This window comes from Streptomyces sp. NPDC056738 (assembly GCF_042790435.1).
Taxonomy (GTDB): domain Bacteria; phylum Actinomycetota; class Actinomycetes; order Streptomycetales; family Streptomycetaceae; genus Streptomyces.
In genome coordinates this window covers 115,343-227,299 of sequence record NZ_JBHTZF010000011.1, presented here as the reverse complement: position 1 = coordinate 227,299, position 111,957 = coordinate 115,343, and the positions used below count along the sequence as shown (strand labels likewise).

108 protein-coding genes, 5 tRNA genes and 2 pseudogenes (2 of these 115 only partly in view) are annotated in these 111,957 nt (G+C 70.6%); 76 read left to right on the top strand and 39 right to left on the bottom strand.

The window, feature by feature from the left end:
- Positions 1-537: the 3' portion of a glycoside hydrolase family 3 N-terminal domain-containing protein gene (locus ACFRIC_RS27860; protein WP_382790946.1), read on the top strand. Its footprint begins 2,505 nt before the window's first position; 537 of the gene's 3,042 nt are visible here — the last part of the coding sequence; the start codon falls outside the window, past its left edge; the stop codon is at positions 535-537.
- A 145-nt stretch (positions 538-682) separates the two neighbouring features.
- A complete protein-coding gene (locus ACFRIC_RS27855) occupies positions 683-2,038 on the top strand; it encodes a hypothetical protein (protein ID WP_382790943.1) in 1,356 nt (451 codons plus the stop codon).
- A 234-nt stretch (positions 2,039-2,272) separates the two neighbouring features.
- Here ACFRIC_RS27855 and ACFRIC_RS27850 read toward each other — a convergent pair whose 3' ends face one another.
- Positions 2,273-2,905, bottom strand: coding sequence for a YceI family protein (locus ACFRIC_RS27850; RefSeq protein ID WP_382791282.1), 633 nt, complete (start codon positions 2,903-2,905; stop codon positions 2,273-2,275).
- 373 nt (positions 2,906-3,278) lie between these two features.
- Between ACFRIC_RS27850 and ACFRIC_RS27845 the strand changes: the two genes are divergently transcribed.
- The 3 genes from ACFRIC_RS27845 to ACFRIC_RS27835 all read left to right on the top strand — a co-directional run bounded on the left by ACFRIC_RS27845 (position 3,279) and on the right by ACFRIC_RS27835 (position 5,887).
- Positions 3,279-3,776 carry a hypothetical protein gene (locus ACFRIC_RS27845; protein ID WP_382790940.1) on the top strand — a complete coding sequence of 166 codons (498 nt, stop codon included), beginning with the start codon at positions 3,279-3,281 and terminating at the stop codon, positions 3,774-3,776.
- 251 nt (positions 3,777-4,027) lie between these two features.
- Positions 4,028-5,635, top strand: a complete 1,608-nt coding sequence (locus ACFRIC_RS27840; RefSeq protein WP_382790936.1) for an acyl-CoA carboxylase subunit beta — start codon at positions 4,028-4,030, stop codon at positions 5,633-5,635.
- A 57-nt stretch (positions 5,636-5,692) separates the two neighbouring features.
- Positions 5,693-5,887 carry an acyl-CoA carboxylase subunit epsilon gene (locus ACFRIC_RS27835; RefSeq protein ID WP_351868759.1) on the top strand — a complete coding sequence of 65 codons (195 nt, stop codon included), beginning with the start codon at positions 5,693-5,695 and terminating at the stop codon, positions 5,885-5,887.
- A gap of 232 nt (positions 5,888-6,119) precedes the next feature.
- Here ACFRIC_RS27835 and ACFRIC_RS27830 read toward each other — a convergent pair whose 3' ends face one another.
- From ACFRIC_RS27830 to ACFRIC_RS27795, 8 genes are all read right to left on the bottom strand, one after another.
- Positions 6,120-6,701 carry an ATP/GTP-binding protein gene (locus tag ACFRIC_RS27830; protein WP_103554950.1) on the bottom strand — a complete coding sequence of 194 codons (582 nt, stop codon included), beginning with the start codon at positions 6,699-6,701 and terminating at the stop codon, positions 6,120-6,122.
- Positions 6,682-7,275 carry a DUF742 domain-containing protein gene (locus ACFRIC_RS27825; RefSeq protein ID WP_382790932.1) on the bottom strand — a complete coding sequence of 198 codons (594 nt, stop codon included), beginning with the start codon at positions 7,273-7,275 and terminating at the stop codon, positions 6,682-6,684. Before ACFRIC_RS27825 ends, ACFRIC_RS27830 begins: the two co-directional genes overlap by 20 nt.
- Positions 7,276-7,369: 94 nt before the next feature.
- Positions 7,370-7,783, bottom strand: coding sequence for a roadblock/LC7 domain-containing protein (locus ACFRIC_RS27820; RefSeq protein ID WP_037625176.1), 414 nt, complete (start codon positions 7,781-7,783; stop codon positions 7,370-7,372).
- 10 nt (positions 7,784-7,793) lie between these two features.
- Positions 7,794-11,033: a nitrate- and nitrite sensing domain-containing protein gene (locus tag ACFRIC_RS27815; RefSeq protein ID WP_382790928.1), complete on the bottom strand. Its 3,240-nt coding sequence runs from the start codon at positions 11,031-11,033 to the stop codon at positions 7,794-7,796.
- 351 nt (positions 11,034-11,384) lie between these two features.
- Positions 11,385-11,960 (bottom strand): ATP/GTP-binding protein, encoded by a 576-nt coding sequence (locus ACFRIC_RS27810; protein ID WP_028802395.1) that lies wholly within the window; start codon positions 11,958-11,960, stop codon positions 11,385-11,387.
- Complete coding sequence (locus ACFRIC_RS27805) at positions 11,941-12,339, bottom strand: DUF742 domain-containing protein (protein ID WP_103548533.1); 399 nt, start codon at positions 12,337-12,339, stop codon at positions 11,941-11,943. Before ACFRIC_RS27805 ends, ACFRIC_RS27810 begins: the two co-directional genes overlap by 20 nt.
- Positions 12,340-12,450: 111 nt before the next feature.
- A complete protein-coding gene (locus ACFRIC_RS27800) occupies positions 12,451-12,864 on the bottom strand; it encodes a roadblock/LC7 domain-containing protein (protein ID WP_037624995.1) in 414 nt (137 codons plus the stop codon).
- A gap of 9 nt (positions 12,865-12,873) precedes the next feature.
- Positions 12,874-16,626 carry a nitrate- and nitrite sensing domain-containing protein gene (locus ACFRIC_RS27795; protein ID WP_382790925.1) on the bottom strand — a complete coding sequence of 1,251 codons (3,753 nt, stop codon included), beginning with the start codon at positions 16,624-16,626 and terminating at the stop codon, positions 12,874-12,876.
- A 600-nt stretch (positions 16,627-17,226) separates the two neighbouring features.
- Between ACFRIC_RS27795 and ACFRIC_RS27790 the strand changes: the two genes are divergently transcribed.
- The 9 genes from ACFRIC_RS27790 to ACFRIC_RS27750 all read left to right on the top strand — a co-directional run bounded on the left by ACFRIC_RS27790 (position 17,227) and on the right by ACFRIC_RS27750 (position 21,499).
- Complete coding sequence (locus ACFRIC_RS27790) at positions 17,227-17,415, top strand: hypothetical protein (RefSeq protein ID WP_361683213.1); 189 nt, start codon at positions 17,227-17,229, stop codon at positions 17,413-17,415.
- Between the two features lie 203 nt (positions 17,416-17,618).
- Positions 17,619-18,395 (top strand): fumarylacetoacetate hydrolase family protein, encoded by a 777-nt coding sequence (locus ACFRIC_RS27785; RefSeq protein ID WP_382790922.1) that lies wholly within the window; start codon positions 17,619-17,621, stop codon positions 18,393-18,395.
- Positions 18,388-19,863 (top strand): glutamate--tRNA ligase, encoded by a 1,476-nt coding sequence (gltX, locus tag ACFRIC_RS27780; protein ID WP_382790919.1) that lies wholly within the window; start codon positions 18,388-18,390, stop codon positions 19,861-19,863. Before ACFRIC_RS27785 ends, gltX begins: the two co-directional genes overlap by 8 nt.
- A gap of 278 nt (positions 19,864-20,141) precedes the next feature.
- Complete coding sequence (locus ACFRIC_RS27775) at positions 20,142-20,876, top strand: HAD family hydrolase (RefSeq protein WP_382790916.1); 735 nt, start codon at positions 20,142-20,144, stop codon at positions 20,874-20,876.
- 90 nt (positions 20,877-20,966) lie between these two features.
- A tRNA-Gln gene (locus ACFRIC_RS27770) sits at positions 20,967-21,038 on the top strand.
- Between the two features lie 42 nt (positions 21,039-21,080).
- A tRNA-Glu gene (locus tag ACFRIC_RS27765) sits at positions 21,081-21,153 on the top strand.
- A 62-nt stretch (positions 21,154-21,215) separates the two neighbouring features.
- Positions 21,216-21,288 (top strand) — tRNA-Glu (locus tag ACFRIC_RS27760).
- A 37-nt stretch (positions 21,289-21,325) separates the two neighbouring features.
- A tRNA-Gln gene (locus tag ACFRIC_RS27755) sits at positions 21,326-21,397 on the top strand.
- A 29-nt stretch (positions 21,398-21,426) separates the two neighbouring features.
- Positions 21,427-21,499: transfer RNA gene (locus ACFRIC_RS27750), tRNA-Glu, on the top strand.
- A gap of 218 nt (positions 21,500-21,717) precedes the next feature.
- On the opposite strand, the gene ndgR is transcribed toward ACFRIC_RS27750, so the two are convergent.
- Complete coding sequence (ndgR, locus tag ACFRIC_RS27745) at positions 21,718-22,434, bottom strand: IclR family transcriptional regulator NdgR (RefSeq protein ID WP_028806673.1); 717 nt, start codon at positions 22,432-22,434, stop codon at positions 21,718-21,720.
- A 191-nt stretch (positions 22,435-22,625) separates the two neighbouring features.
- Between ndgR and leuC the strand changes: the two genes are divergently transcribed.
- From leuC to ACFRIC_RS27725, 4 genes are all read left to right on the top strand, one after another.
- Entirely contained in the window at positions 22,626-24,050 is a 1,425-nt protein-coding gene (leuC, locus tag ACFRIC_RS27740) for a 3-isopropylmalate dehydratase large subunit (RefSeq protein ID WP_382790914.1), read from the top strand.
- A gap of 5 nt (positions 24,051-24,055) precedes the next feature.
- Entirely contained in the window at positions 24,056-24,649 is a 594-nt protein-coding gene (gene leuD, locus ACFRIC_RS27735; protein WP_382790910.1) for a 3-isopropylmalate dehydratase small subunit, read from the top strand.
- Positions 24,650-24,924: 275 nt separating this feature from the next.
- A complete protein-coding gene (locus ACFRIC_RS27730) occupies positions 24,925-25,155 on the top strand; it encodes a hypothetical protein (protein ID WP_355766602.1) in 231 nt (76 codons plus the stop codon).
- A 138-nt stretch (positions 25,156-25,293) separates the two neighbouring features.
- The gene (locus ACFRIC_RS27725; protein WP_382790908.1) at positions 25,294-25,929 is read left to right on the top strand and encodes an HU family DNA-binding protein; all 636 of its coding nucleotides are present in this window, start codon (positions 25,294-25,296) and stop codon (positions 25,927-25,929) included.
- Positions 25,930-26,042: 113 nt separating this feature from the next.
- Here the strand turns inward: ACFRIC_RS27725 and ACFRIC_RS27720 are convergent, their stop codons facing one another.
- Positions 26,043-26,246, bottom strand: a complete 204-nt coding sequence (locus ACFRIC_RS27720; RefSeq protein WP_355766608.1) for a hypothetical protein — start codon at positions 26,244-26,246, stop codon at positions 26,043-26,045.
- 62 nt (positions 26,247-26,308) lie between these two features.
- Positions 26,309-26,947, bottom strand: a complete 639-nt coding sequence (gene cofC, locus ACFRIC_RS27715; RefSeq protein ID WP_382790905.1) for a 2-phospho-L-lactate guanylyltransferase — start codon at positions 26,945-26,947, stop codon at positions 26,309-26,311.
- Positions 26,948-27,091: 144 nt separating this feature from the next.
- Here cofC and ACFRIC_RS27710 point away from each other — a divergent pair, with 144 nt between their 5' ends.
- The 3 genes from ACFRIC_RS27710 (at position 27,092) to ACFRIC_RS27700 (ending at position 30,142) form a co-directional block, all read left to right on the top strand.
- Complete coding sequence (locus ACFRIC_RS27710) at positions 27,092-27,862, top strand: lysophospholipid acyltransferase family protein (protein ID WP_382790902.1); 771 nt, start codon at positions 27,092-27,094, stop codon at positions 27,860-27,862.
- Positions 27,859-28,869, top strand: a complete 1,011-nt coding sequence (locus ACFRIC_RS27705) for an NAD(P)H-dependent glycerol-3-phosphate dehydrogenase (RefSeq protein ID WP_382790899.1) — start codon at positions 27,859-27,861, stop codon at positions 28,867-28,869. Before ACFRIC_RS27710 ends, ACFRIC_RS27705 begins: the two co-directional genes overlap by 4 nt.
- Positions 28,870-28,984: 115 nt before the next feature.
- On the top strand, positions 28,985-30,142 hold the full coding sequence (locus ACFRIC_RS27700; protein WP_382790896.1) for a D-alanine--D-alanine ligase family protein: 1,158 nt from the start codon (positions 28,985-28,987) through the stop codon (positions 30,140-30,142).
- A 21-nt stretch (positions 30,143-30,163) separates the two neighbouring features.
- Here the strand turns inward: ACFRIC_RS27700 and ACFRIC_RS27695 are convergent, their stop codons facing one another.
- Both ACFRIC_RS27695 and ACFRIC_RS27690 read right to left on the bottom strand, forming a co-directional pair.
- Positions 30,164-30,673 (bottom strand): DUF3515 domain-containing protein, encoded by a 510-nt coding sequence (locus tag ACFRIC_RS27695; RefSeq protein WP_382790892.1) that lies wholly within the window; start codon positions 30,671-30,673, stop codon positions 30,164-30,166.
- Positions 30,674-30,693: 20 nt separating this feature from the next.
- A complete protein-coding gene (locus ACFRIC_RS27690; RefSeq protein WP_028802415.1) occupies positions 30,694-30,927 on the bottom strand; it encodes an Lrp/AsnC family transcriptional regulator in 234 nt (77 codons plus the stop codon).
- Positions 30,928-31,133: 206 nt separating this feature from the next.
- On the opposite strand from ACFRIC_RS27690, the gene ACFRIC_RS27685 reads away from it, so the two are divergent.
- On the top strand, positions 31,134-32,099 hold the full coding sequence (locus tag ACFRIC_RS27685) for a thiamine-phosphate kinase (RefSeq protein ID WP_382790889.1): 966 nt from the start codon (positions 31,134-31,136) through the stop codon (positions 32,097-32,099).
- Between the two features lie 136 nt (positions 32,100-32,235).
- Here ACFRIC_RS27685 and rpmB read toward each other — a convergent pair whose 3' ends face one another.
- Complete coding sequence (gene rpmB / locus ACFRIC_RS27680; RefSeq protein ID WP_037625034.1) at positions 32,236-32,421, bottom strand: 50S ribosomal protein L28; 186 nt, start codon at positions 32,419-32,421, stop codon at positions 32,236-32,238.
- Between the two features lie 261 nt (positions 32,422-32,682).
- Here rpmB and ACFRIC_RS27675 point away from each other — a divergent pair, with 261 nt between their 5' ends.
- Positions 32,683-34,599, top strand: coding sequence for a DAK2 domain-containing protein (locus ACFRIC_RS27675; RefSeq protein WP_382790886.1), 1,917 nt, complete (start codon positions 32,683-32,685; stop codon positions 34,597-34,599).
- A gap of 19 nt (positions 34,600-34,618) precedes the next feature.
- Here ACFRIC_RS27675 and ACFRIC_RS27670 read toward each other — a convergent pair whose 3' ends face one another.
- On the bottom strand, positions 34,619-35,545 hold the full coding sequence (locus tag ACFRIC_RS27670; protein ID WP_382790884.1) for a DMT family transporter: 927 nt from the start codon (positions 35,543-35,545) through the stop codon (positions 34,619-34,621).
- Between the two features lie 80 nt (positions 35,546-35,625).
- Here ACFRIC_RS27670 and ACFRIC_RS27665 point away from each other — a divergent pair, with 80 nt between their 5' ends.
- Positions 35,626-36,552, top strand: coding sequence for a LysR family transcriptional regulator (locus tag ACFRIC_RS27665; RefSeq protein WP_382790882.1), 927 nt, complete (start codon positions 35,626-35,628; stop codon positions 36,550-36,552).
- 41 nt (positions 36,553-36,593) lie between these two features.
- Here ACFRIC_RS27665 and ACFRIC_RS27660 read toward each other — a convergent pair whose 3' ends face one another.
- On the bottom strand, positions 36,594-39,824 hold the full coding sequence (locus tag ACFRIC_RS27660; protein ID WP_382790879.1) for a tetratricopeptide repeat protein: 3,231 nt from the start codon (positions 39,822-39,824) through the stop codon (positions 36,594-36,596).
- Positions 39,821-41,659, bottom strand: coding sequence for an HSP90 family protein (locus ACFRIC_RS27655; RefSeq protein ID WP_382790877.1), 1,839 nt, complete (start codon positions 41,657-41,659; stop codon positions 39,821-39,823). Before ACFRIC_RS27655 ends, ACFRIC_RS27660 begins: the two co-directional genes overlap by 4 nt.
- A 166-nt stretch (positions 41,660-41,825) precedes the next feature.
- Here ACFRIC_RS27655 and ACFRIC_RS27650 point away from each other — a divergent pair, with 166 nt between their 5' ends.
- From ACFRIC_RS27650 to mutM, 8 genes are all read left to right on the top strand, one after another.
- The gene (locus ACFRIC_RS27650; protein ID WP_382790874.1) at positions 41,826-45,053 is read left to right on the top strand and encodes a helicase-related protein; all 3,228 of its coding nucleotides are present in this window, start codon (positions 41,826-41,828) and stop codon (positions 45,051-45,053) included.
- Between the two features lie 67 nt (positions 45,054-45,120).
- The gene (rsmD, locus tag ACFRIC_RS27645; RefSeq protein WP_382790871.1) at positions 45,121-45,708 is read left to right on the top strand and encodes a 16S rRNA (guanine(966)-N(2))-methyltransferase RsmD; all 588 of its coding nucleotides are present in this window, start codon (positions 45,121-45,123) and stop codon (positions 45,706-45,708) included.
- A 26-nt stretch (positions 45,709-45,734) separates the two neighbouring features.
- Entirely contained in the window at positions 45,735-46,214 is a 480-nt protein-coding gene (gene coaD / locus ACFRIC_RS27640) for a pantetheine-phosphate adenylyltransferase (RefSeq protein WP_382791279.1), read from the top strand.
- Positions 46,215-46,313: 99 nt separating this feature from the next.
- Entirely contained in the window at positions 46,314-47,384 is a 1,071-nt protein-coding gene (locus ACFRIC_RS27635; RefSeq protein WP_382790868.1) for a cell division initiation protein, read from the top strand.
- A 173-nt stretch (positions 47,385-47,557) separates the two neighbouring features.
- Complete coding sequence (locus tag ACFRIC_RS27630) at positions 47,558-48,202, top strand: DUF177 domain-containing protein (RefSeq protein ID WP_361683169.1); 645 nt, start codon at positions 47,558-47,560, stop codon at positions 48,200-48,202.
- A gap of 2 nt (positions 48,203-48,204) precedes the next feature.
- A complete protein-coding gene (rpmF, locus tag ACFRIC_RS27625) occupies positions 48,205-48,378 on the top strand; it encodes a 50S ribosomal protein L32 (RefSeq protein ID WP_006139588.1) in 174 nt (57 codons plus the stop codon).
- A 19-nt stretch (positions 48,379-48,397) separates the two neighbouring features.
- On the top strand, positions 48,398-49,255 hold the full coding sequence (gene rnc / locus ACFRIC_RS27620) for a ribonuclease III (RefSeq protein WP_382790865.1): 858 nt from the start codon (positions 48,398-48,400) through the stop codon (positions 49,253-49,255).
- Positions 49,256-49,725: 470 nt separating this feature from the next.
- Complete coding sequence (mutM, locus tag ACFRIC_RS27615; RefSeq protein ID WP_382790862.1) at positions 49,726-50,586, top strand: bifunctional DNA-formamidopyrimidine glycosylase/DNA-(apurinic or apyrimidinic site) lyase; 861 nt, start codon at positions 49,726-49,728, stop codon at positions 50,584-50,586.
- Positions 50,587-50,662: 76 nt separating this feature from the next.
- Here the strand turns inward: mutM and ACFRIC_RS27610 are convergent, their stop codons facing one another.
- Positions 50,663-51,118 carry a winged helix-turn-helix transcriptional regulator gene (locus ACFRIC_RS27610; RefSeq protein WP_382790860.1) on the bottom strand — a complete coding sequence of 152 codons (456 nt, stop codon included), beginning with the start codon at positions 51,116-51,118 and terminating at the stop codon, positions 50,663-50,665.
- Positions 51,119-51,322: 204 nt separating this feature from the next.
- Here ACFRIC_RS27610 and ACFRIC_RS27605 point away from each other — a divergent pair, with 204 nt between their 5' ends.
- Positions 51,323-51,640: a hypothetical protein gene (locus ACFRIC_RS27605; protein ID WP_382790858.1), complete on the top strand. Its 318-nt coding sequence runs from the start codon at positions 51,323-51,325 to the stop codon at positions 51,638-51,640.
- 610 nt (positions 51,641-52,250) lie between these two features.
- Here the strand turns inward: ACFRIC_RS27605 and ACFRIC_RS27600 are convergent.
- From ACFRIC_RS27600 to ACFRIC_RS27590, 3 genes are all read right to left on the bottom strand, one after another.
- On the bottom strand, positions 52,251-52,826 hold the full coding sequence (locus tag ACFRIC_RS27600; RefSeq protein ID WP_382790856.1) for a hypothetical protein: 576 nt from the start codon (positions 52,824-52,826) through the stop codon (positions 52,251-52,253).
- A gap of 832 nt (positions 52,827-53,658) precedes the next feature.
- Positions 53,659-54,630 carry an SGNH/GDSL hydrolase family protein gene (locus ACFRIC_RS27595; RefSeq protein WP_382790853.1) on the bottom strand — a complete coding sequence of 324 codons (972 nt, stop codon included), beginning with the start codon at positions 54,628-54,630 and terminating at the stop codon, positions 53,659-53,661.
- Between the two features lie 996 nt (positions 54,631-55,626).
- Entirely contained in the window at positions 55,627-56,271 is a 645-nt protein-coding gene (locus ACFRIC_RS27590) for a TetR family transcriptional regulator (protein WP_382790849.1), read from the bottom strand.
- A gap of 98 nt (positions 56,272-56,369) precedes the next feature.
- On the opposite strand from ACFRIC_RS27590, the gene ACFRIC_RS27585 reads away from it, so the two are divergent.
- Positions 56,370-57,308: an aldo/keto reductase gene (locus ACFRIC_RS27585; protein ID WP_382790847.1), complete on the top strand. Its 939-nt coding sequence runs from the start codon at positions 56,370-56,372 to the stop codon at positions 57,306-57,308.
- Positions 57,309-57,584: 276 nt separating this feature from the next.
- Here ACFRIC_RS27585 and ACFRIC_RS27580 read toward each other — a convergent pair whose 3' ends face one another.
- Together ACFRIC_RS27580 and ACFRIC_RS27575 are read right to left on the bottom strand one after the other, a co-directional pair.
- Complete coding sequence (locus ACFRIC_RS27580; protein WP_382790843.1) at positions 57,585-57,797, bottom strand: hypothetical protein; 213 nt, start codon at positions 57,795-57,797, stop codon at positions 57,585-57,587.
- Between the two features lie 174 nt (positions 57,798-57,971).
- Positions 57,972-58,359 (bottom strand): annotated as a pseudogene (locus ACFRIC_RS27575) (NUDIX hydrolase).
- A 76-nt stretch (positions 58,360-58,435) separates the two neighbouring features.
- Between ACFRIC_RS27575 and ACFRIC_RS27570 the strand changes: the two are divergent.
- Entirely contained in the window at positions 58,436-59,320 is an 885-nt protein-coding gene (locus ACFRIC_RS27570) for a tyrosine-type recombinase/integrase (protein ID WP_382790840.1), read from the top strand.
- Position 59,321: 1 nt separating this feature from the next.
- Here the strand turns inward: ACFRIC_RS27570 and ACFRIC_RS27565 are convergent, their stop codons facing one another.
- Positions 59,322-60,323 (bottom strand): CAP domain-containing protein, encoded by a 1,002-nt coding sequence (locus ACFRIC_RS27565; protein WP_382790836.1) that lies wholly within the window; start codon positions 60,321-60,323, stop codon positions 59,322-59,324.
- 153 nt (positions 60,324-60,476) lie between these two features.
- Here ACFRIC_RS27565 and ACFRIC_RS27560 point away from each other — a divergent pair, with 153 nt between their 5' ends.
- The 3 genes from ACFRIC_RS27560 (at position 60,477) to smc (ending at position 65,154) form a co-directional block, all read left to right on the top strand.
- Positions 60,477-60,758: an acylphosphatase gene (locus ACFRIC_RS27560; RefSeq protein WP_361683156.1), complete on the top strand. Its 282-nt coding sequence runs from the start codon at positions 60,477-60,479 to the stop codon at positions 60,756-60,758.
- 381 nt (positions 60,759-61,139) lie between these two features.
- Positions 61,140-61,343 (top strand): hypothetical protein, encoded by a 204-nt coding sequence (locus ACFRIC_RS27555; protein WP_355773424.1) that lies wholly within the window; start codon positions 61,140-61,142, stop codon positions 61,341-61,343.
- 208 nt (positions 61,344-61,551) lie between these two features.
- Positions 61,552-65,154 carry a chromosome segregation protein SMC gene (gene smc / locus ACFRIC_RS27550; RefSeq protein ID WP_382790831.1) on the top strand — a complete coding sequence of 1,201 codons (3,603 nt, stop codon included), beginning with the start codon at positions 61,552-61,554 and terminating at the stop codon, positions 65,152-65,154.
- 91 nt (positions 65,155-65,245) lie between these two features.
- Here the strand turns inward: smc and ACFRIC_RS27545 are convergent, their stop codons facing one another.
- Positions 65,246-65,590, bottom strand: coding sequence for a DUF4326 domain-containing protein (locus ACFRIC_RS27545; RefSeq protein ID WP_382790829.1), 345 nt, complete (start codon positions 65,588-65,590; stop codon positions 65,246-65,248).
- A gap of 307 nt (positions 65,591-65,897) precedes the next feature.
- Between ACFRIC_RS27545 and ACFRIC_RS27540 the strand changes: the two genes are divergently transcribed.
- A complete protein-coding gene (locus tag ACFRIC_RS27540) occupies positions 65,898-67,316 on the top strand; it encodes a sugar porter family MFS transporter (protein WP_382790826.1) in 1,419 nt (472 codons plus the stop codon).
- Positions 67,317-67,447: 131 nt separating this feature from the next.
- On the opposite strand, the gene ACFRIC_RS27535 is transcribed toward ACFRIC_RS27540, so the two are convergent.
- Positions 67,448-68,416, bottom strand: a complete 969-nt coding sequence (locus ACFRIC_RS27535) for an LLM class flavin-dependent oxidoreductase (RefSeq protein ID WP_382790823.1) — start codon at positions 68,414-68,416, stop codon at positions 67,448-67,450.
- Between the two features lie 174 nt (positions 68,417-68,590).
- Here ACFRIC_RS27535 and ftsY point away from each other — a divergent pair, with 174 nt between their 5' ends.
- The gene (gene ftsY / locus ACFRIC_RS27530; protein ID WP_382790820.1) at positions 68,591-69,796 is read left to right on the top strand and encodes a signal recognition particle-docking protein FtsY; all 1,206 of its coding nucleotides are present in this window, start codon (positions 68,591-68,593) and stop codon (positions 69,794-69,796) included.
- 93 nt (positions 69,797-69,889) lie between these two features.
- Here the strand turns inward: ftsY and ACFRIC_RS27525 are convergent, their stop codons facing one another.
- On the bottom strand, positions 69,890-70,552 hold the full coding sequence (locus ACFRIC_RS27525; RefSeq protein WP_382790816.1) for a bifunctional DNA primase/polymerase: 663 nt from the start codon (positions 70,550-70,552) through the stop codon (positions 69,890-69,892).
- 447 nt (positions 70,553-70,999) lie between these two features.
- Between ACFRIC_RS27525 and ACFRIC_RS27520 the strand changes: the two genes are divergently transcribed.
- The 6 genes from ACFRIC_RS27520 to ftsH all read left to right on the top strand — a co-directional run bounded on the left by ACFRIC_RS27520 (position 71,000) and on the right by ftsH (position 81,146).
- A complete protein-coding gene (locus tag ACFRIC_RS27520; RefSeq protein WP_382790813.1) occupies positions 71,000-72,475 on the top strand; it encodes a hypothetical protein in 1,476 nt (491 codons plus the stop codon).
- A gap of 438 nt (positions 72,476-72,913) precedes the next feature.
- The gene (locus tag ACFRIC_RS27515) at positions 72,914-74,254 is read left to right on the top strand and encodes an ammonium transporter (protein ID WP_382790811.1); all 1,341 of its coding nucleotides are present in this window, start codon (positions 72,914-72,916) and stop codon (positions 74,252-74,254) included.
- Positions 74,251-74,589 (top strand): P-II family nitrogen regulator, encoded by a 339-nt coding sequence (locus tag ACFRIC_RS27510; RefSeq protein WP_037625082.1) that lies wholly within the window; start codon positions 74,251-74,253, stop codon positions 74,587-74,589. Before ACFRIC_RS27515 ends, ACFRIC_RS27510 begins: the two co-directional genes overlap by 4 nt.
- Positions 74,590-74,629: 40 nt before the next feature.
- Positions 74,630-77,086: a [protein-PII] uridylyltransferase gene (locus ACFRIC_RS27505; RefSeq protein ID WP_382790807.1), complete on the top strand. Its 2,457-nt coding sequence runs from the start codon at positions 74,630-74,632 to the stop codon at positions 77,084-77,086.
- Between the two features lie 437 nt (positions 77,087-77,523).
- Positions 77,524-79,077: a signal recognition particle protein gene (gene ffh / locus ACFRIC_RS27500; RefSeq protein WP_382790804.1), complete on the top strand. Its 1,554-nt coding sequence runs from the start codon at positions 77,524-77,526 to the stop codon at positions 79,075-79,077.
- Positions 79,078-79,211: 134 nt separating this feature from the next.
- Entirely contained in the window at positions 79,212-81,146 is a 1,935-nt protein-coding gene (gene ftsH / locus ACFRIC_RS27495) for an ATP-dependent zinc metalloprotease FtsH (protein ID WP_382790801.1), read from the top strand.
- A gap of 213 nt (positions 81,147-81,359) precedes the next feature.
- On the opposite strand, the gene ACFRIC_RS27490 is transcribed toward ftsH, so the two are convergent.
- Entirely contained in the window at positions 81,360-82,217 is an 858-nt protein-coding gene (locus ACFRIC_RS27490) for an SAM-dependent methyltransferase (protein ID WP_382790798.1), read from the bottom strand.
- Between the two features lie 200 nt (positions 82,218-82,417).
- Between ACFRIC_RS27490 and proS the strand changes: the two genes are divergently transcribed.
- The 18 genes and pseudogenes from proS to ACFRIC_RS27400 all read left to right on the top strand — a co-directional run bounded on the left by proS (position 82,418) and on the right by ACFRIC_RS27400 (position 97,607).
- Positions 82,418-83,833 carry a proline--tRNA ligase gene (gene proS, locus ACFRIC_RS27485; RefSeq protein WP_382790795.1) on the top strand — a complete coding sequence of 472 codons (1,416 nt, stop codon included), beginning with the start codon at positions 82,418-82,420 and terminating at the stop codon, positions 83,831-83,833.
- Positions 83,834-84,084: 251 nt separating this feature from the next.
- Positions 84,085-84,681 carry a hypothetical protein gene (locus tag ACFRIC_RS27480; protein WP_328447656.1) on the top strand — a complete coding sequence of 199 codons (597 nt, stop codon included), beginning with the start codon at positions 84,085-84,087 and terminating at the stop codon, positions 84,679-84,681.
- 439 nt (positions 84,682-85,120) lie between these two features.
- Positions 85,121-85,540, top strand: a complete 420-nt coding sequence (gene rpsP, locus ACFRIC_RS27475) for a 30S ribosomal protein S16 (RefSeq protein WP_339131840.1) — start codon at positions 85,121-85,123, stop codon at positions 85,538-85,540.
- Between the two features lie 2 nt (positions 85,541-85,542).
- Complete coding sequence (locus tag ACFRIC_RS27470) at positions 85,543-85,782, top strand: RNA-binding protein (RefSeq protein ID WP_003973401.1); 240 nt, start codon at positions 85,543-85,545, stop codon at positions 85,780-85,782.
- A gap of 190 nt (positions 85,783-85,972) precedes the next feature.
- The gene (rimM, locus tag ACFRIC_RS27465) at positions 85,973-86,584 is read left to right on the top strand and encodes a ribosome maturation factor RimM (RefSeq protein ID WP_382790790.1); all 612 of its coding nucleotides are present in this window, start codon (positions 85,973-85,975) and stop codon (positions 86,582-86,584) included.
- On the top strand, positions 86,584-87,405 hold the full coding sequence (gene trmD / locus ACFRIC_RS27460) for a tRNA (guanosine(37)-N1)-methyltransferase TrmD (RefSeq protein ID WP_382790788.1): 822 nt from the start codon (positions 86,584-86,586) through the stop codon (positions 87,403-87,405). The genes rimM and trmD overlap by 1 nt, the downstream gene beginning before the upstream one ends.
- 131 nt (positions 87,406-87,536) lie before the next feature.
- On the top strand, positions 87,537-87,887 hold the full coding sequence (gene rplS / locus ACFRIC_RS27455) for a 50S ribosomal protein L19 (RefSeq protein ID WP_121786682.1): 351 nt from the start codon (positions 87,537-87,539) through the stop codon (positions 87,885-87,887).
- An 80-nt stretch (positions 87,888-87,967) separates the two neighbouring features.
- Positions 87,968-88,684, top strand: coding sequence for a signal peptidase I (gene lepB / locus ACFRIC_RS27450; protein WP_382790784.1), 717 nt, complete (start codon positions 87,968-87,970; stop codon positions 88,682-88,684).
- Positions 88,677-89,765: pseudogene (gene lepB, locus ACFRIC_RS27445) on the top strand (signal peptidase I); the annotation flags it as partial. The gene lepB (ACFRIC_RS27450) and the pseudogene lepB (ACFRIC_RS27445), both read left to right, overlap by 8 nt.
- The gene (lepB, locus tag ACFRIC_RS27440) at positions 89,653-90,594 is read left to right on the top strand and encodes a signal peptidase I (RefSeq protein WP_382790781.1); all 942 of its coding nucleotides are present in this window, start codon (positions 89,653-89,655) and stop codon (positions 90,592-90,594) included. The pseudogene lepB (ACFRIC_RS27445) and the gene lepB (ACFRIC_RS27440), both read left to right, overlap by 113 nt.
- 179 nt (positions 90,595-90,773) lie before the next feature.
- A complete protein-coding gene (gene lepB / locus ACFRIC_RS27435) occupies positions 90,774-91,547 on the top strand; it encodes a signal peptidase I (protein ID WP_382790778.1) in 774 nt (257 codons plus the stop codon).
- Entirely contained in the window at positions 91,537-92,055 is a 519-nt protein-coding gene (locus tag ACFRIC_RS27430; protein WP_382790775.1) for an NUDIX hydrolase, read from the top strand. Before lepB (ACFRIC_RS27435) ends, ACFRIC_RS27430 begins: the two co-directional genes overlap by 11 nt.
- Before the next feature lie 55 nt (positions 92,056-92,110).
- The gene (locus ACFRIC_RS27425; protein WP_003965949.1) at positions 92,111-92,419 is read left to right on the top strand and encodes a DUF2469 domain-containing protein; all 309 of its coding nucleotides are present in this window, start codon (positions 92,111-92,113) and stop codon (positions 92,417-92,419) included.
- A gap of 122 nt (positions 92,420-92,541) precedes the next feature.
- Positions 92,542-92,913, top strand: coding sequence for a YraN family protein (locus ACFRIC_RS27420; RefSeq protein WP_382790773.1), 372 nt, complete (start codon positions 92,542-92,544; stop codon positions 92,911-92,913).
- Entirely contained in the window at positions 92,913-94,538 is a 1,626-nt protein-coding gene (locus ACFRIC_RS27415) for a YifB family Mg chelatase-like AAA ATPase (RefSeq protein ID WP_382790770.1), read from the top strand. Before ACFRIC_RS27420 ends, ACFRIC_RS27415 begins: the two co-directional genes overlap by 1 nt.
- Entirely contained in the window at positions 94,535-95,680 is a 1,146-nt protein-coding gene (gene dprA / locus ACFRIC_RS27410; protein ID WP_382790767.1) for a DNA-processing protein DprA, read from the top strand. The genes ACFRIC_RS27415 and dprA overlap by 4 nt, the downstream gene beginning before the upstream one ends.
- 271 nt (positions 95,681-95,951) lie before the next feature.
- Entirely contained in the window at positions 95,952-96,794 is an 843-nt protein-coding gene (gene whiG, locus ACFRIC_RS27405) for an RNA polymerase sigma factor WhiG (RefSeq protein WP_382790765.1), read from the top strand.
- A gap of 255 nt (positions 96,795-97,049) precedes the next feature.
- On the top strand, positions 97,050-97,607 hold the full coding sequence (locus ACFRIC_RS27400; protein ID WP_382791276.1) for a TetR/AcrR family transcriptional regulator: 558 nt from the start codon (positions 97,050-97,052) through the stop codon (positions 97,605-97,607).
- Positions 97,608-97,698: 91 nt separating this feature from the next.
- Here ACFRIC_RS27400 and ACFRIC_RS27395 read toward each other — a convergent pair whose 3' ends face one another.
- On the bottom strand, positions 97,699-98,379 hold the full coding sequence (locus tag ACFRIC_RS27395) for a murein hydrolase activator EnvC family protein (protein ID WP_382790762.1): 681 nt from the start codon (positions 98,377-98,379) through the stop codon (positions 97,699-97,701).
- 266 nt (positions 98,380-98,645) lie between these two features.
- Here ACFRIC_RS27395 and rpsB point away from each other — a divergent pair, with 266 nt between their 5' ends.
- From rpsB to ACFRIC_RS27370, 5 genes are all read left to right on the top strand, one after another.
- Positions 98,646-99,551 (top strand): 30S ribosomal protein S2, encoded by a 906-nt coding sequence (gene rpsB / locus ACFRIC_RS27390; RefSeq protein WP_382790759.1) that lies wholly within the window; start codon positions 98,646-98,648, stop codon positions 99,549-99,551.
- A gap of 95 nt (positions 99,552-99,646) precedes the next feature.
- Entirely contained in the window at positions 99,647-100,483 is an 837-nt protein-coding gene (gene tsf / locus ACFRIC_RS27385; protein ID WP_382790756.1) for a translation elongation factor Ts, read from the top strand.
- A 182-nt stretch (positions 100,484-100,665) separates the two neighbouring features.
- A complete protein-coding gene (gene pyrH, locus ACFRIC_RS27380) occupies positions 100,666-101,436 on the top strand; it encodes a UMP kinase (RefSeq protein WP_037625128.1) in 771 nt (256 codons plus the stop codon).
- 172 nt (positions 101,437-101,608) lie between these two features.
- Positions 101,609-102,166: a ribosome recycling factor gene (gene frr / locus ACFRIC_RS27375; protein ID WP_037625129.1), complete on the top strand. Its 558-nt coding sequence runs from the start codon at positions 101,609-101,611 to the stop codon at positions 102,164-102,166.
- A complete protein-coding gene (locus ACFRIC_RS27370) occupies positions 102,166-103,305 on the top strand; it encodes a phosphatidate cytidylyltransferase (protein WP_382790751.1) in 1,140 nt (379 codons plus the stop codon). Before frr ends, ACFRIC_RS27370 begins: the two co-directional genes overlap by 1 nt.
- A gap of 88 nt (positions 103,306-103,393) precedes the next feature.
- On the opposite strand, the gene ACFRIC_RS27365 is transcribed toward ACFRIC_RS27370, so the two are convergent.
- Together ACFRIC_RS27365 and ACFRIC_RS27360 are read right to left on the bottom strand one after the other, a co-directional pair.
- Complete coding sequence (locus tag ACFRIC_RS27365; protein WP_382790748.1) at positions 103,394-103,771, bottom strand: hypothetical protein; 378 nt, start codon at positions 103,769-103,771, stop codon at positions 103,394-103,396.
- Positions 103,768-104,118 carry a DUF6233 domain-containing protein gene (locus ACFRIC_RS27360; RefSeq protein ID WP_382790745.1) on the bottom strand — a complete coding sequence of 117 codons (351 nt, stop codon included), beginning with the start codon at positions 104,116-104,118 and terminating at the stop codon, positions 103,768-103,770. The genes ACFRIC_RS27365 and ACFRIC_RS27360 overlap by 4 nt, the downstream gene beginning before the upstream one ends.
- Positions 104,119-104,326: 208 nt before the next feature.
- Between ACFRIC_RS27360 and ACFRIC_RS27355 the strand changes: the two genes are divergently transcribed.
- Together ACFRIC_RS27355 and ACFRIC_RS27350 are read left to right on the top strand one after the other, a co-directional pair.
- Positions 104,327-104,800 carry a carboxymuconolactone decarboxylase family protein gene (locus ACFRIC_RS27355; protein ID WP_382790742.1) on the top strand — a complete coding sequence of 158 codons (474 nt, stop codon included), beginning with the start codon at positions 104,327-104,329 and terminating at the stop codon, positions 104,798-104,800.
- Positions 104,801-105,076: 276 nt separating this feature from the next.
- Positions 105,077-105,397 (top strand): GYD domain-containing protein, encoded by a 321-nt coding sequence (locus tag ACFRIC_RS27350; protein ID WP_382790740.1) that lies wholly within the window; start codon positions 105,077-105,079, stop codon positions 105,395-105,397.
- A gap of 56 nt (positions 105,398-105,453) precedes the next feature.
- On the opposite strand, the gene ACFRIC_RS27345 is transcribed toward ACFRIC_RS27350, so the two are convergent.
- From ACFRIC_RS27345 to ACFRIC_RS27330, 4 genes are read right to left on the bottom strand one after another with little or no spacing between them, the layout of a single operon-like run.
- Positions 105,454-105,960 (bottom strand): GNAT family N-acetyltransferase, encoded by a 507-nt coding sequence (locus ACFRIC_RS27345; protein WP_382790737.1) that lies wholly within the window; start codon positions 105,958-105,960, stop codon positions 105,454-105,456.
- Positions 105,960-106,415, bottom strand: a complete 456-nt coding sequence (locus tag ACFRIC_RS27340; protein ID WP_382790734.1) for an arsenate reductase ArsC — start codon at positions 106,413-106,415, stop codon at positions 105,960-105,962. Before ACFRIC_RS27340 ends, ACFRIC_RS27345 begins: the two co-directional genes overlap by 1 nt.
- Before the next feature lie 54 nt (positions 106,416-106,469).
- Positions 106,470-107,240, bottom strand: coding sequence for an aquaporin (locus tag ACFRIC_RS27335; RefSeq protein ID WP_382790731.1), 771 nt, complete (start codon positions 107,238-107,240; stop codon positions 106,470-106,472).
- Positions 107,237-107,617 (bottom strand): ArsR/SmtB family transcription factor, encoded by a 381-nt coding sequence (locus ACFRIC_RS27330; protein ID WP_382790728.1) that lies wholly within the window; start codon positions 107,615-107,617, stop codon positions 107,237-107,239. Before ACFRIC_RS27330 ends, ACFRIC_RS27335 begins: the two co-directional genes overlap by 4 nt.
- A gap of 78 nt (positions 107,618-107,695) precedes the next feature.
- On the opposite strand from ACFRIC_RS27330, the gene ACFRIC_RS27325 reads away from it, so the two are divergent.
- A complete protein-coding gene (locus tag ACFRIC_RS27325) occupies positions 107,696-108,181 on the top strand; it encodes an ArsI/CadI family heavy metal resistance metalloenzyme (protein WP_382790726.1) in 486 nt (161 codons plus the stop codon).
- Between the two features lie 26 nt (positions 108,182-108,207).
- On the opposite strand, the gene ACFRIC_RS27320 is transcribed toward ACFRIC_RS27325, so the two are convergent.
- Positions 108,208-108,498 (bottom strand): hypothetical protein, encoded by a 291-nt coding sequence (locus ACFRIC_RS27320; protein WP_382790722.1) that lies wholly within the window; start codon positions 108,496-108,498, stop codon positions 108,208-108,210.
- Between the two features lie 250 nt (positions 108,499-108,748).
- Here ACFRIC_RS27320 and ACFRIC_RS27315 point away from each other — a divergent pair, with 250 nt between their 5' ends.
- Both ACFRIC_RS27315 and ACFRIC_RS27310 read left to right on the top strand, forming a co-directional pair.
- Complete coding sequence (locus ACFRIC_RS27315; RefSeq protein ID WP_382790719.1) at positions 108,749-108,940, top strand: hypothetical protein; 192 nt, start codon at positions 108,749-108,751, stop codon at positions 108,938-108,940.
- Between the two features lie 39 nt (positions 108,941-108,979).
- Complete coding sequence (locus tag ACFRIC_RS27310) at positions 108,980-109,324, top strand: hypothetical protein (protein WP_382790716.1); 345 nt, start codon at positions 108,980-108,982, stop codon at positions 109,322-109,324.
- A gap of 121 nt (positions 109,325-109,445) precedes the next feature.
- Here the strand turns inward: ACFRIC_RS27310 and ACFRIC_RS27305 are convergent, their stop codons facing one another.
- Both ACFRIC_RS27305 and ACFRIC_RS27300 read right to left on the bottom strand, forming a co-directional pair.
- Positions 109,446-109,748 (bottom strand): hypothetical protein, encoded by a 303-nt coding sequence (locus tag ACFRIC_RS27305; protein WP_382790713.1) that lies wholly within the window; start codon positions 109,746-109,748, stop codon positions 109,446-109,448.
- A gap of 310 nt (positions 109,749-110,058) precedes the next feature.
- Positions 110,059-110,316, bottom strand: a complete 258-nt coding sequence (locus ACFRIC_RS27300) for a hypothetical protein (RefSeq protein WP_382790710.1) — start codon at positions 110,314-110,316, stop codon at positions 110,059-110,061.
- Positions 110,317-110,627: 311 nt separating this feature from the next.
- Here ACFRIC_RS27300 and ACFRIC_RS27295 point away from each other — a divergent pair, with 311 nt between their 5' ends.
- Both ACFRIC_RS27295 and rlmN read left to right on the top strand, forming a co-directional pair.
- The gene (locus ACFRIC_RS27295) at positions 110,628-111,254 is read left to right on the top strand and encodes a hypothetical protein (protein WP_382790707.1); all 627 of its coding nucleotides are present in this window, start codon (positions 110,628-110,630) and stop codon (positions 111,252-111,254) included.
- Between the two features lie 169 nt (positions 111,255-111,423).
- A protein-coding gene (rlmN, locus tag ACFRIC_RS27290; protein WP_382790705.1) for a 23S rRNA (adenine(2503)-C(2))-methyltransferase RlmN crosses the window boundary here: on the top strand, positions 111,424-111,957 show its 5' portion. It continues 573 nt past the right edge of the window; the window shows 534 of its 1,107 coding nt (coding positions 1-534); the start codon lies at positions 111,424-111,426; its stop codon lies off the right edge, out of view.

Here is a 111,957-nt window from a genome sequence, read left to right as displayed (position 1 = left end):
AAGGCGGCCGTGGACAAGGTGTGCGCGGCCATGAAGTGCGCGGTGCTGATCGTCTCGGGCCGCCCGCAGCTCGTCGGCGACCGGCTCGGCGACATCGACGCCCTCGTCGCCTCCTGGCTGCCCGGCACCGAGGGCGACGGGGTCGCGGACGTCCTCTACGGAAAGCGCGCCTTCACCGGGCAGCTCCCGGTCACCTGGCCCAGGTCGGAGTCCCAGCTCCCGATCAACGTCGGTGACGCCTCCTACGATCCGCAGTTCCCGTACGGCTGGGGACTCACCACGCTGACCAAGACACCGGGGGGTGGCGCCGCCGCCCTGCGGGAGCTCGCCCGGGTGGCCTCGGCGGCGGAGCGGCGCGGAGCCGACGGGACGGCCCGCGCGGCCGTCACCCGGGCCCGCCTGCTCGTCCAGCAGAAGATCGGCACCTCGGTCACCGCGGCGAACGCGGGTCCCTTCGCGGACGCGGACCATCTCCTGCTGACCGGCCACTACGGAGAGGCGGTGGCGAAGCTGACCCAGGCGTACCGCGCCGCGTGAGGGAGAAACGGGAGGGCCGGCCGGGGCTGCACACTCAGCCCCGGCCGGCCCGCGTTCCGGCCCGCGTTCCGGCCCGCGTTCCGGTGAGCGCGGGGGGCCGCTCTCCCGATGTCCGGTTTCGCTCTGGTTCGGGTAGCTTCAAGGCATGAGGGCCGCACTCACCCGAGGACTTCCAGGCCTGCTGGTCGCACTGATGCTCGCGGCCCTGGCGATGGTGTGGCTCCCGGCGCCCCGGGCCCACGCCGCCACCGACGTCTCCACCGTCGCGGCGGCCCTGCGCAAGGGTCCCGTCTACGTGGACCCGGCCGCCTCCGGCCAGCTCTCCGCCACGGAGGCCGACGCCCTCGCCGCCAAGATCAAGAAGGCGGACAAGCCGGTCTTCGTCGCCGTGCTCCCCGCCGGCTTCCCCACCCAGGACCTGTTCCGGAACCTGCGCACCGACACCGGGATCACCGGCCTCTACGCGATCAGGCTCGGCGACCGCTTCGACGCCCGCGCCGACTCCGCGGTGATGTCCCGCTCGGCCGTGCAGAACCTCGTCACCAGCGTCCAGGGCGTGAAGGACGCCAACACCCAGCTCAACGACTTCACCGACCGCGCGCTCGCCAACATCCACGGCGCCGCCCCCGCGAGCTGGGGCGGCGGCGCGAACGACGGAGGCGTCTCGACGGGCGCGCTGATCGCGGTCGGCGCGGTGGCCGTGATCGGCGGCGCGGGCGCGTACACGGTCGTACGGCGCAACCGGCGCCGGCAGGAGGAGGAACAGCGCGCCGCGCTCGACCGGCTCCGGGTGGTCGTGGACGAGGACATCACCGCCTTCGGCGAGGAACTCGACCGGCTGGACTTCCACCCCGCCGAGGCCGGCGCCGACGACGCGATGCGGGCGGACTACGAACGCGCGCTGGACGCCTACGAACAGGCGAAGACGTACATGGCCCAGGCCGGGCGCCCCGAGGACGTGCGCTCCGTCACCCAGTCCCTGGAGGAGGGCCGCTTCTCCCTCGCCGTGCTCGCCGCGCGCCGCGAGGGCCGCCCGGTCCCCGAGCGCCGCGCGCCCTGCTTCTTCGACCCCCGGCACGGCCCGTCCGTCACCGACGCGACCTGGACACCCGCCGGGGGTGCGCCCCGAGAGGTCCCGGTCTGCAAGGCGGACTGGATGCGTCTCACCGGGGGCGAACAGCCGGCGGTGCGCGAGGTCGAGACGGACTACGGCCGCCGCCCCTACTGGGACGCGGGCCCGGCGTACGGCCCCTGGGCGGGCGGCTACTTCGGCGGCGGCGTGCTGCCGGGCCTGCTCGTCGGGACCCTGCTGGGCAGCATGATGGCGAGCCCCGGGTACGGGGCCGCGTACGGCAACGGATACGGCGACTTCGGCGGCGGCTACGACGGAGGCGACGTCTCCGGCGCCGACTTCGACTCCGGGGACTTCGGCGGCGGGTTCGGCGACGGCGGGGGAGGGGACTTCGGCGGGGGCGGCGGGGACTTCGGCGGAGGTTTCTGAGACCGGGCCCGCCCGGCGCCCCTCCCCGTACCGGACACGACCGGGCCCTCCCCGTGGGGCGAGCACCCCTCGGCGGCGCGAACGGGACACGAGCCGGCCCTCCCCGGCACCGGACACGAGAGCGCCCGCCTCCTCCGTACGGAGAAAGCGGGCGGGCGCGCTCGGTGGCCACCGGGCCGGCGGCCCGGCCGAGGCCAGGCCGGTGTGGCCGACAGGGGCGGTCGGGCCGGCGGCTCAGCCGGCGTTCCTGATCGCCGAGATGTCGAAGTTCAGCTTGATCTTGTCGGAGACGAGGACGCCACCGGTCTCCAGCGCCGCGTTCCAGGTGAGGCCCCAGTCGGAGCGCAGGATCTCGGCCTTGCCCTCGAAGCCCACGCGCTCGTTGCCGAACGGGTCCTTCGCGGCGCCGTTGAACTCCAGGTCGATGCTGATCTGCTTGGTGGTGCCGAGGATCTCCAGATCGCCGGTGATCCGGTAGTCGTCACCGCCGAGGGCCTCCGCCTTGACGGAGCGGAACGTCATCGCCGGGAACTCGTCGGTCTTGAAGAAGTCGGCGCTCTTGAGGTGACCGTCGCGGTCGGCGGACCCGGTGTCGATGCTGTCCATCTTGATGTCGAGGGAAGCGGTGGAGCGGGACGGGTCGCCGCCGTCCAGGTGGAGCGTGCCCTCGAAGTCCTTGAAGCTGCCCTTGACGTTGGTCACCATCGCGTGCCGGGCGACGAAGCCGATCGTCGAGTGGGCCGGGTCGATGGTGTACTCGCCGGTCAGCGCGGCCAGGTCCGGGTTGACGGCAGCGGCCGTCGCGGTGGCCGTCGCGGTGGCGGAGGTCGCGGTGGTGTCGGTGGTCTTGCGGCCGAAGATGCCCATGAGGTGCTCCTTGGGGGGACGGGCCGCGGTTCCGGGGAGAGCCACGGCGTCAGTCTGTTTAATGTTCAACGACTCCAACAAGGGCAACCGTAGACCTATTCCGTTCAACTTTCAACATCACCCGGAGGGTGTCCGCGAAGTCACGGTGGGTCGTGGTGCGGGGGCATCGGGAGTCGCGGTGGGTCGTGGCGTGGGGGCGCGGGTGCCGGTGGGTGGGAAGTCGTGGCGGGTCGTCCTGTCGGCCCTCTGGCGGACGCGCGTAGAACTCGGGCACCATCTGCGTGCACCCCCTGCACAGCCGCCCCACAGGAAACGCGGCCGCACGCCCGTGCGGCCGTACCGACGGTCCTCCGCAGGAAAGGTCCCCCCCCAGATGAAGTTCAGGTCCGCGCTGACCGCACTGGCCCTCCTCGTGGCCCCCGGCGTCGCCGTCGTCGGCACCGCCACCGACGCCTTCGCCGTCAGCAAGATCAGTCACGCCACCGCGACCTCGATGTTCCGCCAGTCCGGCATCACCTGGTCCTCCTCCGGCAATTGTTCCGACCGCAACAACTCCACCTGCACCTCGTTCGAGCAGCTCAACCTCGCCACCGCGCAGGGCGCCCAGACCCTCAAGGGGTCCAGCGGCTGCGCGCTCAACATCACCGGCGGCACCGAGACCGGGCACGCGAGCGGCACGTACTCGCACTGGAACGGCTACAAGCTCGACTACGGCAAGAACACCTGTGTCACCGCGTACATCAAGAACACCTTCACCTACATAGGCCTGCGCGGCGACGGCGCTCCGCAGTACCAGTCCGGCGCCGGCAACATCTACGCCGACGAGGGCAACCACTGGGACGTCCTGTACTACAACTGCGGCGGCTGCTGAACCGGCGCCTCCGGGGTGCGCGGACCCCCGAACGGGCGTCCGCGTCACCCCGGTGACGGCATGTGCCGCTCATGAATGTGAGATGGCAGTCGGCCGAACGGTTTGTGAGACCTCCACAACACCGAGCCCCTCCGGGCAGTCGGATCGCCTGCATGTGATGGTGGTTCTGTTCAGGGGCACCAGGAAAACGGTCCGGAGACTGTGCAGAGTCGACGGGCCTCTTTCCTTGGTGGACTTCGTATGGTCGCTACATGACCGTTTTGGACGAGGCCGACACCGCGAGCTCCACGATCCCCTCAGACGAACCGACGGACGCGCGTGGCCGGGTGGCCGAGCTGCACGCCATCCGTGCGGAGGCGCTGCGGGGTCCCAGCGAGAAGGCGACCGAGGCGCAGCACGCCAAGGGCAAGCTGACCGCCCGGGAGCGCATCGAGCTGCTGCTCGACGCGGGCTCGTTCCAGGAGGTCGAGCAGCTCCGCCGGCACCGGGCGACCGGGTTCGGCCTGGAGGCCAAGAAGCCGTACACCGACGGTGTCATCACCGGCTGGGGCACGGTCGAGGGCCGCACGGTCTTCGTGTACGCCCATGACTTCCGCATCTTCGGCGGCGCCCTCGGGGAGGCCCACGCCACGAAGATCCACAAGATCATGGACATGGCCATCGCGGCCGGCGCGCCGCTGGTGTCCCTGAACGACGGCGCCGGCGCCCGTATCCAGGAGGGCGTCTCCGCCCTCGCCGGCTACGGCGGCATCTTCCAGCGCAACACCAAGGCCTCCGGGGTCATCCCGCAGATCTCCGTCATGCTCGGCCCGTGCGCCGGCGGCGCGGCCTACTCGCCCGCGCTGACGGACTTCGTCTTCATGGTCCGCGAGACCTCGCAGATGTTCATCACCGGACCGGACGTGGTCAAGGCGGTGACGGGCGAGGAGATCACCCAGAACGGTCTGGGCGGCGCCGACGTCCACGCGGAGACCTCCGGCGTCTGCCACTTCGCGTACGACGACGAGGAGACCTGCATCGCCGAGGTGCGCTACCTCCTGTCGATGCTCCCGCAGAACAACCGCGAGAACCCGCCGCGCGCGGAGTCCTCGGACCCGGCCGACCGCCGCAGCGAGGTGCTGCTGGACCTGGTCCCGGCCGACGGCAACCGTCCGTACGACATGACCAAGGTCATCGAGGAGCTCGTCGACGACGGCGACTACCTCGAGGTCCACGAGCGCTGGGCCCGCAACATCATCTGCGCGCTGGCCCGCCTCGACGGCCAGGTCGTCGGCATCGTCGCCAACCAGCCGCAGAGCCTGGCGGGCGTGCTCGACATCGAGGCGTCCGAAAAAGCTGCACGCTTTGTCCAGATGTGTGACGCTTTCAATATTCCGATCATCACGCTGCTGGACGTGCCCGGGTTCCTCCCGGGTGTCGACCAGGAGCACGGCGGGATCATCCGGCACGGCGCGAAGCTGCTCTACGCGTACTGCAACGCGACGGTGCCGCGTATCTCCCTCATCCTGCGCAAGGCGTACGGAGGTGCCTACATCGTCATGGACAGCCAGTCCATCGGGGCCGACCTCACCTACGCCTGGCCGACGAACGAGATCGCCGTGATGGGCGCCGAGGGCGCCGCCAACGTCATCTTCCGCCGCCAGATCGCCGACGCCGCCGATCCCGAGGCCATGCGGGTCCGCATGGTCAAGGAGTACAAGGCCGAGCTGATGCACCCGTACTACGCGGCCGAGCGCGGACTGGTGGACGACGTCATCGACCCCGCCGAGACCCGCGAGGTCCTGATCAAGTCGCTCGCGATGCTCCACACCAAGCACGCGGACCTGCCCTCGCGCAAGCACGGCAACCCCCCGCAGTAACCCGGCGGATCCTCCGCGGTACCCCCGCGGAAACCTCTCTCATGGAGACTGAAACCTATGAGCACCCCTGACATCCGCGTCGAGAAGGGCCACGCCGAGCCCGAGGAGGTCGCCGCCATCACGGCGATCCTCCTGGCCCGTGCCGCCTCCGCTCCCACTGATGCCGCTCCCTCCCACCGTCCGCACCGCAAGGCGGGCTGGCGCCGCCTGGAGCGGGAGCCCGGTTTCCGGGCGCCGCACAGCTGGCACTGAGATCCGACGCCGACAGCCCCGCCCTCCGACGGAGGGCGGGGCTGTGGTGTGTCCGAGGCCCGCGGACGCCCTCCACGGCCGACAGGAGCCTCCGCGGCCGGGGTTCGGGCACTCCCCGCCGCCGGCCCGCCCAACGGGGCCGTACGGGGCAGGAGTTCGGCCGGCGGCACGAGAACGGCCCCCGTTTCTCCGGGCGGAGGAACGGGGGCCGTCGTCGTACGGGCGGAGGCTGCTAGCGCAGGCGCGCCATGAGGGCGTGCTCGACCAGCGTGATGAGCGCCGACTTGGCGTCCGCGCGGTGACGGGCGTCCGTCGTGATGATCGGGGCGTCCGGGCCGATCTGAAGGGCCTCGCGGACTTCCTCGGGGTTGTACGGCTGGTTGCCGTCGAAGCCGTTGAGGGCGATGACGAACGGCAGGCCGCTGTTCTCGAAGTAGTCGACCGCGGGGAAGCAGTCGGCGAGACGCCGGGTGTCCACGAGGACGATCGCGCCGATGGCGCCGCGGACCAGGTCGTCCCACATGAACCAGAAGCGGTCCTGGCCCGGCGTACCGAAGAGGTACAGGATCAGGTCCTGGTCGAGGGTGATACGGCCGAAGTCCATGGCGACGGTCGTCGTCGTCTTGTCTCCGGTGTGCGTGAGGTCGTCGATGCCCGCCGAGGCGGACGTCATGACGGCCTCGGTGCGCAGCGGGTTGATCTCCGAGACGGCGCCGACGAACGTGGTCTTGCCCACGCCGAAGCCGCCCGCCACCACGATCTTCGCGGACGTGGTGGAGCGGGAAGGCCCTCCGCTAGAGCTTGCGAAGTCCACTGAGCACCCTTTCGAGCAAAGTCACGTCTGGCTGGCCGCCGGCGTTTTCGTCGCCGCCGGGCTGATGGATGGCGACCAGGCCTGCCTCCGCCAAGTCGGCGACGAGGATCCTGGCAACACCGAGAGGGATGGTCAGCAGGGCCGAGATCTCGGCCACCGACTTGATCTCCCGGCAGAGGTTGCAGATCCGCTGATGCTCGGGCAACTGGCCCTGCATCTGGTGCGGCTGCGCGGTGGTGTGCACCAGCGCCTCGATGGCGAGCTGGTAGCGGGGCCTGGTGCGGCCACCCGTCATGGCGTACGGACGCACCAGGGGGTTGTTCGCCGCACCGGCCGGCGACGCCTCGGGGGAGCGTCGCTGCGGCTGCACCGGCTGGATGCGCGGAGCCGACGGCTGGTCGTACGGAGACGGCCCGGGGCCCTGGGGACCCTGAGGCGCGTACGGCTGCCGTCGCTGGTGGGGTGCGGAGGGAGGAAAGTTGTACCGGTTCGGGTCGCCGGAACCGTCGCCCTGCCCCTGGCCGGGGCCGTACGACCAATTGCCCGAAGACGAACCGCCTGGGGGTGTTACCACTTTCTCTCCTCCTCCGACCGTGCCGGGCACCCAACGCTGGGACCGCGTCCCGAAACCTTACGGCCCCGGGACGACAATTCGCACCGTCTGTCTATTAGTTGAGAAGGCTGCCCTGGAGCTCCGCACGAAGATCCGGAGTCAGGACCGTGCCCGCACGGTCCACCAGAAGCGCCATCTCGTACCCAATGAGACCGATGTCCGCCTCAGGGTGTGCAAGTACTGCGAGTGAAGAACCGTCCGAAATGGACATGAGGAAGAGGAATCCTCGCTCCATCTCCACAACGGTCTGGTTCACGTGGCCGCCCTCGAAGATACGGGACGCGCCCGCGGTCAAGGAGGTCAGACCGGACGCGACGGCGGCGAGCTGGTCGGCGCGGTCGCGGGGAAAGCCTTCGGACATAGCCAGAAGGAGTCCATCGGCGGAGACCACCACTGTGTGCGACACACCGGGGGTGTTGTCCACGAAGTTGGTGATCAACCAGTTCAGGTTCTGTGCCGCCTGGCTCATCGGGCTCACACTAACGCTCCTGGTTGTAGGTGCTGTCAGAGCCGAAGCCCTGACCGTTCGTCTCAGTACCTGCACTGCGTCCCCGCTCGACACCGCGACGCAGGTTGCTCAGCCTGCCCCGGACGTCTTCGGGAGCACGGGAGACCTGGGGGCCTCCCTGGGGGGTCGATTCCGCGGTTCCCTCGACCAGGTTGGCCTTGGGCACCCGCCGCGGCAGACCGGACGAGGTGACCCCGCCCGCCTTGGGCTTCTTCAGCTGCTCGGCGCGCTGCCAGCGGTCGTCGTTCGACGACCGCCAGTCGTCGCCCGTGTTCCCGGAGGACATGGGCGCCGCCTGCTCCCTCGCCGGTTCCGCGGGGCGCCGGCCGTTGCCGGCGGGGGCGGGTCCGCGACGGGGGAGTCCCGAGTTGGTCATCGTGTGGGGGGCCGAAGAGGCCGGACCCGGACGACCAAAGCCTACGCTGTTCTGCTCGGCCGCGTCAGCGACCTGCGGAGATTCCGCTTGCGGAGCGTAGTCGGGCCGGTACCCGCCCTGGTAGCCACCCTGGTGCGTGTCCTGCTGCGGCCAGTCGTCCTGGTAGGACGGCTCACCGAAGCCCGACACCGTCTCCGGGGCGGAGCCACCCATTCCGGCGTGGTCCTGCCGGCCCGGCTCCGTGTAGGAGGGCTCAGGGTAGCCGCCGTTGGACGGGAAGTACGCCTCGTCGTACGCAGCCTGCTGCGGCTCCTCGTACGACGTCTGCTGGTCGTACGTGGTCTGCTGCTCCTCGTGCACACCCTGGGCGCCGTCGTACGCCGGGGCGCCGTCGAAGGACGGCTGTCCGTTGTCGTACGAGGGGCCGGCAGGGGCGTCGAAGGCGTCGGTGTAGCCCTGGGAGCCCTCGATGGCCTCCGGGCCCTGCGCCTGCGCCTCCAGGGCCGCACGGCGCTCCTCACGCATGAGCGAGCGGCCGACGGGGTCGAGGTCGCGGATGTCGTCCGGGACCTCGTAGCGGCTGTCGTCGAAACCGAGGTCCGCGGCGGTCAGCACGGGCTGCTGCTGCGCACCGAAGTTCTCGCCCGGGAACTGCTGCTGCTGGTGCTGCTGCTGCTCGGGAATGATCTGCGACACGGTGAACTCGTCGGTCATCGGCTGCTGCTCGCCACCGCCACCGTGGGTGATGGCGTCGGGGAGCATGACAAGGGACGTGGTGCCGGCCTGCTCGCCCGAGGGGCGGAGCTGGACGCGGATGCCGTGGCGGTCCGACAGACGGCCGACCACGAAGAGACCCATGCGCTGCGAGATCGCGGCGTCCACGGTCGGCGGGTTGGCCAGCTTGTGGTTGATGTCCGCGAAGTCCTCGGCGGTGAGGCCGATGCCCTTGTCGTGGATCTCGACCATGACGCGGCCGTCGGGGAGACGGGTCGCGGTGACACGGACCTTGGTCTGCGGGGAGGAGAACGTGGTCGCGTTCTCCAGGAGCTCGGCGAGCAGGTGCACGAGGTCGGTCACGGCGCGGCCGTGGATCTCGGCCTCCGGGACACCGGAGAGCTCGATGCGCTCGTACTGCTCCACCTCGGAGGAGGCGGCGCGCAGGACGTCGACCAGCGGGACCGGCTGGTCCCAGCGGCGTCCGGGCTCCTCGCCGGCGAGGACCAGGAGGTTCTCGCCGTTGCGGCGCATACGGGTCGCGAGGTGGTCCAGCCGGAAGAGGTTCTCGAGCTGGTCCGGGTCGGCCTCGTTGTTCTCCAGGTCGGTGATCAGGGTCAGCTGGCCCTCGATCAGCGACTGGTTGCGGCGCGAGAGGTTCGTGAAGATCGCGTTGATGTTGCCTCGCAGGAGGGCCTGCTCGGCGGCCAGTCGCACGGCCTCGCGGTGGACCTGGTCGAAGGCGCGGGCGACCTCGCCGATCTCGTCCGTGGTGTTGATCGGGATCGGCTGCACGCGGGTGTCGACCCGGCCGGGGTCGGTGCGCGAGAGCTGGTCGACCAGCATCGGCAGGCGCTGCTCGGCGACATTGAAGGCGGCGCTGCGGAGCTGGCGCATCGAGCGGCTCATCTGGCGGGCCACCATGCCGGCCAGGATGAACGCGGCGAGCAGGGCGACGACGACGATGGCACCGGTGATGAAGGCGTCGGTGCGGGCGGTGTTCGAGATGTCACCGGCCTCGGCCACGGCCTTGTCGGCGAGGTCGGACTCGATCTGGCGGTACGCGTCGTACTTGGCGGTGTTGACCGCCATCCAGTTCTGCGCGGTGACGCCCTTCGCGGCGAGCAGCGCACGGTCGCTCTCCAGCGTGGACCGGAGCCCCGAGAGCTCCTTGACCATCTCGTTGTCGCCGGTGGGCGGCGGAACGTAGGCCGGGTCGGCGGCGGCGGCTTCCTTGGCCTTCGCGGTCAGCTCGGACTTGATCTTCGCCGACGCCTCGTCGAGCTTGGCGCTGTCGGCCTCGGTGCCACCACCCTTGTACTCCTCGATGGCGATGCCCTCGAGGTAGGCGTACGAGGACAGGGCGACGCGCTGGCTGGCGAGGCCGCTGTTGCCGGGGCCCGGCTTGATCAGCAGGTGCAGACCGATGGACCGCTCCAGCGACAGCGCGGCCTTGGACAGCGAGATCGCGTAGACGGTACGGCCGTAGCTGGTGATGTTTCCGGTGCCCAGACCGAGCTCGTTGGCGAACTCCATCAGCGGGTGCTGGATCTGGAGGTAGCCCTCTTCGGTCTTCACGCCGGTCAGCGTGGTGGTGTACGCGAACTTCCGCAGCTTCTCGAGACCGGGCTCGACGTTGCGGAAGACCGCGAGACGGCGCTCCAGGCCCGGAGTCTTGGGCATGTCCTGGGCGGCCTCGTCGAAGGCGTCGGCGGCCAGGTCGGTCTCCCGGCGGACCTTGACGACGGTGGCGTCCTTGTCGCCCTTGCCGGACAGCAGGGGCGCGGCGCTGAGGTCGCGCTCTTCGAACAGCTTGTCGCCGTACGTCAGTGCCGCCTGCACGAGGCGGGCCGTCTTCTCGGCGTCCTGCGCTTCCTGCCAGGTGTCGATCGAGCCCTTCACCTGGAAGCCGCCCATGACGAGGCCGACCACCACGGGTATGAGCAGGATCGCGTTCAGCCTGGTCGGCACGCGCCAGTTGCGCGGGGAGAATCGGCTCCCGCTCGGCGCGGGCGCCGGCGTGGGCTCGGGGCCGGCGACTTGTGCGGGCGCCGCTCCGCGCGCCGGCGGGGTGAAGTTGCCCCGTGCCGACGGCTCGGGACCGTTCATGCTTCGCCTCACTCGACCAACAACCTCTCGGCGTCGGCACCTGCTGTGTGCCGCCGTATCTACCAGCGCCCTTGACTACTGGGCAGTTCAGCGCATTCCAGCACGCCAAGCAGCGCCATTCCAAACACTCGGAACGGGTGATTCCGAGTGGTGCCGGCCACAGATAAAACGGTCATAAAGAGCGAGCCCCGCCAAAAGACGGGGCTTTCATGAACGCAGGGGCATCGGGCGACCGCTATGCGTGTCGGGGCCGGCGAAATTCTCTGTCGAAACGTTATGAACACCGAGGCCGGCCGTGTCAAATGACACAGCCGGCTCCAATGCGTCTACGACAACTTCCATAGGGAGCCGTCTACTTGGCTGCTACCGCAGCCGTGCCATGAGGGCGTGCTCGACCAGCGTGATGAGAGCGCTCTTCGCATCTGCACGGTGTCGCGCGTCCGTCGTGATGATCGGGGCGTCCGGGCCGATCTGAAGAGCCTCGCGCACTTCCTCCGGGTTGTACGGCTGGTGACCGTCGAAGCCGTTGAGGGCGATGACGAACGGCAGGCCGCTGTTCTCGAAGTAGTCGACCGCGGGGAAGCAGTCGGCGAGACGCCGGGTGTCGACCAGGACGACGGCGCCGATGGCGCCGCGGACCAGGTCGTCCCACATGAACCAGAAGCGGTCCTGGCCCGGCGTACCGAAGAGGTACAGGATCAGGTCCTGGTCGAGGGTGATACGGCCGAAGTCCATGGCCACCGTGGTGGTGGTCTTGTCCCCGGTGTGGGTGAGGTCGTCGATGCCCGCCGAGGCGGAGGTCATGACGGCCTCGGTACGCAGGGGGTTGATCTCGGAGACGGCACCCACGAACGTGGTCTTGCCGACACCGAAACCACCCGCTACGACGATCTTCGCGGAGGTGGTCGCCCGGCCTCCGTCAGAGCTTGCGAAGTCCACTGAGCACCCTTTCGAGCAGTGTCACGTCCGGCGCGCCGCCGTTGTTCTCATCGCCGCCAGGCTGGTGAATGGCGACAAGTCCGGCCTCGGCGAGGTCCGCGACAAGGATCCTGGCCACGCCGAGCGGCATGCCCAGGAGGGCCGACACCTCGGCCACCGACTTCACTTCCCGGCACAGATGGCAGATGCGCTGGTGTTCGGGGAGCAGTCCCATCAGCTGGGCCGGATCGGCCGTGGTGCTGATCAGAGCTTCTATGGCCAGTTGGTACCGCGGCCTGGTCCGGCCGCCGGTCATCGCGTACGGACGTACCAGCGGCTGGTCGCCTTCATCCCCGTACGACTCGGCGTACGGATCATGAGAGGCGGGGGGCGGGGTCATGAATCCTCCGGGCGGGACAGCAAGTCGGTCAGTCGTGCCGTCTGTTGGGGCCGGTGGGGGGATTGTGGCGGCCGGACGGTGATTTCGTGCGGTGTCTGGATCCGGCGGCGGTCAGTGAAGCAGACTGCCTTGTAGTTCGGCACGCAGGTCCGGCGTGAGGACGGCGCCCGCACGGTCGACGAGCAGTGCCATCTCGTAGCCGACAAGGCCGATGTCGCACTCCGGGTGGGAGAGGACCGCGAGGGACGATCCGTCCGAAACCGACATCAGGAAGAGGAAACCGCGCTCCATCTCCACGACCGTCTGGGCCACCGAGCCGCCTTCGAAGATCCGGGAGGCCCCGGCAGTCAGCGAAGTGAGTCCGGAGGCGACGGCCGCCAGTTGGTCCGCGCGGTCGCGGGGGAAGCCTTCGGACATCGCCAGAAGGAGTCCGTCGGCGGACACGACGACGGTGTGGGACACCCCGGGGGTGTTGTCCACGAAGTTGGTGATCAACCAGTTGAGGTTCTGTGCCGCCTGGCTCATCGGGCTCAACTAACGCTCCTGCTGGTGAGTGGGGCTGGGGAAGCTGCCGGTCTGACCGTTACCGGCCTGTCGACCCTGCTGAATGCCCCTACGGAGATTGGTCAGCCGGCCGCGTACGTCATCGGGCGCACGCGAGACCTGCGGACCGCTTTGGTGCTGTTGCTGCTGTGCCGTGCCCGCGACGAGGTTGGCTCGCGGGACTCGACGCGGCAGGCCTGAGGTGGTGACCCCGCCTGCCGACGGCTTACGGGAACGCTCCGCCTGCTTGACGAGATCGTCGTTCGGAGAGCTGCGCCACGAGGTGGCGGCCGGTGCGGCTGCCGGCCGCTGCGGAACCGGGGGAGTCTGCGGCTGCTGGGGGGCGGCCTGTGCGTATCCCTGGGAGCCGTTGGTCGGGGACCCGTGGGACCCGTTGCTCTGGGCGGCACCGCCCGCGGGCGCACCGTCCGAGCCGTTCGCCTGACCGTGGAACCAGTTGGTCTCCAGCGTGTCGTACAGCGGTGTACGGCCGTCACCGGGGTTCGAGGCCGGGGGAAGCGCCTCGGGGGCCTGCGGACGGGCGGGGGCCTGTGGGGTGGCCGGCCGCTCGTACTGTCCGGTGGAGGATCCCTGGCCGTTGCCGTAGCCGGGTGCCGCGAACTGCCCGGTGGACGCGGGGTCCTGGGAAGGCGCGTAGCCCGGCTGGGCGAACTGGCCGGTGGACGACGGAGCCTGGGAGGCGCCGTAGCCCTGGGCGGCGAACTGCCCCGTTGCGGCCGGGTTCTGGCCGGCGGGGGACTGGTTGCCGTATCCGTACTGGCCGTTGTTCTGGCCGTTGTTCTGCGGCGCGCCCGCGCCGGGGCGCGGGGCGTCGAAGTCGGGACGGGCGAACTCCGCGGTGGAGGCGGGGCCCTGCCGGTCGTCGATGCGCGGCATGCGCGACGTGGCGTCGGGGTCCTCGTGACCACGCGGGGTGTCGAGCGAGGTCCGCGGAACCGGCGGCTGGGCGTTCTCGTCGCTCCAGCTCGGCGTGCGGGACCCGGTGTTGCCGCCGGGCAGCTCGGCGCGTGCGCCACCGCGGCCCGGAAGCTGCGGGCGACGACGGCCGCTCTTGCCGCCGGACGCCTTCGCGGGCGCCGCGGGGGCCTGGTTGCCGTCGCCGAAGGCGTTCTGGCCCGTCTGGCCGGTCTGACCCGTGCCGGAGCCGTTGCCGAAGGAGTTCTTGCGGCCGCCGGACGTGTCGCCGAAGGCGTTCTGGGAACCCGCTCCGTCGCCGAAGCCCTGCTGCTGCGAGCCGTTCTGGGCGGGGAAGCCCTGCTGCGGGCTCTGCCCGAAGGCGTTCGCGCCGGCGGGGGCCTGCCGGCCCTGCTGGCCCTGGCCGCCCTGCGGACCACGCGCTCCGCCGGAGGCACCCGGGCGAGAGCCCTGGCCCGTGCCGGGCAGCGCGGCCCGCGCACCCTGGCCGGAGCCGACCTGCCCGCGCTGCGGCGGGGCCCCGAGGGGACCGCCGGGAGCGGAGGGGGAGCCGGCACCGAGCGAGCCACCGCCCGAGCGACGGGCCGCGGCCACACCGGCCGAGGCCTGCGCGGCGGCGGGGCCGCCGCCGGCGGCACCCTGGCCGGGCTTGTTCGGCATGGGCTTCTTGCCGCCCTGGGCGACGTCCACCGGCAGCATGACCAGCGCGGTCGTACCACCGGAGTCGGACGGGCGGAGCTGGATGCGGATGCCGTGACGCTGGGACAGACGACCGACCACGAACAGACCCATGCGTCGGGAGACGGAGACGTCCACCGTGGGCGGAGCGGCGAGCCGCTCGTTGATCGCGGCCAGGTCCTCGGGGGACAGACCGATACCGGTGTCGTGGATCTCGATCAGCACGCGGCCGTCGGGCAGGGCGTGACCGGTGACCTTGACCTTGGTCTGCGGGGAGGAGAACGAGGTGGCGTTCTCCAGCAGCTCCGCGAGCAGGTGGACGAGGTCGTTGACGACGCGGCCGGCGACCTCGGTGCCGGGCACCGAGGCGAGCTCGATGCGCTCGTACTGCTCCACCTCGGACGCGGCGGCGCGGAGGACGTCGACCAGCGGGACCGGACGGGTCCAGCGACGGCCGGGCTCTTCACCGGCGAGGACGAGAAGGTTTTCGCCGTTACGGCGCATGCGGGTCGCGAGGTGGTCGAGCTTGAACAGCGAGGAGAGCTGGTCGGGGTCGGCCTCGCGCGACTCCAGCTCGGATATGAGCGAGAGCTGACGCTGGATGAGGCCCTGGGAACGGCGCGAGAGGTTGGTGAACATCGCGTTGACGTTGCCTCGCAGAAGGGCCTGCTCGGCGGCGAGGCGGACGGCCTCGCGGTGCACGTCGTCGAAGGCCGCGGCCACCTGGCCGATCTCGTCCCGGGAGTGCACACCGACGGATTCCACGGAGGTGTCGACGTCCTGCGGGTCCGACTCCGAGAGCTGCTTGACGAGCTCGGGCAGTCGGTCCTGGGCGACCCGGGTGGCGGTGTCCTGCAGGCGGCGCAGCGAGCGGATCATGGACCGGGCCACGACGAAGGCGCCGACGAGCGAGACACCGAGGACGAGCAGGATCAGGACACCGGAGATGATCGCTTCACTCTGCGACTGGTTACGCAGCTCACGGGCCTTCTGCTCCATCTCGCTGAGCAGCGTGGTCTCGATCTTCGACATCTGGTCGATCTTGGACGAGTCGTCGTCGAGCCAGTCCCTGTAGGACCGCTTGTTCTGCGTGCGCAGACCCTCGGGGTTGCTCAGCACGCGCTTGGCGTACTGGTCGGCCGACTTGATCGTCGGGTTGTCGCCCTCGATCGGCAGGAGGAGTTCCGTGCTGCCGGAGCCGTAGATGTTCTTGAAGGCCTGGTTCTCGGAGTCCTGGCTCTCCAGCGCGGACTGCGCGTACTGCTGGTCGTTCTTGGAGAGGGTTCCGAAGGTCGTCGGCCGCGTGGGGAGCGCGGCGGCGATGATGGCCCGCTGGACGGAGGCGTACTCCTTGGCGGCGGAGAACGATGCCAGCGCGCGGGTGCGCTGGATCATCTCCGGGTTGCTGGTCGCCTCGGCCATGTCCTGCGAGAGCGCGAGGAGCTCGGTGACCAGGCGGTGGTACGCGTCCACCGTCTGGGTCGCGTTCTGAGGGTCGTTGTAGGCGCTGCTGCGGATCGCGTTGAGCTTGTAGAGCTCGCTGACGACGCCGACGAGGCTGTCGTGCACGCCGGAGAGCTGGCCCTTGGCCGTGGCGTCGTCGACCTGCTGCGTGCCCTCGAGGAAGTGCTTCTTCGCCACGTCCGTGGCGTCGCGCACGGACTTGACCTCGTAGTCGTTGGACAGGGCGCCGTGGGCCAGCGGACCGGCCGACTCGTCGCGCTCCTTCTGGAGCGCGGCGGCGAGCTCGGTGGCCTGCTTGGTCATCTCGGTCAGCAGTCGCATGTTGTCGAGCTGCTGGATGTTGTCCATCGACTCGTTGATGCGGAGTGCACCCAGCGAGGTCGCTGCGACCACGGGGAGTGCGAGCAGCGAGACGAGTCGTGTCGAGATGCGCCAGTTCCGCAGGGCTACGCGCGAGCCGTGGCTCGGAGTGGCGCTCTGCGTGGCGTCGGTCGTGGTGGCGGGAGCCTTGGGCTTCGCGCCGGCGCGAGCGGAGTGTTCACCGCTGCCGCCGACCTCTGCCGGTCCCGGGTTCTGGGCGTGCTGGGGCGAGGAACCGCGGTCGGTCCCGCCGCGCGGCTCCGGCTCCGCCGAAGCGCTGCCATCCCTCTTGAAACGTCCCTGCACTAGCGTCGCAACCTCTGGACCAGGCGCCCCTCCGCTGGAACGGCGGGACGGTGTCGGCGTTGTACACGGACGCAGATGCGCCCTGTGTATGTGGTCTGAGTGACCGGCGCAGGTTCCCCCTTCCCGCCGCCACTCGGCGCTGAGTAGCGCCCCTGCGCGCCGGATCGTGAATCCGCGGCGGTTCGAGGAATTCCAGCACAGCCCAGGATCTCCAACAAGGCCCGTGTACCAGGCTGTGACCTTCGTGACAGGATGTGAGTGACAGGTCACGAGGTGTGCAAAGGGTTCTCGTACATACCGGGCATACGCCTACGAGCCATGGGGGTGCATACCCTGTCCCAGTCGCGATGATCAGGAGCGGAATGATTGGTTCAGTGGCGTAATGTCCCTTTGGTCGCACCGAGTTGAGGGTCTCGATTGACCGGTTTGCCCCTTGGTGAGTGAGGAAACTCACACACCGATCATGGCCTCTTCACGCCATCGCCAGGGAATTGAATGTTTAGCCTGACGCTTTACAGGCATGGCGAATCCGACAACCCGCGTCCATCTGGGGCTCTTTGACCCCGACCGGCGCCCAGGACGACAAGGTCGAGCAAAACGGTGAAGACGACGATGATGTTCCGCAACATTGCCAACCCGCGGCGCACGACGCTGGCGCACCTCGAGGACGCCGACGCCCTGCGCACGCCGGAGCTGCCGGAGCACGCCGTCGTCCTCCCGCTGCAGACGGCCAACCCCCGCCGCACCGTCCTGATGGACGCCCCGGTCGCGGTCGCCGCCGCGGAGTGACCCGGTGACCGGCCGAGGGCCGCGCCCCGCGCGGCCCGGCCGGTCGGGGACGGCCGCCCCTGGCCGAGGAAGCCGCCGTCCGGCCCCCGGACCGGCGCCCCGCCGCTCACCACCCCGGCGGATATACGCGAAGTCGGCAGCCCTTGCCGCGTTAGCCTGGAGCGTCAGACTCCAGCCAGCTCAGTGAGGGGCGCAAGGATCCCGTGCGCATCGCCAGATTCTCCATCGACGGCAACGTCGCTTTCGGCGCGGTCGAGGGCGACAAGCCGGACGAGCTCGTCCTCGACATCATCAAGGGCATCCCGTTCGCGGACTTCGAGCTCTCCGGTACGAAGGTCCCGCTGAACAAGGTCCGGCTGCTGCCGCCGGTGCTCCCGAACAAGGTCGTGGCCTACGGCCGCAACTACGCGGAGCACGCCAAGGAGCTCGGCAACGAGGTGCCCGAGGCCCCGTTCGCCTTCTTCAAGCCGTCGACCTCGGTGATCGGCCCCGGCGACCCGATCCAGTACCCCTCGTTCTCCAGCGAGCTGCACCACGAGGCCGAGCTCGCCGTCGTCATCGGCCGCATGTGCCGCGAGGTCCCGCGCGAGCGCGTGAAGGACGTCATCCTCGGCTACACCTGCGCCAACGACGTCACGGCCCGCGACGTGCAGAAGCGCGAGAAGCAGTGGGCCCGCGCCAAGGGCTTCGACAGCTCCTGCCCGCTCGGCCCCTGGGTGGAGACGGACCTCGACCCCGCCGACCTGACGATCCAGTGCACGGTCAACGGCCAGCAGCGCCAGCTCGGCCGCACCAGCGAGATGATCCACTCCATCGAGGACCTGATCGTCAACATCACCGAGGCCATGACGCTGCTCCCCGGCGACGTGATCCTCACCGGCACCCCGGCTGGGGTCGGCCCCCTGAACGTCGGCGACGAGGTCGCCGTCACCATCGAAGGCATCGGCACTCTCACCAACAAGGTGATCAAGCGTGGCTAACGTCCGTGTACGTTTCTGTCCCTCCCCGACCGGCAACCCCCACGTCGGGCTGGTCCGCACCGCCCTGTTCAACTGGGCGTTCGCCCGGCACAACGAGGGCACCCTGGTCTTCCGCATCGAGGACACCGACGCGGCCCGCGACTCCGAGGAGTCGTACGAGCAGCTCCTCGACGCGATGCGCTGGCTGGGCTTCGACTGGGACGAGGGCCCCGAGATCGGCGGCCCGCACGCGCCGTACCGCCAGTCGCAGCGCATGGACCTGTACGCGGACGTCGCCGCCAAGCTCCTGGACGCGGGCCACGCGTACCACTGCTACTGCTCCACCGAGGAGCTGGACACCCGCCGCGACGCCGCCCGCGCCGCCGGCAAGCCCTCCGGCTACGACGGCCACTGCCGCGACCTGTCCGCCGAGCAGAAGGCCGCCTACGAGGCCGAGGGCCGCAAGCCCATCGTCCGCTTCCGGATGCCCGACGAGGCGATCACCTTCGAGGACCTGGTCCGCGGCGAGATCACCTACCTCCCGGAGAACGTCCCGGACTACGGCATCGTCCGCGCCAACGGCGCGCCGCTGTACACGCTCGTCAACCCCGTCGACGACGCCCTGATGGAGATCACCCACGTCCTGCGCGGCGAGGACCTGCTCTCCTCCACCCCCCGGCAGATCGCCCTCTACAAGGCGCTGACCGAGCTGGGCATCGCCAAGGAGACCCCGGCCTTCGGCCACCTCCCGTACGTGATGGGCGAGGGCAACAAGAAGCTCTCCAAGCGCGACCCGGAGTCCTCGCTCAACCTCTACCGCGAGCGCGGCTTCCTCCCCGAGGGCCTGCTGAACTACCTCTCGCTGCTCGGCTGGTCGCTCGCCGCCGACCGCGACATCTTCTCCATCGACGAGATGGTCGCCGCGTTCGACGTCACCGACGTGAACCCGAACCCGGCCCGCTTCGACCTGAAGAAGTGCGAGGCGATCAACGCCGACCACATCCGCATGCTCGACGTGAAGGACTTCACCGAGCGCTGCGCCCCGTGGCTGCGCGCCCCGTTCGCCCCCTGGGCGCCGGAGGACTTCGACGAGGCGAAGTGGCAGGCGATCGCCCCGCACGCCCAGTCGCGGATGAAGGTGCTCTCCGAGATCACGGACAACGTCGACTTCCTGTTCCTGCCGGAGCCGGCCGTCGACGAGGCGTCCTGGACGAAGGCCATGAAGGAGGGCAGCGACGCCCTGCTCCGTACGGCCCGCGAGAAGCTGGAGGCGGCCGACTGGACCTCTCCGGAGTCCCTCAAGGAGGCCGTCCTGGCCGCCGGTGAGGAGCACGGCCTGAAGCTCGGCAAGGCCCAGGCCCCGGTCCGTGTCGCCGTCACCGGCCGCACGGTCGGCCTGCCGCTCTTCGAGTCCCTGGAGATCCTGGGCAAGGAGAAGACGCTGGCACGCGTCGACGCGGCCCTGGCGAAGCTGGCCGCCCAGCCCTGACGGGCAGAGGGCGGAAGAGGGGCGGCACCCGGTCCGGGTGCCGCCCCTCACGCATGTCCGGACCGGCGCCAAGGCGGTCGTGATCGGGCCGGCGCCCGGTGACGGTCGTCACGCGGACCCGGGCCGGGCGCGGTCGCCGCGTGAACCGCCGCCGGGTGGCCGTCGTCACACGGACCGGTGCCACGTGGTGGTCGTCACGGCGGGGGTTCCGGTCCTCGCCGTCGCGGATGACCGCCGCCCGCGGGACAGCCGCCCGTCCCCGGCGATACCGTCGGGCCATGGGCATCGACGCCGTGGTCTGGGACATCGACGACACGCTCTTCGACTACACGAGCGCCGACAGGGCGGGCATGCGGGACCATCTCGCGGCCGAGGGACTGCTCGACGGCGGTACGAGCGTCGAACAGGCCCTCACGCGCTGGCGGGAGATCACCGACGCCCAGTGGGCGAGGTACGCGGCCGGTGAGACGGACTGGCAGGGCCAGCGGCGGGACCGCGTCCGGGTGTTCCTGGGGGAGTCGCTGAGCGACACCGAGGCCGACGCGTGGTTCGACCGGTACATCACGCACTACGAGGGCGCCTGGGCGCTGTTCCCCGACGTCCTGCCCGCCCTCGACGCGCTCGCCTCCGGCCACCGGCACGCGGTGCTGTCCAACTCCAGCCTCCTCGTGCAGGACCGCAAGCTGCGCGTCCTCGGTGTGCACGACCGCTTCGAGGCCATCCTGTGCGCCGCCGAGCTCGGCGTCTCCAAACCCGCGGCGGCCGCCTTCCACGCGGCCTGCGACGCCCTCGGGCTGCCGCCCGGCCGCGTCGCCTACGTCGGGGACCATCCGGAGATCGACGGACGCGGCGCCGCCGACGCCGGTCTGCTCTCGGTGTGGATCGACCGCGGCGGCGCCGGTGCCGCCGGCACCGCCGGACGAAGGGGTCCGCATCGGATCGGATCGCTCGCCGAGTTGCCCGCGATCCTCGCCGCCGATACCCGTTTTGGAGCGCCGTCCACCTTCGGGTAATGTTCTTTCTGCGCCGCCGGGAGCGGGCCGAAAGGCCGGAGCTCGGAGGCGCTCGCTAAAACAAGATCCCCACGCGGGGTTGAGTTTCAGTGGCCTATGGTGTAATTGGCAGCACGACGGTTTCTGGTTCCGTTAGTCTTGGTTCGAGTCCAGGTAGGCCAGCTCGCAGAGCTCATCTGCACCGCGGAGATCCAGATCCGCAAAGCCCCCGTTGTGTAGCGGCCTAGCACGCTGCCCTCTCACGGCAGTAGCGCCGGTTCGAATCCGGTCGGGGGTACAGATCCTTCCCAGGGAGGCAGTTCGGGTCGCACCCGCTGCCCCTCATGCAGGATCGCTAGGGCCCCCGTTGTGTAGCGGCCTAGCACGCCGCCCTCTCAAGGCGGTAGCGCCGGTTCGAATCCGGTCGGGGGTACTGACCAACTGGTCTCGACCAATGGTCTAAACCACCATGGGCTATGGTGTAATTGGCAACACTACGGTTTCTGGTACCGTCATTCTAGGTTCGAGTCCTGGTAGCCCAGCTCCGAATCTGCGGAAACGCAGGATTCAGGCCCCCGTTGTGTAGCGGCCTAGCACGCCGCCCTCTCAAGGCGGTAGCGCCGGTTCGAATCCGGTCGGGGGTACACGGTCCGCAAGGGTCTCCACTTCGGTGGGGGCCCTTTCGGCGTTCGGCGATCAACTCGTGCCACCTCGCCATGAGTTGGATCACCCCGGAGACGAGGCACGGGGTGCACCGGGCCCGAGGGCCGGTACACCCCGTGTACGGGACGGTGTGCATCGGGGAGAGCCTGCCGCGGCGTTGAGGCCGGCTCTCCCGTCGCACGCGGGAGCGGAGCGGAGGTCAGCCCGTGCGGCGCAGGGCCTCGGAGAGACGTCCGGCGGCGTCGATGACGGCCTGGGCGTGCATGCGGCCCGGGTGCCGGGTCAGGCGCTCGATCGGCCCGGAGACCGAGACGGCGGCCACGACGCGGTTCGAGGGGCCGCGGACCGGCGCGGAGACGGACGCCACGCCCGGCTCGCGCTCGCCGATCGACTGGGCCCAGCCCCGGCGCCGTACCCCCGACAGCGCGGTGGCGGTGAAGCGGGCGCCCTGGAGGCCGCGGTGCAGCCGCTCCGGCTCCTCCCAGGCCATCAGGATCTGGGCGGAGGAACCGGCCTTCATGGTGAGGGTGGAGCCCACCGGCACCGTGTCCCGCAGACCGGACAGCCGCTCGGCCGCGGCGACGCAGATGCGCATGTCGCCCTGGCGGCGGTAGAGCTGCGCGCTCTCGCCCGTGATGTCCCGGAGGTGGGTGAGCACCGGGCCCGCCGTCGCGAGGAGGCGGTCCTCGCCGGCGGCCGCGGCCAGCTCGGCGAGCCGGGGCCCGAGGATGAAACGGCCCTGCATGTCGCGCGCCACCATGCGGTGGTGTTCAAGTGCCACGGCGAGGCGATGTGCCGTGGGTCGTGCCAGTCCGGTCGCCGCGACCAAGCCTGCGAGGGTGGCCGGACCGGACTCCAGAGCGCTCAGGACAAGGGCTGCCTTGTCCAGAACGCCGACGCCGCTACTGTTGTCCATGAAACGATACTCGCGTCTCACTCTGTGAAACGCAAGTTCAATTTCCGGTGAAACGCGCCACCCTGGTAGGCACAGCGGCCCGCGGACCAACGGGTCCGGCGGACGACGTCCGGCACTAGGGGTGCGGACGTCCACCGCCCCGGAAATCTCTAGTTGGGCCGGCGCCACACGAGCCGGCCGGAGGGAAAGCGATGGGTAGGACACTCGCGGAGAAGGTCTGGGACGACCACGTCGTCCGGCGCGCCGAGGGCGAGCCCGACCTCCTCTTCATCGATCTGCACCTGCTGCACGAGGTGACCAGCCCGCAGGCCTTCGACGGCCTGCGCCAGGCGGGCCGTCCGGTGCGGCGCCTCGACCTCACCATCGCGACCGAGGATCACAACACCCCGACCCTCGACATCGACAAGCCCATCGCGGACCCGGTCTCGCGCGTCCAGCTCGAGACGCTGCGCAAGAACGCCGCCGAGTTCGGCGTGCGGCTGCACTCCCTGGGCGACGTCGAGCAGGGCGTGGTGCACGTGGTGGGGCCGCAGCTCGGTCTGACCCAGCCGGGCACCACGGTGGTCTGCGGCGACTCGCACACCTCCACGCACGGCGCGTTCGGCGCCCTGGCGTTCGGCATCGGCACCTCTCAGGTGGAGCACGTGCTGGCCACCCAGACGCTGCCGCTGGCCCGGCCCAAGACCATGGCCATCACCGTCGAGGGCGAGCTGCCCGACGGCGTCACCGCGAAGGACCTGATCCTGGCGATCATCGCCAAGATCGGTACGGGCGGCGGCCAGGGCTACATCCTGGAATACCGCGGCTCCGCCATCGAGAAGCTCTCGATGGAGGCCCGCATGACCATCTGCAACATGTCGATCGAGGCCGGCGCCCGCGCGGGCATGATCGCCCCCGACGAGACGACCTTCGCCTACCTCAAGGGCCGCGCCCACGCGCCCGAGGGTGAGGACTGGGACGCCGCCGTCGCGTACTGGAAGACGCTGAAGTCCGACGACGACGCCGCATTCGACACGGAGGTCGTCATCGACGCCGCCTCCCTGTCGCCGTTCGTCACCTGGGGCACCAACCCCGGCCAGGGAGCGCCGCTTTCGGCGAACGTCCCCGACCCGGCTTCGTACGAAGACGCTTCGGAGCGCCTGGCAGCCGAAAAGGCCCTGGAATACATGGGGTTGACCGCCGGACAGCCGCTGCGCGACATCAAGGTCGACACCGTCTTCGTAGGTTCGTGCACCAACGGCCGCATCGAGGACCTGCGCGCGGCCGCCGCGATCGTCGAGGGCCGCAAAGTCGCCGACGGCGTACGGATGCTGGTCGTCCCCGGTTCCGCGCGGGTCGGACTCCAGGCCGTCTCCGAGGGCCTGGACGTGGTCTTCAAGGAGGCCGGCGCCGAATGGCGGCACGCGGGCTGCTCGATGTGTCTGGGCATGAACCCCGACCAGCTCGCCCCCGGTGAGCGCTCCGCGTCCACCTCCAACCGCAACTTCGAGGGCAGGCAGGGCAAGGGCGGCCGTACGCACCTGGTCTCCCCGCAGGTCGCCGCCGCCTCGGCGGTCCTCGGCCACCTGGCCTCCCCGGCCGACCTGTCCGACGCCCCCGTGCCCGCTGGAGTCTGAGAGTCATGGAAGCATTCACCAAGCACACCGGCCGGGCCGTCCCGCTGCGCCGCAGCAACGTCGACACCGACCAGATCATCCCCGCGCACTGGCTCAAGAAGGTGACCCGGGACGGCTTCGAGGACGGTCTCTTCGAGGCCTGGCGCAAGGACGCCTCCTTCGTCCTCAACCAGCCGGAGCGCCAGGGCGCCACGGTTCTGGTCGCGGGCCCCGACTTCGGTACGGGCTCCTCCCGCGAGCACGCCGTCTGGGCGCTGCAGAACTACGGCTTCAAGGCCGTCATCTCCTCCCGGTTCGCCGACATCTTCCGCGGCAACTCGCTCAAGAACGGCCTGCTCACGGTGGTTCTGGACCAGAAGATCGTGGACGCCCTGCAGGAGCTGTCCGAGCGGGACCCGCAGGCGGAGATCACGGTCGACCTGGAGGCCCGCGAGGTGCGCGCCGAGGGCGTCACCGCCGCCTTCGAGCTCGACGAGAACGCCCGCTGGCGGCTGCTGAACGGGCTGGACGACATCTCCATCACCCTCCAGAACGAGGGCGACATCGCGGCGTACGAGGCCAAGCGGCCCTCGCACAAGCCGAAGACGCTCCAGGTCTGACCCCCGGGCCGGGCCACGGCCCGGCCCGACTCATTTCAGCCACGCAACACCCCTCTGTACCCCCAATCGTGGACGGTTGGGGGTACAGCCGTTTCCGCCTCCGGACGGCCCCCGCGGGCCCCCACGAGGGCGGTCAACTCCCTTAGTTACAAGGCGGGTTGTCTGGGTAGGCGGCTACCTGGGCGACTTCCGGCCAAGGGGGTCAGGAGGCTGCCGGGGGGCGGCAGTTACCCCCTGCGCAGGCGACAACTCGCCCCAGATGGCACAATCTGTGCATGGAACGTGACGGCCAACTCGAGCTCTACATGGCGGTCGCGGCCCAACTCAAGGAAGCGCACACAACAGTGCGCGCACTGCAAGTCCCGGAGGGCGTACGGATGGCGCTGACCCGGAAGCTGCTGGTCATTACGGCCGCGGCCAAACATGATCTCGCCGACGCGGCAAGGCGGCTGGAGCGGTTCACCAGCGACCTCGACGAGGGCCGATTCCTCGAAGGGGATCACTGACGAACTGCGCTGCGGCCCGAGTTCGTTGCGGCACAAGGGTGATTAGCCCGTTTCGTGTTTGATTTGCGGTATATATCTGCCTAACGTGCGAAAAAGCTTGAACGCATTCGTTCGGGCAATGTCTCCGAAGGGGAAGACGTGAACAAGGCGCAGCTCGTAGAAGCGATTGCCGACAAGGTCGGCGGGCGTCAGCAGGCCGCCGACGCGGTCGACGCGGTACTGGACGCCATCGTCCGTGCGGTTGTCGGCGGAGACCGGGTCTCGGTCACGGGCTTCGGTTCCTTCGAGAAGGTCGACCGTCCCGCCCGTTACGCCCGCAACCCTCAGACGGGTGAGCGTGTTCGGGTCAAGAAGACGTCCGTGCCGCGGTTCCGTGCCGGCCAGGGCTTCAAGGACCTGGTGAGCGGCTCGAAGAAGCTCCCGAAGAACGACGTGGCGGTCAAGAAGGCCCCGAAGGGCAGCCTCTCCGGCGGCGCTTCCGCGACGGTGAAGAAGGCCGCGGCCAAGAAGGCCACCACCGCCAAGAAGGCGGCGGCGAGCAAGGCCGTGGCGAAGAAGACCACGGCGAAGAAGACCACGGCCGCCGCGAAGAAGACCACGGCGAAGAAGACGACGGCGAAGACGACCGCCGCCAAGAAGACCACGGCGAAGACGACCGCGGCCAAGAAGACCGCCGCCAAGAAGGCTCCGGCGAAGAAGGCCACGGCCAAGAAGGCCCCCGCCAAGAAGTCGACCGCCCGCAAGACCACCGCCAAGAAGGCCACCGCCCGCTAGAGACGGGTACAGGGCACCTCACGCGCCGGGCCGGGCTCCCCGAGGGAGCCCGGCCCGCGGCGTGTCCGTGACGCCCGCGCCGCGGGGGTCCGTGACGCCCGCGCCGCGAGGGTTCAGAACGTCTGCAGCGTGATCAGGGTGATCCGGAGCTCCGCGCCCGCGCCCTCGGTCTCGATCCGCACCCGCTGTCCCGGCCGCAGCAGCCGCAGCCCGCCGGCGTCGAACGCCGGACCGTCGAAGGGCACCGGGGTGCCGTCGTCGAGCAGCACCTGTCCGCTGCGGGTCTCGGGGTCGTACGTGTACGAGGTCGCCTGCATGGGGGCAGCCTACTGATCCCGCCGCCGGGGGCGCCGCGCGCGGACCGGCCGCCCGGCGTCCCTCACTGCCCGGGAATGAGCAGCCGCGCCGCCGCGGCCGCCGTGCGCGGTCCCACCCCGAGCGTCAGCGCCGCCCGCAGATCCTCCCGGGTGTCCACGTCCCGCCGTACGGAATCCACCGCGTCGAGACGGAGTTCCGCCGCCCCCGAGGCGCGATGGCGGGCCCGGGAATCACCACCGAAAGCGGGGAGCAATTCCCGGCCCGGGGACGCGGCCAGGAGCGTGGTGCCGATTGCAGCAGCATCGGCCAGAAAAGCGCGCGGGAATTCACTCGCGGCGGCCAGGACCCGGGCCAATTCCGAAGGCCGCAGAGCGGGCAGATCGGCGTTCAGGGCGGCGACGGCGCTTTCGGGATCCCGGGCCCGCACGACACCCGCGCCGTGCGCCAGCGCCGCGTTGAGACCCCCGCCCGGCTCGTCCGCGACGATCCGCGCGCCGAGCGCGGCCAGCTCCCTGCCGGCCACCGCGTCACCCGTGACGACCGCCACATCCCGCACCGCCGCGCAGGCCAGCGCCGCCGCCACCGTGTCCTGCGCGAACGCGAGCGCGAGGCCCGGGCGCAGTACGTCGGAAGCGGTGTCCGCAAGCCTGCTCTTGGCACGCGCCAGGGGTTTGAGGGGTACGACCAAGGTCCACCGCACGAACACTCCACCCTCTCCGGTCACGCCTTATTGTGACCTGGTCACCCTGGCGGTCCGGGTGTCGGGGCGTACGGTGTTCTCGACAGACAGGCGGCCTGGAGCGACACTTGTGCGGCCCCCCAGGCTCTAGAGGAAGGTGTCCGCGTGCCCCGCCGCAGAATCGGCTTCTGGTACCGCTTCGCAGCGGTTCTCTGCAAACCGCCGCTCGTGGTTCTGATCAAGCGGGACTGGCGTGGGATGGAGAACATTCCGGCCGAGGGCGGATTTATCACCGCGGTGAACCACAATTCCCACGTGGACCCGTTCGCGTATGCGCACTACCAGTACAACACCGGACGTGTTCCCCGGTTCCTGGCGAAGGCCGGACTTTTCAAGAAGGGATTCGTCGGCGCCGCGATGCGCGGCACCGGACAGATTCCCGTCTACCGCGAGAGCACCGACGCCCTGAGCGCCTTCCGGGCCGCGATCGACGCCGTGGAACGCGGCGAGTGCGTCGCGTTCTACCCCGAGGGCACGCTCACCCGTGACCCCGACGGCTGGCCGATGACCGGTAAGACCGGTGCGGCGCGCGTCGCCCTGCAGACCAGGTGCCCGGTCATCCCGGTGGCCCAGTGGGGCGCCAACGAACTGCTGCCCCCGTACGCCAAGAAGCCCGACATCCTCCCGCGCAAGACCCACCACGTGCTCGCGGGCCCGCCGGTGGACCTCTCGCGCTTCTACGACCGGGAGATGAACCCGGACCTCCTCAAGGAGGTCACCGAGGTCATCATGGCCGCCATCACCGCGCAGCTCGAGCTGATCCGCGGCGAGAAGGCGCCCGAGAACGTGTACGACCCGCGCGAGGTGCGCATCGCGCAGCGCCGCAAGGCCGCGGCCAAGTCGAAGGCACAGCAGGAAGAAGGGCAGGGCACGTGAGCAAGCCGGTCAGGGCGGCCGTCTTCGGGACCGGATCGTGGGGTACGGCCTTCGGCATGGTGCTCGCCGACGCGGGGTGCGACGTCACCCTGTGGGCACGCCGTCCCGGACTCGCCGACGCGGTCAACTCCACGCGGATGAACCCGGACTACCTCCCGGGGATCGAACTCCCGGAGAACCTGCGGGCCACCGCCGACCCGGCCGAGGCCGCCCGCGACGCCGACTTCACCGTCCTCGCGGTGCCCTCCCAGACCCTGCGCGGCAACCTCGCGGACTGGGTGCCGCTGCTCGCCCCCGACACCGTGCTCGTCTCCCTCATGAAGGGCGTCGAACTCGGCACCGTGAAGCGGATGAGCGAGGTCATCGAGGAGGTCGCCAAGGTCTCCGCGGACCGCGTGGCCGTGGTCACCGGACCCAACCTCGCCAAGGAGATCGCCCAGCGGATGCCCGCGGCGGCGGTCGTCGCCTGCCGCGACGAGGCGGTGGCCCGGCGCATCCAGACCGCCTGCCACACGCCGTACTTCCGCCCCTACACCAACACCGACGTGGTGGGCTGTGAACTCGGCGGAGCCGTCAAGAACGTGATCGGCCTCGCCGTCGGCATCGCGGACGGCATGGGCCTGGGCGACAACGCCAAGGGCTCGCTGATCACCCGCGGCCTGGCCGAGACCACCCGGCTCGGACTCGTCATGGGCGCGGACCCGATGACGTTCTCCGGCCTCGCGGGCCTCGGCGACCTCGCCGCGACCTGCTCCTCGCCGCTGTCCCGCAACCACACCTTCGGCATCAACCTCGGCCGGGGCATGACCCTCCAGGAGACCATCGCGGTCACCCGACAGACCGCCGAGGGAGTCAAGTCCTGTGAGTCGGTGCTGGATCTGGCGCGCCGGCACGGCGTCGACATGCCGATCACCGAGACGGTCGTCAGCATCGTCCACGAGGGCAAGCCGCCGGTGGTCGCCCTCAAGGAGCTGATGGGGCGCAGCGCGAAGTCCGAACGCCGCTGAGCCACCCGGCGAACCGCCAGGTGGGCGACGCTCCGCGACGGTGGGTACGACGCTGAGCAACAGCCGCCGTGGGGCGCTGACTCACCGCCGTACCACCGGGTACTCTCAACGCGATATGAGCACCGAGAACCTCCCCCAGAGCCCTGAGCGGCCGACGCGCAAGCCGCGCGTGGCCGTCGTCTTCGGCGGCCGCAGCTCCGAACACGGGATCTCCGTGGTCACCGCCGGCGCCGTCCTGAGCGCCATCGACCGTACGAAATACGACGTACTGCCGATCGGCATCACCCAGGACGGCCGTTGGGCGCTCACCGCGGACGAGCCGGAACGCATGGCGATCGTCGACCGCAAGCAGCCGAGCGTCGAGCAGCTCGCCGAGTCCGGTGAGGGCGGCGTGGTGCTCCCCGTCGACCCGGCCAACCGCGAAGTCGTCTACAACGAGCCCGGGTCGGTCCCCAAGGCGCTCGGCGAGGTCGACGTCGTCTTCCCGATGCTGCACGGCCCGTACGGCGAGGACGGCACCCTCCAGGGCCTCCTGGAGCTGTCCGGCGTCCCCTACGTCGGCTCGGGCGTCCTCGCCTCGGCCGTCGGCCAGGACAAGGACTACATGAAGCGGGTGTTCACCTCGTTCGGCCTGAAGGTGGGCCCGTACGTGGTGATCCGGCCGCGCGAGTGGCAGCAGGACGAGTCCGCCGCCCGCAAGAAGATCGTCGACTTCGCGGGCGAGCACGGCTGGCCGCTCTTCGTGAAGCCCGCGCGCGCGGGTTCGTCGTTCGGCATCACGAAGGTCGACGACCTCGCGGGCCTCGACGACGCCATCGCGGAGGCCCAGCGCCACGACCCGAAGATCATCGTCGAGGCGCTGCTGCGCGGCCGCGAGATCGAGTGCGGGGTCCTGGAGTTCGAGGACGGGCCGCGCGCCTCGGTCCCCGCCGAGATCCCGCCCGTGCAGTCGCACGCGTTCTACGACTTCGAGGCCAAGTACATCGACGCCGCCGACGGGATCGTGCCGGCGCCGCTCACCGAGGAGCAGACAGCCGAGGTCCGCCGGCTGGCCGTCGAGGCCTTCGAGGCGGCCTCCTGCGAGGGTCTGGTCCGCGCGGACTTCTTCCTCACCGAGGACGGCGAGTTCGTCATCAACGAGATCAACACCATGCCGGGCTTCACGCCGATCTCCATGTACCCGCGGATGTGGCGGGAGACGGGCGTCGGCTACGCGGAGCTCGTCGACCGTCTGATCCAGGCGGCACTGCGGCGGTCCACCGGGCTGCGCTGAGCGGCCCGCGGGACCAGGACGTCAGTCGGCGATCCCTTCGGGGATCGCCTTCTTGACGGAGGGGGCCAGGTCGACGAGCACACCGGAGGCGTCGGCGCCCTTCGGCACGGTGACCTGGACGTAGGCCAGACGCGAAGCGGTGGTGAGACGGGTCGTCCCGTCGTCCTGCTGCTCCATCAGCCAGTCGACGCCGTTCACTCCGCCGGCCACGGCCTTCGGGTCGTCGCCCGCCGCCACCTTGGGGTCGGTCATCTTCGGCGGCCGCTCGACACCGCAGCGCAGTATGATCGCCGGGCTTCCCCAGCCCGCGGTCAGCGCGGACCGGGGCTCAGGGTCCTCACGGTGACGGCCGTCCACGGTCCGCGGCAGCGCCTTGTCCAGGTTCTGGCACAGCCCGGTGACCTTAGTGTCCGGACTCGGAACCGCGACGGACGCGCTGTCGTCTGCTGAGGAGCAGCCCGCGATCGCGATCAGCGCCGCGAGAACGGGCAGCCCGGGGGAAGCGGCGTGCCGGTGACGGAAGAAGTTCACCGGCCAAGGGTAGACGGGGGCTACAGGTGCACGACCGGACAGGTCAGGGTGCGGGTGATGCCGTCCACCTGCTGGACCTTGGCCACCACCATGCGACCGAGTTCGTCCACGGTGTCGGCCTGGGCCCGCACGATCACGTCGTACGGTCCGGTCACGTCCTCGGCCTGGATCACCCCCGGGATCTTGCTGATCGTCTCGGCGACGGTCGACGCTTTGCCGACCTCCGTCTGGATCAGGATGTACGCCTGTACCACGGAACCTCCAGGGCGGCCACGAGGATCATGTGGGGAAAAGGAACGCCACGGTATCGCGTTGCCGCGCGCCGCGGGGAGACCCGCGGTGACTGGGGCTCGCGCGCCGGGGTGGAGGGACTGCGCAAGTTGACGGTCAACTCGACCGTACCGAGTACTCAGACGGCTCGCGACCGGGCACGAGCAGCGACAGAGGGAGCACGACGATCATGAAGGGCACCGTGGGCGAGTTGGGGGAGTTCGGGCTCATCCGAGAGCTCACCTCGCGCCTCACCACCACCCCGGCGGTCCGGGTCGGCCCCGGCGACGACGCCGCGGTGGTGGCAGCGCCGGACCGCAGGGTCGTGGCGAGCACCGACATCCTCCTCGAAGGACGTCACTTCCGCCGCGACTGGTCCACGGCGTACGACGTCGGCCGCAAGGCCGCCGCGCAGAACCTCGCGGACATCGCCGCGATGGGTGCCGTGCCGACCGCGCTGCTGCTCGGCCTGGTCGTGCCCGCCGAACTCCCGGCCACCTGGCCCTCGGAGCTGATGGACGGGCTGCGCGACGAGTGCCAGGTCGCGGGGGCGGCCGTGGTCGGCGGGGATGTCGTACGGGGCGAGACCATCACCGTCGCCATCACGGCGCTCGGCGATCTGCGCAACCACGAGCCGGTCACCCGGGCCGGCGCGCAGCCCGGTGACGTCGTCGCCGTGACGGGCTGGCTGGGCTGGTCCGCGGCCGGGTTCGCGGTGCTCTCCCGGGGCTTCCGTTCGCCGCGCGCGTTCGTCGAGGCCCACCGCCGGCCCGAACCGCCGTACCACGCCGGTCCGGCCGCCGCCGGGCTCGGCGCGACCTCGATGACGGACGTCAGCGACGGCCTGATCGCCGACCTCGGGCACATCGCCGAGGCGAGCAAGGTGCGCATCGACATCCGCTCCGGCGACATCGACATCCCCTCGCAGATGAACGACATTGGCCAGGCCGTCGGCGTCGACCCCATCCAGTGGGTGCTCACCGGTGGCGAGGACCACGCGATCGTCGCCACCTTCCCGCCGGACGTGAAGCTGCCCGCGCGCTGGAAGGTGATCGGCGAGGTGCTCAACCCGTCGGCCCTGCCGCGGGTGACCGTGGACGGCGCTCCCTGGACGAGCAAGGGCGGCTGGGACCACTTCGGGGACATCGAGTCCTGAGGCTTCCGGCGTCCGGGGTGCACACCTCGGACGCCGGGGGCGCCACCCGTGGCACGCGGGCAGCAAAAAACCCGCCCACCGTGAGGTGGACGGGTTCAGTGCAAGCGAACCAGCAGTGGCCGCGCGCTAGCGGTTGTCAGCGCGTGACCTTGCCGGCCTTGATGCACGAGGTGCAAGCGTTCACGCGCTTCGGCGTCCCGCCCACCACGGTACGGACGCGCTGGATGTTGGGGTTCCAGCGACGCGGTGTACGGCGGTGCGAGTGCGAGATGTTGTTGCCGAAGCCCGGCCCCTTGCCGCAGACGTCGCAGTTGGCAGCCACGGGTCACTCCAAAGACTTCAGATGCACTTACGGTTGATCCCGGCATGCCGAGGATCAAGATCTAGGATCTGAGGGGCGCTGCCAGGGGGATGGCCCGATCGGATCGGGCAACTGGAGCAGCATACAACGACTGCGTCCGGAGAACGAAACTACCATGACCTGCCGGTTGACGGCCCACCCGCGGGGGCCGGGGCCCTCTACCGGCAGTAACCCCTTCTGGGACTACGCTGCCTCCCACGTCCAGCAGCTCAAGGAGGCCAGGTGCCGCAGGTGCCGCAGACATTCGATGCTCTCGCGGTGCGCACCTGGTGCGGGCTCGCGCTGGAGGCCCTCGGCCGCGCGCGCGAGGAGATCGACGCGATCAATGTCTACCCGGTCGCCGACGGGGACACCGGGACGAACCTGTATCTGACCCTGGAGTCGGCCGCGGCGGCGGTCGAGGCGGTGTTCGCGGCCCACGAGGCGGTGGCCGCACCGGCGCCCGGGACGGCGCGGGGGCCCGTGGCCGCGGCGGGGACCGGGACCGGGGAGAGGTCAGGGGCCGCGGGAGGGACCGGGGCCGCGGGGGCCGGGGCCGGTGAAGACCGTGAGGGCTCCCTCGCCGACGGAGATCGTGAGGTCTCCCTCGCCGACGCCATCAGGGCCATGGCGCACGGGGCCCTGATCGGGGCCCGGGGCAACTCCGGGACCATCCTCGCGCAGCTCCTGCGGGGCATGGCCCAGGTGCTCGCGGCCGACGGTGAGACCGCTCACACAGACGGCCGGGGCCTGTGCCTGGCCCTGAGCAACGCGGCCGACTCCGCCCGCGGGGCCGTCGCACACCCCGTCGAGGGCACGGTCCTCAGTGTCGCCTCGGCCGCCGCCGACGCCGCCTCGGGCATGGAGGGGGACTGCGGCGCCGTCGCGCTCGCGGCCTACGCGGGCGCCGGCACCGCGCTCTCCGCCACCACCGGACAGCTCGCCGTCCTGGAGCACGCCGGTGTGGTCGACGCGGGCGGGCGGGGACTGGTGGCGGTGCTCGCCGCACTGGTGCAGACGTTCACGGGAGAGGCGCCGCGGCCGTTCACGGCCTCCGCCGCCCCGTACGGGCCCGGAGAGGGGACCGCCCCCGGTGTCACGCGCGTCCCCGGCACCACGGACCTGCCCGGCTCCGCCGGGACACCGGACGCCGCTCCCGGGACCGCGACGCGAGGGCCGGACGGCCAGGGCGCCGACGCGGCACCCGCCTGCGGGGACGGGGGAGCGGAGAGCGGTCATCCCGCCTTCGAGGTGATCTACCTCCTGGAGGCGCAGGACGCCGCCGTGGACCGTCTGCGGGACCGGCTCGACGGCCTCGGCGACTCCCTCGTCGTGGTCGGCGGCGACGGCCTGTGGAACGTCCATGTGCACGTGGACGACGCGGGCGCGGCCGTCGAGGCGGGCGTCGAGGCGGGGCGTCCGCACCGCATCCGGATCACCCACTTCGGGCTCGGCGACGCCCACACCGCGGGGGCGGGACGACCGCCCCGGGAGCGGACACAGCGAGCCGTCGTGGCCGTCGTGCCCGGCGAGGGCCTCGCCGGGCTGTACACGGAGGCCGGGGCGACCACCGTGCTCGCGCGTCCGGGGGAGCCGCCCGCCAGCGGGGAACTCGTGGAGGCCGTACGCCGGGCCCACGCGCGCGAGGTGGTGCTGCTGCCCAACGACGCGGACCTGCGGCACACCGCGGCGGCGGCCGCCGAACAGGCCCGCGCCGAGGGCGTCCGGGTCGCGCTGATCCCGACCCGCTCGGCCGTGCAGGGCATCGCCGCGCTGGCCGTGCACGAGGCGGAGCGCCGCTTCGACGAGGACGTCGTCGCCATGACGTCCGCCGCGGGCGCCACCCGCTACGCCGAAGTCGCCGTCGCCGAGCGGCAGTCCTGGACGATGGCCGGCATCTGCCAGGCCGGGGACGTCCTCGGTCTCATCGACGGCGACGTCGCCGTCATCGGCGCCGACGTCACCGCCACGGCGGAGACCGTCCTCGACCGCATGCTCGCCGCGGGCGGCGAGATGGTCACCCTCGTCCTCGGCGACGACGCCCCCGAGAGCATCGCCGCGCACCTGGAGGCACGGGTACGGGAGTCCTACCTCGCGGTGGACACCGTGGTGTACCGGGGCGGACGCCAGGGCGCGCTGCTGCTGATCGGGGTCGAGTAGCGGCCCTCGGCGCCGGCGGTCAGGCGCTCGCGGGCACCTCGGCCGGCCGGAGGACCTCCGGGGTCACGGCCGTCCGGTGGGCGCGTTCGACCGCCTGCCCCCAGTAGGTCCCGGCGACCATGAGCAGGGCGCCCAGAGCGGTGAGGGCCGTCAGGTGTTCGCCGCCCAGGACGACGCCGACCGCGACGGCCCAGACCGGCTCGGTGCCCAGCAGCAGGCTGACCCGGCTGGCGGAGCTGCGCTGCACCGCCCAGGTCTGCGCGAGGAAGGCGAACAGGCCGCAGAACAGGGCGAGATAGCAGAGCCGCGCCCAGCCGCCCGCGTCGACCCCGCCGAGCGTCGTCAGGGTGCCCGCGACGGGCACCGCGAACAGGACGGCGCCGACGAGCGTCTGCACGGCCGTGACCTGCAACGGCCGCACCGGGTGACAGGCGGTGAGCCGTCCCACCAGGGCCACATGGGCCGCGCGGACCAGCGCGGCGGCGAGGATCAGCAGGTCGCCGCCGCCGGGCGAGTGGAAGCCGCTGCCGGACACGAGAAGGACGACGGCGAGCAGACACAGGCCGGTCGCGGCGAAATAGCGGGGCGGCAGCCCCGGCCCGCCCGACGTACGGTCCAGCAGCGGGGTGAGCACGATCGTGAGGCTGATCAGCAGGCCCGCGTTGGCGGCGCTGGTGTGGGCGACCCCGTACGTCTCCAGGACCAGGACGGCCGCCTGGGTGACCCCCAGCACCGCCCCGACCCGCAGTTCGTCGCGGGTGCAGCGCCGTGTCCGGCAGCGGACGCCGAGGAGCGCGACACAGGCCACGGCCGAGATGCCGTACCGCGCGAACAGGACGAGCAGGACGGGGAGAGCCGACGTGGCGGACTTGGCGGCCAGATAACTGGAACCCCAGACGACGGCGACAAGGAGAAGCACCGCGTCGGTGCTGCGGACTCGGGACACGCCCACACGCTCCCCCACTCCGACCCTGAAGCCCAGAGCGAAGTTCTTCAAGGTCTTTTAAGCATCACTACAATGAACGGGTGAACGAGCGGCAGTTGCGGATCCTGCGTGAACTGGGCGAGCTGGGAAGTGTCACCGCCGTGGCGGAGGCGCTGCTGATGACCCCCTCGGCGATCTCGCAGCACCTGCGCCTGCTGCAACGCGCTATTCCGGTCCCGCTCACCGAACGCGAAGGCCGGCGGCTGGTGCTAACCGACGCCGGACGGGTGCTCGCCGGTGCCGCGATCGAGGTGGAGAGCGCCCTGGCCAGGGCACGGCACTGCGTGGACGAGTTCGTGGACGAGCCGGCCGGAGACGTGTCCATCGCCGCCTTCCACAGCGCGGCCGCCACGTTCTTCCCGGTCCTGCTGCGCGACCGGGCCGCGACGGCGCCGAGGCTCGCGCTCGCCGACGAGGACGTGGCGCAGGACCACTTCCCCCGGCTGACCCGGGACTACGACCTCGTGGTCGCCCACCATCTCGCGCACACGCCGCCCTGGCCGCGCACCGTCACCGCGACCACGCTGCTGAGCGAACCTCTCGACGTCGCGCTGCCGGCCGGCCACCCGCTGGCCCGCGAGGCGAGCCTGACGCCGCACGACGTCGCGGCGCTGCCCTGGATCACCGTGCACGACGGGTTCCCGCTGATGGCCACCGTCGACGCCGTCGCGACCGCCGCGAACCGGCGGCTCGACATCGTCCACCGCATCAACGAGTTCGCGGTGGTCGCGGAGACCGTCGCCGCCGGAGGCGGAATCGCCCTGATGCCCCGCTGGACCACCCGCCCGCATCCCGCGCTGGTCCTCAGACCCCTGACCGGGGTCCACGCCGTACGCCGCATCGACGTGCTCCACCGTCCCGAGCGCGCGGCCCGCAAGGCCGTACGCACGGTCCTCGACGAACTGCGCCGCGCGGCCGAGACGATCCGCGCCGCCGACCACCCGCATCCCGCCGGCGCCGGTCCATAGAGTCCGGCGTTCCGGCGACGACGGGAACGGCCGGACCGGCCCTAGGACCCGTCCGAGCCCGCGTTCTCCATCAGCGTGACCATCTTCTCGGCCTCCGCCCGCCGGGACCGGGCGAGCTCCCCGTCCAGCCGGGCGCACGCGGCGAGGACCGTGCGGGCGCGGGCCGAGGCGGCCTCGTGCCGACCCAGGTCGGCCTCCAACCAGCCGGCCGCCAGTTCGGCGCCTGTGCGGGCACCGAGCGAGAGGTCGCCGAGGGAGCCGAACACGCCGACCGCCCGGACCATGTGCCCGAGTGCCTCCTCGAACACCTCCCGCACGACGGCCTCTTCCGCGTCCTCCGCCACGGAACGGGCCAACAGGTCGCCGAACTGACGGTGGGTGTGCCCGAGTTCGGCGAGGGCACGAAGCCCCGCGTCCGTTCCGCCGTCCGCTCCGCCGTCCGCGCCACCGGCATCGCCACCGTCTCCGGCTCCGCCACCGTCTCCGGCTCCGCCACCGCCACCGCCGCCACCGGTTCCGGCACCCTCTCCGGCTCCGGCTCCGGCTCCGGCTCCGGTTCCGGTTCCGGTTTCGGCTCCGGCTCCGGCTCCGGCATCGCCACCGGCACCCGCTCCCGCCCGCGCGGCCGACTCGCACTCCCGTATCGCCAGCGCCATCAGCTCCCGCGCCTCGCCGAGCCCGCCGTCCCGCCGGGCCGCGCCCCACGCGCGGGCCCGGAGCGTGCGGACGAGCCCGTCCACGTCGCCCAGCTCGCGCCACAGGTCGCACGCACGGACGTACGCCTGATCGGCCTGCGCGCCCAGCCCCGCGTGCGTGAGGGCCTCGGCCGCCAGGTTCGCGAGCATCGCGTGGTCACGCTGCTCGGGCCAGTGCCGGGCGATGTCGGCGGCCCGCAGCCAGTGTCCGGCGGCCTCGCGGTGTTCGCCGAGCTCGGTGAGACAGTCGCCGAGCCACCAGCGCGTCTGCACGATCGCGCCCTCGCCGTGCATCTCGGCGGTCAGGTCCGGCAGCGCCGACTCCAGGATCTCGGCGGCCTCCGCCCACCGGCCGAGCCGCAGCAGGAAATCACCCAGGTGGTGACGCGCCCAGGCCCCGAACGTGGCCGCCTCGCCCGCCTCGTCGGCCCAGTGCGCGGCCTCCAGGGCGTGCTCCGAGGCCGGCCCGAGGCGCCCGGTGGCCGCGAGTGTCTCGGCGAGCCGGAGATGGAGCTGGGCATGGCCCATCGGCTCCAGATGGGACCCTCCGTGGTCCAGCGCGTCGAGCGTCGCCCGTTCCGCCGCCTCCAGGTCGCCGAGATGCGTCGCGATCCCGGCGAGCCGGGAGTCGTACTCGACGGCGAACCACGGCAGCCCCGCCGCCACGTACCCGTCGACGGCGCGCCGGAGGAATCCGGCGGCCCCTTCGGCGTCGTCGGCGCGGGCGGCGAGCTCCCCGAGCATCGCGTACGCCTCGGCGGCCCGCGACGCGAGGCCCACGTCGTCCCCGGCGTGCGGCTCCGCGAGGTCCAGCAGCTCCCGCGCGGCCTCCTCCGCGGCGACCATCACATCGGCCTCGGAGTACCAGTCGGTGTCGTTGTCGGTCTCGGCGCCGGTGGCGGACAGGGGGTGCCCGTTCACCGCGTCGGACTCCAGCTCGTCCACCCGCCGCATCAGCGTCCGGGCCCGGCTCACCAGCACGGACGCTGTCTGCGAGACCTGTGTCCCGCCCTCCGCGAACAGGGCGAGCGCCCGCGCGCGCAGCTCCGTGACGACCTCCAGCGACTGCGCGGACCCGCCCGACAGCGCCTGGACGTACGCGGCGCGGGAACGGGCCGCCAGCGCCTCACCGGGGTCGCCCGCCTCGGCGTACAGAGCGGCGGCCCGCTGGAAGAGCGCGGCGCCCTCCGGCCCGAGACCCATCGCCGCGTGATCGGCGATCTCCGCGCGGTCGCGGACCTCCAGCTCGTGGCCCTCGGCGGCGCGCGAGACCGCCGCCCACGCCTCGACCGCGTCCGGGTTCCGCAGCGCCGAGAGCCGCCGGGCCTCGGCGAGCAGCGCTTCCAGCGTGTCCAGCGCGTCCGGGCCCGGTCGGGCGGCGGCCTCCGCCACCGTCCGCCCCGAGGCCGAGGCCGAGGCCGAGGGATCGGGTACCGGCGGACGCGCACCCGCCCGTGCCGGCGCCGCGGACCGGACGCCCAGCGGCAGCCGGCCGACGAGCACCGGCTGGTCCATGCGGGCGCGGGTCCGCTCCCCGACGTACGACGTGCCGTTGCGGTCGTCGAACCGCGCGGCCAGCGCGAGCGCCTCCCCGCGCGCGTGCACCGCGAGTTCCACGGCCGTCCACGCCCGCCCGGCGGGCCCCGGTACCGGCTGCCCGCCGAGCCCGAGCGCGGTCAGCCGGTCCGCCGTGAGCGCCACGACCGCCATGAAGTCCAGCTTGCTGCGCGGATCCCCGGAGTCGGTGAAGTAGGCCGGCCGCTCCGCCAGCAGCTCCAGGGCGCGTGCCTCGTTGCCGGTCAGGGCGCAGAACTCCACATGGTCGGCGTACGCGCCGCGCATGCTCTCCATGGCCCGCACCAGCCGGAACCCCCGCAGATGATGGGCGCGCGCCTCCTCGACCCGTCCCAGGCGCAGCAGCGGCAGCAGGGAGGACGCGAGCACGGTGTGCGGCTCGTGGGCGCAGGTGTACTCGCCCCGGAGCACCGGCGCCCATAGCTCCAGCGCCTCCTCGTCCGCGCCGCGCACCGCGCGCCACCAGCCCTGCCCGTGCAGTTCGCACGCGTGGCAGTCGGCCATCGCGTCACGGTCCGCCGCCAGCCAGGCGTCGTACGCCCGGTCGGCGCGGTCCAGGTCGCCCAGATGGGCGGCGACACTGAACTCGGCGCTGCGCACCGCCCGTTCGGAGTGACCGGCGAGGCGGTAGCGCTGCTCCATCTCGCCGAGCCACTTCTCTATGGAGGCGAGCGGGACGTGCGGCTGGTCGAGCATGCCGGCCGACATCCACTTGAAGACCCAGTGCAGCGAGTGGATCTCGAACTCGTCGAAGTCCTCGGGGTGTTCGTCCCACATGCGCAGCAGGCGCGCGAAGGGGACGAACATCTTGTCCTTCTCGGAGCTGTAGTTGTAGACCTTGAGCTGGTGTCCGAGCGCCTCGATCACGGCGAGCGGGATGTCCAGCCCCTCGGCCTCCACGAGCAGTTGTTCCGCGCGCGCGTTGCGGCCGGGCCCCTCGGGCTGCTCGTAGTTGTCCGCCATCGCCCGGCGCAGCGTGTCGAAGTCCATGGCCGGGGTCATCGGCGGTCGTCCTTTCCGGGGTCGGTGTGGGTGGCCCATTCCAGGAGGCCGATGAAGGCGCGGTTCAGGAGCGCCGAGTCCGCGGGCCGCAGCGGGCGCTGGGCCATCAGCAGGGCCTGTCCGTACAGGGACTCCGTGGCCGTGCCGACGAGGTCCGGATCGCCGAGCGAACTGATCCTGCGGATCAGCGGGTTGAGATGGTTGAGCACCAGACGCGCCCGCGGGGCGCTGCCGCGCAGCGAGCCGAGGATGCCCGCCCACAGGTCGTCGGCCCGCTCCTCGGCCTCCGCCCGGGCCTGCTCGTGGCGGGCCGCCCGGTCGTCCAGATGCAGCGCGGGCACCGACAGCGGGTGGAACGCGCGCAGCACGACGTCGCAGTTCAGCGGGTCGAGCCGGGCCCGTGCGGCGGCGAGGAAGCCGGCCAGCGCCAGCTCCTCGGCCGGGTCGACCGTGTCCAGGTGGGCCGTGACGGTGTCCGCGTCCAGCTCCGAGACGGCCGTACCCGGACGGACGGCGGGCAGCGCCTCGATCAGCTCGCTGTCGTACGTGTAGCCGCCGTTGACGACCCCGACACCCTGCGCGGAGGCGATCGGCGCTACCTGCCGGTACTCCTCCACGGTCCGGGTGAAGTGCACCACCGGGTGCCGCTGCGCGAACTCCTCCAGGGACAGCCGTCCGTCCGTCGTCTCGAAGGGCAGCCACGGCAGCATCGTGCGCAGCATCCCGGCGTCGTGCCGCGCCAGCGACTTCACCCCCAGGTGGTGCACGGACAGGAAGGCGGCCAGCCGTTCCGGATCACCCGCGGCGAGTCCGGTCAGCCAGGACCGGATGCGCTCGCCGAGCGCCTCCCGTACGGCGGCGAGGGTCTCGTCCTCGTACAGCGACTCGCGGGACGCGGTGGGCCGCAGGCTGTCCGTGTCGAGGACGCAGCGCACGAAGAACGCCCAGTCCGGCAGGAGCTGTTCGGCCCGCTCGGTGAGCAGCATCCCCTTCAGGTGCACCCGGTGGCTCGCGCGCTGGGCGGGGGAGACCGCCGTCGGCAGGACATAGGCCACACCGCGGATCCCGGCGAGCGGCACGTCCAGGTCGATCGAGTCCAGCGGAGTGAACCCGAACTGCTCCCGGCAGTGCCGGGCCAGGGCGACCCGCCGGGCGGAGGGGCTCGGGTGGGGCCGGTCCCAGGGCGCGGGCAGGTCCGCGATCGCCTCGTCGCCGACCCGGACGTCGTACGGCAGCAGCGCCCCGAAGTCACGCGCCAGCGACCGGACCCGCTCCGGGCTCAGCCACTCGCCGGCCCCGGCCCGCGCCACCAGGTGCACGGTCGTGCCCGGCTCGGCGCGCGCCTCCTGCGGCAGGGTGCGCACGGTGTACGAGCCGTCGTCGGCCGCCGTCCACTCGACCGGCGCCGCACCGGGCGTACGGGCGCTGCGGCTGACCACCCGGATCCGCTCGGCGACCACGAAACACGCCAGCAGCCCGATGCCGAACTGCCCGAGGAAGTCGGAACGCGCCGACTCCAGACCGTCGTTCCGCTTGGAGCTGCGGCCGATGGTCGCCAGCAGACTGTGCACGTCGGACTCGGTGAGCCCGACACCGGAGTCCTCCACCCGCAGGGTCCCGTCCTCGGCGTACAGCCGCACCGTGGCCGGGGCGTCCGGATCCTCGGCGCGCCGCGCGGTGATCGCGTCGACGGCGTTCTGCAGCAGCTCGCGCAGATAGACCTTGGGGCTGGAGTAGAGGTGATGGGAGAGGAGGTCGACCAGACCGCGCAGGTCGACCTGGAACGTATGAGGTGACGGGGAGGCCTGGGACGGCTGTGAGGTCTGGGAGTCCATCGTCGCTGCGCCGGTCGGTGGGGGGACGGGCGACGGCGCGGGGTCGGGCGGTCCCGGGGGAGGTGACCGCGAAGAGGGCCGGAGCGCGTCATCCTAGGCCCGGAACGAGCCGTCTGACCAGCGGATTTCCCGGACGTATACGGCAATGTCAGTGGTGTGGTGTGCAATGGATCTCGTGCCCGTGCTCGAAGAACCACTGAAGAAGGCGCTCGGTCCCGCCACCGCGAAGGTGATGGCCGAGCACCTCGGCCTGCACACCGTCGGCGACCTGCTGCACCACTACCCGCGCAGATACGAGGAGCGCGGACAGCTCACCCACCTCGCCGACCTGCCGATGGACGAGCACGTGACGGTGGTGGCCCAGGTCGCCGACGCCCGCCTGCACACCTTCGCCTCCTCCAAGGCGCCCCGCGGCAAGGGCCAGCGCCTGGAGGTGACCATCACGGACGGCAGCGGCCGGATCCAGCTCGTCTTCTTCGGCAACGGTGTGCACAAACCCCACAAGGACCTGCTGCCCGGCACCCGCGCGATGTTCTCCGGCAAGGTCTCCGTCTTCAACCGCCGCCTCCAGCTCGCCCACCCGGCCTACGAACTGCTGCGCGGCGAGGGCGACGAGGCCGCGGAGAGCGTCGGCAGCTGGGCGGGCGCCCTCATCCCGATCTACCCGGCCACCGCCAAGCTGGAGTCCTGGAAGATCGCCAAGTCCGTGCAGACGGTGCTGCCCAGCGCCCAGGAGGCCGTCGATCCGCTCCCGGACTCCCTGCGGGACGGGCGCGGTCTGGTCACCCTCCCCGAGGCCCTCCTCAAGATCCACCGCCCGCACACCAAGGCGGACATCCACGACGCCCGCGCCCGCCTCAAGTGGGACGAGGCCTTCGTCCTCCAGGTCGCCCTGGCCCGCCGCCGGCACGCCGACGCCCAGCTCCCGGCCGTCGCCCGCACCCCCGCCCCGGACGGCCTGCTGACCGCCTTCGACGCCCGGCTGCCCTTCACCCTCACCGAGGGCCAGCAGAAGGTCTCCAAGGAGATCTTCGACGGCCTGGCCACCGAACACCCGATGCACCGACTGCTCCAGGGGGAGGTGGGTTCCGGGAAGGCTCAGCCCCTTGACGCGACCGTGTTGACACCCATGGGTTTCCGGCGGATGGGAGACCTGCGGGAAGGCGACGAAGTGGTCGTGCCCGACGGCGAGATCGCCGTGATCGACGGGATCTTTCCGCAGGGAGAGCGCGACGTCTGGCGCTTGGTCCTCTCCGACGGAAGTTCGGTGGAGTGCGACGACGAACACCTGTGGATCGTCGGGACGAGCTGTGGGTGGCATCGCGGCCAGGCGCCCAAGACGATGACCACCAGGGAGATCCGGCTCGACACGTTCAAGGCGAACGGTTCTTCGAAGTGGTACATCCCTCCCGCTGTGCCCGTCGACATCGGACCGGACTTCGAGCTGCCCCTGGATCCCTACCTTTTCGGGCTGCTGCTGGGTGACGGTTCATTCCGGCACAACCTGCGTCTTTCGACGATCGACGACGAGATCCGCGACGCGGCGGCGAGCGCCATCGCCCCGGACTGCCTGCTGGTTCCTGTGAAGGGATCCCGGTGTGACTACACGATCCAGTTGAAGGAGCGCTCCGGAGGCGTACGAAATCCAGTCATCCAGGCTCTGCGGAACCTGGGTCTCTGGGGAATGACCTCCCACGGCAAATTCATCCCTGATCAGTTCAAGAACACGTCCATCAAGAACCGTCTCGCCCTCCTCCAAGGACTGCTGGACACGGACGGAACGGTGCACAAGGACGGTCTGAGCATTTCCCTCTGCTCCGCGTCGCTCAGGCTCGCCGACGACGTCGCCTGGTTGGTGCGCTCCCTGGGCGGACGGGCTCGCGTGCTGCCGAAAAAGGCGGCTTTCAACGTCTCGGTGGCACTCCCCGCCGCATACGCGCCTTTCAGGCTGTCCCGTAAGGCCGATCGTGTCGGCCCCCGCCCGAAATACACCACGTTCCGACGAGGCATCCGGGCCGTGGAGTACGTCGGCCGTAAACCGGTCCAGTGCATCAGCGTCGCTCACCCGAGCCATGCCTACGTCACGGACAACTTCACCGTCACCCACAACACGATGGTCGCCCTGCGCGCCATGCTCGCCGTCGTCGACGCGGGTGGGCAGGCCGCGATGCTCGCGCCCACCGAGGTGCTCGCCCAGCAGCATCACCGGTCGGTCACCGAGATGATGGGCGAGCTGGCCCAGGGCGGCATGCTCGGCGGGGCCGAGCACGCGACGAAGGTCGTGCTCCTCACCGGATCCATGGGGGCGGCCGGCCGGCGCCAGGCGCTGCTCGACCTGGTCACCGGCGAGGCAGGGATCGTGATCGGCACCCACGCGCTGATCGAGGACAAGGTCCAGTTCCACGATCTGGGCCTGGTCGTGGTCGACGAACAGCACCGCTTCGGCGTCGAACAGCGCGACGCCCTGCGCGGCAAGGGAAAGCAGCCCCCGCACCTCCTGGTGATGACCGCCACGCCCATCCCGCGCACGGTCGCGATGACGGTCTTCGGCGACCTGGAGACCTCCGTGCTCGACCAGCTCCCCGCCGGACGCTCCCCGATCGCCAGCCATGTCGTCCCGGCCGCGGACAAGCCGCACTTCCTGTCGCGCGCGTGGGAGCGCGTGCGCGAGGAAGTGGAGAACGGCCATCAGGCGTACGTCGTCTGCCCCCGCATCGGCGACGAGGAGGACGACAAGAAGGGCGCCCGCAAGAAGTCCGCCGAGGACGAGGCGGAGAAGCGTCCGCCGCTGGCCGTCCTGGACGTCGCCGACCAGCTCGCCAAGGGTCCCCTCCAGGGCCTGCGGGTCGAGGTCCTGCACGGCAGGATGCACCCGGACGACAAGGACGCCGTCATGCGCCGCTTCGCCGCCGGCGAGACGCACGTCCTGGTCGCCACGACCGTGATCGAGGTCGGGGTGAACGTGCCGAACGCCACCGCCATGGTGATCATGGACGCCGACCGCTTCGGCGTCTCCCAGCTCCACCAGCTCCGCGGCCGGGTCGGCCGCGGCTCGGCGGCGGGCCTGTGCCTGCTGGTCTCCGAGATGCCGGAGGCGAGCCCGGCCCGCCAGCGGCTGAACGCGGTGGCCTCGACCCTGGACGGCTTCGAACTCTCCCGCATCGACCTCGAACAGCGTCGCGAGGGCGACGTCCTCGGCCAGGCCCAGTCCGGCGTCCGCTCCTCGCTGCGCATGCTGGCCGTCATCGAGGACGAGGAGATCATCGCCGAGGCCCGCGAGGAGGCCACCGCCGTGGTCGCCGCCGACCCGGACCTCACGGACCTGCCCGGCCTGCGCGTCGCCCTGGACGCCCTGCTGGACGAGGAACGGGAGCAGTACCTGGACAAGGGCTGAGCGGCGGCGGACGGCCCACGGCTGAGAGACTGGGAGCAACCGACCACCCCCAGCGCAAAGGACCCTCATGACCCGCGTGATCGCCGGCCGGGCCGGCGGACGCCGTCTGGCCGTCCCGCCGGGCACCGGCACCCGCCCCACCTCCGACCGGGCGCGCGAGGGCCTCTTTTCCACCTGGCAGTCCCTGCTCGGCGGCCCGCTGGAGGGCGAGCGCGTGCTCGACCTGTACGCGGGCTCGGGCGCCGTCGGCCTGGAGGCGCTCAGCCGCGGTGCCGGCCACACCCTGCTCGTGGAGGCGGACGCCCGCGCGGCCAAGGTCATCCGCGACAACGTGAAGACGCTGGGCCTGCCCGGCGCCGAGGTCAGAGCGGGCAAAGCGGAGCAGATCGTCCGGACGGCGGCGCCGCAGGAGCCGTACGACCTGGTCTTCCTCGACCCCCCGTACGTCGTCGCGGACGACGATCTTCGGGAGATTCTGCTCACACTCCGCACCGGGGGCTGGCTCGCGGAGGATGCGCTCGTCACCGTGGAGCGCAGCACAAGAGGCGGAGAATTCGGCTGGCCCGAGGGTTTCGAGGCTCTCAGGGCCCGTCGCTACGGCGAGGGCACCTTTTGGTACGGTCGCGCCGCCTCTACGTGCGAAGACGCACGATGACCGGACCGGAGAGCGAGGGACCACTGTTGCGCCGCGCCGTCTGTCCGGGGTCATTCGACCCCATCACCAACGGACACCTCGACATCATCGCCCGCGCCTCCGCGCTCTACGACGTCGTGCACGTCGTGGTGATGATCAATCAGTCGAAGAAGGGCCTGTTCACGGTCGACGAGCGGATCGAGCTGATCCGCGAGGTCACGGCCGAGTTCGGCAACGTCCAGGTCGAGGCCTACCACGGCCTCCTCGTCGACTACTGCAAGCAGCGGGACATCCCGGCCATCGTCAAGGGCCTGCGCGCGGTCAGCGACTTCGACTACGAACTCCAGATGGCCCAGATGAACAACGGCCTCTCGGGAGTCGAGACCCTGTTCATCCCGACCAGCCCCACCTACAGCTTCCTCTCCTCGTCACTGGTGAAGGAAGTCGCGAACTGGGGCGGCGACATCTCCCACCTGGTGCCGCCGGTGGTCCTGGAGGCGCTCACCGGGCGCCTCGCCAAGGACTGAGCGACTGACTGTCCGTCACCCGGTGTCGGACGGTGCGGGAGTGGTCGTACAGTCGTCCCGTCCGTCTCCATCACGGCAGTAGAGAGTGGCGAGCACACGGTGGACGTGCAGAAGAAGCTCGATGAGATCGTCGCGGCGGTCGGCAGCGCCCGTTCCATGCCCATGTCGGCGTCGTGCGTGGTCAACCGCGCCGAACTGCTCTCGATGCTGGAAGAGGTGCGCCAGGCGCTGCCCGGCTCCCTCGCCCAGGCGCAGGAGCTGATCGGCGGCCGCGAGGAGATGGTCGAGCGGGCCCGTCAGGAGGCCGAGCGGATCATCGAGACCGCGCACGCCGAGCGCGGGTCGCTGATCTCCGACACCGAGGTCGCCCGCCGCTCGCAGAACGAGGCGGACCGCATCCTGAACGAGTCGCGCAAGGAGGCCGAGGAGATCCGCGCGGAGGCCGACGACTACGTCGACTCCCAGCTCGCCAACTTCGAGGTCGTCCTCACCAAGACCCTCGGCTCGGTCGGCCGCGGCCGCGAGAAGCTCCTCGGCACCGGCCCGGGCCTCGACGAGCAGGGCTACGAGGACGAGGACGCCCCCGAGCGCAGCTACGACCCGGAGACCCTGCGCCGCAACGCCGACGACTACGTCGACGCCAAGCTCGGCGCCTTCGAGGCCGTCCTCGCCAAGACCCTGGAGGCCGTCGGCCGCGGCCGCGAGAAGCTCCAGGGCCGGATCGCCAGCGACGACCTCGGCGAGCTGGGCACCTTCGCGGAGGACGGGACGCCGGGCGCGCACACCAGCGACGCCGACTACCTGGCCGGCCTCGCGGAGCTCGCCGACGGGCCCGAGCCGGGCGCCCGGACCCAGGAACCGGCCGCTCAGCCGTCCTACGGGCAGCAGGACGCGTACGCCTATCAGCAGCAGGCCGACCCGTACGGCTATCAGCAGCAGTACACCCAGCAGCAGGACGCCTACGGCTATCAGCAGGCCGACCCGTACGCCGCCTATCAGCAGCAGGGCTACGACCAGCAGGGCTACGACCAGAACGGGCAGGTCTACGGCCAGCAGGCCCACCCCGTGGACCAGCAGAACCACGCCCTCGACGAGGCCAGCCTCTTCGACACCAGCATGATCAGCGCGGAGCAGCTCAGGGCGTACGAGCAGGGGCGCGGCGGCCACTGACCGCCCGGTCAGGAGGGGTGCGCGCCCCCGGCCGGGGGGCCTGTACGCACCGGATTGGGCCGAGAGCGAAAGGTCCAGTATCCTGGCTCTTCGGTCGCGTGTACGTCCGCGATCAGCGCTGCCCGAGGGACACCTTGGGTGGCATCCCTTGAGTTCGTAGATCGAAAGCAGGAATGGCTCTGAACGCCCGCCTCGACCACCGCAATCCTCTCGTGTTCGACACACACGAGCTGGGGCGGCGTCCTGGCGCGATGCAGCGCCTGACCCGCACGATCGACGCTCCCGTGGATCTCGGGATCCAAGGTGTCATCGGAGTGCCGGAAGGTGCCCCGGTGGAGCTCGACCTCCGTCTGGAGTCGGTCATGGAAGGGGTGCTTGTCACAGGCACCGCCCGTGCATCGGCGAAGGGGGAGTGCGTAAGGTGTCTGGAGCCGCTTGAGCAGGTGCTCGAAGCGGATTTCCAGGAGATGTTCTCGTACCCTGACGCCGATGACCGGGGCCGCCCCAAGGCGGAGCCGGTCGACGACGCCGAGGACGACGAGGACACTCTCTTCCTCGAGGACGGCCTGTTCGACCTCGAACCCGTGCTGCGGGATGCGGTGGTGCTCGCACTGCCGATGCAGCCGGTGTGCCAGGACGACTGCCTGGGTCTGTGCTCCGAATGCGGAGCGCGGCTGGCGGACGACCCGGACCACCACCACGACGCCGTCGACATCCGTTGGGCGGCACTGCAGGGACTCGCCGGTTCACTCGAAGATGGCGAGAAGGACGAGTTGAGCGGCGCCGAACCTGGCGTCGACGAGAAGCAGGAGAAGTAGCCGTGGCTGTTCCGAAGCGGAAGATGTCGCGCAGCAACACGCGCCACCGCCGGTCGCAGTGGAAGGCTGCGGTCCCCACCCTGGTTGCGTGCGAGCGCTGCCACGAGCCCAAGCTGCAGCACATCGCGTGCCCGGCTTGCGGCACCTACAACAAGCGCCAGGTCCTCGAGGTCTGAGCGGCTGGTGAGAGGTCTGATGTCTGACGCCAAGGCGGATTCAAACGCCAAGAAAAAGGCGGACAACACAGCCTCGTCCCACACGCTTCTGGAAGGGCGGCTCGGCTACAAGCTCGAGTCCGCCCTTCTGGTGCGTGCGCTGACCCACCGTTCCTACGCGTACGAGAACGGCGGTCTGCCGACCAACGAGCGTCTGGAGTTCCTCGGGGACTCCGTACTGGGCCTCGTGGTCACGGACACGCTGTACCGCACCCACCCCGACCTGCCCGAGGGCCAGTTGGCCAAACTGCGGGCCGCGGTGGTCAATTCTCGTGCGCTGGCGGAGGTGGGCCGCGGCCTCGAACTCGGCTCCTTCATCCGGCTCGGCCGGGGCGAAGAAGGCACGGGAGGCCGGGACAAGGCGTCCATCCTCGCCGACACCCTTGAAGCGGTGATCGGCGCCGTCTATCTCGACCAGGGGCTGGAGGCCGCGGGCGAACTCGTCCACCGGCTCTTCGACCCGCTGATCGAGAAGTCCTCGAATCTCGGTGCCGGCCTGGACTGGAAGACCAGTCTCCAGGAACTCACCGCGACCGAGGGGCTCGGGGTTCCCGAGTACCTGGTCACGGAGACCGGCCCGGATCACGAGAAGGTCTTCACTGCTGCCGCCCGCGTCGGAGGCGTCTCGTACGGCACCGGCACCGGCCGCAGCAAGAAGGAGGCGGAGCAGCAGGCCGCGGAATCCGCGTGGCGTGCCATCCACTCCGCCGCGGACGAACGCGCGAAGTCGGCGCAGGCCGCCGAGCAGGCGGCTGTCGCCGCCGAGCAGGCGGCGCAGGACATCGAGGAGACCGCCGACACCTCCTCGACGCCCAGCTCCGACACGGCCACGGCCTGAATCCTTCACCCGACACGGGTACGCGGTGATCCGCGCCCCCGCTCGGAACCAGCACCACCCGACCCCGTCCCGCCGCACTCGCAGCGGGCCGGGGTCGCTGCGTTCCCGCTGCCGCGGAGGGACCGGGGTACGACGGGGCGCCGAGGCCGGGCGGCGGGAGACGACTCCACGCTCCGTGCGGCCGGGAGCCCGCCCCGGCCCCTGGGCTCCGCCCCGGCCCCTCAGCTTCGCTCTGGAGCCTCGGCTTCGCCCCGGACCTGGGCTCCGCCCCGACCCTTCGGCTCGGCCCGGGACCTCGGCTCCGCTCTGGCCCTCGGCGTCGCTCTGGGGCCCCGGTGGCGAGGCGGCGGCTTCGAACCCGGTAGACGCGTGCCGCAGGCCCGGCGGTGAATCGCTCGGCGGCGGTCGGGGGTCGGTGCGATGTACCCTTCCGGCATCACCGGCCCAGCCCACCCCTCAGGAGGAGTCCCGTGCCCGAGCTGCCCGAAGTCGAAGTCGTGCGACGGGGGTTGGAGCGCTGGGTCACCGGGCGGATGGTGCGGTCGGTGGAGGTCCGTCATCCGCGGGCCGTGCGGAGGCATCCGGCCGGCCCCGACGGCTTCGCGAAGGCGCTCGCCGGGCACCGCGTGGGCGAGGCGATGCGCCGCGGCAAGTACCTGTGGCTGCCCCTCGACGACTCGCCGTACTCCGTGCTCGCCCACCTCGGCATGAGCGGTCAGCTCCTCGTGCAGCCGGAGGACGCCGCCGACGAGAAGCACCTGCGCATCCGCGTCCGCTTCGAGGACGAACAGGGCACCGAACTGCGCTTCGTCGACCAGCGCACCTTCGGCGGGCTGTCGCTGCACGAGAAGACCCCGGACGGCCTCCCCGACGTCATCGCGCACATCGCCCGCGACCCGCTCGACCCCCTCTTCGACGACGCCGCGTTCCACACCGCGCTGCGCGCCCGCCGTACGACCCTCAAGCGCGCGCTGCTCGACCAGTCGCTGATCAGCGGGGTCGGGAACATCTACGCGGACGAGGCGCTGTGGCGCTCCAAGCTGCACTACGAACGCCCCGTGGGAACCATGACCCGGCCACGCACCGCCGAACTCCTCGGCCACGTCCGCGAGGTCATGAACGACGCCCTCGCCGTCGGCGGCACGAGCTTCGACAGTCTGTACGTCAACGTCAACGGCGAGTCGGGCTACTTCGATCGCTCGCTCGACGCGTACGGGCGCGAGGGTGAGCCGTGCAGCCGCTGCGGGACCCCGATCCGCCGCCGCGCCTGGATGAACCGCTCCAGCTACTTCTGCCCACGCTGCCAGCGAGCCCCCCGCCCGACCGCCTGAGAACAGGCGCCCGGGGCCCGGGGGCCCAGGTTCAGGGGCCAAGAGGCCCAGGTTCCGAGGCGCGAGGCCTCGACCCCTACGCTCCTCGCGCCGCCCGCACGGCCTCGCGGGTCTCGTCGTACCGCCCGCGGGCCTCCAAGACCTCGTCCATGCGTCCTTCGACGAAGTCGATGAGGGCCAGCAGGCGCTCGGCGACCTCGCGGCCCAGCGGGGTGAGGGTGTAGTCGACGCGCGGCGGGTTCGTGGGCCGCGCGTCACGGTGCACCAGACCGTCGCGCTCCAGCGCGTGCAGGGTCTGCGAGAGCATCTTCTCGCTGACGCCGTCGACCCGGCGGCGCAGCTCGTTGAACCGGAACGTGCCGTCGTACAGCGCTCCGAGCGTGAGCGAGCCCCAGCGGCCGGTGACGTTCTCCAGCGTGCCCCGGGACGGGCAGCCACGGGCGAACACGTCGTAGGCGAGGTCCTTGGCGCCGACACCCGCGCCACCCTCGCCGCTCCCGGCACGCTCGGTGATTCCCGCGGACGATTCCATACGCCCAGCATACTCAGCCACAGCGCCACCCGACAGAGAGCACTAACTCCTGGTTAGCCACACGCCCCGCCCGTCCCCGCCCCGACCCTGATCCACGACTTCGGCTCTGAGTACCAGTGAGTAGACGTACTCATGTGCGGAGTCCACCGGTCCGGCAGGCTGGGCCCCGCACGATCGGGGAGCGGCGGCCACGGAGGGACGGGCGTGGGAACGGAACGGGGGACCAGGCCGTCGACCGGCCTGCAGGTGGCGATCGGCGCACTGCTGCTCGTCCTCGACCTGCTGGTCATCGCCTGGCTGGTGTACGGCTACGGCATCACGGGCTGGGCGGACTCCTACGACGAGGTCAACGCGCCCGAGGCGCCGGGGGTCGCGCGTCAGGGCGCGTGGATCCTGGCCGGCGCGGCGGTGGTCACGGGCGGCGCGCTGCTCGCCCTGCGCCTTCGCGTCACCGCGGCGGTACAACTCGCCGTCCTGGGAGCCGGCGCCCTCCTGCTCCACGCCCTCGCCGTCCGCCCCTGAAAAACGCCGCATGGCCGACCCCCCGAGCGGGCCGGCCATGCGCTGCACGGCTGTCTCAGTAGCCGAAGAAGTGCGGGGCCGGGTCTCCGACCTGCACCCCTGCAGTCGATCAACGCTGCGACCTGCGACTCAGCCGTCGATGGTTGTCGGCGTTGGTCGTCGTTGAGCACCCTTGGACGGCCCAGGGACGGCCCGGAGGGTGCTCAACACCATGACCGATGAAGCCCCTCGATGCCAGAGTCCCGCCGAGAGAGATGGATCGCTCTCGCCGTGCTTCGTCACTGTCAGGGTCAGGAAGGTCACGGTCCGAGTGAATGCCCACAACACGCGACGTCGTCCGACACGTGTTGTGAGCCATCAGCTTGGGAAGCTGCGGCCATTCGGGGCTGATCCGGGCGCTGACCTGGGTATGCGGCCTGGCCGTGGTCTCGTCGGGCTCCGCTGCTCGCACCGTGATTCCCCGCTGTTCCCCGCTCGATCTGGAACGCTGGACGAGCGGCAACTGTGGAGGAACCCGAGCACCTGACGAGGCTACGGCTGACCGCAAGATACGGGACTTGGCTCTGTCGAGGATCTTGTGAATTCCGCCGATCGAGCATCCTGAGCAGGATCATTGTTGTCCGGTACTACGCAGTGCCACCGCGATGTGGCTATAGCTGGGTATGGAAACTCCGTTGGCCTGCTCGTAGCGGACTGCCTGTGCGAGCCCGAGCTTCTCCCCAGTGGACAGGGTCCGGTTCCCTGTCCACAAAAGCACCTTCAGTTGCTCGTTCTGGATGGTGAGAAGCGGTTCGACAGGCTCCAACGGCAGGCCGGTACGGACGCACCAATCGGCCACTGCGGTCCAGTAGTCGGTCAGGGTGCTCCAGCAGACTGCACTGCGGGGACCTAGCAGGGCGTACACCTCGTCGGGCGACCAGAGCGTGTCGAGACCGTGCGACACAAGGTTCTGGATGTTCTCCAGCAGTGAGGTGACGAACTCGTAGTTCGCCTCGTCCCCGAGCAGTTCCTCCACGATCGCCAGAACCTCGGTGACCGCGTCGGAGTTGCGCTGGGCGACTCGATAGGCGACCTCTCGACAGACGTCCTGGTCGTTGCCGTCATCTGTCGATCCGGGCCTGATCCCTGCAGCGTCAAGCAGTCGCCGAGATCGCTCGGCCGGCCGTCGGTGCCATGGAAATCGCATCGCGTCTTCTCTTCTTCCGCGGACTCTTCCAAAGACCGTGCGGCCCTGGCGGCCGCTCATCATGACAGGGCGCCCCCGCAGGCCCTATGCCGGGTGGGAGGTCGGGCGCTGTCGACGATCTTGAGACATCGCAAAGTTCATGGGCTCTGAGGTACGCGTCTGCGTGGGAGATCGAGGTTGGCCCGGCCAAATCCCATGCGTTTGCGTTTGTGGAGCTTGACGCGCGTCACGTGGCCCTCGCCCCATCCCGGATCGAGCCAGCGCACGGCCCCGCCGGGCAGGACCGCCGCTGGTCTATCAGCACCTCGTCAACGGGCGACCACGCGATCGCCGACTCCGTGGACGGTCGGATCAGGAAGGTGCGGCGGCCTCCGCGCGGCCCATCTGGCACGTGAGTGGCGCGACGGCCCCGACCGGTCCGAACGACAGAGGCCCAGATCACCGGATTCCACCGGCTGACCCGGGCCTTGTTCGTCTCCTGAGACTGGTGGGCGCGGACGGTTTCGAACCGCCGACATCCGCCTTGGAAGTTCGCTCGCTGCGCGCTGCGACGTGCCGGAACGAGGGTCGTGGGTCGCTCGCGGATCCGGCTTCACCCGCCTCCGTGTGCCATCGTTCGCTGCCGTTGATGTCAGTTGGTGATGTCAGCCACGGCGGCGGGTGCGCCGACCGGACAGGCACGTGTGCCTAGCTGTGCCCCTACCGGCATCGGCCACGCTGTCGCTACCGTCTACCGAAGTCGGCCACGGCAGCGGAAGCGTCGTGGCGAGGCCCCGGACACCGGCCTCTTGGCAGCGTGTTGCGGGATCGGCGACGAGGTACCGCGGGCGGGTCAGCTCGGGGCGATGGCGTTCAGGATCGCCGAGGTGACGTGGTCGGCGGCGTTGCGGTGGCCCTTGGTGTTGGGGTGCACGAGGGCCGGCCGGTCGTCGCTGTCGAGGATGCCCTCGACCCACTTTCCGGCGTCGCAGACGCTGTGCTTTTCGGTGGAGTCGTAGAGGTTGACGAAGGTGGCGGAGCCGTGTGCTTCGGCCGACTTCTCGATGGTCTTGTTGAGGGGTTCCAGGACGTCCTGGCGCAGCCAGTCCAGGTCACCCTGAGTGATCGAGAAGAACTGGTGGATGTCGTTGTAGCGGCACTTGGAGGTGTCTTTGGGGATGATCGTGGGGTAGCCGACGGCCAGGATCTTGGCGTGCGGCCCCTTCTCGTGGAGCTTGGCGAGCATCTCGTCGTAGTCCTTGCCGACCTTGGTGAGCTTGCCGGGGATGTCGCCGGCCAGGTCGTCCTTGCACGGCGTGCCCACGCCCTCGCTGCCCTGTCCCAGCTCGAGACACTTGCGGAGGATCTCGTCGAACCCGAAGGTGTTGCCGCCCACGCCGACGGTGATCACGTCGGTGCCGGGCTTCACCGCCTCGGACTGGGGAGGCACCGGGGGGAAGGGGTAGTCGGGGTCCTCGGGGAAGCCTGGCACGTTACGGCCGATCGGCTGCTGGGCCCTGAAGGTGACGTCCTCGATCGTGGCGGCGCCGCAGCTGACGTTGGTCAATTCGATGAGCCCGCCGAGGTCGCGGTCGATGATCTGCGGGTAGGACTGGTCGGTGCGCTCGCAGCCGTCGCGGGGGATTTCGAAGACGTCGCCGGCTGCCTGGATGACCCCCGCGGTGTAGGAGTCGCCGAGGGCGACCCAGTCGTAGTCCGCCGCGGCGGCGGGCTGCGCTCCGACGAGCTGTGCGGGAGCGAGGGCGCCAGCGGTGAGGGCTACGGCCGAGCCGAGCAGGGCCAGACGGGTACGGAACCTTGCCACGAATCCTCCAGAAATATGCCTTTGGCATGTCTTTGCGCTTTGGAGAATAGTTACTTAGCGCACTAAATCCAGTACAAAAAGTTACGTTTCGTGGAGTTTGAGGAGGTGTCCGCTGACGGCGGGCGCGTTCCGGAAGGACCGGCCTCCCGTTGGGACCGTCCATTTCCGAGGTCTGACCGGCCTTGCGATATGTGCGCGGTCATGTGGCGGCCTCGACTATCTCGGTCCGCCAGGTCGCATGACCGAACCTGTCACCTGAACCTGCATCGGACCCCAATGACTCAGCAAGCCAGCGGATCACCTATGAGGGACTGACCCTCTCGATGCGAACTATGGGCACGGTGGTCGTTGAGGTCTGCCAGGCACGCCAGACGGTCGCTCAAGCCTGCTGGCGGTCGGGGCTGGTCGCCGGTGGTTGCTGTACTTCGCTGCTGTACAGCCACCTGCCTGCTGGCCGACACCCGCTTGAGGAGCGAGGTCGGGCGATCACGCGCAGAGCTGCGGGTTCTCTGACTGGCGCAGTGCTGCCTGCCGCCCGCTCTACGCCCCGGTTCGCCCTGAGTCCCCGTCCGTTCTGGCGCGAGAGTGGCACGCTCTGGAGGGTTGTGCCATCACGTGGCCCCGCCCCCGTCCATGCGGCTCTGGCGGTCGACGGCTGCAGCCAAGGCAAGGATTGCTTGGACCTGAGCAGCGGCGATGGCGAGTGCTCCAGAGCGCAAGTCCTTGGTGTGAACCGCGTCCAAGAGTTCCTGGGCCTTGCTCGCGTGAGTCTCGTAATCCGCCATTGTTCCCCCTCGCAGTGGTGATCCGCACTGTAGTGAACACGGCTACGGATTCCACCTGATCGGGATGCGAGGGCACAGCGTCTTGAACCTGCGGCCTCATCCTTATCAGGCCAATTACCAGGGATCTGGGAGGTTGGTCGAACGGCTGCAGCTCCCGGCCGACTGTCCGTCGTGGTTCGGCGTTGGCCGTTGCTGTACCGGCCTGTTGGTGTCAGGCGGTGATGTCAGCAGCCGGGGGCAGGCTTGACGGATCGCTGCTCTGGTCGACCGTAACGGCGGGGAAGAGGCGTTGTACGGCTGCCACGATGGCGGCTCGCCGCGCGTACAGGAAGCGCAGGCGCTCGATCTCGTCGGCGGGCATCAGGTCGGTCTGTCCGGCCCAGGACATGGCGAGTTGGTTGACGAATACCAGGATGTCGGCGGGGTCCCATGCCGGGTCCAGGTGGCCGGCCTTCTGCGCGGTGCGCAGTTGCTCGGTCTTGTGGCGCACGGTGGTCTGGATCGGGTCGTCCGGCGCGGTCGGCCTGGCGTCGCCCAGTTCGAGGCGGCCCCAGTTCATGAGGCGCAGGCGGTCAGGGTGGGCTGTGAAGTAGTCGTGGACCCGTCCGGCGTACCCAGGGAGATCGGTGGGGTCCAGCCGTGTGGCCTCGGCGACTGCTGTCAGCTCGTCGGCGGCGACGGTCGCGTACAGCTCTTCCTTGCTGCGGAAGTAGGCGTAGATGCGTTCCTTGCTGGTGCGTGCCGCTTTGGCGATGCGTTCGATCCGGGCCCCGGCGATCCCGTGCCGGGAGAACTCGGCCGTGGCCGCGGTGACGATGCGGTCGCGGGTGGAGTCTGCTCCGGCCGAAGGGTTCATGCGTTCAATCTACCTGGCCGAACCGTTTGGTTTGCCGACGTCGTGAGCTGGGCGTACGGTAAAACCAAACAGTTTGGTTTGGGGTGAGGGAGCATCTTGTGGAGATCAGGACACTGGGCACCCAGGGCTTGACTGCGTCGGCGATCAGCTACGGCGCGATGGGCACTGCGGTCGGCTACGGCCCTACAGACGACGCCGAGTCGATTGCCGCGATCCGCCGCGCGCACGAACTCGGGGTGACGCACTTCGATACCGCCGAGATGTACGGCTGGGGCGAGGGCGAGAAGCTGCTCGGCCAGGCGCTCGCGCCGATCCGCGACGAGGTGACCATCGCGACGAAGTTCGGTTTCACCCCCACCTACGGGCAGGACTCACGACCCGAGCACATCCGCGGGGTCGTCGACAACAGCCTGCGCAACCTGGGCGTGGACGTCATCGACGTGCTCTATCAGCACGTACCCGACCCGAACGTCCCCATCGAGGACGTCGTCGGCGTCATGAAGGAGTACGTCGACGCGGGCAAGGTGAAGTACCTCGGCCTGTCCAACGCCGGTGAAGACGTCATCCGCCGCGCGCACGCCGTGCACCCGATCTCCGTGCTCCAGCACGAATACTCGATCTTCACCCACGAGGTCGCACCCCTCTTCCCCGTCCTGGAAGAACTCGGCATCGGCTTCGTCGCCTACTCCCCGCTCGCCCGCGGATTCCTCAGCGGCGCCGTGAAGTCCCGCGACCACTACGGCCCCCACGACTTCCGACAGCGCATCGCCTGGTGGAACCCGGAGCACTTCGACGCCAACGTCGCCATCACCGACGAACTGACCAAGCTCGCCGAGAACAAGGACGCCACCCTCGCCCAGCTCGCCCTGGCATGGCTGCTCGCACAGAAGAACTACATCGTCCCCATCCCCGGCTCACGCAACCCCGGCCGCGTCGCGCAGAACATCGCTGCGGCCGACCTCGCACTGACCGCCGACGACCTCGCCCGCATCGCCGAGATCGCCCCCAAAGGCGGCCTGGGTGGACGCCTCACCTAGCTAGAGGCATTGCCCACCGCCTCAACCACACACCTACCCCAGCTCCCATCCCGTCTGCCGTCGACCCACACACCGTGGAGCGGGCGTGGTTCAGGGCGTCAAGGTGGAGCGCGCCACTGTACGAACGACCTTGACGCCCTGGGCCGCGACTGCTCAGCTCTGCCTGGGTCGACGGCATACGGGATGGGAGCACCCCGCGCACGCCACACTCGGCCGGCACCCGCGAACGGCGCCCCCGCCATCTCGGAGCCGGCACTTGATGAAGTAGAGAAAGTTCTATCCCTTGGGCTGGCTGCGCTCAGCGCGGTACTCGTCCAGCAGGCTGAAGAACAGCTCGACCGCTGGAGTGTTGGAGGCCTCGGCCTCGCGCTCGATCTCAACTGCCCATCCCAGGGAGCTGTGCCGGCCCAGCCGCTTCCACAGCCACTCGGCGAATGGCCCCTGGCAGCCAGGGTTCCAGAAGTCGAAGTCCTCTGGGGTGCCGTGCACTGCCAACGCGACTCGGTATCCAACGAGCATGGAGTCGAGATGCTGCAGGGAACTGCCCGGCAGCCACATTCCAGGGCGTAGGCGGACTTCATCCAGGAAGTCGTGTACGTCGCCCAGCTCAGTGAGCTGCCTCGGCTTCTGCCGCGTTCCATCTGGCGCAGTCATCTGGGCACCCTAGCGGCGCAGCAGCTGCTTGCCATCGTGGCTCCGCACGTGCGGGCCGTTGCCGTCCAAGGCATCCAGGAGCCGGATCGCGAAGACCTCGGCCATGCGCTCGGCAACCTCTTCGGGCGTGAGCCAGTCAACCGCGGTCGATTCGCTGGAGGTGCGCTCGGTGCCCCCTGAAGGCCTTGCAACGGAAGACCAAGGCGACGACGCCCTTGGTGGTGTTCTTGTAGACCCCGGTTAGCTGGTTCACCTCGACGTGGATGCCCGTCTCCTCCAGGACCTCGCGGACTACGCCGACCTCGGGGGTCTCATCGAGTTCGAGTACACCGCCGGGGAGCTCCCAAGTGCCCTTGTGCGCGCGGCGGATCGCCAGGAGTCGGCCGTCCTCACCGATCACCACTCCCGCTACGATCGCGCGGCGACTACGTCGCTCCCGACGCCGGCAACGTTACGTTCGAGCAGTACGGCCGATGGGATCGTTCACCCCGTCGCGCCTGCGGCTCTGGCTGCGGAGCCTGGAGGACCGCGGGCTCTCCGCCGGGTACCGTCGCGGGATCTTCGCGCACGTCTCGACGGTCTTCTCGGCGGCGGTCGAGGACCGGGTCATCCGGGTGAATCCATGCCGGGCTCGCTCTGTGCGGGCTCCTCGTTTGGAGCCGCGCAAGGTCAAGCCGTGGCCGGCCGGGAGGATTCGGGCTGTGCAATCGGAGCTGCCGGAGCGCTATCGGGCACTCGTCAACGTCGCCGCCGGATGCGGGTTGCGTCAGGGTGAAGCGTTCGGCCTGGCCGTGGAAGACGTGGACTTCCTCGGGGGAGTGGTGCATGTCGTACGGCAGGTGAAGTTGCTGCGGCTGCATCGCCCGGTGTTCGCCCCGCCGAAGGGCGGCAAGGAACGCGACATACCTCTGCCTGAGTCTGTCGCCTTCGCGTTGGCCAAGCATCTCAAGCGGTACCCGGCAGTCAGGATCACGCTGCCGTGGAAGACCTTGGACGGTCCGCCCGTCACGGCATCGCTGATCTTCACCGGGCCCATGGGACTGGCGCTGGACCGGAACCGCTTCAACGATCGCGAATGGCGGCCGGCGCTTCGGGCCGCGGGCGTCGAGACCGGGCGGGACAGCGGCATGCACGCGCTGCGGCACTTCTACGCGTCGGTACTGCTGGACGCGGGGGAGAGCATCAAGGCGGTCAGCGAGTACCTGGGGCACCATGACCCCGGCTTCACGCTGCGGACGTACACGCACCTGATGCCGTCGAGCGGGAAACGGACTCGGGCCGCCGTGGATGGCGTCTTTCCATTCACGACGGCCCGGACACGGCCCAGGAGGGTGCTTAGCCCTCTGACCTGCGGTTAGCTCAGTAGCCGAAGTCCTGCGTCCACCAAGGGCCGCCCTCGCCGAAGTGGACTCCGACGCCGAGGGTCTTGAAGTCGCAGTTCAGGATGTTGGCCTTGTGGCCGGGGCTGTTCATCCAGGCGTCCATGACGGCAGCCGCGTCGGCCTGGCCGCGGGCTATGTTCTCGCCGCCGAGGCTGGTGATGCCGGCGTTCGCGGCGCGGTCCCAGGGGCTGAGCCCGCTCGGGTCGGTGTGGTCGAAGAAGTCCCGGGCGGCCATGTCCTCGCTGAAGGCCTTGGCCAGGTCCGTCAGGGCGCTGTTCGCGGCCACCGGGCTGCAACCGACCTTGGCGCGCTCGTCGTTGACGAGCTTGAGCACCTCGGTCTCGGCGGCGGACTCCGCGGACACGTTCACCGGGGTCTTGGCGACCGGCGCCTTGGTCTCCTTCTTGGAGGGCTCGGTCGTCTTCGGAGCCTTGGGCTCCTTCGTCTTCTCCTTGGAGGCCCCGTTGTCCTTGCCCTCGTTCTTCGAGGGCTCGGTGGTGGTCGGAGCGGCCGGCGCCGAGGCGGAGGCGGAGGCGGAAGGAGCGACGGTCGAGGGGGTCGAGGCGCGACCGGAGCCGCGGCTCGTCGACGTGCCCTCGCGGGCGTCCGCGCTGCCCGAGGTGCCGCCCTGCTGGGTCTCCACGCTGGAGGGCGAGCTCGCGGCCTGGACGTTGTCGGAGTTGTTGCTGCCACCGCCGAGCGCGTAGTTGTCGGCGCCGGGCACGACACCGGCCGCGACGGCCACGGTGCCGAGGGCCACGGCCGCCGAGACGCCGAGCAGTCCCGTCTTGACCGGGCTCGGGCCCTTCCGCTTGCGGTGCGAGCGGGCGGAGGAGGCGGACGGGAGATCGGCGACGGCCGCGTAGCCGTACAGGTTCTCCGGGCCGTAGCCGTCCGTGGGGGTACCGCTCGTATCTGTGACTCCGGTGGCGCGCCCTGTGGCGGCGCGGCCGGCGTCGGAGCGTCGGTGGCGTCCCATCTCTTGGGCCTTCCTCGATCTTGAGTCAGCGATCCTCACTTCAAACTCACCCGGAAGAGTGAGTTTCTAGTGAGACTCATTGGTCCGGGACGGTACCCCATGGCGCGTGGGGAGGATGTGCTCCACGAGACATTGTCCGGTTAGCGTGCAGCCATGAACGAGGTTTCACGGCTGGTCGTCTGGGTCCGCGGACGGGTCCAAGGTGTGGGTTTCCGCTGGTTTACGCGGGCCAGGGCACTGGAGATCGGCGGGCTGAGTGGTTTTGCTCTCAATCTCGACGACGGACGCGTCCAGGTGGTCGCGGAGGGCCCCCGGGCCGGCTGCCAGAGTCTGCTCGACTGGCTCCAGGGAGACGACACGCCCGGCCGGGTGGACGGAGTCACTGAGATCTGGGACACGCCCCGGGGGATCTACGACGGCTTCGCGATCCGCTGACGGGGACGCCCGCGCGGCCTCCTGGAGGTGGCGTGGCGTATGCCACCGGCACCCGTCAGTAGTGGAAACGGCCTGGTGGTTGCCAAGAACGGCGCGAAGTGGCAGGCTCCCGAGATAACGATGATCCCGACGCCCTGAGGGTCCCACCGGTGTCGTAGCGCCGCCGCTCCACAAGCCGCGCGACAGTGGGTTGCCCGCCGATACAGGGCGTGATCGTGTTGACCGTCAAACTTTTTGGTGAGACGCTGAAAGCCCCGCGCACCTTAGCTGTTTGGCATGTGGAACGGCAGCAGGACATCAGCAGTGTCAAGCATCGCGGGTGCGATTCCCTCACGACCCACACCGCTTCGGTCGGTCACTCAGTGTGGAGGACCATCCATCATGGCAAAGGCGCTTCTCGGTTACGTCGGCGGTTCCGACCCGCGACTCATTGCCGAGATGCGACGGCTCCAGCAGCGCGTCCAGGACCTCGAATCCGAGCTTGTACGGATCCAGGCCGAGAACGACGCGCTCGCGGCTGCCGCTTCTCACGACTCGATTCTCGAGAGCATCGACGTACCCCAGGCGGAGCCTGCGCTCACCTGATCACTGCACCGCACCATGACAGCAGTGGTCGGGCGGCCCGAATCAACCGCTACGCAGTCAGATTTGCAAGGGACGCCGTCCGGCGTCCCTTCTTTCTTTCCCCCGAGCGACCAACCCCCCTCTTCAACGTCTGGTGTGCCCTCCGCGTTCATGGGCGAAACCGCGCGTTCATGGAGTGAGACCGGCCCGAAAGGTAGAGTCCGGCGGCGTGCACCTCAAGGCCCTGACCCTGCGCGGGTTCAAGTCGTTCGCCTCCGCGACCACGCTGCGGTTCGAGCCGGGCATCACCTGTGTCGTGGGCCCCAACGGCTCGGGCAAGTCCAACGTCGTGGACGCCCTGAGCTGGGTCATGGGCGAACAGGGGGCCAAGTCGCTGCGCGGCGGCAAGATGGAGGACGTCATCTTCGCCGGCACCACCGGGCGCCCGCCGCTCGGCCGTGCCGAGGTCTCCCTGACCATCGACAACTCCGACGGGGCGCTGCCCATCGAGTACGCCGAGGTCACCATCACGCGGATCATGTTCCGCAACGGCGGCAGCGAGTACCAGATCAACGGCGACACCTGCCGCCTGCTCGACATCCAGGAACTGCTGTCCGACTCCGGCATCGGCCGCGAGATGCACGTCATCGTCGGACAGGGCCAGCTCGACTCCGTGCTGCACGCCGACCCGATGGGCCGCCGCGCCTTCATCGAGGAGGCGGCGGGCGTCCTCAAGCACCGCAAGCGCAAGGAGAAGGCGCTGCGGAAGCTGGACGCGATGCAGGCCAACCTCGCGCGCGTGCAGGACCTCACCGACGAACTGCGGCGCCAGCTCAAGCCGCTCGGCCGGCAGGCCGCCGTCGCCCGCCGCGCCGCCGTCATCCAGGCCGACCTGCGCGACGCCCGGCTGCGCCTCCTCGCCGACGACCTCGTACGGCTGCGAGGTGCCCTGCGGTCCGAGATCGCCGACGAGGCCGCGCTCAAGCAGCGCAAGGAGTCCGCCGAGGCCGAGCTCAAGAAGGCGCTCCAGCGCGAGGCCCTGCTGGAGGACGAGGTCCGCCGGCTCACACCGCGCCTCCAGCGCGCCCAGCAGACCTGGTACGAACTCTCCCAGCTCGCGGAGCGGGTGCGCGGCACGGTCTCGCTGGCCGACGCGCGCGTGAAGAGCGCCACCTCCGTGCCCGCCGAGGAACGGCGCGGACGCGACCCGGAGGACATGGAGCGCGAGGCCGCCCGCGTCCGCGAACAGGAGGCCGAGCTCGAAGCGGCCCTGGAGGCGGCCGAGCGGGCCCTGGAGGACACGGTCGCGCACCGCGCCGAGCTGGAGCGCGAGCTGACCGTCGAGGAACGCCGCCTCAAGGACGTGGCCCGCGCCATCGCCGACCGCCGCGAGGGCCTCGCCCGGCTCGGCGGCCAGGTCAACGCCGCCCGCTCGCGCGCCGCCTCCGCGCAGGCCGAGATCGACCGCCTCGCCGCCGCCCGCGACGAGGCCCAGGAACGCGCGGTCGCGGCCCAGGAGGAGTACGAGGAGCTGAAGGCCGAGGTCGACGGGCTCGACGCGGGCGACGCCGATCTCGGCGAGCAGCACGAGGCGGCCAGGCGGGCCCTGTCCGACGCGGAGGCCGCGCTGAGCGCCGCCCGCGAGGCCGCCACCGCCGCCGAACGGGGGCGGGCCGCCACCCAGGCCCGCCGCGACGCCCTCGCCCTCGGCCTGCGGCGCAAGGACGGCACCGGAGCGCTGCTCGGCGCCACGGACCGGCTCACCGGCGTGCTCGGTCCCGCCGCCGCACTGCTGACGGTCACCCCCGGCTTCGAGGTCGCGCTCGCCGCCGCGTTCGGCGCGGCGGCCGACGCCGTCGCCGTCGCCACCCCCGCGTCCGCCGCCGAGGCCATCCGGCTGCTGCGCAAGCAGGACGCGGGACGCGCGGCCCTGCTCCTCGCCGGAGCACCCGAGGAGCCCGGCGCCGAAACGCACGCCCCCGCCGGCCCGGCGGACGGCGCCTCCCCGCACGTACCGCTCGACGACGACGGGCCGCGGTACGCCGCCGATCTCGTCCGGGGCCCCGCCGAACTGATGCCCGCCGTACGGCGGTTGCTGCGCGCGATCGTCGTCGTCGGCACCCTGGAGGAGGCCGAGGACCTGGTCTACGCGCGGCCCGGACTCACCGCCGTGACCGCCGAGGGCGACCTGCTCGGGGCGCACTTCGCGCACGGCGGGTCCGCCGGGGCGCCCAGCCTGCTCGAAGTGCAGGCCTCCGTGGACGAGGCGGCGGCCGAGCTGGAGGAACTGGCCGTACGCTGCGAGGAGTTGACCGAGGAGCAGCGGCTGGCGACCGAGCGTCGCAAGGAACGGGCAGCTCTCGTCGAGGAGTTGGGGGAGCGGCGGCGGGCCGCCGAACGGCAGAAGTCGTCCGTCGCCCAGCAGCTCGGACGGCTGGCCGGGCAGGCGCGCGGCGCCGCGGGCGAGGCCGAGCGGAGCACCGCCGCGGCCGCGCGTGCTCAGGAGTCCCTCGACCAGGCCGTGGCCGAGGCGGAGGAGCTGGCCGAACGGCTCGCCGTGGCCGAGGAGATGCCGGTCGAGGAGGAGCCCGACACCTCGGTGCGGGACCGGCTCGCCGCGGACGGCGCCAACGCGCGGCAGACGGAGATGGAGGCCCGGCTCCAGGTGCGTACGCACGAGGAGCGGGTCAAGGGGCTCGCCGGACGGGCCGACTCGCTGGACCGCGCCGCCCGTGCCGAACGCGAGGCACGCGCGCGTGCCGAACAGCGGCGGGCCCGGCTCCGCCACGAGGCCGCCGTCGCCGCGGCCGTCGCCTCCGGCGCGCGGCAGCTTCTCGCGCACGTCGAGGTCTCGCTGGCTCGCGCCGAGGAGGAGCGCACCGCCGCGGACAGCGCGAAGGCCCGCCGGGAGCAGGAGCTCGTGACGGCGCGGAGCCAGGGCCGCGAGCTCAAGGAGGAGCTCGACAAGCTCACCGACTCGGTGCACCGGGGCGAGGTGCTCGGTGCCGAGAAGCGGATGCGCATAGAGCAGCTCGAGGCGAAGGCGCTGGACGAACTCGGCGTCGAGCCGGCGGGACTCGTCGCGGACTACGGCCCCGACCAGCTCGTACCGCCGTCGCTGCCCGCCGAGGGCGAGGAACTGCCCGAGGACCCCGAGCACCCGCGCAACCAGCCCCGGCGGTTCCACCGTGCGGAGCAGGAGAAGCGGCTGAAGTCGGCGGAGCGGGCCTACCAGCAGCTCGGCAAGGTCAATCCGCTGGCCCTGGAGGAGTTCGCCGCGCTGGAGGAGCGCCACAAGTTCCTCAGCGAGCAGCTCGAGGACCTCAAGAAGACCCGCGCCGACCTCCTTCAGGTGGTGAAGGAGGTCGACGAGCGCGTCGAGCAGGTCTTCACCGAGGCGTACCGGGACACCGCCCGGGAGTTCGAGGGCGTCTTCAGCAGGCTGTTCCCGGGCGGGGACGGCCGGCTCATCCTGACCGACCCCGACAACATGCTCACCACCGGTGTCGACGTCGAGGCCCGGCCGCCGGGCAAGAAGGTCAAGCGGCTCAGCCTGCTCTCCGGCGGCGAACGGTCGCTGACCGCCGTCGCGCTCCTCGTGTCGATCTTCAAGGCGCGCCCCAGCCCGTTCTACGTGATGGACGAGGTCGAGGCGGCGCTGGACGACACCAACCTCCAGCGGCTGATCAGGATCATGCAGGAGCTGCAGGAGGCCTCCCAGCTCATCGTGATCACGCACCAGAAGCGCACGATGGAGGTCGCCGACGCGCTCTACGGCGTCTCCATGCAGGGCGACGGCGTCTCGAAGGTCATCAGCCAGCGCCTGCGCTGACCACCGGGTCCGCCGCCCGAGGCCGTCCCCCCGGTTCTGGTCGGGACCGCCGTCCGCGGTCGTGCGCCCGCTTTCGGTCCGGGCCGCCGTTCTACGGCCGGTCGTCCGGTGCCGGCAGGTCCTCGCCCACGCCCTCGTCGGCGAGTTCGGCGAGCACCTCGGCGTGGCAGCGCTCGGGGACGCACCAGCATCCGAGGCGGTGACCGCGCAGGGCGGGGAGCCGGGCCAGCAGTTCCGGACGTGCCAGCAGATAGGCGCGGTACATCTCGACGACCTCGTCCCGGGTGCCGTCGTGGCCGGGGCGGAACGGGCTCGCCAGCGGGGAGCCGGCCAGGTGCCAGCCGCCCCGGTGCATGGCCCGGCCGACGTAGACGACATCGGCGTACGCGGGATCGTCGCGGTGACCCTTGAGGTTGACGACCGTGGTCTGCGGCATGACCGGATCCTCCCCGCTCGGGCTTCCGGGAGCAACGCGAGCAGGGCAGGCAACCGGCGTTCGTTGGACCATTCGGGCACTTGATGTTCAAAGCTTGAACACAACTACGTCACATCGCCCGGGAAAGCACCGAGAAAGCTCCCACCCACCCCCAGGTTTGACTTCGAAAGTTGAAGGCATAGTCTCTGCGACGTTGCTTTTACCTTCAGGTGGTGGCCCGCGTGAACCTGTGCGCCACTGGTAACCACCAGCGAAGGCTTTCGCCCCCCACCCCCGGCAGCGAGGCCGGTGGCCCGAGGAGTCTTACGTGACCAGCGCATCGCAGGCACCTGTGCCAGGAGTCAAGCCGGCTCCTCCCGAGCATCTCGGGCATGTCATCTTCATCGCGGCGGCGGCCGCGATGGGCGGCTTCCTGTTCGGCTACGACAGTGCCGTGATCAACGGCGCGGTCGAGGCCATCCGGGACCGTTACGACATCGGATCCGCGGCCCTGGCCCAGGTCATCGCCATCGCGCTGATCGGCTGCGCCGTCGGCGCGGCGGCGGCCGGCCGCATGGCCGACCGCATCGGACGCATCCGCTGCATGCAGATCTCCGCGAGCCTCTTCACCATCAGCGCCATCGGCTCGGCCCTGCCCTTCGCGCTGTGGGACCTCGCCTTCTGGCGCATCATCGGCGGATTCGCCATCGGCATGGCCTCCGTCATCGGCCCCGCCTACATCGCCGAGGTCTCCCCGCCCGCGTACCGCGGACGGCTCGGCTCGTTCCAGCAGGCCGCGATCGTCGTCGGCATCGCCATCTCGCAGCTCGTCAACTACGCCATCCTGAACGCCGCCGACGGCGACCAGCGCGGTCAGCTCTTCGGCGTCGAGGCCTGGCAGGTCATGCTCGGCGTCATGGTCATCCCGGCCGTCCTCTACGGTCTGCTCTCGTTCGCCATCCCCGAGTCGCCGCGCTTCCTGCTCGAAGTGGGCCGCAGGGACCGCGCCCGTGAGGTGCTCAAGGAGGTCGAGGGCGACAAGATCGACCTCGACGCCCGCGTCCTGGAGATCGAGACGGCCATGAAGGGCGAGCACAAGTCGACCTTCAAGGACCTGCTCGGTGGCAGCTTCCTCTTCCTGCCGATCGTCTGGATCGGTATCGGACTCTCGGTCTTCCAGCAGTTCGTCGGCATCAACGTCGCGTTCTACTACTCCTCGACGCTGTGGCAGTCGGTCGGCGTCGACCCGACGGACTCGTTCTTCTACTCCTTCACCACGTCGATCATCAACATCATCGGCACAGTGATCGCGATGATCTTCGTGGACCGCATCGGCCGCAAGCCGCTCGCCCTCATCGGCTCGGTGGGTATGGCCATCGGTCTCGGCCTGGAGGCCTGGGCCTTCTCCTACGACCTCGTCGACGGCAAGCTGCCGGCCACCCAGGGCTGGGTCGCCCTGATCGCCGCGCACGTCTTCGTCCTCTTCTTCGCCCTCTCCTGGGGTGTCGTGGTCTGGGTGTTCCTCGGCGAGATGTTCCCGAACCGGATCCGCGCCGCGGCCCTCGGTGTCGCCGCCTCCGCGCAGTGGATCGCCAACTGGGCCATCACCGCGAGCTTCCCCTCGCTCGCCGACTGGAACCTCTCGGCCACCTACGTGATCTACACCTGCTTCGCCGTGCTCTCCATCCCCTTCGTGCTCAAGTTCGTCAAGGAGACGAAGGGCAAGGCCCTGGAGGAGATGGGCTGAGCGCCCGTGTCACCGGCGGCTCCCCACGGCCGCCGGTGCCCCCCCCGGACTCGAGGAGAAGGGCCAAGTCCCCGCTGCCCCTCTCCTCGTACTCGTGAAGAGGGCGTGCCGCCCCGGCCCGGACCGAGAGGTCACCCGAGCCGGGGCAGCACGCTTTCGCAGAACAGATGCAGGCTGCGCCAGCCCTCGTCCACCGGCATCCCGCCCGACAGCGGATGCAGGACGAGGCTGTCCAGGCCCAGCTCCACGCACTGGTCGGGCGTGAGGACGCGGTAGACGCCCTCGGCGCGCAGCTCCTCGACCGTGGTGGCCGCCGACTTCACCGCCGAGCGGATCTCACCGGACTGCCAGGAGGCGTACGTCCGCGCCTCGTGCAGGAAGTGCCGGCCGTACTCGGCCCAGGCCCGGTCCGGATCCTCGGCGATGTGCAGCAGCGGCGTCTCGGCGCCGGGCATCATGGTCCAGCCCTCGGTGCCGTACTCGGTGAGCCGCTCCTTGTAGTAGGCCTCCAGCTCGGGCAGATGCGCGCTGGGGAAGAACGGCAGACCGAGCCGGGCGGCACGCCGGGCCGCCGCCGGGGAGGAACCGCCCACCAGCAGCAGGGGGTGCGGGTCCGAGAACGGGCGCGGGGTGACCCGTACCGTACGGCCCCGGTAGCTGAACTCCTCGCCGGTCCAGGCCTTCAGCACCGTCTCCAGAAGCTCGTCCTGGAGCCTGCCGCGCCGTTTCCAGTCGACGTCGAACTGCGCGTACTCCTCGGGCCGGTAGCCGATGCCGGCCACGGTCACCAGGCGGCCGCCGCTGAGCAGGTCGAGCACGGCGATGTCCTCGGCGAGACGCAGCGGGTCGTGCAGCGGGCCGATGACCGCCGAGACCGTGACCGCGATCCTGCGGGTCGCCCCGAAGACCGCGCCCGCGAACGCGAACGGCGAGGGCAGCCAGTTGTTGACGGCGCCGTGGTGCTCCTCCGTCTGCACCGTGGTGATCCCGCGGTCGTCGGCGTACGTGGCCATCTCGACGGCGGCCCGGTAGCGGGCGCTGAGCGAGGCGGGGGTGGCGTCGGGTTCGACGAGGTTGAAGCGCACGACCGTCACGGGCATGGGGAGCCCCCCTTCGTATGTGGAGGGGGACGGTAGCTGACGGGGCGTCAGGTTGCCATAGCCGCGGACGTCCGGGGGCCACCCCGGGACTCCGGTCTTCGTACGAAACTACAAGCGTTCCCCCGCGCGGGGAGAAAGCTTCCCGCACAGGGGATGGCCGATACTGAGGACGTTATGGAAACCATCATCCTTGCTGTAGTCATCGCCGTGGTGGTGATCGGCGCGCTCGGTGGGCTCGTCGTCGGCAGTCGCAAGCGGAAGCAGCTGCCCCCGCCGCCCCCCGCCGCCCCCGACATCACCGCTCCACCGGCCGAACCGCACGTCGGCGACGAGGCCGAGGCGCCGCACGACGAGCCGCGCCGCACTTTGGAGGAGGTGGATCTCCCCGACGGCTCGGCCGCCCCGTCGGTCGTCGTCGAAGAACCCCCGGCCGCCGCCCCCCAGATCGAGATCCCGGAACCGACCGCCGGGCGCCTGGTGCGCCTGCGCACCCGGCTCTCGCGTTCGCAGAACGCGCTCGGCAAGGGGCTGCTCACGCTGCTCTCGCGCGAGCACCTCGACGACGACACCTGGGAGGAGATCGAGGACACCCTGCTCGTCGCCGACGTCGGTGTGCAGCCCACCCAGGAGCTGGTCGAGCGGCTGCGTGAGCGCGTGAAGGTGCTCGGCACGCGGACGCCGGACGAACTGCGCGCCCTGCTGCGCGAGGAACTGATCCAGCTTCTCGTCCCGGAGTTCGACCGCGCGGTCAAGACCGACTCGAACCTCGACACCCCGGGCATCGTGATGGTCGTCGGCGTCAACGGCACCGGCAAGACCACCACCACCGGCAAGCTCGCGCGCGTGCTCGTCGCCGACGGCAAGAACGTCGTCCTCGGCGCCGCCGACACCTTCCGCGCCGCCGCCGCAGACCAGCTCCAGACCTGGGGCGAGCGCGTGGGCGCCCGTACCGTCCGCGGCCCCGAGGGCGGCGACCCCGCCTCGATCGCGTTCGACGCGGTCAAGGAGGGCATCGAGGAGGGCGCGGACGTCGTCCTCATCGACACCGCGGGCCGGCTCCACACCAAGACCGGCCTCATGGACGAGCTCGGCAAGGTCAAGCGCGTCGTGGAGAAGCACGCCCCGCTCGACGAGGTGCTGCTCGTCCTCGACGCGACCACCGGGCAGAACGGTCTGGTGCAGGCGCGCGTGTTCGCCGAGGTCGTCGAGATCACCGGCATCGTGCTGACCAAGCTCGACGGCACGGCGAAGGGCGGCATCGTCATCGCGGTCCAGCGCGAGCTGGGCGTCCCGGTCAAGCTGGTGGGTCTCGGAGAGGGCGCGGACGACCTGGCGCCGTTCGAGCCGGAGGCGTTCGTTGACGCCCTTATCGGAGAGTGACCACCCGCGCGAACGCGTAGGTGCCCGAAGAAGCGCCCGCCCCCGCAGCACTGCGGGGGACGGGCGCTTCGTCCGTTCCGCTCGCTCCCCGGGTCAGGCCCGGGAGCGGTGTGCCACGTAGGCGAGGGTGCCCAGCAGCAGCCTGGCCGGGGGCGGCTTCGGGGCGGCGTCCAGGGCGGGGGAGCGCAGCCAGCGGACCGGGCCGAGCCCCGCGCGGTCGGAGGGCGGGGCGGTGATGAACGTCCCCGGGCCGAGGCCGTGCAGGTCGAGGAAGGCGTCGTCCCAGCCCATGCGGTAGAGCAGCTCGGGAAGTTCGGCGGCCGAACCGGGGGAGACGAAGAAGTGGGCGCGGCCGTCCGGGCCGGCCGTCACGGGACCGAGCGGCAGCCCCATGCGCTCCAGCCGGACGAGCGCGCGCCGCCCGGCCGCCTCGGCGACCTCGATGACGTCGAAGGCCCGGCCGACCGGCAGCATCACCGCGGCGCCGGGGAAGCCCGCCCAGACGCCCGTCGCCTCGTTCAGCGTGGTGCCCGCCGGGATCGTCGGGGCGAAGGCCAGGGGGTGCGCGCCCGGTGCCGGGCAGTCGGCCCGGCCGCACGAGCACGCCCCCGCGGCGGCTCGGGCGCCCGGGACCACGTCCCATCCCCACAGTCCGGTGAACGCGGCGACGGCGCCGCCCTCCGACGAGCGGCCGCGGCGCCGAGCACCGGTCCGGATGTCGCGCATCGCCCGACTACTGCCGATCGTGAAGCCCATGCCCCCTCCAACGGGTCCGGTGCGCCCGTGGTTACGTGACGGAACCGGATTGTCACCCTCTGTTCCTGCCTGCCCGGTTTCACGCGATCCAGACAGCGCCTTGTCGCGCAAGGGGTGGTGTGTTCGGCTCCGTGCGCCCTGGAGTGCGCTTCTCCGCCCACCCTTGGTCGTTCTGTGTCAAGTGAATCGCGAGCAGGGCGACTGGAGTTCATTCGAAGGGGTGGCGAATGGTGGCGTTTCACGGATCGCCATGGCTGGACGCGTGATCGTAGGATTACTTTGAGTGCACGAGCCCTGGGCTTTTGTTTACTCGCGAGTATGCCAAGGGCAAGCCGGGTTCCCGTTCGAAGGGTGAGAACTACCGGACGCGCGGCCGCGTTTACGGGCATTCTGATAGGGCTTGGCGCAGAGCGGCGACAAGTGGTCTCGGGGAGTGGGGGCGTTCCAGTGGGCGGCAACGGCGGAGGCGGGACGAACGCTGACAGGCGCCCCAACGAGCTGCTCGGCTCGTGGTTCGTGCGCAGTGGCTGGTCGAAGGGCGAGCTGGCGCGCCAGGTGAACCGCAGGGCCCGTCAGTTGGGGGCCAACCACATCTCGACGGACACCTCGCGGGTGCGCCGCTGGCTGGACGGGGAGAACCCGCGCGAGCCGATCCCGCGGATCCTGTCGGAGCTGTTCTCGGAGCGGTTCGGCTGTGTCGTCGCCGTGGAGGACCTCGGTCTGCGCGCCGCCCACCAGGCACCCTCCGTGTCCGGCGTCGACCTGCCGTGGACCGGCCCCCAGACCGTCGCGCTCATCAGCGAGTACTCGCGCAGTGACCTGATGCTGGCCCGGCGCGGCTTCCTCGGCAGTTCGCTGGGGCTCTCCGCGGGCCCGGCCCTCATCGAGCCCATGCAGCGCTGGCTCGTGCCCACCCCGCCGGCGGCGTACGAGCCCGCCGAACCGCCGGCCTCCACGCGCCGCGGCGGCAGACTCTCCCAACCGGAGCTGGATCTCCTGGAGTCCACCACCGTGATGTTCCGTCAGTGGGACGCGCAGTGCGGCGGCGGACTGCGACGCAAGGCCGTCGTCGGCCAGTTGCACGAGGTGACGGACCTCCTCCAGGAACCGCAGCCCGCCGCCACCGAGAAGCGGCTGTTCAAGGTCGCCGCCGAACTGGCCGAGCTGGCGGGCTGGATGAGCTACGACGTGGGACTCCAGCCCACCGCGCAGAAGTACTTCGTGCTCGCCCTGCACGCCTCGAAGGAGGCGGGCGACAAGCCGCTCGGCTCGTACATCCTCTCCAGCATGAGCCGGCAGATGATCCACCTCGGTCGGCCCGAGGACGCGCTGGAGCTGATCCACCTCGCCCAGTACGGCAGCCGTGACTGCGCGAGCCCGCGCACCCAGTCGATGCTGTATGCGATGGAGGCCCGCGCCTACGCCAACATGGGCCAGCCCGGAAAGTGCAAGCGGGCCGTCCGCATGGCCGAGGACACCTTCGCCGACGTGCACGAGTGGGACGAGCCGGACCCCGACTGGATCCGCTTCTTCTCCCGGGCCGAGCTGTACGGCGAGAACTCGCACTCCTACCGTGACCTCGCGTACGTCGCCGGCCGCAGCCCCACGTACGCCTCCATGGCCGAGCCCCTCATGCAGAAGGCGGTCGACCTCTTCGGCAAGGACTCCGAGCACCAGAGGTCGTACGCACTCAACCTCATCGGCATGGCCACCGTGCACCTGCTGCAGCGTGAGCCCGAGCAGAGTGCCGTCCTGGCCAAGGAAGCCCTGAGGATCGGCAAGAAGGTGCGCTCCGAGCGCGTCAACACTCGTATCCGAAAGACGGTCGACACCGCCGTCCGCGACTTCGGGGACCTCGCCGAGGTCATCGACCTCACCGACCAGCTCGCCGTCGACCTGCCCGAGACCGCCGAGGCGGTCTGACCCAGGGCCGCGGCGCCGGCCCCGCGCAGTACTCCGGCCGCGGCCGGTCGTCCTGAACTGCCCGACTCGGCTCCCCCATGCCAGGTCATCGGACGGCCGGACGTGGCCGGTTCCGCTGTATGCGGCCCCCGCCCGCGTCGTACGCGCCGCCCCGGCCCGCTCCCGCGAGAATCCGCCATGTCGTGGGCGGGTCTCCGCGCGCCCCGGGGCGCCGCGAGCGTCCCCCGGGAGATTGCGTCACGATAACGATCGCTTCGACCACAATCAGGCAGTTCATGAACGTGTAACACGCAGAGCGCCTTCGTCACTGGTGCGAAACATCGAGGGGCGTCCACGGAAACCGCGCTGCGTCAATCTCATGGCGCATAACCGGCCCACCCCTCACGACCCATTCAGGCTTCGCCCGCACGGGGCCGTACCAACGACGAGGAGACGCCGATGGCACCAGCCATCACCCTTGCCGCAGAGGCACCCAAGCTGTCTGCCGCCAACACAGGGTTCATGCTCATCTGTTCCGCCCTCGTGCTCATCATGACGCCGGGCCTCGCCTTCTTCTACGGAGGCATGGTCCGCGTCAAGAGCACGCTCAACATGCTGATGATGAGCTTCATCAGCATGGGGATCATCACCATCCTGTGGGTGCTGTACGGCTTCTCGCTCGCCTTCGGCACGGACAAGGGATCGTTCATCGGCTGGACCTCGGACTGGGTCGGCCTCAGCAACATCGGCCTGACGGAGCTGTGGGACGGGTACACCATCCCGGTCTTCGTCTTCATGGTCTTCCAGCTCATGTTCGCGATCATCACGCCCGCACTGATAAGCGGTGCCCTCGCGGACCGCGTGAAGTTCACGGCGTGGTCCCTGTTCATCACGCTGTGGGCCACGCTGGTCTACTTCCCCGTCGCCCACTGGGTGTGGGGCGCGGGCGGCTGGGCCTTCGAGCTCGGAGTGATCGACTTCGCCGGTGGTACGGCGGTCCACATCAACGCGGGTGCCGCGGCACTCGGCGTGATCCTGGTCATCGGCAAGCGCGTCGGCTTCAAGAAGGACCCGATGCGCCCGCACAGCCTCCCGCTGGTGATGCTCGGCTCCGGTCTGCTGTGGTTCGGCTGGTTCGGATTCAACGCCGGCTCGTGGCTCGGCAACGACGACGGCGTCGGCGCGCTGATGTTCGTCAACACGCAGGTCGCCACCGCCGCGGCCATGCTGGCCTGGCTCCTCTACGAGAAGATCCGGCACGGCGCGTTCACCACGCTGGGCGCCGCCTCCGGCGCGGTCGCCGGTCTGGTCGCCATCACCCCGTCCGGCGGCGCGGTCTCCCCGCTCGGCGCCATCGCGGTCGGCGCCATCGCCGGTGTCCTGTGCGCCATGGCCGTCGGCCTGAAGTACAGGTTCAACTACGACGACTCGCTCGACGTCGTCGGCGTCCACCTCGTCGGCGGTGTCATCGGCTCCCTGCTCATCGGCCTCTTCGCCAGCGGCCACGGCCAGTCCACGGTCGAGGGCCTCTTCTACGGCGGCGGCCTGACCCAGTTCTGGAAGCAGTGCGCCGGCGTCTTCGCCGTCCTCGGCTACTCCCTGGTCGTCTCCGCGATCCTCGCCTTCGTCATCGACAAGACCCTCGGCATGCGGGTCACCGAGGACGAGGAGATCGCCGGCATCGACCAGGCCGAGCACGCCGAGACCGCATACGACTTCAGCGGCGCCGGTGGTGGCGCCGCCCGGACCGCCGTGCCCGCCGCCCCGGCCGACACGGACGCCAAGAAGGTGGACGCATGAAGCTCATCACCGCCGTCGTGAAGCCCCACCGGCTCGACGAGATCAAAGAGGCGCTGCAGGCGTTCGGCGTCCACGGACTGACGGTCACCGAGGCGAGCGGCTACGGTCGGCAGCGGGGACACACCGAGGTGTACCGCGGTGCCGAGTACACGGTCGACCTCGTCCCCAAGATCCGCATCGAGGTGCTGGTCGAGGACGACGACGCCGAACAGCTCGTCGACGTCGTGGTGAAGGCGGCCCGCACCGGCAAGATCGGTGACGGCAAGGTGTGGTCCGTCCCGGTCGACACGGCCGTCCGGGTCCGCACCGGCGAGCGCGGCCCCGACGCGCTCTGACGGACCGGCCCGCACGAAGAGGAAAGACAGGAGTCGCTGGGTGACGAGTACGGACACGCGAGTGGAAGCAGAGGACTCGGGACCCAGCGGCTACGCGGCGGCCCGGCTGCGCCTCCTCCAGGAGGGGGCGCGGTCCGGGCCGCCGCGCCGTACCGCCCTCGCGGAACTGACGGACGACTGGCTGACCGGCCTGTTCACCGCCGGATCCAAGGGCCTGCGCGGCGTCTCCCTCATCGCCGTCGGCGGCTACGGCCGCGGCGAACTCTCCCCACGCAGCGACCTCGACCTGCTCCTCCTGCACGACGGCACCGACCCGGGCGCCGTCGCCGCCCTCGCCGACCGCGTCTGGTACCCGGTCTGGGACCTGGGCCTCGATCTCGACCACTCGGTCCGCACCCCGGCCGAGGCCCGCAAGACCGCCGCCGACGACCTCAAGGCCCAGCTCGGCCTCCTCGACGCCCGCCACATCGCCGGCGACCTCGGCCTCACCGCCGGACTGCGCACGGCCGTCCTCGCCGACTGGCGCAACCAGGCGCCCAAGCGGCTGCCCCAGCTCCAGGAACTGTGCGCGGAGCGCGCCGAACGCCAGGGCGAACTCCAGTACCTCCTCGAACCCGACCTCAAGGAAGCCCGCGGCGGACTGCGCGACGCCACCGCCCTGCGCGCCGTCGCCGCCTCCTGGCTCGCGGACGCGCCCCGCGAAGGCCTCGCCGACGCCCGCCGCCGGCTCCTGGACGTCCGCGACGCCCTGCACCTCGCCACCGGCCGCGCCACCGACCGCCTCGCCCTCCAGGAACAGGACCAGGTCGCCGCCGAGCTCGGACTGCTGGACGCCGACACCCTCCTGCGCCAGGTGTACGAGGCCGCCCGCGTCGTGTCGTACGCCAGCGACGTCACCTGGCGCGAGGTCGGACGCGTCCTGCGCTCACGCTCCGTGCGACCCCGGCTGCGCGCCATGCTGGGCGGCGGCAAACCCGTCGGCGAACGGTCCCCGCTCGCCGAGGGCGTGGTCGAACAGGACGGCGAGGTGGTGCTCGCCCGCGCCGCCCGGCCCGAGCGCGACCCCGTGCTCCCGCTGCGCGCCGCGGCCGCCGCCGCGCAGGCCGACCTCCCGCTGTCCCTGCACGCGGTAAGGCGCATGGCCGCCGCCGTACGTCCGCTGCCCACACCCTGGCCCGCCGAGGCACGCGAACAGCTCGTCACCCTCCTCGGCTCGGGCAGCCCGACCATCGAGGTCTGGGAGGCACTGGAGGCCGAAGGGCTCATCACCCGGCTGCTCCCCGACTGGGAGCGGGTGCGCTGCCGGCCCCAGCGCAATGCCGTCCACATCTGGACCGTCGACCGGCACCTCATCGAGACGGCCGTCCGCGCCTCCGAACTGACCCGCCGCGTCGGCCGCCCCGATCTCCTCCTCGTCGCCGCCCTCCTTCACGACATCGGCAAGGGCTGGCCCGGCGACCACTCCGTCGCCGGCGAGATCATCGCCCGGGACGTGGCCGCCCGCATCGGCTTCGACCGCGCGGAGGTGACGGTGCTCGCCACCCTCGTACGCCACCATCTGCTGCTCGTCGACACCGCCACCCGACGTGACCTGGAGGACCCGGCCACCGTCCGCTCCGTCGCCGAGGCCGTCGGGTCGCAGGGCACCCTGGAACTGCTGCACGCGCTCACCGAGGCGGACGCGCTGGCCACCGGGCCCGCCGCCTGGTCCTCCTGGCGCGGCTCCCTCGTCGCCGACCTGGTCAAACGCGTCTCGGCCGTGCTCTCCGGCGAGGCTCCCGAGGAGCCCGAGGCCGTCGCGCCGACCGCCGAGATGGAACGCCTCGCGATCGAGGCGTGCCGCACCGGCGGGCCCGTCCTGTCCCTGCGCGCGCAGACGGAACCCCTCGACACCGAGGCCGAACCCGCCGCCCCGGCCGATCCGGAACCGCTCGGCGTGGAACTCCTCATCGCCGTCCCCGACCAGCCCGGCGTGCTCCCGTCGGTGGCCGGCGTCCTCGCCATGCACCGGCTGACCGTCCGTACCGCCGAGCTGCGCGCCCTGGACCTGCCCGACGGTGTCGACGGCTCGGTGCTGCTGCTCAACTGGCGCGTCGCCGCCGAGTACGGCTCCCTGCCGCAGGCCGCCCGGCTGCGCGCCGACCTCGTACGCGCCCTCGACGGCTCCCTGGACATCAGCGCCCGTCTCGCCGAACGCGACGCCGCCTACCCGCGCCGCCGGGGGGTCGTCGCGCCCCCCGCGCGCGTCACCGTCGCTCCGGCGGCGTCCCGCCTGGCCACCGTCATCGAGGTCCGCGCCCACGACGCCCCCGGCCTGCTGCACCGCATCGGGCGGGCCCTGGAGACGGCGCGGGTGCGGGTACGGAGCATGCACGTCTCCACGCTCGGCGCGAACGCCGTGGACGCCTTCTACGTGACGGGCACGAAGGGGGAGCCCCTGCCGGGGGAGGAGGCCGCCTCGGTGGCCCGGGCGGTGGAGGAAGCACTGCGCTCCTGACGTCCCGGGCCTGGGTGGCCCGGCGGCGGTGGAGGACGCTCCTGACCTCCCGGGCCTGGGTGGCCCGGGCGGTGGAGGAAGCGCAGTGCTCCTGCCCTCCCGCCCCCCACCGGCCGTTGCGCACCCGACAGGGAGCCCCTGCCGGGGGAGGCGGCGGCCTGGGCGGCCCGGGCGGGGGAGGGCGTCGCGGCTCCGGACCTCCCGCCCCCCACCGGCCGTTCCGCATCCGACCGGTGCCGGCGGGATGTGATCTCCGCGACCCGGGGAGTCCTCCGGTCGCCGGAAGCCGGTCCCGCGGGGCCGGAGACTCGGGTGCCCGCCCCCGCGGGCCGCGTCGCCGCCCGTCGAATGCGGTGTGCGGGGACGAATCGCTTGCGGGGCCAGATACCCTGGAGGGCAGCCCGAAACCGACCCCGACTCCGAGGACCGAAGCCACCGTGTTCGATACCCTCTCCGACCGCCTCAGCGCGACGTTCAAAAACCTCCGCGGCAAGGGGCGCCTCAGTGAGGCGGACATCGACGCCACGGCCCGCGAGATCCGCATCGCGCTCCTCGAAGCCGACGTCGCCCTGCCGGTCGTCCGCACCTTCATCAAGAACGTCAAGGAGCGGGCCCTCGGCAGCGAGGTCTCCAGGGCGCTGAACCCCGCCCAGCAGGTCCTGAAGATCGTGAACGACGAGCTCGTCACGATCCTCGGCGGTGAGACCCGCCGCCTCCGGTTCGCCAAGAACCCGCCCACCGTGATCATGCTCGCGGGCCTCCAGGGCGCGGGCAAGACCACGCTCGCCGGAAAGCTCGGCAAGTGGCTCAAGGACCAGGGCCACTCCCCGATCCTCGTCGCCGCCGACCTCCAGCGCCCGAACGCGGTGAACCAGCTCAGCGTCGTCGCCGAGCGCGCGGGCGTCGCCGTCTACGCCCCCGAGCCGGGCAACGGCGTCGGCGACCCGGTCAAGGTCGCCAAGGACTCCATCGAGTTCGCCAAGGCCAAGGTCCACGACATCGTGATCGTGGACACCGCCGGCCGCCTCGGCATCGACCAGGAGCTGATGCAGCAGGCCGCGGACATCCGCGACGCCGTCAGCCCCGACGAGATCCTCTTCGTCGTCGACGCGATGATCGGCCAGGACGCGGTCAACACCGCCGAGTCCTTCCGCGACGGCGTCGGCTTCGACGGCGTGGTGCTCTCCAAGCTCGACGGTGACGCCCGCGGTGGTGCCGCCCTCTCGATCCGGCAGATCACCGGCAAGCCGATCATGTTCGCCTCGAACGGCGAGAAGCTCGACGACTTCGACGCCTTCCACCCGGACCGGATGGCTTCCCGCATCCTCGACATGGGTGACCTCCTCACCCTGATCGAGCAGGCGGAGAAGACGTTCAGCCAGGAAGAGGCCGAGAAGATGGCCTCCAAGCTGGCGTCCAAGAAGGGCCAGGACTTCACCCTGGACGACTTCCTGGCCCAGATGGAGCAGGTCCGGAAGATGGGCAGCATCAGCAAGCTGCTCGGCATGCTCCCGGGCATGGGCCAGATCAAGGACCAGATCAACAACCTGGACGAGCGGGACGTCGACCGCGTCGGCGCGATCATCAAGTCGATGACCCCGGGCGAGCGCCAGGACCCGACGATCATCAACGGCTCGCGCCGCGCCCGTATCGCCAAGGGATCCGGCGTCGAGGTCAGCGCGGTCAAGGGCCTGGTCGAGCGCTTCTTCGAGGCCCGCAAGATGATGTCCCGCATGGCCCAGGGCGGCGGGATGCCGGGCATGCCGGGGATGCCGGGCATGGGCGGCGGCCCCGGCCGCGCCAAGAAGAAGCCGAAGGTGGCCAAGGGCAAGCAGCGCTCCGGCAACCCGATGAAGCGCAAGCAGCAGGAAGAAGAGGAGGCCGCCCGCCGCGAGGCCGGCGCGCAGGGCGGCAACGCCTTCGGCCTCCCGCAGCAGAGCGCCCAGGACGACTTCGAGCTGCCGGACGAGTTCAAGAAGTTCATGGGCTGACGGACGTCTCGGCCCGTACGGGGCCCTGCGGCCCTGCCGTGCATCGCCCACTGGGGGCGCCTCTCGTCACGAGAGGCGCCCCCAGTGGCATGACCGCGGGTGCCGCTGTCCACCATCTGTCGTAACGTCCCCTTATGAGCAACCCTGTGCCCCCGCGCAAGGCACCGGACCAGCCGTGGCGTACCGAGGGCACGCCACCCGAGCCGACACCGCCGCCGGGCGGCCGGCGGAAGCTGCCGGGCGGCTGGTGGAGTCTGGCCCTGGCCGCGCTCATCGTGTTCCTGATCGCCAACCTGGTGCTGTCCTTCTACAACAAGGGCAACGAGCCGACGATCTCGTACACGGAGTTCAGCCGGCAGGTCGACGACGGCAACGTCACCAAGATCTACGCCAAGGGCGACGCGATCCAGGGACAGCTCAAGACCTCCCAGGAGAAGCCCGACGGCGACGGGAAGTACACCAAGTTCAAGACCCAGCGACCGGTCTTCGCGGACGACAAGCTGTGGGACGACCTGCAGAAGCACGACGTCACGGTGACCGCCTCGCCGGTGGTCCAGGAGCGCAGCTTCCTGTTCAACCTGCTGATCTCGCTCGCCCCGATGATCCTGCTCGTCGTCCTGTGGATCTTCATCGCCCGGCGGATGGGCTCCGGCATGGGCGGGGCGGGCGGCATGCTCGGACGCAAGGCACCCCCGAAACCGGTCGAACTCGTGCCCGGCGGCAAGCGCACCACGTTCTCCGACGTGGCCGGCATCGACGAGGTGGCGGGCGAGGTCGACGACGTCGTGGACTTCCTCAAGAACCCCGACGCGTACCGAAAGATGGGCGCGAAGATGCCGCGCGGCGTGCTGCTCGCGGGTCCGCCCGGCACGGGAAAGACCCTGCTCGCGCGGGCGGTCGCGGGCGAGGCGGGCGTCCCGTTCTTCTCCGCCTCCGCCTCCGAGTTCATCGAGATGATCGTGGGCGTCGGCGCCTCGCGCGTGCGCGAACTGTTCGCCGAGGCCCGCAAGGTGGCCCCCTCCATCATCTTCATCGACGAGATCGACACCATCGGACGGTCACGGTCGGGCGGCTCCGCCATGGGCGGCCACGACGAGCGCGAGCAGACGCTCAACCAGATCCTCACCGAGATGGACGGCTTCTCCGGCTCGGAGGGCGTGATCGTCATCGCCGCCACCAACCGCGCGGACATCCTGGACCCGGCGCTCACACGTCCCGGCCGCTTCGACCGCGTCGTCAACGTCTCGCCCCCCGACCGCGGCGGCCGGAAGGCGATCCTGGAGATCCACACCCGCGAGATCCCGCTCGCGAAGGACGTGGACCTGACCCAGGTGGCCCGTACTACCCCGGGCATGACCGGCGCCGATCTCGCCAACCTCGCCAACGAGGCGGCCCTCCTCGCCGTCAAGCGCAAGCAGGCCGAGGTCACCCAGAGCGACCTCTCCGAAGCGCTCGAAAAGGTCCAGCTCGGCGCCGAACGCTCGCTGGTCATGCCCTACGAGGAACGCCGCCGCACCGCGTATCACGAGAGCGGCCACGCCCTCCTCGGGATGCTGCGGCCCGGCGCCGACCCCGTCCGCAAGATCACCATCGTTCCGCGCGGTCGCGCGCTCGGCGTCACGCTCTCGACACCGGACGCGGACCGGTACGCGTACACCGAGGCGTATCTGCGCGGCCGGATCATCGGCGCGCTCGGTGGCATGGCCGCCGAACACGTCGTCTACGACGTCATCACCACGGGCTCGGAGAACGACCTGGAACAGGTCACCAACCTCGCCCGCGGCATGGTGGCCCGCTGGGGCATGAGCGAACGCGTGGGCCGGCTGTCGGCGCTGCCCAACGACGCCCAGCAGGCCTACGGTCTCGCGGCCGCCCCCGGCACCCTCGACTCGATCGACCACGAGATGCGCCGCATCGTCGACGAGTGTTATGAGGAGGCCTGCCAGAAGCTCCGCGACCACAGGGGACAGCTCGACGCCCTGGCGGAGGCGCTCCTCGCGAACGAGACGCTGGAGGAGGCCGAGGCCTACCGGATCGCCGGGGTGCCCCGTACGACGAAGGAGGTGTGAACCGGGCGCCCAGGACCGCCCCCACAGCCGGGACACGGCGTGAGGGGTGGTGCCGGTACACCGATGCCCGTAGCCACCACGAATCACCCGCACCCGGCCACGCGCGCGAGGGGCCGTGCCGGGTACATCGATGCCCGTAGCCACCAACGGTCACGTCTCCGTCCGACGGCGACGGGCTGATGCACCGGCACGGCCCCGACCCACCCACCGGTCTCAGGGCGTACGGGCGATCAGATACCGGAACACGTTCGGCATCCACACGGTGCCGTCCCGCCGCACATGAGGATGCAGCGCCTCCGTCACCTCCTTGTCGACCTGCGCCTGGTCGGTGGCGTCGACCGCCGCGTCGAACAGCCCCGTGGAGAGCAGCCCGCGTACGGCGCTGTCCACGTCGGCGTAGCCGAACGGGCAGGCCACACGCCCCGAGCCGTCCGGCCGCAGCCCGGCCCGCTGGGCCACCTCCTCCAGGTCGTCCCGCCGGGCGGCACGCCAGCTCGCCGCACCACGCAGCGGATCGGCCAGTTTCGTGGCCACCCGCAGCACGGCCGAGGTGGCGCACCGCTCCGGCGGCCCCCACCCGACAAGCACGACGGGCGTTCCCCGGCCCGCGAGCGGCGCGGCCTCGGCGAGCTGCGCGCCGAGCCCCTCGGAGTCGCCGGCCACGCACCCGATCGGTTCGAACGCGGTCACCAGGTTGTACGCCGGCGCCCCCGCCACCACGGCGTCCCGGGGGGACCCGGACACGACCCGGGCACCGGGACGCGGGCCGGCGTCCCGTTCGGACGGCAGGAGTCGTTCCCGCGCGAGGGCCAGCCGTTCGGGCGACGAGGAGTCGACACCCGTGACCGCGGCGCCGCGGGAGCCGGCCATCAGCAGGGCGAGCCCCGACCCGCAGCCGAGCCCGAGCAGCCGTGTCCCACCGCCCACTTCGAGCCGCTCGTAGACGGCCTCGAAGAGCGGCACCAGCATCCGCTCCTGGATCTCGGCCCAGTCACGCGCGCGTGCACCCCGGTCCGAGCGGGGCGCTGGGCCCGCATGAGGAAGGTGCTGCCGCACGAGCGTAGGTGTCATCGAAAGTGCCCCAATCCGCCGAGAGTTGCTGCCGGGCCCCCTCTCCTCCGCCCCCGCGCACGAGGCCCGCACTCCCCCCGTATGTCAGGTAACTCCGCCCTCGACGTGCCGTCCAGGGGTCTCGGGGGCCCGTTTGCGGCCCGGACGCGAAAGGCGCAAGAATTCACATACCGGCAACGTGGGCCCGTAGCATCGGCCGCATGGCAAAGGCACCCGTTCTCACGCCCCAGGCGGACGACTTCCCGCGCTGGTACCAGGACTTGATCAACAAGGCCGAGCTCGCCGACAACGGCCCGGTGCGCGGCACCATGGTCATCCGGCCCTACGGGTACGGACTGTGGGAGCGGATGCAGCAGGAGATGGACGCCCGCATCAAGCAAGCGGGTGCCCAGAACGCCTACTTCCCGCTGTTCATCCCGCAGTCGTACCTCACCCGGGAGGCGGAGCACGTCGAGGGCTTCGCGCCGGAACTCGCGGTCGTCACGCACGGCGGGGGCAAGGAGCTGGAGGAGCCGGTCGTCGTCCGCCCCACCTCCGAGACGATCATCAACGAGTACTTCTCCAAGTGGGTGCAGAGCTACCGCGATCTGCCGCTGCTGATCAACCAGTGGGCGAACGTGGTCCGTTGGGAGATGCGCCCGAGGGTGTTCCTGAGGACGACCGAATTCCTCTGGCAGGAGGGGCACACCGCGCACGCCACGTACGAGGACGCCCGGGACTACGCCGCGCACATCCACACAGAGGTGTACGCCGACTTCATGGTGAACGTCCTCGGCATCGACGTCGTCCTCGGCCGGAAGACGGCGAGCGAGCGGTTCGCGGGCGCGATCAACACCCTCACGCTCGAAGGCATGATGGGCGACGGCAAGGCGCTCCAAATGGGCACGAGTCACGAGCTGGGGCAGAACTTCGCCAAGGCGTTCAACACCCAGTACCTGTCCAAGGACGGGAAGCAGGAGCTCGTCTGGCAGACCTCCTGGGGCTCCTCGACCCGCATGGTGGGTGGCCTGATCATGTCGCACGGCGATGACAGCGGGTTGCGGGTGCCGCCCCGGCTCGCCCCTGTACAGGTGGTCGTCCTCGCGATCAAGGGCGACGAGGCGGTTCTGGCCAAGGTCCGCGAGATCGGCGCGAGGCTGACCGCGGCGGGCCTGAGGGTCCAGGTCGACGACCGTACGGACACCCCCTTCGGGCGCCGCGCCGTCGACTGGGAGCTCAAGGGCGTCCCCGTACGGATCGAGGTCGGCCCCCGTGACCTGGAGAACGGCACGGCGATGCTCGTCCGCCGTATCCCCGGAGGCAAGGAGCCGGTGGCCCTCGACGCGCTGGCCGCCCTGCTCCCCGGCGCCCTGGAGGAGGACCAGGCCCTCCTGCTGAGGCAGTCCCGCGAGCGCCGCGAGTCCCGTACGACGGACGTGTCGACCATCGACGCGGCCGTGGAGGCGGCCGTGTCCGGCGGCTGGGCGCGCATTCCCTGGGCGGACCTCGGAGAAGAGGGCGAGGCCAGGCTCGCCGAGCACGCGGTGACCGTACGGTGTCTGGTCGCCGAGGACGGGTCGGTGCCGGACGCCGAGGACGCACCCGGTAACGTCGCGGTCGTCGCCCGCGCGTACTGAGCCGGACGGCAGGGCGGCCGAAACGCCCCTTGCGCATCTGCCGACCACAGGTGCCCCGGCGTACGGATGTCGTCTACGCGCCGGGGCGTACGTGTGACTACGTACCGCCTTGGTACGAGCTGTGACACTTCTCCGCAGATCGGCGCACCCGACCTCGTCGGTTCACATCAGTGCCAACTGACGGGTACGTGCAAATTATTTGGGATGCCCCGTAATAGGAACACGGAGGCACTCCCGCTCGTTCTCATTACGTGAGCACGACACCACCTGTTCTCGCCGCAGAGCTGGCAGGGGCGTGGGCCGACATTCAGCGGCACCACCCCGAACTGCCCGATCTTGCCGCGCCAGAGTCCCTGATCGGAGAATCGTCGTCCGCGTGCGGGCACGAACTCTCCTTCGAGCGACTGCTTCACGAAGCAGTCCACGGCATCGCCGCCGCCCGTGGAGTCCGCGACACCTCGCGCGCCGGCCGCTATCACAACCGCAGATTCCTCGCGATCGCCGAGGAGCTGGGCCTGGACCACCCCGAGGAGCCGCATCCCAGCAGTGGCTTCTCGCTGGTCACGCTCAACCCCGAGGCGAAGCGCCGCTACCGCCCGACCATCGAGCGGCTCCAGCGGGCGCTGAAGGCCCACACGGCCGCCACGTCCGCGGACACCGCCCGCTCGTTCCGCGGCCCGGCCGCCCGTCACGGCTCCTCCGGGGGAGGCGTCCGCGTCAAGGCCGTCTGCGACTGCGGTCGCAACGTCCGCGTGGTCCCGTCCGTCCTCGCACAGGCGCCGATCGTGTGCGGAGGGTGCGGCAAGCCCTTCCGGATTCCGGAGGTGGTCGGCGCGGCCGCGAGCTGAGGAGCGGGCTCCACCGGCGTCTCGTGGGTGCCGGACGAGTTCGTGCGGCCCGTGAGCAGTCGTGCCTCCCCCACTGCCCTGGAGCACGTGGGGGAATTCAGGAGGCACGAGTGCGCGCGGGCGGCGTCTCTCCGAGGCCCTCGTGGCCGGTGTACGTCGCGCATGCCTGTCGGGCACCCGGGAACGCCGGGTGCCCGACAGGCATGCGCTCGCCCGGGCGCGGGCTTGCTCCTGGAGCGCGCACGTGCGGTGGACGTGCGCTCGAACACCCTCGGTCCGGGCGGAGCGAGGGATGTGGCAGAATGGCTAGCTGTACTCGACAGCCGCATAGGACCCCTCTCTCCTCCGGCTGACGCGTCCATCGGGCACTCGGGTACCGCAACCCCACGCGGCCATCTCTGCGTGCCCAACCCCGTCAAGACCAGGAGACACCACTTCCGTGGCAGTCAAGATCAAGCTGAAGCGTCTGGGCAAGATCCGTTCGCCTCACTACCGCATCGTCGTCGCCGACTCCCGTACCCGCCGTGACGGCCGGGCCATCGAGGAGATCGGCCTGTACCACCCGGTGCAGAACCCCTCGCGCATCGAGGTCGACTCGGACCGCGCGCAGTACTGGCTGGGTGTCGGCGCGCAGCCGACCGAGCCCGTGCTCGCCATCCTGAAGCTGACCGGTGACTGGCAGAAGTTCAAGGGCCTGCCGGCCCCGGCTCCGCTGCTCGTCGCCGAGCCGAAGGCCGCGCGCCCGCTGTTCGACGCCCTCGGTGGCGAGGACACGGGCAAGGGTGAGGCCATCACCCAGAAGAAGAAGGCTGAGAAGAAGGACGAGGCTGCGGCCGAGTCCGAGTCGACCGAGGCCTGAGCATGCTCGAGGAGGCTCTCGAGCACCTCGTGAAGGGCATCGTCGACAACCCCGACGACGTGCAGGTCGCCTCGCGCAACCTGCGCCGCGGGCGCGTTCTCGAGGTCCGGGTCCACCCGGACGACCTCGGCAAGGTGATCGGCCGCAACGGCCGCACCGCGCGCGCTCTGCGGACCGTCGTGGGCGCCATCGGCGGCCGCGGTGTCCGCGTCGACCTCGTCGACGTGGACCACGTCCGCTGACGTAGCAGGCAACACCGGCTCGGGCCGGGGAGGGCTTACGAGCCGTCCCCGGCCCGTAGTCGTCTGCGAACCCGTCCGGGCGGATCCGCCCGGACGCTCCCGGCGGGACACCCGCCACCCCCACGGACGCCCGCGCTCCCGCGGCCGTCCGGAACCGTCGCCGTCGGCACACGACAGGAGATCAAGCACAGTGCAGCTGGTAGTCGCTCGCGTCGGCCGTGCCCACGGCATCAAGGGCGAGGTCACCGTGGAGGTCCGCACCGACGAGCCGGAGCTCCGGCTCGGCCCCGGTGCCGTCCTGCTCACCGATCCGGCCTCCACCGGACCACTGACCATCGAGACGGGCCGCGTCCACAGCGGCCGTCTCCTGCTGCGCTTCGCGGGCGTGCGGGACCGCAACGCCGCCGAGGCGCTGCGCAACACCCTGCTGATCGCCGAGGTCGACCCCGACGAGGCGCCGGAGGACCCGGACGAGTACTACGACCACCAGCTCATGGACCTGGACGTCGTCACCGTGGACGGCGCCGAGGTCGGGCGCATCACGGAGATCTCGCACCTGCCCTCGCAGGACCTGTTCGTGGTCGAGCGCCCGGACGGCACCGAGGTGCTGATCCCGTTCGTGGAGGAAATCGTCGTCGAGATCGACCTAGAGGAGCAGCGGGCCGTCATCGACCCGCCGCCCGGCCTGATCGACGACCGGGCGGAGATCGCCTCCACCCGGGACGCGGAGGACGCCTCCGCCGGTGACACGGGCAGCGGCTCCGCCGAGGCCGGCGAGGACGCCACGGAGGCCGACGCCTGATGCGGCTCGACGTGGTCACGATCTTCCCCGAGTACCTGGAACCGCTGAACGTCTCCCTCGTCGGCAAGGCCCGCGCGCGCGGGCAGCTCGACGTGCACGTGCACGACCTCCGCGACTGGACGTACGACCGCCACAACACGGTCGACGACACGCCCTACGGCGGTGGCCCCGGCATGGTCATGAAGACCGAGCCCTGGGGCGACGCCCTGGACACCGCGCTGGCGGACGGCTACGAGACGGGCGCCCACGGCCCCGCCCTCGTGGTCCCCACCCCCAGCGGGCGCCCGTTCACCCAGCAGCTCGCCGTCGAACTCTCCGAACGCCCCTGGCTGGTCTTCACGCCCGCGCGCTACGAGGGCATCGACCGCCGCGTCATCGACGAGTACGCGACGAGGATGCCCGTCTACGAGGTGTCCATCGGCGACTACGTCCTCGCCGGCGGCGAGGCGGCCGTCCTGGTCGTGACCGAGGCCGTGGCGCGGCTGCTGCCCGGGGTCCTCGGCAACGCCGAGTCCCACCGGGACGACTCGTTCGCCCCCGGCGCCATGGCCAACCTCCTGGAGGGCCCGGTGTACACCAAGCCCCCGCGGTGGCGCGGCCGCGAGATCCCCGACGTCCTGGTCAGCGGCCACCACGGCAAGATCGCCCGATGGCGCCGCGACGAGGCCCTGCGCCGTACCGCGGCGAACCGCCCCGACCTCATCGAGCGCTGCGACGCCTCCGCCTTCGACAAGAAGGACCGCGAGATGCTCTCGATCCTGGGCTGGCAGCCGGACGCCGGCGGCCGATTTTGGCGCAGGCCGGACGTCGTGGAAGAATAGGCCGCTGCTCTCCGTCGTCCGGCGTGCGCCCCTGCCACAGGGGGACACGACGCCCGTCCCGACGAGACGGCATCATCTTCGAACCTCTCTCCCGTTGATGACCTGTGGCATCAGCGAAGAAAGCAGACACGATGTCTCACCTGCTCGACACCGTCGACGGCGCCTCGCTGCGCACCGACATCCCGGCCTTCCGCCCGGGTGACACCGTCAACGTCCACGTCCGCGTCATCGAGGGCAACCGCTCCCGTGTGCAGCAGTTCAAGGGCGTAGTCATCCGCCGCCAGGGCTCCGGCGTCCGCGAGACCTTCACGGTCCGCAAGGTCTCGTTCTCCGTCGGCGTCGAGCGCACCTTCCCGGTGCACACCCCGATCGTCGAGAAGATCGAGCTCGTGACCCGCGGTGACGTCCGTCGCGCCAAGCTGTACTACCTCCGTGAGCTCCGCGGCAAGGCCGCGAAGATCAAGGAGAAGCGCGACAACTGAGCTCCTTCCGCCGCGGTTCTCCGTGGCCGGTCGAGCCGGTAAGAAGGCGTCTCATGGAGGCCGGATAGCATCTGGCCCCGATGGACACCGAAGCACAGCCCGTGGAGCGCGACCGCTCCTCCAGCCGTTCCGCTTCCGAGGAGATCTCGGACACAGCGGGGCCGGAGGAGCGGTCGCGTTCTGCGTTCCTCGACAGGATCGCCGCGTGGCTCCCCGGGGGCCGGATCACCCTGACCGCGCTGGTCTGTCTCGCTTTTCTGCTGCTGGTCAGCCGCTTCGTGATGCAGCCCTTCGAAATTCCCAGCGGCTCCATGGAGTCCGGATTGAGGATCGGGGACCGCGTTCTCGTAAACAAGTTGGCGTACCGTTTCGGTTCCGAGCCGCAGCGGGGCGATGTCGTCGTCTTCGACGGCACCGGTTATTTCGGGAACGCGGACTACGTCAAACGCGTCGTCGGGGTTGAGGGGGACCACGTGGTCTGCTGCGACAAGGAGGGGAGACTCGAGGTGAACGGCCGAGCGGTCGACGAGTCGACATTTCTCTATCAGGGCGACAGCCCGTCCGAGGTGCCCTTCGACGTCGTCGTGCCCGAGCGCTCCCTGTTCCTCCTGGGTGATCACCGCAGCCGCTCCAGCGACTCCCGTGATCATCTGGGCTCGCCCGGCGGCGGCATGGTCCCCGTCGGCGACGTCATCGGCAGGGCCGACTGGATCGCCTGGCCCGCGGGCCACTGGACGCGTCTGACGCGTCCCGACGCCTACGCGCGCGTGCCCGCCGCCGGCGGTGCCCGTGGGTAACCGCGGACGGGCGCGCGGAGTCTCCGCCAGTGCCGCCGACAACCTGCTCCCCACCGGGTCCCGGCGCGCCGCCGGAGGCGCCGCCCGGCCCAGCCGGGTCGAGCGCCGCAAGCTCGCGCGCAAGATCAAGCGGCGCAGGCGCCGCTCGGCGGTCAAGGAGATCCCTCTCCTCGTCGGTGTGGCCGTGCTGATAGCCCTGGTCCTCAAGACGTTCCTCGTCCAGGCCTTCGTGATCCCGTCGGGCTCCATGGAGAACACGATCCAGATCGGCGACCGGGTCCTGGTGGACAAGTTCACCCCCTGGTTCGGCTCCCAGCCCAAGCGCGGTGACGTCGTCGTCTTCAAGGACCCCGGAGGCTGGCTCACCGCCGAGGAGTCCCAGAAGAAGAACGACCCCGTGGTCGTCAAGCAGTTCAAGGAGGGGCTGACCTTCATCGGTCTGCTGCCCTCCGACAACGAGAAGGACCTGATCAAGCGGGTCGTCGGACTCGGCGGGGACACCGTCAAGTGCTGCGACACCCAGGGCCGGGTGACCGTGAACGGCACCCCCCTGGACGAGCCCTACATCTACGCCGGGGACAAACCGTCGGACTTCTCCTTCGAGGTCAAGGTGCCCGCGGGGCGTCTGTTCGTGCTCGGTGACCACCGGGGCAACTCCGCGGACTCCCGCTACCACCGCAGCGACAAGTTCAGCGGCACCGTCTCCGAGGACTCGGTCGTGGGCCGGGCGATGGTCATCGGCTGGCCCATCGGGCACTGGACCCGCCTGACCGAGCCGAACACGTTCTCGACGGTGGCCGACGCGCCCGGAGGGTCGGCTTCCGGTCCAGTCCTGTCGCATAGGGTGGCCTCTGCGGATCCTGATGGATTGATCCCGCTCCCGAGCCCTGCGGAACTCCCGCTCGTTATGGGAGTGGTGGGCCTGCGCCGAATACGGCGCCGGCGGCGGCACGGAGTGAGGAGTGGATGTGGGGGATGTGGCGGTCGGCGCGCGATCTGGGCACGAAGGTCCCGAGGGACAGCCGGAGAGGCCCGAGGATGCGGCTGCCCCGGCCGTAGAGCCCGATCCGGATTCCGGGAGCGGCTCCGAGGACGGGGACGCCTCGACCGGGCGTTCCGGACGGGACCCGAAGTCCACCAAGCAGCGCTCCTTCTGGAAGGAGCTGCCGATCCTGATCGGCATCGCTCTGGTGCTCGCGCTGATTATCAAGACGTTCCTGGTCCAGGCGTTCTCGATCCCGTCGGACTCGATGCAGAACACCCTCCAGCAGGGTGACCGCGTCCTCGTCGACAAGCTGACTCCGTGGTTCGGCTCCGAGCCGCAGCGCGGCGAGGTCGTCGTCTTCCACGACCCGGACAACTGGCTGGCGGGCGAGCCCACGGCCAACCCGAACGCCCTGCAGACGGTCCTGAGCTGGATCGGCCTGATGCCCTCGGCCGAGGAGAAGGACCTCATCAAGCGGGTCATCGGCGTCGGCGGCGACACGGTCGAGTGCAAGGGCACCGGCCCGCTGAAGGTCAACGGCAAGGCGCTGAACGAGTCGTCGTACGTGTACGCGGGGAACACCCCGTGCAGCCAGGACGAGGACGGCGGACAGTTCAAGGTCAAGGTCCCCAAGGGCATGATCTGGGTGATGGGCGACCACCGCCAGAACTCGCGGGACTCGCGCTACAACCAGGCGGACAAGCACCACGGCATGGTCCCGGTGAACGACGTCGTCGGCCGCGCCATCGTCAAGGCCTGGCCCATCAACCGCTGGGGCACCCTCCCGGTCCCGGACACCTTCGACCAGCCCGGTCTGAGCGACCAGGCGGCCGCGGCGGTCACCTCGCCGGGTTCCGTGGCCCTGCTGGGCGCGGTGCCGCTCGTGCTGGTGCGACGCAGGCGCAAGGTGTCCAAGGACGACTGAGCCTCCTCACGGCCTTCGGGGCCGGCTTCCGCGGATCCGTCCGCGGAAGCCGGCCCCGCGCGTTTTCCCGGCGAGGATCCGGTCTCCGCTCGTTTCCAGGTGAGGATCCGGTGCCCTCCGGCGATCGTGATCCGGCGGGGGCTGACCCCGGACCGTACCCCTGGGTAAGGTGCGGGCTTATGGGTGGCGAGAGCGCAACACGTACGGCCCCGCGCAGCGGTGGCACGGGCAAGGCCCCGGCGGGCAGCAAGACCGGACAGCGGCTGTCCGGACTGGCCGTCGCGCTGGGCCTGCTGCTGTTCCTCGGCGGATTCGCCTGGGCGGCGGTCGACTACCGGCCCTACACCGTCCCCACGAGTTCGATGGCGCCGACGATCAAGATCGGCGACCGGGTGCTGGCGCAGCGCGTCGACGGCAGCGAGGTCCGCCGCGGTGACGTCGTCGTCTTCGAGGACAAGACGTGGGTCACGGGCTCGTCGGTGGTCAAGCGCGTGGTCGCCGTCGGCGGCGACACGGTGGCCTGCTGCTCCGAGGGCAAGCTGACCGTCAACGGCAAGAAGATCGACGAATCGTATCTGCCCGAGGGAAGCCTCGCCGAGCTCACCGGCTTCCCGACCGTGAAGGTCCCCGAGGGACGGCTGTTCCTGCTGGGTGACGAGCGGCGCGGCTCTCTTGACTCCACCGCGCACCTGACGGACGCGGCCAGCGGCACCGTGGCGCGTGGCGCCGTGAAGGCCCGCGTCGACGCCGTCGCCTGGCCCATGAACGGCATGCTCGCCCGCCCCGACGGCTTCAAGGTGCTCGGCGCCCTGTCCCAGCCCGGACCCCTCCCCACGATGATCGCCCTCGTGATCGCCGGCGCCGTTCTCGTGCTGGGCGGAGCGGCCTACGGGCCCGTCGCCAAGCTGGCCGGGCGGTCCCGGGCGCGCACGGAGTCCGCCGGTGCCCGCTGACGCGGCGGACGAGGCCTCCGGCCGGGACGGGCTGCGCAAGGTCGCCCGGGTCGTCCTGCTCGACCCCGAGGACCGCGTCCTGCTGCTCCACGGCCACGAGCCGGACGATCCCTCCGACGACTGGTGGTTCACGCCCGGCGGAGGGGTCGAGGGCGACGAGACCCGTGAGCAGGCGGCTCTGCGGGAACTCGTCGAGGAGACCGGGATCACCGAGGTCGAACTCGGCCCCGTGCTGTGGCGGCGGATCTGCTCGTTCCCGTTCGCGGGGAGGCGCTGGGACCAGGACGAGTGGTACTTCCTGGCCCGTACGACCCAGACCGCCACCGCGGCCACGGGGCTGACGGACCTGGAGCGGCGCAGCGTCGCCGGAGCGCGCTGGTGGACGTGCCGGGAACTGACCGAGGCACATGAGACGGTGTATCCGACCAAGCTCGCCGGGCTGCTCCGCAGGGTGCTCGACGAGGGTCCCCCGGCCACGCCCGAGGTCCTCGACACGGAAATCGTCTAGGGGCTCTCGGGGCTGGCGCACAATAGGGGGACGCACGGCTGAAGGGGAACATGCCATGAGCGCCGAGGACCTCGAGAAGTACGAGACCGAGATGGAGCTGAAGCTCTATCGGGAGTACCGCGATGTCGTCGGTCTGTTCAAATATGTGATCGAGACCGAACGGCGCTTCTATCTCACCAACGACTACGAGATGCAGGTGCACTCGGTCCAGGGTGAGGTGTTTTTCGAGGTGTCCATGGCGGATGCCTGGGTGTGGGACATGTATCGCCCCGCCCGCTTCGTGAAACAGGTGCGTGTCCTGACATTCAAGGACGTGAACATCGAAGAGCTGAACAAGAGCGATCTGGAGCTGCCGGGCGGCTGAGGCCCTGAAACTGGGTGGTGACTCGTACGGGTGACTGGGTTTTCCACAGTCACCCGTTCGTCCACCAAGATCCAAAAGTTGTGTGATCCGGCCTCATCGTCGGTGCCGGAGGTGGTGCCGACATGAAGACATCCGAGGCACGCAACGCACTGGGCGCCTACGGCGAGGAACTGGCCGCACGGCGGCTGACCGGGGCCGGCATGACGGTCCTGGCGCGCAACTGGCGCTGTGGACGTACGGGCGAGATCGACATCGTGGCCCGGGACGGCGACGCGCTGGTCGTTTGCGAGGTCAAGACCCGCAGGGCGGGAGCGTTCCAGCATCCGATGGAGGCCGTCGCTCCGGCCAAGGCCCGCCGGCTGCGCGGCCTCGCCGAACGCTGGCTCCAGGAACACGGAGGGGCCCCGCCGGGCGGCGTCCGCATCGACCTGGTCGGCGTCCTGATCCCCGAACGCGGCGCACCCGTGGTCGAGCACGCGCGGGGGGTGGCCTGATGGGATTCGCCCGTACGTGTTCGGTGGCCCTGGTGGGCGTGGAGGGCGTCGTCGTCGAGGTCCAGGCCGACCTGGAACCGGGCATCGCCGCCTTCACCCTGGTCGGGCTCCCCGACAAGAGCCTGACGGAGAGCCGGGACCGGGTCAGGGCCGCGGTGGTCAATTCCGGCGCGACCTGGCCGCAGAAGAAGCTGACGGTGGGGCTGAGCCCGGCCTCGGTGCCCAAGGGCGGCTCCGGCTTCGATCTCGCCGTCGCCTCGGCCGTGCTGGGCGCCGCCGAGCGGATCGATCCACGGGTGCTCGCCGACATCGTGATGATCGGGGAGCTGGGACTCGACGGCCGGGTGCGCCCGGTCCGCGGCATCCTGCCGGCCGTCATCGCCGCGGCGGACGCCGGCTACGAACAGGTGGTGGTCCCCGAGTGCGCGGCGGCCGAGGCCTCCCTCGTCCCCGGAATCTCGGTGCTCGGAGTCCGGAGCCTGCGCCAGCTCATCGCCGTGCTGGCGGACGAACCGGTGCCCGAGGAGGAGCCGGACGAACGGGGCCGCCCGGACCCGCTGGCGGCCGGCCTGCGCCTGCCCGGCACGGGCGAGGCCACCGGCCTGTGCGGCATCGCCGTGCCGGAACACGACCCGGGCCACGACCTCGGGGACGTCGTCGGCCAGCACTCGGCGCGCACCGCGATGGAGGTGGCGGCGGCCGGCGGCCATCACGTCTTCCTCCAGGGGCCACCCGGCGCCGGCAAGACGATGCTGGCCGAGCGGATGCCGCTGATCATGCCGCGCCTGACCCGGCAGGAATCCCTGGAGGTCACGGCGATCCACTCCGTCGCGGGCCTGCTGCCGCCCGGCAAACCGCTGGTGGACGTCGCCCCGTACTGCGCGCCCCATCACTCCGCGACCATGCAGGCGCTCGTCGGCGGCGGCAAGGGGCTCGCGCGGCCCGGCGCGGTGTCCCTGTCGCACCGAGGCGTGCTGTTCCTGGACGAGGCACCGGAGTTCAGCGGCTTCGCGCTGGACGCCCTGCGGCAGCCGCTGGAAGCGGGACACGTGGTGATCGCGCGCAGCGCCGGTGTCGTGAGGTTCCCCGCGAAGTTCCTGATGGTCCTGGCCGCCAACCCCTGCCCCTGCGGACGCTTCAGCACGACGAACGACTTCTGCGAGTGTCCGCCCTCGCTCATCCGCCGCTATCAGGCGAGGCTCTCCGGGCCGCTGCTCGACCGGGTCGACCTGCGGGTGGACGTCGAGCCGGTCACCCGTGCCGAGCTCACCGCGCGCGGGGCGCGGGGCGAGTCGACGAAGACGGTCGCGGACCGGGTCCTCGCCGGACGCGAGCGGGCCGCCGAGCGCCTGAAGGGGACTCCCTGGCACACCAACAGCGAGGTGCCGGGACGCGAGCTGCGCGGACGCTGGCAGGCGTGCGCCGGAGCGATGGACGAGGCCGAGCGGGGCCTGGAACGCGGGGTCCTGACCGCCCGGGGGCTCGACCGGGTGCTCCGGGTCGCGTGGACGGTCGCGGACCTGTCGGGACACGACCGGCCCGACGCCGGGGACGTCGCCCTGGCCCTGCAACTGCGCACCGGAGTTCCGCGCGGGGTGCCGATGGCGATCGGCTCGCCGGCATGACAGCCGGCGAGCGCCTGGCCCGGGTCACGCTGTCCCGGGTCGTCGAACCGGGCGACGAGGTCTGCGGTCGCTGGATCAGGGAGGTCGGAGCCCCGGAAGCGGTGCGATGGCTCTACGGGGAACCGGGGCAGCCGAGAGGCATGACCGACCGGAGGTGGGCCGGGCTGCGGGCCAGGGCCGCGCGGGCCGCCCCGGAGCGCGACCTGGCACTCGCCCGGGACGCCGGGGTGCGCTTCATCTGTCCCGGTGAATCCGAATGGCCCGCGCAGCTCGACGACCTCGGGGACGCCCGGCCCGTCGGCCTGTGGGTGCGAGGAAGGGCCGGCCTGCGGCTGTGGGCACTGAGATCCGTCGCCGTCGTCGGCGCCCGCGCCTGCACCGAGTACGGCGCGCACATGGCCGCCACCCTCGGCGCCGGACTCGCGGAGCGGGGCTGGGTGGTGGTGTCGGGCGGCGCCTACGGCATCGACGGCGCCGCCCACCGGGGAGCCCTCGGAGCGGGCGGTGCCACCGTCGCGGTGCTCGCCTGCGGCGTCGACCGGCCCTATCCGCGCGGACACACCGGGCTGATCACCAGGATCGCGGAACAGGGCCTCGTGGTGGGGGAGTTGCCGCCGGGCGAGCACCCGACGCCCAGCAGATTCATCCTCCGCAACCGGGTCATCGCCGCGCTCACCCGGGGCACCGTCGTCGTCGAGGCGGCGTACCGCAGCGGAGCGCTCGTCACCGCCCGTGCCGCGCAGCGGCTGGGCCGGTTCACGATGGGCGTACCGGGACCGGCCACCAGCGCCCTGTCCGCCGGGGTGCACGAACTGCTGCGCGGGGAGGCCGTCCTGGTGTCGGACGCCGCGGAAGTCGCCGAACAGGTGGGCGACATGGGGGAGCTGGCGCCGGACCGGCGTGGTCCCGTGCTGCCCCGCGACCTGCTGGACCCGGACGCGGCCCGGGTCCTGGCCGCGCTGCCGGCGCGGGATCCGGCCGGGACCGGGGAGATCGCCCGGCGCGCGGCGACCAGCGCGGACGACGCGGTCGGGAGACTGTACGAACTCCGAGCACTTGGATTCGTCGAACGACACGGCGACGGCTGGAAGTTGACACGCCAGGCGACGGCCCCCGTCGGAGGTGATCGGAAGGGATGCTGACCGAGCGTGTTCGGCCGTCCGGGGGAACGCCGACACGCCTGGGAATCCTCGCAGTTGGCGACCCATGACGGTGACACAGGGCGACCGTCGTGACTCCGGGAGACGTCCCGGGGAAAGGTTTCGCGTGCGGGTGACAGCCCGCTCTTCGCGCACTGCGACAGCTCAGTCACGCTACGCTCACAAGGATCCGAAGCAGGCACGCGATCTCGGCACGAGGCCGACAGGACACCCAGGTCATCCCAGTTCACGGCAGAACGGCACTAGGCGACGAATGCCCCAGCACACCTCCGGGTCCGACCGGACGGCGATCCCGCCAGCCGCCCGCGACGGCGGCAGCGTGCGCCCGCCCGCGCCCTCGACACTCGACGAGCTGTGGCGGTCGTACAAGTCGACCGGTGACGAACGGTTGCGGGAACAGTTGATCCTGCACTACTCACCGCTGGTGAAGTACGTCGCGGGCCGCGTCAGCGTGGGTCTGCCGGCCAATGTCGAGCAGGCCGACTTCGTCTCGTCGGGAGTGTTCGGACTCATCGACGCGATCGAGAAGTTCGACATCGAACGCGAGATCAAGTTCGAGACGTACGCGATCACCCGTATCCGCGGGGCGATGATCGACGAACTGCGGGCGCTGGACTGGATCCCGCGGTCGGTGCGGCAGAAGGCGCGCAATGTCGAGCGCGCCTACGCGACGCTGGAGGCGCGGCTGCGGCGCACCCCCTCGGAGAGCGAGGTCGCCGCCGAGATGGGCATCGGCGTTGAGGAACTCCACGCGGTGTTCAGCCAGTTGTCGCTGGCCAACGTGGTCGCCCTGGAGGAGCTGCTGCACGCCGGCGGCGAGGGCGGTGACCGGCTGAGCCTGATGGACACGCTGGAGGACACCGCCGCCGACAATCCGGTCGAGGTGGCCGAGGACCGGGAACTGCGCAGACTGCTGGCGCGGGCGATCAACACACTGCCCGATCGGGAGAAGACCGTCGTCACGCTCTACTACTACGAAGGGCTCACCCTGGCGGAGATCGGCAACGTGCTCGGGGTGACCGAGAGCCGCGTCAGCCAGATCCACACCAAGTCGGTGCTCCAGCTCCGCGCCAAACTGGCCAGTTTCGGACGCTGAGCCCGGTCGTGCCGCGACGGCGGACGGTCCCGCCGTGCCGCCCGGATGGTCCCGCCGTGGCGCCGGACGATCACGCCGTGCCGCCCGGACGGTCCCGCCGTGCCGCCCGGACGGTCCCGCCGTGCCGCCGGACAGTCCCGCCGGGCGGCCGGACCGGTGCGGCGGAGCCCACTCCCGCGGGCTGGCCGGAGTGGTTCCCGTCCGCGGCGCCGCGTCCGTACAGTGGTTGACGTGCCAAGGATTCGAGCGGCCTCCGTGGCCGAGCACCGGTCGATGCAGCGAGCCGCCCTGCTGGACGCGGCGCGGTCCCTGTTGTCCGAGGGCGGGACGGAGGCGCTGACCTTCCCCGCGCTCGCCGAGCGCACGGGGCTCGCGCGGTCCTCCGTGTACGAGTACTTCCGCTCCAGGGCGGCCGTCGTCGAGGAACTGTGCGCGGTCGACTTCCCCGTCTGGGCGGCCGAGGTCTCGGCCGCGATGGCCGCGGCGGACGGCCCCGAGGCCACGGTCGAGGCCTATGTACGCAGTCAGCTCGCCCTGGTCGGGGACCGCAGACACCGGGCCGTCGTCGCCATCTCCGCCAGCGAACTCGACGCGGGGGCCCGGGAGAAGATCAGGGCCGCGCACGGCGGGCTGGTCACGATGATCGGCGAGGCGCTCGCCGCGATGGGTCACGCCGAGCCGCGGCTGGCCGCGATGCTCCTCCAGGGCGTGGTGGACGCCGCGGTGCGCCGCATCGAGCTGGGCGCCGCCGAGGACCCCTCCGCGATCACGGAGGCGGCCGTGACGATGGCGCTCCGGGGCGTCCGGGGCTGACCACCGGCGCCGACGGCCGGCCCGTCTCCCGGTCCCGCCGCCTACGCATGCGCCGCGTTCTCGTCCCCTTGGCCGCCCTGGTCCTCCCAGGTCAGGAGCGGGTGGCCGGTCCGTCGACCGGCAGCAGGCGGGACGGACCGGTGTTCAGGAGCCACGGGGGCAGCAGGGCCAGCGGGTTCAGATAGTCCGGGCCCCTGCGCAGACCCCAGTGCAGACAGGGCGTCGCTCCGCAGTGCGGGTCCGGCGCCTCCAGGGTGCCGACCACCTGGCCCGCGAGCACCTCGTCGCCCTTGTGCACCGAGGCCCGCACGGGACCGTACGTCGTCCGCAGCGGAGGCGCCCCCGTGCCCGACAGCTCCACCGAGACGACCCCGCGCCCCGCGACCCGGCCCGCGTAGGAGACCCGGCCGGGCGCGACGGCCCGCACCGGGGCGCCGGGCGCGGCCGTGAGGTCGACTCCGCGATGGCCCCGGGAGTAGGCCGTCGCCGGCGGTTCCCAGCCCCGTACGACGAACGGCCTGACACCCACGGGCCATGCGCGCGCGAGGGCCGGCACCGAGGGGTCGGCCGCCGGCGGAGAGGACAAGGCCTGCGAGCCGTGCCTTCCCGCCGGAGCGCCCAGAGCCTGCGGCCCGTGCCTTCCTGCCGGAGCGGCCGGGGCGCGCGGCCCGGGACCGGTTCCGGTAGCCGGCGCCGGCGGGTCCGAGGCGCCGAGGAGGGTCACGGCCAGGCCCAGCAGAAGCCACGTACGCGCACATCGGTTCACTCGCATGCGGGAACCGTCGCGCATCGGACGGATCATGGCCGGGATCTGTGGAGTACCGGCCGGTTGTGGACAGCGGCGTCACCTGCGCCCTCTCGGGTCCCGTACACTTCTGATGGCGACCCGGGTCATCGGGTCGACTTCGCACGCCCCGACATCCGGTCACCACCGGTGTCAGCGCCTCTCGGTCCTTTGTGGCAAGGCGCGTCGCGGGCGTCAGGCGCGAGTGCCGTCCGGCACACGCGGCACAACCGAGAAAACCGAGGAGAACGGCCATGGCCGTCGTCACGATGCGGGAGCTGCTGGAAAGCGGCGTCCACTTCGGTCACCAGACCCGTCGCTGGAACCCGAAGATGAAGCGCTTCATCTTCACCGAGCGCAACGGCATCTACATCATCGACCTGCTCCAGTCGCTGTCGTACATCGACCGCGCCTACGAGTTCGTCAAGGAGACCGTCGCCCACGGCGGCACGGTCATGTTCGTCGGCACGAAGAAGCAGGCGCAGGAGGCCATCGCCGAGCAGGCCACCCGCGTCGGCATGCCCTACGTCAACCAGCGCTGGCTGGGCGGCATGCTCACCAACTTCTCCACCGTCTACAAGCGTCTGCAGCGCCTCAAGGAGCTCGAGCAGATCGACTTCGAGGACGTCGCGGCCTCCGGTCTCACCAAGAAGGAGCTTCTCGTGCTCTCGCGCGAGAAGGCCAAGCTGGAGAAGACCCTCGGCGGTATCCGCGAGATGCAGAAGGTGCCCAGCGCCGTCTGGATCGTGGACACCAAGAAGGAGCACATCGCGGTCGGCGAGGCCCGGAAGCTCAACATCCCGGTCGTCGCCATCCTCGACACCAACTGTGACCCGGACGAGGTCGACTACAAGATCCCGGGCAACGACGACGCGATCCGCTCCGTCACCCTGCTCACCCGCGTGATCGCCGACGCCGTCGCCGAGGGACTCATCTCCCGCTCCGGCGCCGGCAAGGCCGCCGGTGACAAGGCCGCGGGCGAGCCGCTCGCCGCGTGGGAGCGCGACCTGCTCGAGGGCGAGAAGAAGGCCGACGACGCCGAGGTCCAGACCTCCGCCGAGACGGAGAAGGTCGCCGACGCCGAGCAGGCCGAGGCTCCGGCCGAGGCCGCCGCCGAGGCTCCTGCCGAGGCCCCCGCCGCGGACGCCGAGCAGGCCTGACCCCTCACCCCTTCGGGTTTGTGAACGGCGGGGGCCCAAAAGCCCCCGCCGTTCGTCCCGTAGATCTTCAGACTTCGAGAGAGATTCCAGGAATCATGGCGAACTACACCGCCGCCGACGTCAAGAAGCTCCGTGAGCTCACCGGCGCCGGCATGATGGACTGCAAGAAGGCGCTGGACGAGGCCGACGGCAACGTCGACAAGGCCGTCGAGGCGCTGCGGATCAAGGGCCAGAAGGGCGTCGCCAAGCGCGAGGGCCGCTCCGCCGAGAACGGCGCCGTGGTCTCCATCATCGCTGACGACAACACCTCCGGTGTCCTGGTCGAGCTGAAGTGCGAGACGGACTTCGTCGCCAAGGGCGAGAAGTTCCAGGCCGTCGCGAACGAGATCGCCCAGCACGTCGTCAAGACGTCGCCGGCCGACATCGAGGCGCTCCTCGGCTCCGAGATCGAGCCGGGCAAGACGGTTCAGGCGTTCGTCGACGAGGCCAACGCCAACCTGGGCGAGAAGATCGTCCTGGACCGCTTCGCCCAGTTCTCCGGCGCGTTCGTGACCGCGTACATGCACCGCACCATGCCCGACCTGCCCCCGCAGATCGGTGTCCTGGTCGAGCTGGACAAGGCCGACGCCGACCTCGCCAAGGGCATCGCGCAGCACATCGCCGCCTTCGCGCCGAAGTACCTCTCCCGTGAGGACGTTCCGGCCGAGGTCGTCGAGACCGAGCGTCGCGTCGCCGAGGAGACCACGCGCGCCGAGGGCAAGCCCGAGGCCGCGCTCCCGAAGATCGTCGAGGGTCGCGTCAACGGCTTCTTCAAGGAGGCCACCCTCCTCGGTCAGCCGTACGCGCTCGACAACAAGAAGTCCGTCCAGAAGGTTCTGGACGAGGCCGGTGTCACCCTGAAGCGCTTCTCGCGCATCAAGGTCGGCATCTGAGTCCGTACAGCGATCGACGCGCGACCCCGATAGGGTCGACAGCAGTCGTCCGCGTACGTCGGCACCCATACGTGTGTGCCGGACGACAGCAGATCTGACGAGGAGGCCATTGCCGAGCATGGGATGCAAACACACCCCACCGGCAATGGCCTTCTTCGTATGTGCACCATGAGGAGATCTCCATGACCACCACCCAGGCCGGAAACGGCGAGAAGAGCGACGACGGCAAAGGCGCGGGCCGCTTCCTGCTGAAGCTTTCCGGCGAGGCGTTCGCCGGTGGCGGGGGACTGGGCGTCGATCCCGACGTGGTGCACAAGATCGCCCGCGAGATCGCGGCCGTCGTGCGCGGCGGAGCCCAGATCGCCGTCGTCATCGGCGGCGGCAACTTCTTCCGCGGCGCCGAACTCCAGCAGCGCGGCATGGACCGGGCGCGCTCCGACTACATGGGCATGCTCGGCACGGTCATGAACTGCCTCGCCCTCCAGGACTTCCTGGAGAAGGAAGGCATCGACAGCCGCGTCCAGACCGCCATCACCATGGGCCAGGTCGCGGAGCCGTACATCCCGCTGCGCGGCGTGCGGCACCTGGAGAAGGGCCGTGTGGTCATCTTCGGCGCGGGCATGGGCATGCCGTACTTCTCCACCGACACCACTGCCGCCCAGCGGGCCCTGGAGATCGACGCCGAGGCGCTCCTCATGGGCAAGAACGGTGTGGACGGGGTCTACGACTCCGACCCGAAGACCAACCCCGAGGCGGTCAAGTTCGACGCGCTCAGCTACGGCGAGGTCATCACCCGGGACCTCAAGGTCGCCGACATGACCGCCATCACGCTGTGCCGTGACAACAAGCTGCCGATCCTGGTCTTCGAACTCCTGGCGGAGGGCAATATCGCGCGGGCCGTCAAGGGTGAGAAGATCGGCACACTCGTGGGCGACCAGAGCGGCCGGGCCTGACGGGGAACGCGCCGGACCGGAGACGCCTTCCGGTCCGGGACGGACCCCGACCGGGGGATGGACAATGTCCTGCCGGTCCGGAACCGTGCAGGAACAAGACGCGACGCAGCCGGCCGCCGGACTCCTACGAGGAACCGCTGCCGGGCCTACTCAAGACACGCAGGAGCAAGTGGTGATCGAAGAGACCCTCCTCGAGGCCGAGGAGAAGATGGAGAAGGCCGTCGTGGTCGCCAAGGAGGACTTCGCCGCGATCCGCACCGGTCGTGCGCACCCGGCGATGTTCAACAAGATCGTGGCCGACTACTACGGCGCGCTGACGCCGATCAACCAGCTGGCCTCGTTCTCCGTTCCGGAGCCGCGCATGGCCGTGGTGACCCCGTTCGACAAGAGCGCGCTGCGCAACATCGAGCAGGCGATCCGCGACTCCGACCTGGGCGTCAACCCCAGCAACGACGGCAACATCATCCGGGTGACGTTCCCCGAGCTGACCGAAGAGCGCCGCAAGGACTACATCAAGGTCGCGCGGACCAAGGGCGAGGACGCCAAGGTCTCGATCCGCGCCGTGCGCCGCAAGGCCAAGGACGCTCTCGACAAGCTCGTCAAGGACAAGGAGTCCGGCGAGGACGAGGTCCGCCGTGCGGAGAAGGAACTCGACGACACCACGGCGAAGTACGTCGCCCAGGTGGACGAGCTCCTGAAGCACAAGGAAGCGGAGCTGCTCGAGGTCTGATGAACGACTCTTCCTGGGGAGCGCCGCCACAAGCCGGGTACTGGGGGCCGTCCGAGCAGGGGCCTGCTCAGGGGGCGGCCCCGGCGGGTCCCACGTACGATGCGCATGACGCGCAGCACACTCGGCCCATGCCCACCGCGCCCGACGTACCCGCACATGGCGGAGACCAGGATGACGACAGGGGGGCCGCTCGGCTGAGCGGCCCCTCGGTCGGCAACGACACGCCACCGACGGCGCCTTACGGGGAGCCGTCGCACAACCCGCAGAGCCCGCAGGAGCCCATGCCCAGCACCACACCCGAGCCCGCCCCCGCACCTCAGAAGAAGAGTGCGGGACGCGACCTGGGCGCGGCCATAGGAGTGGGTGTCGGGCTCGGCGCGGTGATCGTCGCGTCGCTGTTCGTCGTCAAGGCCGTCTTCGTCGGCGTGATAGCGGTCGCCGTGGTGGTGGGCCTCTGGGAGCTCACGTCACGGCTGCAGGAACGCAAGGACATCAAGGCGCCCCTCGTGCCGCTCGCGCTGGGCGGGGCCGCCATGGTCGTCGCCGGGTACGTGCGCGGCGCCGAGGGTGCCTGGGTGGCCATGGCGCTCACCGCGCTGGCCGTCCTGGTCTGGCGGATGACGGAACCGCCCGAGGGCTACCTCAAGGACGTCACGGCGGGGGTCTTCGCGGCCTTCTACGTGCCGTTCCTGGCGACCTTCGTGGCCATGATGCTCACGGCCGACGACGGCCCGCGCCGCGTTCTCACGTTCCTGCTTCTGACGGTCGTCAGCGACACGGGGGCGTACGCCATCGGCTGGCGCTTCGGCAAGCACAAGCTGGCACCGCGGATCAGCCCCGGAAAGACCCGCGAGGGCCTGTTCGGAGCGGTCACCTTCGCGATGGCGGCGGGTGCGCTGTGCATGCAGTTCCTGATCGACGACGGCACCTGGTGGCAGGGTCTGGTCCTCGGCCTCGCGGTCGCGGCCAGCGCCACGCTCGGTGACCTCGGCGAGTCCATGATCAAGCGGGACCTGGGCATCAAGGACATGGGCACCCTGCTGCCGGGCCACGGCGGCATCATGGACCGGCTGGACTCCCTGCTCCCGACGGCTCCGGTCGTCTGGCTGCTGCTCGTGCTCTTCGTCGGATCCGGCTGATCGTTTTTCCGCACGCGTTTGCGACGCGTACGTGTCCACGGCGTACGCGTCCGCGACGGGCGCACATCGACGACACCACCCCTTCGGGTCATCCGATCACCTCACCGTGATCCCCGTGACCCGGAGGGGTGGTGTCGTATGTACGGGGTCCGCCGTCCTGCCAGTCCACCCACTGCGGATCGTCCAGGTAGTCCCACGCGTCCGGCAGGCCCGCGCGGCGCAGGAACTCGACCACGTCGGCGTCGCTGTGGGCGATGCCGGCGCTCCGCCCGCGGATCGTGACGCGCCGCCCGCCGGTGCCGGCGGGGCGGCCGACGGTGATGGGCGCGGGCGCCGGCGCCGGTGTGTGCTCGTCGTCCGGCCGCGCTCGGTCGTGGTCCGGCGCCGCTTGCCGGCCGTCCGGCTGCGCGTGGTCGTCGTCCTGCTGTGCGTGGTCGTCGTTCGGCTGTATGCGTTCGTGGTTCACAGGACACCCAGATCCGTGTCGGGGCGGCAGTACGGGCAGGCCGTGACGCCGTCTTCGGTGATCGCCCGGAGGGCCTGCTCGCGGGCGAGCGGCCTCGTGTTCTTCCCCGCCATGCCGCAGTCGCCGGTGTGGACGGCGTCGGGGGTCGCGCCGGTACCGTCACCGCCCGACCGTCGCATCGCGAGCTTCCAGCCGCGCGGCGGCGGAGGCGACGTACGGGCCGCACGTGTGGCGGCGACCTCCTGGCGCTCCAGCTCGGCGATGGTGTCGTCGGTGCGGCGCAGTTGCCAGAGCAGCCAGGCGCGGACGCTGCGCAGGTGCTGCAGGCGGGACACTTTTTCGGACACATATTCGATTCTAGGGCTTGGCGTGGAGTCGTGACAGCACCCCTCGCGTGCCCGCCCGCGCCCCGGCCCGAACCTGGTGGATTTCCCGCGGAAGGCGGCGCCGCCTTCCGCGCCGCGAGGAGACGCAGGTCACATCCGGGTCGGTCACACCTTGCCGGGCCGCTCCGTCAATCAGGTGTAACCACGAGAAGCAACCTGAGGAGCGCACATGGAAGCCCGTCTGAACCTCTTCGCCAGCCCGGTGTCGGCCAAGTTCATGAAGCACATCGTCGCCGCGGGCAGGCCGCTCGCGGAGTCGACGCTGCCGCACGCGACGCAGGAACTGGTGAAGCTCCGTGCCAGCCAGATCAACGGCTGCGGGTTCTGCACCGACATGCACAGCAAGGACGCGGAGGCCGCGGGCGAGACCTCCGTACGCCTCAACCTGGTCGCGGCCTGGCGGGAGGCGACCGTGTTCACCGACGCCGAGCGCGCCGCCCTGGAGCTGACGGAGCAGGCCACGCGCATCGCCGACGCGGCCGGTGGCGTCTCGGACGAGTGCTGGGCGAACGCCGCCAAGTACTACGACGAGGAGCAGCTCGCGGCCCTGGTGTGCTGCGTGGCCCTCATCAACGCCTTCAACCGCGCCAACGTCATGATCCAGCAGCCGGCGGGCGACTACCGGCCCGGCCAGTTCGCGTAGTCGGGGATGGGCGGGGCGGGTCCGGCGCTCACCGGGCCGGACTCGGATCGCCCGCCGGGCCGCCGGTGTTCCCGGGGTCGGCCCCGGACCGGTGCTCCCGGGATCGGCCGTCGGACCGGTGCTCCTGGGATCGGCCGCCGGGTGGTGTTCGCGAGATCGCCCGCCGGACAGGTGTCGTACGAGTGAATCCTCCCGTTCTCCGACCGGCGGCCGGGGCGGCGGCGGGAAGGCCTTCCGCGTACCCGACACGTCACGTCACAGGCAGGGAGCACCCCGATGCCGAAGTTCCTCATCCAGGCCCGCTACACGCCCGAGGGGGCCAAGGGCGTTCTCAAGGAGGGCGCGAGCGGCCGCCGCGCCGCCGTCGAGCACGTCGTCGCCGGCCTCGGCGGGACCGTCGAGGCGATGTACTTCTCCTTCGGGGAGGACGACTTCGTGTGCGTCCTCGACTTCCCCGACACGGTCTCCATGGCCGCCGTCAGCCTGAGCGTCAAGGCCAGCGGAGCGCTGCAGACCCGGGCGACCCCGCTCCTCACCCTCGACGAGATCGACGAGGCCGCCCGCAGGGAGGTCGCGTTCCGGCCGCCGGGCGCGTAGGCGCCTCGGGCCCGGTCGTGTTGCCGCCTCGCGGGGAAGTGTGGCGTGCAGGGCTGTCAGGAGACGAGGGGACTGCGGCGTTCGATCAGGACGACGTCGCGCCAGGCGCCATGATGGCGGCCGATGCGTTCGCGGGTGCCGACGACCCGGAATCCCGCCGTGCGGTGCAGGGCGAGGCTGCCGGTGTTCTCGGGGAAGACGCCCGACTGGATGGTCCAGATGCCCGCGGTCTCGGTCGAGGTGATGAGGGCGCTCAGCAGGGCGCTCCCGATTCCCCGGCCGCGGGCGTCGGGACGTACGTATACGGAGTGCTCGACGACACCCGCGTACGCGCAGCGGTCCGAGACCGGCACCGCGGCGACCCAGCCCAGCACCTCGTCGGAGGCGCCCAGGGCGACGTATCGATGGTGCGGGAGCTTGGCCCTGTCGAACTCGGCCCATGACGGAGCCGTGGTCTCGAAGCTGGAGTCGCCCTCGTCGATGCCGTGTTGATAGATGGCCAGGACCTCGTCCGCGTGCTCGGCCGTCATCGTGGCGACGCGGACCCCGTCAGCGGTACTCATCACCGATTCCCTGGGGCGATCTCCTCGATCAGGACGCGGACGCGCTTCTCGATCTCGTCGCGGATCGGGCGGACGGCCGCGACCCCCTGCCCGGCGGGGTCGGGGAGCTGCCAGTCGAGGTAGCGCTTGCCGGGGTAGACCGGGCAGGTGTCGCCGCAGCCCATCGTGATGACGACGTCGGAGGCCCGGACCGCCTCCGCGGTGAGGACCTTGGGCACCTCGGCCGAGATGTCGATGCCGCTCTCGGCCAGGGCCTCGACGACGGCGGGGTTCACGGTGTCGGCGGGAGCGGAACCGGCGGAGCGCACCTGGACGCGGTCGCCGGCCAGGTGGGTGAGGAAGGCGGCGGCCATCTGCGAGCGTCCGGCGTTGTGGACGCAGACGAAGAGCACGGAGGGCTGTTCGGCGGGGGTGTTGTCGTCGGCGGGGGTGTTCGCGTCGGCAGGGGTGTTCACGGCGGGGGCGCTTTCTGGCGAGGGCGGGTGAGGGGAGCGCGGGGGAGGGGCGGGTCAGGGGAGTGCGGGGGCGGCGGGTTCGGGTTCGCTCCGGAGGCGGTCCGGGTCGGACTCCGTGCCGGACTCTGGGGCGGCCTCCGGCGCGGGTGCCGGGCGTCCGAAGACGGTGGCGACCAGACCCAGTCCCAGTGCGGCGCCGACCAGTTGGGCCGCGACGAACGGGCCGACGGAGCCGGGGGCGATTCCGGCGAACGTGTCGGTGAAGGTCCGGCCGATGGTGACCGCGGGGTTCGCGAACGAGGTGGATGACGTGAACCAGTACGCGGCGCCGATGTACGAGGCCACGGCCACGGGCGCGTAGCGCTCTCGGCCGGTGCGGGCCAGGCCGAAGATCAGCAGGACGAGGCCGGCGGTCGCGACGGCCTCCGCCAGCCACAGGTGACCGGCGAAGCGGTCGTGGGTGGACCACCGTACGAGCGGTTCGCCGAACATCGCGTCGGCCAGGACCGCGCCCGCGACGGCCCCGGCGACCTGGGCCGGGATGTACGCGGCGACCTCGCGCCCGGTGGGTCCGTCCCCCGTGCGGCGGCCGGTGGCCCAGGCGGCGAGGGTGACGGCGGGGTTGAAGTGCGCCCCGGACACCGGACCCAGGAGCGCGATCAGCACACCGAGACCGAAGACGGTGGCCAGCGAGTTGGCGAGCAGTTGCACGCCCACGTCGTGGGTCAGTTCGGTGGCCTGGATGCCGGAGCCGACGACCACCGCGACCAGGGCGGCCGAGCCGACCGCCTCGGTGGCGGCCCGGCGGGCCAGTGGGACGCTCACGCGGTCGCCTCGGCGGGCTGCGACGTCTTCAGGAAGGCGGCGAGCCGGTCGAGGGTGGCGGGCAGCGCCCAGTAGTAGACCCACGTGCCCCGTCGCTCGCAGTCGATGAGACCGGCCTGCCGCAGGAGCTTGAGGTGGTGCGAGATCGTCGGCTGGGACAGGTCGAAGGCGGGGGTCAGGTCGCAGACGCAGACCTCACCGCCGGCCCGCGACGCGATCATCGACAGCAGTCGCAGGCGTACGGGGTCGCCCAGCGCCTTGAACAGTTTGGCCAGCTCGGCCGCCTGGTCCTCGTCCAGCGGCGCGGTCACGAGGCCTGGGCAGCACGCCCCGCTCTCGTCGGCCTGCCCGAGGACCACAAGCTCTTGCTTCGACATACGTCTATGTTGACACCCTTCGATGCGGGGCGCAAGCTTGTATCGACAGACATCAATGCAAGCCGATGGGAGACCGCCATGTCCCGTGCCCAGCTCGCCCTGCGTGTCAGTGACCTCGAAGCGTCGATCACCTTCTACTCGAAGCTGTTCGGCACCGAACCCGCCAAGCGGCGCGAGGGCTACGCCAACTTCGCCATCACCGAGCCGCCGCTCAAGCTCGTCCTGATCGAAGGCGGGCCCGGCGAGGAGACCCGGCTCGACCACCTCGGCGTCGAGGTCGAGTCCACCGACCAGGTCAGCGCCGCCACCACCCGGCTGAAGGACGCCGGCCTGGCCACCTTCGAGGAGAACGACACGTCCTGCTGCTACGCCCTCCAGGACAAGGTGTGGGTGCACGGCCCCGGCAAGGAGCCGTGGGAGGTGTACGTGGTCAAGGCCGACGCCGCCACGCTGGGCAAGAGCGCCGACCCGTCCCCGACCGGCGACGGCTGCTGCACCGGCGGGACCACCGAGGAAACCGAGGAAGCCGCCCCCGCAGCCGCCGGATGCGCCTGCGGCCAGTGAACGAACGGTCTGACCGCCCGGCCCGGTCAGCGGCGCCGCGACTCGCGATCGGCGAGGTCGAGCAGTGTGAGGCCCAGCAGCCAGACGGCACAGCCGGATGCCTTCACGGCCAGGCCGAGGTGTGACGTGCCGGTCAAGGAATCGCTGACCAGATAGCCGATCAGTCCGACAGCCATGGTCAGTTGTGCCCAGCCGAACATGACCGGCCGGCGGACGCTGTCACGGACCCACGACGGCAGCCAGCCCCCACCAAGGGTGGCGACTCCCCCGACGATCAGCACCGACGCGCCGACCATCTCGATGCACTGCCAGAACATGATCGGCCTCCACTTCGGCCGGATCCTGACACACTCCCCACGGATTGCCCAGCCGGACGCCCGGGGCCCTTGCCTGGCCAAACGCCTGGAGCTCCTGCTCGGCCAGCGATGGACGCGCCCTCTCATGCCCGTTCGGTCGACCGCTCGCCGATCAGGAGGAGTTGGTGTGGAGCGCGCACGCCTGCGAGAGCTAGCATCTCGCTCCACACCCAGGGGAGGGAAGATCGTCATGGTCATGGGAGCCGCGGGGATGCCCGGCAGAGAGTGGATGGTCCGGGACGCCAAAGGCCGCAAGTACAGCTACGACTCGGAGAGCGAGGCGTTCGAGGAACTCCCCGACCACGGGGAAGGCGCAACGGTGTGGACCCGCGAGGTCTATCGCGTGATGTTCGTGACGCGATCCACCGACGGCTGGCAGCAAGTGACCACGCCTCGCGCCTAGTTTCCGGCTGGCACATCATGACGTCGTAGGCTGCGGCGCATGCACAGCACGCTGACCGAGCACGCCCGGTGTCTCTACGGAGACGAGTACCGTCCGACACCGGCGTGCGGTCAGGAACATCGCGAGCACTACTTCGTCGAAGAGCTGACCTTCGCTGATGCCGACGCGATCCTCTCGATGCTGCGGGAGCTCTGTCCACAGATCGTCGACGGCCATCTCCCGGTGTGGATCCGTAATCTCGCCTATCGCCTTCTGTTGTTGCAGAGGCCGGACGAGTCGGCTCTTCTGCGGGAGGCCGCGGAGAATCTGTGGCTGCACGGGCCTGATGGGGATGCCATCGCGGCGGAACTCGTGCGACGGGCCGAAGAGTTGGAAGCCCGCTGACGGAACAGCCATTCGGGTCTGGGGAATCCGCAGGTCATGCACGCGGTCGCCCAACCTCGCTCCTGAACGGTGGGCCCATTCGTCCGCCTGACCCGCATCGAGCAGGTCACTGATGAGGCGGCTACCCCTGGACGGGAAGATCAGGATGGGTGGCCAGGAAGATCATGTAAGCGACCGCGGCTGTTGCCCCCAAGAGGGACAACACGCCGCCCACGACAGCTCGCGTCCCGTTCGCTCGCCCCGACTTTGATGCGCGGTACTCGACGAAGGCCCGCACCAGGCCGACGAGCGCCAGCGGCAGCGCGACGAAGCTGACCAGTATCCAGAACGGACAGCAGAACCACAACGCCAAGGACGCCCCGCCGAACCAGACCGCAAGCTGCGCCTTCTCTTGCGTCTCGTCCGGGGTGCCGACAGAAATCATGGGCCGATCCAAGCAGAGCCCTTCGTGCCGTAGTGCAGCGAGGTACAGCCACCGTCGCGACCCGAGTCAGCCGTCAGCACCCACACGCGATCGCGGGACCAGCCAAGCAGACCTCACTGACCGTCGTACCCGCAGTTCGCAGCGAGGGGCCTCCGAGTGCGATTGGGATCGGTGTGGCAGGGTGCGCGCAGGTCTGTCGACGTCGCCTATCCCGTCTTCCGCACCGACCGATCAGGCGGCGTCTCCGGGCCCGGACCAGGTGGTGGTCGTTCCGCCCGGTGCTCGCCGGCTTGAAGAATTGGGCCCAGCGCTAGTGAGGGGCGGCCAGGGCCTGGAACTTGAGTGCTCCGATCCCCAGGGTGATGAGCTGCACCGCGCCGGGAATGCGCCATCGCAGGGCCAGAAGGCCAACGCCCGTGACCACGGCGCCACCGGCCAAGCACCACATTGCTCGCCGTGCGAACATCTGCGCCTCGGGCGCGATGCTGCCGTCGTCGGTCCATCCCGCGAGCCCGTAACCGAACCACAGGCCGGTAATGACCACCAGGTCGCAGGCGAGCAGCAACACGCCGACCATCACCTGCGCGCCAACATACGGCGCACTCCCGCGTTCCACGCCCACCCCGATCTGTTCGCAGATGCCAGTCCGCCGATCGCGCGCACCCCAGCATGCTGACCCTGAGGGGCGCCGCGCATGAGTACGCGTACTCACGAAGCAAAGCGAGGGCGCTCGATGGTGACCAACGTCGACAGGCGTCGAGAGCTCGGCATCAGGTCAGAGCGATGCTCGGTCGCGGACTGGCCGGATCGCCCCCTTGTGGGTCCTTCGGGTGCGTGTCACACAGTTCAGAGGCGGGGACCTGGGGGAGGGGGCACTGCATGTCGGTGTTGGGTGGCTATCCGGTAGGGCCGTCGGCCTGGGCCGTCGAGCGGTTCGGGAGGCGTGCCGGCGCCCTGGCCGCCGCGATCCCGGTGCGGCTGGCAGAGGCACATGCGAAGGCCCATGCCGCGCACCTCGCCGCGGGACTGAAGAAGCGGAGTCCGTACGGTGTCGCCCTTGCGGGCCTGGTGCGCGAGAACCTGGCGGAGACGGCACGCGAGCTGGAGGAAGCCGTTCGCGATGTGCGCGGGTATGAGTATGCGGTGATCAACGATCACGCACTCTTCCCCTTCCGGTACGCGGACCGGCCGAGGCCCCTGGACCGAGCCCGGCTGCCTGCCAACGCGTCGCCGACTCGGCACCGGCTGTTACGGGCCCACGGGCCACAGCCTCCGGAAACGCTGTTCGATGTCGATGAGGACCTGGCGACCGAGGAGTACCTGGGGCTGCACGAGGCCTTCGAGGAGCTGGGAGCCTCCACCAGGTTGGTCTGCGTGTTCTTCACGGCCGACGCCGAAAACGGCATCCACGCCATCCACTGGGGAGACGCCCACCTCGAACCCGACCGCACCTTCACCTGGCCGTACAGGGAACAGCTCCCCGTCGCTCCCGTGCAACTGGAGTGATGGGTGGTGGTGCCGCTGCCGGGGGATGGCCGACCGGGGCCCGCCGAGTTTTGGGCCGTCTCCGGGCCGTCCCAGGTCGACCGACGCCGACGGACGGCGCCCGCAGGTGACCGCCCCCACCCCGCTCTGGCCCGGGCCGGTGGTATTGATCTGCGACACTGGAAGGGTTATGCCGAAGCCCGGAGAACTCACCTTTGTCGCGCCGCGCGGAGCCAAGAAGCCGCCGCGGCACCTTGCCGATCTCACGCCCGCCGAGCGCAAAGAGGCGGTTGCCGCGATCGGTGAGAAGCCGTTTCGTGCCAAGCAGCTCTCGCAGCACTACTTCGCCCGGTACGCGCACGACCCCGCCGAGTGGACGGACATCCCGGCCGCCTCGCGCGGCAAGCTCCAGGAGGCGCTGCTTCCCGAGCTGATGTCGGTCGTGCGGCACCTGTCGACCGACCAGGACACCACCCGCAAGACCCTGTGGCGCCTCTTCGACGGCACGCTCGTCGAGTCCGTGCTCATGCGCTACCCGGACCGGGTGACCATGTGCATCAGCTCGCAGGCCGGCTGCGGGATGAACTGCCCGTTCTGCGCCACCGGACAGGCCGGCCTCGACCGGAACCTGTCGACCGGCGAGATCGTGCACCAGATCGTCGACGGGATGCGGGCGCTGCGTGACGGCGAGATCCCCGGGGGTCCGGCGCGGCTGAGCAACATC

Excerpts from the sequence above, each read along its gene's own strand:
- ACFRIC_RS27855 (WP_382790943.1), top strand. The coding sequence starts at position 683 with ATGAGGGCCGCACTCACCCGAGGACTTCCAGGCCTGCTGGTCGCACTG.
- ACFRIC_RS27850 (WP_382791282.1), bottom strand. The coding sequence starts at position 2,905 with ATGGGCATCTTCGGCCGCAAGACCACCGACACCACCGCGACCTCCGCC.
- ACFRIC_RS27845 (WP_382790940.1), top strand. The coding sequence starts at position 3,279 with ATGAAGTTCAGGTCCGCGCTGACCGCACTGGCCCTCCTCGTGGCCCCC.
- ACFRIC_RS27840 (WP_382790936.1), top strand. The coding sequence starts at position 4,028 with ATGACCGTTTTGGACGAGGCCGACACCGCGAGCTCCACGATCCCCTCA.
- ACFRIC_RS27835 (WP_351868759.1), top strand. The coding sequence starts at position 5,693 with ATGAGCACCCCTGACATCCGCGTCGAGAAGGGCCACGCCGAGCCCGAG.
- ACFRIC_RS27820 (WP_037625176.1), bottom strand. The coding sequence starts at position 7,783 with ATGAGCCAGGCGGCACAGAACCTGAACTGGTTGATCACCAACTTCGTG.
- ACFRIC_RS27805 (WP_103548533.1), bottom strand. The coding sequence starts at position 12,339 with ATGACCCCGCCCCCCGCCTCTCATGATCCGTACGCCGAGTCGTACGGG.
- ACFRIC_RS27800 (WP_037624995.1), bottom strand. The coding sequence starts at position 12,864 with ATGAGCCAGGCGGCACAGAACCTCAACTGGTTGATCACCAACTTCGTG.
- ACFRIC_RS27775 (WP_382790916.1), top strand. The coding sequence starts at position 20,142 with ATGGGCATCGACGCCGTGGTCTGGGACATCGACGACACGCTCTTCGAC.
- ndgR (WP_028806673.1), bottom strand. The coding sequence starts at position 22,434 with ATGGACAACAGTAGCGGCGTCGGCGTTCTGGACAAGGCAGCCCTTGTC.
- leuC (WP_382790914.1), top strand. The coding sequence starts at position 22,626 with ATGGGTAGGACACTCGCGGAGAAGGTCTGGGACGACCACGTCGTCCGG.
- leuD (WP_382790910.1), top strand. The coding sequence starts at position 24,056 with ATGGAAGCATTCACCAAGCACACCGGCCGGGCCGTCCCGCTGCGCCGC.
- ACFRIC_RS27730 (WP_355766602.1), top strand. The coding sequence starts at position 24,925 with ATGGAACGTGACGGCCAACTCGAGCTCTACATGGCGGTCGCGGCCCAA.
- ACFRIC_RS27720 (WP_355766608.1), bottom strand. The coding sequence starts at position 26,246 with ATGCAGGCGACCTCGTACACGTACGACCCCGAGACCCGCAGCGGACAG.
- ACFRIC_RS27700 (WP_382790896.1), top strand. The coding sequence starts at position 28,985 with ATGAGCACCGAGAACCTCCCCCAGAGCCCTGAGCGGCCGACGCGCAAG.
- ACFRIC_RS27685 (WP_382790889.1), top strand. The coding sequence starts at position 31,134 with ATGAAGGGCACCGTGGGCGAGTTGGGGGAGTTCGGGCTCATCCGAGAG.
- ACFRIC_RS27660 (WP_382790879.1), bottom strand. The coding sequence starts at position 39,824 with ATGACCCCGGCCATGGACTTCGACACGCTGCGCCGGGCGATGGCGGAC.
- ACFRIC_RS27655 (WP_382790877.1), bottom strand. The coding sequence starts at position 41,659 with ATGGACTCCCAGACCTCACAGCCGTCCCAGGCCTCCCCGTCACCTCAT.
- ACFRIC_RS27650 (WP_382790874.1), top strand. The coding sequence starts at position 41,826 with ATGGATCTCGTGCCCGTGCTCGAAGAACCACTGAAGAAGGCGCTCGGT.
- rsmD (WP_382790871.1), top strand. The coding sequence starts at position 45,121 with ATGACCCGCGTGATCGCCGGCCGGGCCGGCGGACGCCGTCTGGCCGTC.
- ACFRIC_RS27630 (WP_361683169.1), top strand. The coding sequence starts at position 47,558 with ATGGCTCTGAACGCCCGCCTCGACCACCGCAATCCTCTCGTGTTCGAC.
- rnc (WP_382790865.1), top strand. The coding sequence starts at position 48,398 with ATGTCTGACGCCAAGGCGGATTCAAACGCCAAGAAAAAGGCGGACAAC.
- ACFRIC_RS27610 (WP_382790860.1), bottom strand. The coding sequence starts at position 51,118 with ATGGAATCGTCCGCGGGAATCACCGAGCGTGCCGGGAGCGGCGAGGGT.
- ACFRIC_RS27600 (WP_382790856.1), bottom strand. The coding sequence starts at position 52,826 with ATGCGATTTCCATGGCACCGACGGCCGGCCGAGCGATCTCGGCGACTG.
- ACFRIC_RS27590 (WP_382790849.1), bottom strand. The coding sequence starts at position 56,271 with ATGAACCCTTCGGCCGGAGCAGACTCCACCCGCGACCGCATCGTCACC.
- ACFRIC_RS27570 (WP_382790840.1), top strand. The coding sequence starts at position 58,436 with ATGGGATCGTTCACCCCGTCGCGCCTGCGGCTCTGGCTGCGGAGCCTG.
- ACFRIC_RS27565 (WP_382790836.1), bottom strand. The coding sequence starts at position 60,323 with ATGGGACGCCACCGACGCTCCGACGCCGGCCGCGCCGCCACAGGGCGC.
- ACFRIC_RS27560 (WP_361683156.1), top strand. The coding sequence starts at position 60,477 with ATGAACGAGGTTTCACGGCTGGTCGTCTGGGTCCGCGGACGGGTCCAA.
- ACFRIC_RS27555 (WP_355773424.1), top strand. The coding sequence starts at position 61,140 with ATGGCAAAGGCGCTTCTCGGTTACGTCGGCGGTTCCGACCCGCGACTC.
- ACFRIC_RS27545 (WP_382790829.1), bottom strand. The coding sequence starts at position 65,590 with ATGCCGCAGACCACGGTCGTCAACCTCAAGGGTCACCGCGACGATCCC.
- ACFRIC_RS27535 (WP_382790823.1), bottom strand. The coding sequence starts at position 68,416 with ATGCCCGTGACGGTCGTGCGCTTCAACCTCGTCGAACCCGACGCCACC.
- ftsY (WP_382790820.1), top strand. The coding sequence starts at position 68,591 with ATGGAAACCATCATCCTTGCTGTAGTCATCGCCGTGGTGGTGATCGGC.
- ACFRIC_RS27525 (WP_382790816.1), bottom strand. The coding sequence starts at position 70,552 with ATGGGCTTCACGATCGGCAGTAGTCGGGCGATGCGCGACATCCGGACC.
- ACFRIC_RS27515 (WP_382790811.1), top strand. The coding sequence starts at position 72,914 with ATGGCACCAGCCATCACCCTTGCCGCAGAGGCACCCAAGCTGTCTGCC.
- ACFRIC_RS27510 (WP_037625082.1), top strand. The coding sequence starts at position 74,251 with ATGAAGCTCATCACCGCCGTCGTGAAGCCCCACCGGCTCGACGAGATC.
- ftsH (WP_382790801.1), top strand. The coding sequence starts at position 79,212 with ATGAGCAACCCTGTGCCCCCGCGCAAGGCACCGGACCAGCCGTGGCGT.
- ACFRIC_RS27490 (WP_382790798.1), bottom strand. The coding sequence starts at position 82,217 with ATGACACCTACGCTCGTGCGGCAGCACCTTCCTCATGCGGGCCCAGCG.
- proS (WP_382790795.1), top strand. The coding sequence starts at position 82,418 with ATGGCAAAGGCACCCGTTCTCACGCCCCAGGCGGACGACTTCCCGCGC.
- ACFRIC_RS27470 (WP_003973401.1), top strand. The coding sequence starts at position 85,543 with ATGCTCGAGGAGGCTCTCGAGCACCTCGTGAAGGGCATCGTCGACAAC.
- trmD (WP_382790788.1), top strand. The coding sequence starts at position 86,584 with ATGCGGCTCGACGTGGTCACGATCTTCCCCGAGTACCTGGAACCGCTG.
- rplS (WP_121786682.1), top strand. The coding sequence starts at position 87,537 with ATGTCTCACCTGCTCGACACCGTCGACGGCGCCTCGCTGCGCACCGAC.
- lepB (WP_382790784.1), top strand. The coding sequence starts at position 87,968 with ATGGACACCGAAGCACAGCCCGTGGAGCGCGACCGCTCCTCCAGCCGT.
- lepB (WP_382790778.1), top strand. The coding sequence starts at position 90,774 with ATGGGTGGCGAGAGCGCAACACGTACGGCCCCGCGCAGCGGTGGCACG.
- ACFRIC_RS27425 (WP_003965949.1), top strand. The coding sequence starts at position 92,111 with ATGAGCGCCGAGGACCTCGAGAAGTACGAGACCGAGATGGAGCTGAAG.
- ACFRIC_RS27420 (WP_382790773.1), top strand. The coding sequence starts at position 92,542 with ATGAAGACATCCGAGGCACGCAACGCACTGGGCGCCTACGGCGAGGAA.
- ACFRIC_RS27415 (WP_382790770.1), top strand. The coding sequence starts at position 92,913 with ATGGGATTCGCCCGTACGTGTTCGGTGGCCCTGGTGGGCGTGGAGGGC.
- dprA (WP_382790767.1), top strand. The coding sequence starts at position 94,535 with ATGACAGCCGGCGAGCGCCTGGCCCGGGTCACGCTGTCCCGGGTCGTC.
- whiG (WP_382790765.1), top strand. The coding sequence starts at position 95,952 with ATGCCCCAGCACACCTCCGGGTCCGACCGGACGGCGATCCCGCCAGCC.
- ACFRIC_RS27395 (WP_382790762.1), bottom strand. The coding sequence starts at position 98,379 with ATGCGAGTGAACCGATGTGCGCGTACGTGGCTTCTGCTGGGCCTGGCC.
- rpsB (WP_382790759.1), top strand. The coding sequence starts at position 98,646 with ATGGCCGTCGTCACGATGCGGGAGCTGCTGGAAAGCGGCGTCCACTTC.
- tsf (WP_382790756.1), top strand. The coding sequence starts at position 99,647 with ATGGCGAACTACACCGCCGCCGACGTCAAGAAGCTCCGTGAGCTCACC.
- pyrH (WP_037625128.1), top strand. The coding sequence starts at position 100,666 with ATGACCACCACCCAGGCCGGAAACGGCGAGAAGAGCGACGACGGCAAA.
- ACFRIC_RS27370 (WP_382790751.1), top strand. The coding sequence starts at position 102,166 with ATGAACGACTCTTCCTGGGGAGCGCCGCCACAAGCCGGGTACTGGGGG.
- ACFRIC_RS27355 (WP_382790742.1), top strand. The coding sequence starts at position 104,327 with ATGGAAGCCCGTCTGAACCTCTTCGCCAGCCCGGTGTCGGCCAAGTTC.
- ACFRIC_RS27350 (WP_382790740.1), top strand. The coding sequence starts at position 105,077 with ATGCCGAAGTTCCTCATCCAGGCCCGCTACACGCCCGAGGGGGCCAAG.
- ACFRIC_RS27345 (WP_382790737.1), bottom strand. The coding sequence starts at position 105,960 with ATGAGTACCGCTGACGGGGTCCGCGTCGCCACGATGACGGCCGAGCAC.
- ACFRIC_RS27330 (WP_382790728.1), bottom strand. The coding sequence starts at position 107,617 with ATGTCGAAGCAAGAGCTTGTGGTCCTCGGGCAGGCCGACGAGAGCGGG.
- ACFRIC_RS27325 (WP_382790726.1), top strand. The coding sequence starts at position 107,696 with ATGTCCCGTGCCCAGCTCGCCCTGCGTGTCAGTGACCTCGAAGCGTCG.
- ACFRIC_RS27320 (WP_382790722.1), bottom strand. The coding sequence starts at position 108,498 with ATGTTCTGGCAGTGCATCGAGATGGTCGGCGCGTCGGTGCTGATCGTC.
- ACFRIC_RS27315 (WP_382790719.1), top strand. The coding sequence starts at position 108,749 with ATGCCCGGCAGAGAGTGGATGGTCCGGGACGCCAAAGGCCGCAAGTAC.
- ACFRIC_RS27310 (WP_382790716.1), top strand. The coding sequence starts at position 108,980 with ATGCACAGCACGCTGACCGAGCACGCCCGGTGTCTCTACGGAGACGAG.
- ACFRIC_RS27305 (WP_382790713.1), bottom strand. The coding sequence starts at position 109,748 with ATGATTTCTGTCGGCACCCCGGACGAGACGCAAGAGAAGGCGCAGCTT.
- ACFRIC_RS27295 (WP_382790707.1), top strand. The coding sequence starts at position 110,628 with ATGTCGGTGTTGGGTGGCTATCCGGTAGGGCCGTCGGCCTGGGCCGTC.